The 98,315-nt window shown below is 58.9% G+C and carries 92 protein-coding genes, 1 riboswitch and 1 other annotated feature (1 of these 94 cut by a window edge); of the genes, 76 read left to right on the plus strand and 16 right to left on the minus strand.

The features are described 5' to 3' along the window. From EDC14_RS06300 to EDC14_RS06310, 3 genes are all read left to right on the plus strand, one after another. Positions 1-848: the 3' portion of an ABC1 kinase family protein gene (locus EDC14_RS06300; protein ID WP_165907834.1), read on the plus strand. The gene continues 826 nt to the left of window position 1, outside the view; the window shows 848 of its 1,674 coding nt (coding positions 827-1,674); its start codon lies off the left edge, out of view; the stop codon is at positions 846-848. A 458-nt stretch (positions 849-1,306) separates the two neighbouring features. Then, positions 1,307-1,786 carry a pyridoxamine 5'-phosphate oxidase family protein gene (locus EDC14_RS06305; protein ID WP_165907835.1) on the plus strand — a complete coding sequence of 160 codons (480 nt, stop codon included), beginning with the start codon at positions 1,307-1,309 and terminating at the stop codon, positions 1,784-1,786. Further along, complete coding sequence (locus tag EDC14_RS06310) at positions 1,783-2,229, plus strand: MarR family winged helix-turn-helix transcriptional regulator (RefSeq protein ID WP_132013416.1); 447 nt, start codon at positions 1,783-1,785, stop codon at positions 2,227-2,229. Before EDC14_RS06305 ends, EDC14_RS06310 begins: the two co-directional genes overlap by 4 nt. Here EDC14_RS06310 and ade read toward each other — a convergent pair. After that, complete coding sequence (ade, locus tag EDC14_RS06315; protein ID WP_132013417.1) at positions 2,226-3,863, minus strand: adenine deaminase; 1,638 nt, start codon at positions 3,861-3,863, stop codon at positions 2,226-2,228. The genes EDC14_RS06310 and ade overlap by 4 nt on opposite strands. 283 nt (positions 3,864-4,146) lie before the next feature. Between ade and EDC14_RS06320 the strand changes: the two genes are divergently transcribed. Further along, complete coding sequence (locus tag EDC14_RS06320; protein ID WP_132013418.1) at positions 4,147-4,734, plus strand: nitroreductase family protein; 588 nt, start codon at positions 4,147-4,149, stop codon at positions 4,732-4,734. Positions 4,735-4,896: 162 nt separating this feature from the next. Here EDC14_RS06320 and EDC14_RS06325 read toward each other — a convergent pair whose 3' ends face one another. Together EDC14_RS06325 and EDC14_RS26670 are read right to left on the minus strand one after the other, a co-directional pair. Then, the gene (locus tag EDC14_RS06325; RefSeq protein ID WP_165907836.1) at positions 4,897-5,268 is read right to left on the minus strand and encodes a FlxA-like family protein; all 372 of its coding nucleotides are present in this window, start codon (positions 5,266-5,268) and stop codon (positions 4,897-4,899) included. A 16-nt stretch (positions 5,269-5,284) separates the two neighbouring features. Beyond that, positions 5,285-5,596: a hypothetical protein gene (locus EDC14_RS26670; RefSeq protein ID WP_165907837.1), complete on the minus strand. Its 312-nt coding sequence runs from the start codon at positions 5,594-5,596 to the stop codon at positions 5,285-5,287. Between the two features lie 506 nt (positions 5,597-6,102). Between EDC14_RS26670 and nrdD the strand changes: the two genes are divergently transcribed. The 4 genes from nrdD (at position 6,103) to glpX (ending at position 10,680) form a co-directional block, all read left to right on the plus strand. Then, positions 6,103-8,142 carry an anaerobic ribonucleoside-triphosphate reductase gene (nrdD, locus tag EDC14_RS06330; RefSeq protein ID WP_132013500.1) on the plus strand — a complete coding sequence of 680 codons (2,040 nt, stop codon included), beginning with the start codon at positions 6,103-6,105 and terminating at the stop codon, positions 8,140-8,142. 722 nt (positions 8,143-8,864) lie between these two features. Next, positions 8,865-9,005, plus strand: coding sequence for a hypothetical protein (locus EDC14_RS26675; RefSeq protein WP_165907838.1), 141 nt, complete (start codon positions 8,865-8,867; stop codon positions 9,003-9,005). Positions 9,006-9,351: 346 nt separating this feature from the next. Next, positions 9,352-9,657, plus strand: coding sequence for a TIGR03905 family TSCPD domain-containing protein (locus tag EDC14_RS06335; RefSeq protein WP_132013420.1), 306 nt, complete (start codon positions 9,352-9,354; stop codon positions 9,655-9,657). 18 nt (positions 9,658-9,675) lie between these two features. Then, entirely contained in the window at positions 9,676-10,680 is a 1,005-nt protein-coding gene (glpX, locus tag EDC14_RS06340) for a class II fructose-bisphosphatase (RefSeq protein ID WP_132013421.1), read from the plus strand. A 33-nt stretch (positions 10,681-10,713) separates the two neighbouring features. On the opposite strand, the gene pdxR is transcribed toward glpX, so the two are convergent. Continuing rightward, the gene (gene pdxR / locus EDC14_RS06345) at positions 10,714-12,114 is read right to left on the minus strand and encodes a MocR-like pyridoxine biosynthesis transcription factor PdxR (protein ID WP_132013422.1); all 1,401 of its coding nucleotides are present in this window, start codon (positions 12,112-12,114) and stop codon (positions 10,714-10,716) included. 129 nt (positions 12,115-12,243) lie between these two features. Between pdxR and EDC14_RS06350 the strand changes: the two genes are divergently transcribed. The 11 genes from EDC14_RS06350 (at position 12,244) to EDC14_RS06400 (ending at position 23,642) form a co-directional block, all read left to right on the plus strand. Continuing rightward, positions 12,244-12,852 carry an NAD(P)H-dependent oxidoreductase gene (locus tag EDC14_RS06350; RefSeq protein WP_132013423.1) on the plus strand — a complete coding sequence of 203 codons (609 nt, stop codon included), beginning with the start codon at positions 12,244-12,246 and terminating at the stop codon, positions 12,850-12,852. Then, entirely contained in the window at positions 12,852-13,367 is a 516-nt protein-coding gene (locus EDC14_RS06355) for a GNAT family N-acetyltransferase (protein WP_132013424.1), read from the plus strand. The genes EDC14_RS06350 and EDC14_RS06355 overlap by 1 nt, the downstream gene beginning before the upstream one ends. Positions 13,368-13,817: 450 nt before the next feature. Continuing rightward, complete coding sequence (locus EDC14_RS06360) at positions 13,818-14,282, plus strand: chemotaxis protein CheX (RefSeq protein ID WP_132013425.1); 465 nt, start codon at positions 13,818-13,820, stop codon at positions 14,280-14,282. A gap of 808 nt (positions 14,283-15,090) precedes the next feature. Beyond that, positions 15,091-15,693 carry a MotA/TolQ/ExbB proton channel family protein gene (locus EDC14_RS06365; RefSeq protein WP_132013426.1) on the plus strand — a complete coding sequence of 201 codons (603 nt, stop codon included), beginning with the start codon at positions 15,091-15,093 and terminating at the stop codon, positions 15,691-15,693. A 9-nt stretch (positions 15,694-15,702) separates the two neighbouring features. After that, positions 15,703-16,137 carry an ExbD/TolR family protein gene (locus EDC14_RS06370; protein WP_132013427.1) on the plus strand — a complete coding sequence of 145 codons (435 nt, stop codon included), beginning with the start codon at positions 15,703-15,705 and terminating at the stop codon, positions 16,135-16,137. 122 nt (positions 16,138-16,259) lie between these two features. Beyond that, entirely contained in the window at positions 16,260-17,252 is a 993-nt protein-coding gene (locus tag EDC14_RS06375) for an energy transducer TonB (protein ID WP_132013428.1), read from the plus strand. Between the two features lie 59 nt (positions 17,253-17,311). Next, a complete protein-coding gene (locus EDC14_RS06380) occupies positions 17,312-19,300 on the plus strand; it encodes a hypothetical protein (RefSeq protein ID WP_132013429.1) in 1,989 nt (662 codons plus the stop codon). Next, on the plus strand, positions 19,297-20,091 hold the full coding sequence (locus EDC14_RS06385) for an S-layer homology domain-containing protein (RefSeq protein ID WP_132013430.1): 795 nt from the start codon (positions 19,297-19,299) through the stop codon (positions 20,089-20,091). Before EDC14_RS06380 ends, EDC14_RS06385 begins: the two co-directional genes overlap by 4 nt. Before the next feature lie 381 nt (positions 20,092-20,472). Then, positions 20,473-21,432 carry a DUF6263 family protein gene (locus tag EDC14_RS06390; RefSeq protein WP_132013431.1) on the plus strand — a complete coding sequence of 320 codons (960 nt, stop codon included), beginning with the start codon at positions 20,473-20,475 and terminating at the stop codon, positions 21,430-21,432. Between the two features lie 59 nt (positions 21,433-21,491). After that, a complete protein-coding gene (locus tag EDC14_RS27215; RefSeq protein WP_132013432.1) occupies positions 21,492-21,926 on the plus strand; it encodes a hypothetical protein in 435 nt (144 codons plus the stop codon). Positions 21,927-22,538: 612 nt separating this feature from the next. Next, entirely contained in the window at positions 22,539-23,642 is a 1,104-nt protein-coding gene (locus tag EDC14_RS06400) for a sugar kinase (RefSeq protein WP_132013433.1), read from the plus strand. Between the two features lie 92 nt (positions 23,643-23,734). Here EDC14_RS06400 and EDC14_RS06405 read toward each other — a convergent pair whose 3' ends face one another. After that, positions 23,735-24,742: a LacI family DNA-binding transcriptional regulator gene (locus tag EDC14_RS06405; RefSeq protein ID WP_165907839.1), complete on the minus strand. Its 1,008-nt coding sequence runs from the start codon at positions 24,740-24,742 to the stop codon at positions 23,735-23,737. A 497-nt stretch (positions 24,743-25,239) separates the two neighbouring features. On the opposite strand from EDC14_RS06405, the gene EDC14_RS06410 reads away from it, so the two are divergent. The 11 genes from EDC14_RS06410 to EDC14_RS06460 all read left to right on the plus strand — a co-directional run bounded on the left by EDC14_RS06410 (position 25,240) and on the right by EDC14_RS06460 (position 37,598). Next, positions 25,240-26,238: an autoinducer 2 ABC transporter substrate-binding protein gene (locus EDC14_RS06410; RefSeq protein WP_243662828.1), complete on the plus strand. Its 999-nt coding sequence runs from the start codon at positions 25,240-25,242 to the stop codon at positions 26,236-26,238. A 114-nt stretch (positions 26,239-26,352) separates the two neighbouring features. After that, the gene (locus EDC14_RS06415; protein ID WP_132013435.1) at positions 26,353-27,852 is read left to right on the plus strand and encodes a sugar ABC transporter ATP-binding protein; all 1,500 of its coding nucleotides are present in this window, start codon (positions 26,353-26,355) and stop codon (positions 27,850-27,852) included. Between the two features lie 39 nt (positions 27,853-27,891). Further along, the gene (locus tag EDC14_RS06420; RefSeq protein WP_243662829.1) at positions 27,892-28,893 is read left to right on the plus strand and encodes an ABC transporter permease; all 1,002 of its coding nucleotides are present in this window, start codon (positions 27,892-27,894) and stop codon (positions 28,891-28,893) included. A 25-nt stretch (positions 28,894-28,918) separates the two neighbouring features. Beyond that, positions 28,919-29,950: an ABC transporter permease gene (locus EDC14_RS06425; protein WP_243662830.1), complete on the plus strand. Its 1,032-nt coding sequence runs from the start codon at positions 28,919-28,921 to the stop codon at positions 29,948-29,950. Positions 29,951-30,007: 57 nt separating this feature from the next. Further along, positions 30,008-31,012 (plus strand): dihydroxyacetone kinase subunit DhaK, encoded by a 1,005-nt coding sequence (locus EDC14_RS06430; RefSeq protein ID WP_132013436.1) that lies wholly within the window; start codon positions 30,008-30,010, stop codon positions 31,010-31,012. 15 nt (positions 31,013-31,027) lie between these two features. Beyond that, positions 31,028-31,666: a dihydroxyacetone kinase subunit DhaL gene (gene dhaL / locus EDC14_RS06435; RefSeq protein WP_132013437.1), complete on the plus strand. Its 639-nt coding sequence runs from the start codon at positions 31,028-31,030 to the stop codon at positions 31,664-31,666. Between the two features lie 33 nt (positions 31,667-31,699). Beyond that, positions 31,700-32,191 (plus strand): ureidoglycolate lyase, encoded by a 492-nt coding sequence (locus EDC14_RS06440; RefSeq protein WP_132013438.1) that lies wholly within the window; start codon positions 31,700-31,702, stop codon positions 32,189-32,191. Positions 32,192-32,287: 96 nt separating this feature from the next. Next, positions 32,288-33,181 carry an NAD(P)-dependent oxidoreductase gene (locus tag EDC14_RS06445; RefSeq protein ID WP_132013439.1) on the plus strand — a complete coding sequence of 298 codons (894 nt, stop codon included), beginning with the start codon at positions 32,288-32,290 and terminating at the stop codon, positions 33,179-33,181. A 178-nt stretch (positions 33,182-33,359) separates the two neighbouring features. Further along, entirely contained in the window at positions 33,360-33,842 is a 483-nt protein-coding gene (locus EDC14_RS06450; protein ID WP_132013440.1) for a MarR family winged helix-turn-helix transcriptional regulator, read from the plus strand. Between the two features lie 292 nt (positions 33,843-34,134). Further along, positions 34,135-35,871, plus strand: a complete 1,737-nt coding sequence (locus tag EDC14_RS06455; RefSeq protein ID WP_132013441.1) for an ABC transporter ATP-binding protein — start codon at positions 34,135-34,137, stop codon at positions 35,869-35,871. Beyond that, complete coding sequence (locus EDC14_RS06460; RefSeq protein WP_132013442.1) at positions 35,868-37,598, plus strand: ABC transporter ATP-binding protein; 1,731 nt, start codon at positions 35,868-35,870, stop codon at positions 37,596-37,598. Before EDC14_RS06455 ends, EDC14_RS06460 begins: the two co-directional genes overlap by 4 nt. 773 nt (positions 37,599-38,371) lie before the next feature. On the opposite strand, the gene EDC14_RS06465 is transcribed toward EDC14_RS06460, so the two are convergent. Continuing rightward, positions 38,372-39,532 carry an MFS transporter gene (locus EDC14_RS06465; protein ID WP_132013443.1) on the minus strand — a complete coding sequence of 387 codons (1,161 nt, stop codon included), beginning with the start codon at positions 39,530-39,532 and terminating at the stop codon, positions 38,372-38,374. A 124-nt stretch (positions 39,533-39,656) separates the two neighbouring features. On the opposite strand from EDC14_RS06465, the gene EDC14_RS06470 reads away from it, so the two are divergent. The 4 genes from EDC14_RS06470 (at position 39,657) to EDC14_RS06485 (ending at position 44,605) form a co-directional block, all read left to right on the plus strand. Beyond that, positions 39,657-40,601: a helix-turn-helix domain-containing protein gene (locus tag EDC14_RS06470; RefSeq protein ID WP_132013444.1), complete on the plus strand. Its 945-nt coding sequence runs from the start codon at positions 39,657-39,659 to the stop codon at positions 40,599-40,601. Positions 40,602-40,649: 48 nt separating this feature from the next. Beyond that, entirely contained in the window at positions 40,650-41,738 is a 1,089-nt protein-coding gene (locus EDC14_RS06475; protein WP_132013445.1) for a GntR family transcriptional regulator, read from the plus strand. 96 nt (positions 41,739-41,834) lie between these two features. Continuing rightward, entirely contained in the window at positions 41,835-43,088 is a 1,254-nt protein-coding gene (locus EDC14_RS06480) for a lactate racemase domain-containing protein (RefSeq protein ID WP_132013504.1), read from the plus strand. A 629-nt stretch (positions 43,089-43,717) separates the two neighbouring features. Continuing rightward, a complete protein-coding gene (locus tag EDC14_RS06485) occupies positions 43,718-44,605 on the plus strand; it encodes an HAD family hydrolase (protein WP_132013446.1) in 888 nt (295 codons plus the stop codon). Positions 44,606-44,656: 51 nt separating this feature from the next. Here the strand turns inward: EDC14_RS06485 and EDC14_RS06490 are convergent, their stop codons facing one another. Continuing rightward, positions 44,657-46,525, minus strand: a complete 1,869-nt coding sequence (locus tag EDC14_RS06490) for an ATP-binding protein (RefSeq protein WP_132013447.1) — start codon at positions 46,523-46,525, stop codon at positions 44,657-44,659. Between the two features lie 263 nt (positions 46,526-46,788). On the opposite strand from EDC14_RS06490, the gene EDC14_RS06495 reads away from it, so the two are divergent. The 3 genes from EDC14_RS06495 (at position 46,789) to EDC14_RS06505 (ending at position 49,483) form a co-directional block, all read left to right on the plus strand. Beyond that, the gene (locus EDC14_RS06495) at positions 46,789-47,958 is read left to right on the plus strand and encodes a CapA family protein (RefSeq protein WP_132013448.1); all 1,170 of its coding nucleotides are present in this window, start codon (positions 46,789-46,791) and stop codon (positions 47,956-47,958) included. Positions 47,959-47,972: 14 nt separating this feature from the next. Further along, positions 47,973-48,437 carry a YaiI/YqxD family protein gene (locus EDC14_RS06500; protein ID WP_243662831.1) on the plus strand — a complete coding sequence of 155 codons (465 nt, stop codon included), beginning with the start codon at positions 47,973-47,975 and terminating at the stop codon, positions 48,435-48,437. Between the two features lie 158 nt (positions 48,438-48,595). Beyond that, a complete protein-coding gene (locus EDC14_RS06505) occupies positions 48,596-49,483 on the plus strand; it encodes a BON domain-containing protein (protein WP_165907840.1) in 888 nt (295 codons plus the stop codon). A 38-nt stretch (positions 49,484-49,521) separates the two neighbouring features. Here the strand turns inward: EDC14_RS06505 and EDC14_RS06510 are convergent, their stop codons facing one another. Beyond that, positions 49,522-50,922: a CCA tRNA nucleotidyltransferase gene (locus tag EDC14_RS06510; protein WP_132013450.1), complete on the minus strand. Its 1,401-nt coding sequence runs from the start codon at positions 50,920-50,922 to the stop codon at positions 49,522-49,524. A gap of 262 nt (positions 50,923-51,184) precedes the next feature. Next, entirely contained in the window at positions 51,185-52,135 is a 951-nt protein-coding gene (corA, locus tag EDC14_RS06515) for a magnesium/cobalt transporter CorA (protein WP_165907841.1), read from the minus strand. Positions 52,136-52,387: 252 nt separating this feature from the next. On the opposite strand from corA, the gene EDC14_RS06520 reads away from it, so the two are divergent. From EDC14_RS06520 to EDC14_RS06610, 19 genes are all read left to right on the plus strand, one after another. After that, the gene (locus tag EDC14_RS06520; RefSeq protein WP_132013452.1) at positions 52,388-53,077 is read left to right on the plus strand and encodes a glycerophosphodiester phosphodiesterase; all 690 of its coding nucleotides are present in this window, start codon (positions 52,388-52,390) and stop codon (positions 53,075-53,077) included. After that, on the plus strand, positions 53,064-53,906 hold the full coding sequence (locus EDC14_RS06525) for an ABC transporter permease (protein ID WP_132013453.1): 843 nt from the start codon (positions 53,064-53,066) through the stop codon (positions 53,904-53,906). The genes EDC14_RS06520 and EDC14_RS06525 overlap by 14 nt, the downstream gene beginning before the upstream one ends. Before the next feature lie 294 nt (positions 53,907-54,200). After that, positions 54,201-55,271 (plus strand): ABC transporter ATP-binding protein, encoded by a 1,071-nt coding sequence (locus EDC14_RS06530; protein WP_243662832.1) that lies wholly within the window; start codon positions 54,201-54,203, stop codon positions 55,269-55,271. 27 nt (positions 55,272-55,298) lie between these two features. After that, the gene (locus EDC14_RS06535; protein ID WP_132013455.1) at positions 55,299-56,441 is read left to right on the plus strand and encodes an extracellular solute-binding protein; all 1,143 of its coding nucleotides are present in this window, start codon (positions 55,299-55,301) and stop codon (positions 56,439-56,441) included. Between the two features lie 108 nt (positions 56,442-56,549). Further along, entirely contained in the window at positions 56,550-57,404 is an 855-nt protein-coding gene (locus tag EDC14_RS06540; RefSeq protein ID WP_132013456.1) for an ABC transporter permease, read from the plus strand. 63 nt (positions 57,405-57,467) lie between these two features. After that, positions 57,468-58,397 (plus strand): hypothetical protein, encoded by a 930-nt coding sequence (locus EDC14_RS06545; RefSeq protein ID WP_132013457.1) that lies wholly within the window; start codon positions 57,468-57,470, stop codon positions 58,395-58,397. A 3-nt stretch (positions 58,398-58,400) separates the two neighbouring features. Continuing rightward, positions 58,401-58,886, plus strand: a complete 486-nt coding sequence (locus tag EDC14_RS06550) for a hypothetical protein (RefSeq protein WP_132013458.1) — start codon at positions 58,401-58,403, stop codon at positions 58,884-58,886. Next, a complete protein-coding gene (locus tag EDC14_RS06555; RefSeq protein WP_132013459.1) occupies positions 58,864-59,850 on the plus strand; it encodes a CehA/McbA family metallohydrolase in 987 nt (328 codons plus the stop codon). Before EDC14_RS06550 ends, EDC14_RS06555 begins: the two co-directional genes overlap by 23 nt. Before the next feature lie 318 nt (positions 59,851-60,168). Then, entirely contained in the window at positions 60,169-61,110 is a 942-nt protein-coding gene (gene spoIID / locus EDC14_RS06560) for a stage II sporulation protein D (protein WP_165907842.1), read from the plus strand. Between the two features lie 60 nt (positions 61,111-61,170). Next, on the plus strand, positions 61,171-61,881 hold the full coding sequence (locus EDC14_RS06565) for a M23 family metallopeptidase (protein WP_243662836.1): 711 nt from the start codon (positions 61,171-61,173) through the stop codon (positions 61,879-61,881). A gap of 191 nt (positions 61,882-62,072) precedes the next feature. After that, positions 62,073-62,363, plus strand: coding sequence for a sporulation transcriptional regulator SpoIIID (gene spoIIID, locus EDC14_RS06570; protein WP_132013462.1), 291 nt, complete (start codon positions 62,073-62,075; stop codon positions 62,361-62,363). Positions 62,364-62,528: 165 nt separating this feature from the next. Then, positions 62,529-63,563, plus strand: coding sequence for a rod shape-determining protein (mreB, locus tag EDC14_RS06575; RefSeq protein ID WP_132013463.1), 1,035 nt, complete (start codon positions 62,529-62,531; stop codon positions 63,561-63,563). Positions 63,564-63,923: 360 nt separating this feature from the next. Beyond that, entirely contained in the window at positions 63,924-65,276 is a 1,353-nt protein-coding gene (locus EDC14_RS06580; RefSeq protein WP_132013464.1) for a TrkH family potassium uptake protein, read from the plus strand. 15 nt (positions 65,277-65,291) lie between these two features. Continuing rightward, positions 65,292-65,972 carry a potassium channel family protein gene (locus EDC14_RS06585; RefSeq protein ID WP_132013465.1) on the plus strand — a complete coding sequence of 227 codons (681 nt, stop codon included), beginning with the start codon at positions 65,292-65,294 and terminating at the stop codon, positions 65,970-65,972. 49 nt (positions 65,973-66,021) lie between these two features. Beyond that, positions 66,022-66,852, plus strand: a complete 831-nt coding sequence (locus EDC14_RS06590) for a tRNA 2-thiocytidine biosynthesis TtcA family protein (protein WP_243662833.1) — start codon at positions 66,022-66,024, stop codon at positions 66,850-66,852. Between the two features lie 118 nt (positions 66,853-66,970). After that, positions 66,971-67,384 carry a type VII toxin-antitoxin system MntA family adenylyltransferase antitoxin gene (gene mntA, locus EDC14_RS06595; protein ID WP_243662837.1) on the plus strand — a complete coding sequence of 138 codons (414 nt, stop codon included), beginning with the start codon at positions 66,971-66,973 and terminating at the stop codon, positions 67,382-67,384. Then, the gene (gene hepT / locus EDC14_RS06600; protein WP_132013467.1) at positions 67,374-67,799 is read left to right on the plus strand and encodes a type VII toxin-antitoxin system HepT family RNase toxin; all 426 of its coding nucleotides are present in this window, start codon (positions 67,374-67,376) and stop codon (positions 67,797-67,799) included. Before mntA ends, hepT begins: the two co-directional genes overlap by 11 nt. 120 nt (positions 67,800-67,919) lie before the next feature. After that, positions 67,920-68,185: a binding site (T-box leader), on the plus strand. Positions 68,186-68,313: 128 nt separating this feature from the next. Further along, the gene (locus EDC14_RS06605; RefSeq protein ID WP_243662838.1) at positions 68,314-69,630 is read left to right on the plus strand and encodes a phenylacetate--CoA ligase family protein; all 1,317 of its coding nucleotides are present in this window, start codon (positions 68,314-68,316) and stop codon (positions 69,628-69,630) included. Positions 69,631-69,797: 167 nt separating this feature from the next. Further along, the gene (locus EDC14_RS06610) at positions 69,798-70,229 is read left to right on the plus strand and encodes an ACT domain-containing protein (RefSeq protein WP_132013468.1); all 432 of its coding nucleotides are present in this window, start codon (positions 69,798-69,800) and stop codon (positions 70,227-70,229) included. 120 nt (positions 70,230-70,349) lie between these two features. Here EDC14_RS06610 and EDC14_RS06615 read toward each other — a convergent pair whose 3' ends face one another. Then, entirely contained in the window at positions 70,350-71,360 is a 1,011-nt protein-coding gene (locus tag EDC14_RS06615) for a chymotrypsin family serine protease (protein ID WP_243662834.1), read from the minus strand. A gap of 255 nt (positions 71,361-71,615) precedes the next feature. Between EDC14_RS06615 and EDC14_RS06620 the strand changes: the two genes are divergently transcribed. The 8 genes from EDC14_RS06620 (at position 71,616) to EDC14_RS06655 (ending at position 81,159) form a co-directional block, all read left to right on the plus strand. Beyond that, positions 71,616-72,251, plus strand: a complete 636-nt coding sequence (locus EDC14_RS06620; RefSeq protein ID WP_132013470.1) for an HAD family hydrolase — start codon at positions 71,616-71,618, stop codon at positions 72,249-72,251. Positions 72,252-73,022: 771 nt separating this feature from the next. Continuing rightward, positions 73,023-74,630 (plus strand): fused MFS/spermidine synthase, encoded by a 1,608-nt coding sequence (locus EDC14_RS06625; RefSeq protein ID WP_165907843.1) that lies wholly within the window; start codon positions 73,023-73,025, stop codon positions 74,628-74,630. Positions 74,631-74,789: 159 nt separating this feature from the next. Then, positions 74,790-75,842: a LacI family DNA-binding transcriptional regulator gene (locus EDC14_RS06630; protein WP_165907844.1), complete on the plus strand. Its 1,053-nt coding sequence runs from the start codon at positions 74,790-74,792 to the stop codon at positions 75,840-75,842. 93 nt (positions 75,843-75,935) lie between these two features. Further along, a riboswitch (SAM riboswitch) is annotated at positions 75,936-76,035 on the plus strand. 70 nt (positions 76,036-76,105) lie between these two features. Beyond that, positions 76,106-77,242: a trans-sulfuration enzyme family protein gene (locus EDC14_RS06635; RefSeq protein WP_132013473.1), complete on the plus strand. Its 1,137-nt coding sequence runs from the start codon at positions 76,106-76,108 to the stop codon at positions 77,240-77,242. Between the two features lie 45 nt (positions 77,243-77,287). Then, entirely contained in the window at positions 77,288-78,421 is a 1,134-nt protein-coding gene (locus EDC14_RS06640) for a trans-sulfuration enzyme family protein (protein WP_132013474.1), read from the plus strand. A gap of 131 nt (positions 78,422-78,552) precedes the next feature. Next, positions 78,553-79,611 carry a methionine ABC transporter ATP-binding protein gene (locus EDC14_RS06645; protein WP_207930719.1) on the plus strand — a complete coding sequence of 353 codons (1,059 nt, stop codon included), beginning with the start codon at positions 78,553-78,555 and terminating at the stop codon, positions 79,609-79,611. After that, positions 79,580-80,233: a methionine ABC transporter permease gene (locus tag EDC14_RS06650; RefSeq protein WP_424337400.1), complete on the plus strand. Its 654-nt coding sequence runs from the start codon at positions 79,580-79,582 to the stop codon at positions 80,231-80,233. Before EDC14_RS06645 ends, EDC14_RS06650 begins: the two co-directional genes overlap by 32 nt. Before the next feature lie 125 nt (positions 80,234-80,358). Then, positions 80,359-81,159 (plus strand): MetQ/NlpA family ABC transporter substrate-binding protein, encoded by an 801-nt coding sequence (locus tag EDC14_RS06655; protein ID WP_132013477.1) that lies wholly within the window; start codon positions 80,359-80,361, stop codon positions 81,157-81,159. A gap of 262 nt (positions 81,160-81,421) precedes the next feature. Here the strand turns inward: EDC14_RS06655 and EDC14_RS06660 are convergent, their stop codons facing one another. Beyond that, positions 81,422-83,362 carry a D-apionate lactonase family protein gene (locus EDC14_RS06660; protein ID WP_132013478.1) on the minus strand — a complete coding sequence of 647 codons (1,941 nt, stop codon included), beginning with the start codon at positions 83,360-83,362 and terminating at the stop codon, positions 81,422-81,424. Positions 83,363-83,768: 406 nt separating this feature from the next. Between EDC14_RS06660 and EDC14_RS06665 the strand changes: the two genes are divergently transcribed. From EDC14_RS06665 to EDC14_RS06690, 6 genes are all read left to right on the plus strand, one after another. Further along, a complete protein-coding gene (locus EDC14_RS06665; protein WP_132013508.1) occupies positions 83,769-84,212 on the plus strand; it encodes a GspH/FimT family pseudopilin in 444 nt (147 codons plus the stop codon). Between the two features lie 28 nt (positions 84,213-84,240). Then, positions 84,241-84,678, plus strand: coding sequence for a type IV pilus modification PilV family protein (locus EDC14_RS06670; RefSeq protein ID WP_165907845.1), 438 nt, complete (start codon positions 84,241-84,243; stop codon positions 84,676-84,678). 5 nt (positions 84,679-84,683) lie between these two features. Further along, a complete protein-coding gene (locus EDC14_RS06675; protein ID WP_132013480.1) occupies positions 84,684-85,142 on the plus strand; it encodes a prepilin-type N-terminal cleavage/methylation domain-containing protein in 459 nt (152 codons plus the stop codon). 69 nt (positions 85,143-85,211) lie between these two features. Beyond that, a complete protein-coding gene (locus EDC14_RS06680) occupies positions 85,212-86,378 on the plus strand; it encodes an RNA-dependent RNA polymerase family protein (RefSeq protein ID WP_132013481.1) in 1,167 nt (388 codons plus the stop codon). Between the two features lie 97 nt (positions 86,379-86,475). Next, positions 86,476-86,913: a GNAT family N-acetyltransferase gene (locus tag EDC14_RS06685; RefSeq protein ID WP_132013482.1), complete on the plus strand. Its 438-nt coding sequence runs from the start codon at positions 86,476-86,478 to the stop codon at positions 86,911-86,913. Positions 86,914-87,166: 253 nt separating this feature from the next. Next, positions 87,167-87,487, plus strand: coding sequence for a DMT family transporter (locus EDC14_RS06690; protein WP_132013483.1), 321 nt, complete (start codon positions 87,167-87,169; stop codon positions 87,485-87,487). Positions 87,488-87,597: 110 nt separating this feature from the next. Here EDC14_RS06690 and glgP read toward each other — a convergent pair whose 3' ends face one another. Further along, complete coding sequence (glgP, locus tag EDC14_RS06695) at positions 87,598-89,298, minus strand: alpha-glucan family phosphorylase (RefSeq protein WP_132013484.1); 1,701 nt, start codon at positions 89,296-89,298, stop codon at positions 87,598-87,600. A gap of 397 nt (positions 89,299-89,695) precedes the next feature. Between glgP and EDC14_RS06700 the strand changes: the two genes are divergently transcribed. Further along, positions 89,696-90,253 carry a CD3072 family TudS-related putative desulfidase gene (locus EDC14_RS06700; RefSeq protein ID WP_132013485.1) on the plus strand — a complete coding sequence of 186 codons (558 nt, stop codon included), beginning with the start codon at positions 89,696-89,698 and terminating at the stop codon, positions 90,251-90,253. A gap of 212 nt (positions 90,254-90,465) precedes the next feature. After that, positions 90,466-91,236: a DeoR/GlpR family DNA-binding transcription regulator gene (locus EDC14_RS06705; RefSeq protein WP_132013486.1), complete on the plus strand. Its 771-nt coding sequence runs from the start codon at positions 90,466-90,468 to the stop codon at positions 91,234-91,236. 306 nt (positions 91,237-91,542) lie between these two features. On the opposite strand, the gene EDC14_RS06710 is transcribed toward EDC14_RS06705, so the two are convergent. From EDC14_RS06710 to EDC14_RS06715, 3 genes are all read right to left on the minus strand, one after another. Continuing rightward, on the minus strand, positions 91,543-91,983 hold the full coding sequence (locus tag EDC14_RS06710) for a bactofilin family protein (RefSeq protein WP_132013487.1): 441 nt from the start codon (positions 91,981-91,983) through the stop codon (positions 91,543-91,545). 640 nt (positions 91,984-92,623) lie between these two features. Continuing rightward, positions 92,624-92,767 (minus strand): hypothetical protein, encoded by a 144-nt coding sequence (locus tag EDC14_RS26680; RefSeq protein ID WP_165907846.1) that lies wholly within the window; start codon positions 92,765-92,767, stop codon positions 92,624-92,626. A gap of 270 nt (positions 92,768-93,037) precedes the next feature. Further along, positions 93,038-93,547, minus strand: a complete 510-nt coding sequence (locus tag EDC14_RS06715) for a Spy/CpxP family protein refolding chaperone (RefSeq protein ID WP_132013488.1) — start codon at positions 93,545-93,547, stop codon at positions 93,038-93,040. A gap of 533 nt (positions 93,548-94,080) precedes the next feature. Here EDC14_RS06715 and EDC14_RS26685 point away from each other — a divergent pair. Next, positions 94,081-94,293 carry an aspartyl-phosphate phosphatase Spo0E family protein gene (locus EDC14_RS26685; protein WP_165907847.1) on the plus strand — a complete coding sequence of 71 codons (213 nt, stop codon included), beginning with the start codon at positions 94,081-94,083 and terminating at the stop codon, positions 94,291-94,293. 111 nt (positions 94,294-94,404) lie between these two features. Here EDC14_RS26685 and EDC14_RS06725 read toward each other — a convergent pair whose 3' ends face one another. Continuing rightward, a complete protein-coding gene (locus EDC14_RS06725) occupies positions 94,405-95,142 on the minus strand; it encodes a metal-dependent hydrolase (RefSeq protein ID WP_165907848.1) in 738 nt (245 codons plus the stop codon). A gap of 496 nt (positions 95,143-95,638) precedes the next feature. Between EDC14_RS06725 and EDC14_RS06730 the strand changes: the two genes are divergently transcribed. From EDC14_RS06730 to EDC14_RS06740, 3 genes are all read left to right on the plus strand, one after another. Beyond that, positions 95,639-96,337 carry a FadR/GntR family transcriptional regulator gene (locus EDC14_RS06730; protein ID WP_165907849.1) on the plus strand — a complete coding sequence of 233 codons (699 nt, stop codon included), beginning with the start codon at positions 95,639-95,641 and terminating at the stop codon, positions 96,335-96,337. 212 nt (positions 96,338-96,549) lie between these two features. Then, a complete protein-coding gene (gene manD, locus EDC14_RS06735) occupies positions 96,550-97,740 on the plus strand; it encodes a D-mannonate dehydratase ManD (protein ID WP_279388736.1) in 1,191 nt (396 codons plus the stop codon). 123 nt (positions 97,741-97,863) lie between these two features. Next, positions 97,864-98,241 carry an extracellular solute-binding protein gene (locus EDC14_RS06740; protein WP_132013493.1) on the plus strand — a complete coding sequence of 126 codons (378 nt, stop codon included), beginning with the start codon at positions 97,864-97,866 and terminating at the stop codon, positions 98,239-98,241. Positions 98,242-98,315: the final 74 nt, after the last annotated feature.

The following is a 98,315-nucleotide window of genomic DNA, read 5'->3' on the forward strand; positions in this document are numbered from 1 at the left end:
AGATCCTGCGCGACGGCTTTTTCCACGCCGACCCGCATTCCGGCAATATTCTGGCCCTGCCCGGCAACGCGGTCGCCCTGCTCGATCTGGGCATGGTCGGACGGCTCAGCGGAGACCGCCAGTCCCAGCTCTTAAAGGTGCTGATCGGCCTGATCTTCGACAACAACCGGCTGATCGTCCAGGCGCTGATCGACTTGGGGGTAGTGAACGATCAGCCTGTGAATCTGCGGCGGCTGGAGCGGGCGGTCGGCCGGGTCCGCGAGAAGTATCTGACCCTGACGGTGCGGCAGATCCGGATCGGCGAGATCTTCCGGGAACTGTTCGGCCTGGCCTCCTCCTTTCAGTTGATGGTGCCCGAGGAATTCGCGGTGCTCGGCAAGACCCTGATGCTGCTGGAGGGGCTGGTGGCCAGCCTGGACCCGGACCTGAGCGTGCTGGAGATCGCCACCCCCATCACCAAGCGGCTGCTCCTCGGGAAGCTGGCGCCGGTGAACCTGAAGCAGCTGGCTTTGAAGGAGCTGATCGACTACGGGCTGCTGGCCTCGCGGCTACCGTCGTTCCTCATGAACCTGCTGGTCAAGATGGAGGAGCGGGACTTCGCCCTCTCGATCCGGGTGGCCGACTGGGAGCGGATCATCGACCGGCTGACCCGGCTCTTCAACCGCATCGCCTTCAGCATCATCCTCCTGGCGCTCAGCATCATCGTGGCCGGCGTCATCATTGGCTCGGGCATCGGCGGCCTGGTGGCGGAGCTCGGCAACGCCCATATCCTGCGGCTGGAATCGCTGCTCGCCGTCATCATCATGGCGGGGCTGGTCATCTACCTGATCCGCTCGGGGCGAATCTGAAACGGGCGGTTCCGAGAAAATGTCCTTTGGGGCCGCAAATCTCATTTTCGCTCCTGAAAATCGAATCATCAGTCCTAGAAATCGAAAAATCCGGCCGGATAATTACATTTTCCGCCGTGAGAATTGAAAATTCATTCCCGATAATCGAATTTTCCGGTCTGAGAATTGCATTTCCGGTTCTGAAAGTTGCAATATCGCTCCTGAGAATTGAAATTTCCATCCAGAGAATCGAATTTGCTGGCCTTGAAATCGAAATTTCGGAATAGAAAATATCAAATTATCAAAATAAAATGAGAATTTGAAAAAAGAAGCTTATCGGCGAACGGCAGAGGGGGCGCTAGGGCGGATTGGGGCGGGTTCCGGAATAATAGTTCGATATGGTACTATCAGGGCTTGACAAAATTAGTTCTATATCGTACTATTTTGGTAAGGAATCATTTTCCAAAGGAGTGTTGTCGATGGACCAAACAACCGCCCTCCGGCTGAGCCGGGAATTGATCGCGGCCGTGCCCGCCGCTTACCTGACGACCATCAATGCCGGAGTGGATTTCCCGGAGACCCGGGCCATGCTGAATCTGCGCAATCCGGCGCTCTATCCCGGATTGGCGGCGGTTTTCGCCGGCTTCGGGGATGACTTGGGGACCTATTTTTCCACCAATACCTCGTCGCCCAAGGTCGGCCAGGTCACGGCCGACCCCCGGGCCTGCGTCTATTACTGCCAACCGTCGGACTGGCACGGGCTGACGCTCCAGGGCCGGCTGGAACTGGTGGAGGATCCGGCGCTCAAGGCGGCCCTATGGCAGCCGGGCTGGGAAATGTATTACCCGGCGGGAGTGGGCGATCCCGATTACGCGCTGCTGCGTTTCCGGCCGGTGCGGGCCAAGTTTTATCACCAGTTGAGCGTCTGCACCATGGATCTGGCGGAGCATTCGGCATGAGCGGACTGCGGCGGGGCGGGTTTCTGATCACCAAGATTCATCAGCTGTCCGGGCGGATCTTCGCCCGGAAGCTCCGCGCCCACGGGATCCATGAGATCAATCCGGCCCAGGGCCGGATCCTCTTTGTGCTTTGGGAGAACGACGGGATCGCCATCGAGCAGCTGGCCAAGCGGACGCAATTGAGCAAATCCACCCTCACCAGCATGCTCGACCGGCTCGAAGCCGACGGATTCCTGGTCCGCGAGCCGTCCCTGGAGGACCGGCGTAAGATCCTGATCCGGCGGACCGAGAAAGACCGGGCGCTGCAACAGGTCTATCTGGAGATCTCGGCGGAGATGATCGCCCTCTTCTACCAAGGGCTGAGCGAGGCGGAGCGGGACCGCTTCGAGGCGGATCTGGAGCGGATCCTGGCCAATCTGGAGGGAGCGGAGAGTAGCGGCTAATCGGCGAATAAGGCAATGGGCCGGAAGCGTTGCCCGTCGAATAAGCCCCGGTCGCTGATCTTCAGCTCCGGGATGACCGGCAGGGTCATGAAGGCCATGGTCATGAAGGGGTCGGCCATGGTCGCGCCGAGCGCCCGGGCGTGTTCGGTCAGCCGGCGGTGGTCCGCGGCGACGCTGGCGCCGTCCCCGTCGCTCATCAGCCCGGCCACCGGCAGCGGCAGGACGGTTTCGGCCTCGCCCGCGACGACGGCCAGGCCGCCCCGGAGCGCGATGATGCGGTTCACCGCCCGCGCCAGGGAGGCGTCGTCGGCGCCGATGGCCACGATATTGTGGGAGTCGTGGGCGACCGAGGCGGCGATGGCCCCTTCCCGCAGTCCGAAATGGTGAATGAAGCCCACCGCCGGCGCGGCCGGACGGTAGCGGTTGAGCACGGCGATCTTCAGCAGGTCCCGGCCCGGATCGGCCACGGCCCAGCCGTCGGCCACGGTCGGCGGCAGATTGAGCTTGGCGGTGACCAGCTCGCCGTCGACGGCGCCGATCACGTTGAGCAGACCGGGCCGGACCGGGATCCGGAAGGCGGCGGGAGACTGCGGCGCAGCCGCGAATCGATTGACCGATTCGCTCCGGGAGCGGGGGATCAGGCTCCGGCCATTCTCCGCCACCGGTCGTCCGTCGATGTAGGTCGCCAGGATCCGGAACTCGCTGAAGTTGTTGATCACCGCGAAGTCGGCGGGGTCGCCGGGCTGCAGCAGTCCGACCTCCAGGCCGTAATGGCGGATGGGATTGAGCGAGGCGCAGCGGAGCACCTGGAATCGATCATAGCCCAGTTCCAGGGCTGCCTTGACGGTCCGGTCGAGATGGCCGGCGAGCAGATCGCCGGGGTGCCGGTCGTCGGTGCAAAACATCACCTGCTCGGGGCAGGCGGCGATCAGCGGGTGCAGGGCGGCGAAGTTGCGGGCCGCGCTGCCCTCGCGGATCAGGATCTTCATGCCGCGGCCGGCTTTTTCCAACCCTTCCTCCAGGGTGAAGGCCTCGTGATCGGTGGAGATTCCGGCCGCCAGGTAGCGGTCCAGGGCCTCGCCGCGCAGTCCGGGGGCATGGCCGTCCACCGGCCGGCCGTGGCGGCGGGCTGCGGCCAGCTTGGCTAGAACCTCCGGATCCCCGGCCAGGACCCCGGGGTAATCCATCATCTCCCCCAAGAACTTGAGCCCGTCGCGGACGAACAGCTCCTCGATCTCCCGGGCGTCGAGGACCGCTCCGGAGGTTTCATAGGCTGAGGCCGGCACGCAGGAAGGCGCGCCGAAATAAAATTTGAACGGCGCGGTGCGGCCGTTCTGAACCATATAGCGAACCCCGGCGCTGCCGAGGACATTGGCGATCTCGTGAGGATCGGCGACCACCGCCACGGTGCCGTGGCAGACGGCGGCCCGGGCGAACTCCGCCGGGACCAGCATCGAGCTTTCGATGTGGATGTGGGCGTCGATCAGGCCGGGGATGAGGTACCGGTCATAGGGCCGGTCCTCCCAACGGATCGCGGCGATGCGCCCCCCGGTCACGCGGACGGTGGCGGGGCGGATGGTGGCGGCGACCACGTCGACCAGGTTGCCGGATATGCTGAAGCTGGACTCGGACATGGCGGACTCCTTGCGAAACGGATTGGCGCGGAATGGAATAAACTTCAAGTCCGTATATTTTCCACCGGGCGCGGGGTATTTCCTGCCGGACTCCCTAAAAAATCGGATTTTTTCAAGGCCCGCGTTCCGGAGTCCGGAGGCGGGTTGCTCTATCGATATGCCGCAACGGCGGCGAATATGACAGCCGGGGGGCGGAACCGGAAGAAGCGAAGCGGGGCTGTCCCTCGGGAGCGGAAGTATGGTAATATGAGAGGAAAGCGAAAAGATGGGGAGGAATCGGGCCATGTCCACAACCTTGATCAAAGATCTGGTGGTTAAGAACCGGAGTTACCGGCGGTTTGACGAAACGGCGGCGCTGGACCGGAGCGTTCTGGAGGGATTGGTCGACCTAGGCCGGCTGGCGATGTCGGCCGCCAACCGTCAGCCATTGAAATATCTGATCTTTTGCGACCCGGAGCGCAACGCCCGGATCTTCGACTGCCTCGGCTGGGCCGGCTATCTGAAGGATTGGCCGGGACCGGAGCCCGGCGAGCGTCCGACCGGCTATATCGTGATGCTGATGGATACGCAGATCAAAGACCCGATGGGTCTTGACGCCGGACTGGCCGCGGCCAACATTCTCCTGGGAGCGGTGGAGCGGGGATTGGGCGGCTGCCTGATCGGAAATATCAAGCGGGACGAACTCCGGGCGCTGCTGGGGATCGAGGACCGCTACCAGTTGTTGGCGGTGATCGCCCTGGGCAAGCCGGTGGAGCGGGTGGTGCTGGAGAAGGCCGGGCCCGGCCCCGAGGCGGACATCAAGTACTGGCGGGACGAGCGGCAGGTGCATCACGTGCCCAAGCGGGAGCTGCGGGAGATCATCCTGAATTGAGGACCGGGCTCCGGTGAGGAATGGTCGAGCCTGCCTGCTTCTATGCTGGGCAGGCTCTTTCTTTTTACATCAAGAAGCGGATTTCTCCCGCCAAAAGCGATAAAGGGGGCCATCCGCCGGGCGGCGGATGGCCGGTGTGGGCGCGGCGCCACTGAAACCGGATTACGCCTGGATATCCACGGCTGCGCCGATTCCCTGTTCCACGGAAACGGCGCTTTGGCGACTTGCCGCGCCGCCGGAAGCGGCGGAAGAGGTGCCGCTGTTTCCGGACTGCGCCTGGGCCTGCTTCTGCTCAAGCTGCTGGATTTGCGCCTGGAGCGTTTGGATCTGTGCTTCATAGGCGGCGATCGCTTGCTGTTTTTGCTGAGAACTTCCGGATGGGTCCTGCTGCAGATCGCTGATCTTCGCTTCGATGGCTTCGATCTGCTGCTCCAGGCTTTTGATCTGGCTCTGATAGTCCCGATTGTCCCGGGCCGTCGTTCCGGCCGCGGCCTGGCGGTTGGAAGAGGCGGCGGAGATGGCGCTGACGTTCATGTCAAGCCCTCCTTTCTTACACGCTCTTGAGGTGACTGGAATACGCGTTGATCGCGGCCAGCATCGCGGGGTCCCCGGTCTGGCCGTTGCTTCCGGCGGCGGCGGAGACTCCGCCGGCCGCCGACTTACAGGCGCCACAGCCGAGACAGGCGTCATTTCCCTTGGGACAGACCTGCGCGGTACTTCCGCCGCCCGACGCGCCGCTCAATTGGAGAGTGTCGCCGTCCGAAGTGCTGGACACCGTCTGCGTTTCGGAGTCTTTCTCAGTGGCTTTGGCACTGGTCGCCGTGGGGTAAAAACTGAGGGATGAGATTGCGGAAATCGACATTGCTTTCACCTCCTTCTGTTGGTGCCGGCCTTTGCCGAATCGGGCGGAACCCGGTGCGGAGTTCGCTCCATTCGACAATGCGCGCGCTCATAAAAACAATTTTATATTCGGCCGGAATTCTTTAAATCGGATTTAAAAAAGGCTTTGCCACCCAACGATTTAAGGGGAGCCGGGGACGCGCCCCGGCCGGAAGCACCGCTGGAACAGGAACTTTCGGTCGCAATCATGCCCCGGGAAGGTCGCACTGGGCATAATGGCCTATATTCCCAAAGGGGCTGGTAGGTCTTTATGCCTCTTTCTGAAAAATCAACAGATTTTGGCTAGACACCCCAAATGTTGTGGTGTATCATAAATCATGGTACTAGATGTAGTGTTTCTTGAGGGCTCCATACCCGTCATAGCAGGGCAAGGTCAAATAGGAGGAGATACGAGGAATGGCAATCAATCAAGCAGAAATACGGAACGATGAAAAAGGCGCGCAAAAGGAACTGTTCAAAGTGGTCGAAATGATTCACCGGACTCCCGAGCGGGTTTTCCGATCGATCCGCAAACGGGACGGCCGGATCGTCGAATTCAACATCGGCCAGATTGCCTCAGCCATCTTTAAGGCGGCCAAGGCGGTCGGCGGCGCGGATCAGCGGCTCGCCGACGAGCTGGCCGACGTGGTCGTTCAATATCTGCAGAAACGGATCGGCGCGGCCATACCCACGGTCGAAGAGGTTCAGGACGCGGTGGAGAAGGTGTTGATCGAGACCGGACACGCCAAGACCGCCAAGGCCTATATCATTTACCGGGACCGCCGCACCCGGCTCCGCGAATCCAAATCCGAACTGATGGACGTGGTGGAAGAGATCCTGGTGGAGACCAGCCGCGAGAATGCCAATGTCAGCAATTCGCCCTCCGCCAAGATGCTCCAGATCGCTTCGGCGGCCAGCAAAAAATATTACTTATCGCGCTTGATTCCCGAGGAGATGGCCGCGGCCCATGTCGCGGGCGATTACCATATTCACGACCTCGATTTTTATGGCAAGACCCTGACTTGCGTGCAGATCCCGCTGGGCAAACTGCTGGAGAGCGGCTTCAATAACGGCCACGGCTACATCCGGCCGCCGCACCGCCCGACTTCGGCCACGGCGCTGGCAGCCATCATCCTGCAGAGCTCCCAGAACGACATGCACGGCGGGCAGTCTTTCGCCTTCTTCGACCGGGACATGGCCCCGTTCGTGGAAAACGCCGACGAGGACGAGGTTTTTCAGGCCATGGAAGCCCTGATCTATAATTTGAACTCCATGCACAGCCGGGCCGGAGCCCAGGTTCCTTTCTCCAGCATCAATCTGGGCTGTGACACCACCCCGGCCGGACGGTCCGTCACCAAAAACCTGCTCCTGGCCTATGAAAAAGGTTTGGGACGGGGCGAATGCCCGATCTTCCCCAACATCATCTTCCGGCTGCAGCAAGGGGTCAATTTCGAACCGGGCGATCCCAATTACGACCTCTTCCAGCTGGCGATGCGGGTCTCGGCGCAACGGCTCAACCCGACCTTTTCGTTTATGGATTCCACCTTTAACCGGCCTTACGGCGCCGAAGTGGCCTATATGGGCTGCCGGACCCGGACCATCGGCAACCGTCACGGCGCCGAGGTCACCGACGGCCGGGGCAATCTCTCTTTCACGACGCTCAACCTGCCGCGGCTGGCCATCAAGGCCGGCGGCGATCTGGAGAATTTTTACCACGAGCTGGAGCGGATGATGGCCCTGGCGGCCCGCCAGTTGTACCACCGCTACCGGGTCCAGGCCAAGCTCAAGGCGAAGGACATGCCCTTTCTGATGGGCCAGGGGCTGTACATGGATTCGGATAAACTGAAGCCCAACGACCCGATCGCGCCGGCCATCAAGCACGGCACGCTCTCCATCGGCTTCATCGGACTGGCCGAAACCCTGGTGGCGCTCACCGGCAGCCATCATGGTCAAGATCCGGCCGCGCAGCGGCTGGGCCTGGAGATCGTCGGCTTCATGCGTAAGCTGGTGGACGATTTCGCCGAGGAGTACGATCTGAACTATACCTTGCTGGCGACCCCGGCCGAAGGGCTCTCCGGCCGTTTCGTCGCCATGGACCGGAAACGCTTCGGGGTCATTACCGGCGTCACCGACCGCGAGTATTACACCAACAGTTTTCACGTCCCGGTCAGTTTCGAGATCTCTTCCTACGACAAGGTGGCGCTGGAGGGACCGTACCACCAGATGGCCAATGCCGGCCACATCAGTTACGTGGAGATGAAAGCGCCGCCCATCGACAATCTGGACGCCTATGAGAAGCTGCTGCGGCACATGGCCGCCTCCGATATGGGGTATGCCGGGATCAACTTCCCGATCGACGAGTGCCTGAGCTGCTCGTACCGGGGCGTCATCCCCGAGGATGAATGCCCGTCCTGCGGTTCGCCCCAGATTCGGCGGGTGCGCCGGATCACCGGCTACCTGTCGACCGTGGACCGCTTCAACGACGCCAAACAGGCCGAGCTGCGCGATCGCTCCAAGCACTGGCTCTGAACCCTCATTGATCAGTCGCCGAGACCTTCCCGTCCGCGAATGGGGGTGGGAAGGTCTTTTTATTTTGACCCGGACCTGGGCCGAATGAAGGGCGTCAAGCCCGGCCGGAGCAAGCGGTTGACGCTGGCGCAGGCGGCCGGAATGCCCCCTTTCTCGCCGGAGTGATGCGTTCAGTTATTGCGGACGCTCCTTGAGCGACCCAAGATACCTGCTCAGTGACTGCGCGAGCCCGCGCAGTCGCTGAGCAAGCTTACCGAGTCGTCGAGCAAGCTTACCGAGTCGTCGAGCAAGCTTACCGAGTCGTCGAGCAAGCTTACCGAGTCGTCGAGCAAGCTTACCGAGTCGCTGAGCGAGCTTACCCAGTCACTGTGCAAGCTCACAGGGTTACTGGGCAAGCTCACACACCCACCGTGCAAGCTGACTCGGTCACTGCGCCAGATCGCACAGTGACTGGGCAACCCGGCACCTTTGCCGGGCACGTTTTCGCAAACGTCGGGCGGGCTTCTCCGGTTCCTGATCCGGGCGTAATCAGGGTGAGAACGCCGCTTCCGTTCGGATGTTACCCTCCCATATCCGCGGAGTTAAGGAAGGTGTACAATTGGTTACTATTCCGTAAACCTGTTGAATTCCAGAAAGCAATCGCATATAATGAAATCAGAGAGGGACAGAAAATAAAATAGAGGGACAAAAAAAGTCCCGATCATGAAAAAGGAGGAATTACAATGAAAAGATGTCCGGATTGTCAAAAAGAGGTTGGTTACGGTCGAGTCTATTGCCCGCACTGCAGCGCGGAGTTGTTCCGGGGGCGCCATCACGAAGTGGCCGCGGCGTCATTGAATGCCAGAGTGTTGTTCCGAAGCTAGCGGTATCAAGCCCCGCTTTTTTTTTGCCCAAAATTCCCCGCGCGCCCGCGGATTCGAGAGAAAGCCAAAGTTTCGAATATCACTCCCGGCCCCTCCGGTGTCAGGCAATGGTTCCGGATGGAACGGGGATCAGATACAGCTATCCCGGCCAACCCGCGGCCGCCTTTCCGGCGCCCCGGGTTTTTATTTCATATCGCTCCGGTGATTCGAGGCTCACATGATTTCGGGAAGAGGAATTTGGCGCTCCAACCAGAATTGATTCCAAAAGAGCCGTGATAAACCCGGCTAAAAAGCCGGAAGGGTCACAGCGATTGCTTAAAGCTTAGAACAACACGGAGGAGATACCATGGAGAATCTGGATTTCGCCACGAGAGGAGTCTGTTCCACCCGGATTCACCTCACGGTGGACAAGGGAGTCCTGATCAAGGTCAGTTTCGACGCAGGCTGTAACGGCAATCTGCAAGGCATCAGCCGCCTGGTCGAGGGAATGCCGGTCGGGGAGGTTATCGAACGGTTGAAAGGGATCCGGTGTTCGGGCAAATCGACCTCTTGCCCGGATCAACTGGTGCAGGCATTGGAAAAGCTGGAGCGCGCCGCCGGCGCTGACCGTGGCGGAACGGAAAATCATGAGGCTGCCGGTTGCGGACGCTAAATTTGGGGGAGGAAAATCATGGCCGATCTGCAAAGGGAGATTGCGTTAGAATTTGTACGGGTCACGGAGGCCGCGGCCCTGCGGTCCAGCCGCTGGCTGGGTCTGGGCGACAAGGATGGCGTGGACAAGGCGGCTTCCGATGCGATGCGCGGAATGTTGGACCTGATCGCCATCCGGGGCACGGTGATCATCGGCGAAGGCTTGAAAGACCGCGCCCCGATGTTGCATATCGATGAAAAAGTGGGCAATTGGCGGGAACACGCTCCCGAGGTCGATATCGCCGTCGATCCGGTCGACGGCACGCGCCTAGTCGCCAACGGCTTGCCCAATGCCATCTCCATCATGGCCGCCGGCGCCAAAGGTTCGTTGATGTCGATCCCCAGCTTTTACATGCATAAGCTGGCCTGCGGGCCGCAGCTCCGGGGAAAGCTGGATATCAACCGCAGTGTCGCCGAGAATCTATCCGTCGCTGCGGCGGTGCTCCGGAAATCGGTGAAAGATCTGACCGTCACCATCCTCGACCGGGAACGGCACCGGGAACTGATCGCCGAGGTCCGCCGCGCCGGCGCCAGAATCCGGCTGATTGGCGATGGGGATGTGGCCGGAGCGATTGCCACCGCCATCAGCTTCGATAGCGGCAACGCCGATATCTGTCTGGGCATCGGCGGCGCTCCGGAAGCGGTTTTGACCGCCGCCGCGCTAAGCTGTCTGGGGGGCGAGATTCAGACCCGCTTTTATTTCGGCAACACGGAAGAGCGGGCGCTGGTGGAACGGGCCGGCCTGGACCCGGACGCGGTATACCGGACCGAGGATTTGGCGCGGGGCGAGGATATCATCTTTGCGGCGACCGGGGTTACCGGCGGCGAATTTCTGCAAGGCGTCAGTTTCGGAAGCCATCAGGCCACAACCCATTCGGTGGTCATGCGCTCGAAGTATAAAACGGTCCGTTACATCAAGGCCATTCATAACCTGAATTACAAGACCATTCCATCGCGGGAGCGCAACCAGGAAGAGTTCGTCTAGCGGTGTCGCGCTCTTTTTTACGATGAGGAAAACTCAGGCCGGTGGCACGACCCGCGCCAGCCGCCGGATCCCCTCGGCGATGGTTTCCTCGTCCAACTGCCCGTAACCGAAGAGCAAGGCCCCGGGATACGGTCCGGCGCCAGCCGCGAAATTATCCACCGGATAGATTCGGACGCCGGCGGCTTCGGCCCCGGCCACCAATTCCGGTCCGAAGCGGACCCCCGGCCATTCGGCGACCAGATGAAGACCGGTGGACATTCCCAGGATCCGGACCCGGCCGGGGAAATGGCTGTGCAGCTCGTTCACCAGCCGGTCCCGGCGCCGGCGGTAAAGCTTCTTGCTCCGCACCAGATGCCGGTCCAAGCTCCCTTCCCGGATGAACCTGGCCAGCGCCAGTTGGTTCAGGGAGTTGGAATGGATGTCCGAGATTTGCTTGAGCCTCCGGAACGGCCCCACCCAAGCCGGAGGCAGGACCATGTAACCCAGGCGCAAGGCGGGAAAGAGAATCTTGCTGAAGGTCCCCAGATAGATCACCCGTTCCGGGGCGAGGCCCTGCAACGCGCCGACCGGGGGCCCGTCGTAACGGAACTCGCTGTCGTAATCATCCTCGATGATCCAGGAACCGGTCCCCCGGGCGAGCCGGATCAACTCGATCCGCCGGCTGATCGGCAGGATGCCGCCCAGCGGAAACTGGTGCGAGGGCGTCAGACTCAGGAGCGCGGGCCGGGCGAGCCTGGGAATGAGCTTGGGGATGATTCCCTGTTCATCGACTGGTACGGGATGAATGGCCGTTCCGGAGGAGCTGAAAATCCGGCCGATGTCGCGGTTGCAAGGATCCTCCAGGATGACCTCGCGGATCTCCTGAAGCAGGACCCCGGCCACCAGGGATAGACCCTGCACCGATCCGGAAGTGACCAGAATCTGTTCCGGAGCGCAGACGATGCCGCGGCTCCGCCTCAGATAATCGCAGAGAACCTGGCGGAGTTGGGGCGAACCCTCCGGAGCCTGGTAGCCGAAGAGAAGATCCGGCGCTTCCAGCCAGGCATCCCGTATCAACTGCGCCCACCTGCCCCGGGGCAGCCGGTCCAATGCCGGGACTCCGGAGCGAAAATCGATGCACGCCGCCGCCGGGGCCGGATGGGGATCCGGAACCGCTGCCGCCACCGGGTCCGGCGCCGGAAGATCCAGACAGGCGCCATCCGCTACGTAAGTCCCCGAGCCGTGCCGGCCCTCGATAAAACCCTCCGCTAACAACAGCTCATACGCAGAGAGCGCCGTATTGCGCGAAATATGATAATCGGCGGCCAGTTCCCGGCTGGCGGGCAAACGGACGCCCGCGGCCAGCTCGCCGCCGAGGATCCGGGAACGGATCTGGAGATAGATCTGGCGGCTCAGCGGAGTGTCCGAACCCGGCTCCAACTGTAAAAAAAGCATTGCAAACTCTCCCTCGCTTTGAAGTGGCACCTTTGAAATCGGAAGAGAGTGGCGCTTTGAAGAACCACCTTTTCATGATACCGTATTTTCGAAAGCAGTTTCAAGGTTTCAGGGAAAGAAGGGAGTATTTTGCAAATTCTCGTGGTGCTCGGCCACCCCGGCCGGGAAAGTTTTAATCGGGCCATCGCCCAAAGGGTCCTGGCCACGCTGCACGACGCCGGCCACCGGACGATCTGGCACGATCTCTACGCTGAAGGGTTCGATCCCGCGCTCCCCCCGGCGGAGCTGGGGAAGGATGCCCCGCTTCCCGAGGAGGTCGAGGGGCATTGCCGGGACTTGGCGGCGGCCGATGGCATTATCGTGATTCATCCCAATTGGTGGGGCCAGCCTCCGGCCATCGTCAAAGGCTGGATCGACCGGACCTTCCGGCAAGGCACGGCCTATCGATATCTGCCGGGAGACGCCGGGGACGGAGTCCCGGTCGGATTGCTCCGGGCCGGGACAGCCGTGGTCCTGAATACATCCGACACCCCGGAAGCCAGGGAGCTTAGCGTCTTCGGCGATCCGCTGGAGACGCTCTGGCGCAAATGCATCTTTGAGTTCTGCGGAGTCCGGCGTTTTTTCCGCCGGATGTTCGGGGTCGTCGTCACCAGCGCCCCGGAGCAGCGCGCGGTCTGGCTGGCCGAAGTGGAAGAGATTATCCGTTACTATTTTCCCAAAGAAAGCGGGGCGTGCTGATGATTCGCCAATGCGGGGATTCCGATTTCGAAACCATCTATCAAATCATTAATGACGCGGCGCAGGCGTATCGCGGCGTCATTCCCGACGACCGCTGGAAGGAGCCGTATATGACCCGGCCTGAACTGCAGCGGGAGATCGCCGACGGCGTTGGGTTCTGGGGCTGCGAAGCCGACGGCGAACTGGTCGGGGTGATGGGAATACAGCCCAAAGGGGAAGTGGTTCTGATTCGCCATGCCTATGTCCGGACCATCCGGCGCAACCGGGGCATCGGCGGAACATTGCTCGAATTTTTGCGGGGCCGGACCGCACAGCCCATATTGATCGGGACCTGGGCCGCGGCCGACTGGGCGGTGCATTTTTATGAAAAGCATCACTTCCGGCAGGTATCGCCCGGCGAAAAAGTCCGATTGTTGCATCGTTACTGGGAGATTCCCGAGCGTCAAGTGGAGACCTCGGTGGTCTTGGCCGATGCCGCTTGGTTCGATGGGCCGGGGAGTGCCGGGGCGGAATAAGAATTCAAAAAAGTGGAGCCGGGATAAAACATCCGGTTTTTTATTGTGAAAGCAGTGGGGATTGAATGGAAGATGTAATAATTTACTATCAGAAAAATTTTTAAAAATTGCTTATGAATTCCTCCGAAACAAACGATAAAAATAATAATCGCAGGACCAATCAGTTTTCGGGGGGCGGCTTTGGAAGAAGCGTTGGAAAGGAGACAAGAATTCTAAAGCGCAATCCGCTTCCCTTGCACGATTCAATGGAATACCGGCCGGCATTGCATCACTGGCGGTGCTCTTGACGTTATATCGGGAATCGAATAAGATAGACGGAGAGTTGTTGCAGGCGCCGGTAAACTTGGCTGGGATGGCCGCTGCGCCAAGTCCCGCCACGCAATGCGCGGCATCGTTTGATCCGGCTTCGGGATGCAGGATAATAGCGAAGAGGAAAGGAAGAAAGCCCACATGGACGTAAAGTATATCAATCCGTTTATTGAAGGCTGCCAAGACATTATCGGCAAAGTCGCCGGGTTCAACGTGGCTCCGGGGACGATTTCCGTAAAAAAATCCCCTTATACCGAGGACAACATCGTGGTCATTATCGGTTTGACCGGGCAAATTCGCGGTACCGCCATTTTCTCGTTCCGGATGGCTGTCGCTTGCCGGATCGCCTCGGCGATGATGGGCATGACCGTCAACGAACTCGACGAGATGGGAAAAAGCGCCATCTCCGAATTGAGCAACATGATCATGGGCAAATCCGCCACCATCTTTTCGGATCGCGGCGATAAGGTGGACATCTCTCCCCCAACGGTTTTGATGGGGGATAATATGCAATTCAGCGCCGACAATGCCAAGATTGTATCGATCCCGTTGCTTTTTGACAGCGGCGATCAGATTACATTGGATATATCGTTTGTGGAAATGTAAACAGGCCCAAAAAAGCTCGGTGAACGAGCTTTTTTTTATAGGCGGCCGGAATGCTTTAAAAAAGCATTTACCATGAAACGAATCGTCTCAAGGCAACCCTGGAAGTTCGACAATTGGACAAGAACTTATTGACAAATGGTAATAAAGTACCTATCCTAAAATTAAAAAGTAAAATCTTGGATGGCGAAAAATGGCTTAAAAAGGTTTTTATACGAAATCTTTTTATCAAAATGTAATAATTACAAATGGTACGATCTTTGGCAAAGGCCGTTTCATAACTGATTTAAAAGCGTTGTGATAAACCCTGTCCGAAGGCCAGGGTGAACACAAAAGCTCAGAAAAGCAAGTGATAAAGTCGTTTTTTAGTCCATTGAAAGGATGATTTCCGAATTAGAGGACTTTATCACATGGCTTTTGATTCATTTTAGATAACTTTCCGCACTTATGTTGCAGATCCAGTGAAGTGGAAAGGATTTGTGGTATAATAAAAAATAAGGCTTTTTCGGATGAACCGGAAAAATTGTAGAAAATCCCAATGGGCAGGGACGATCGTGAAATCCGGTAACGTTATATAGGATGAAATAAATATCTTTACTAGATTTGCATTCCTAAAGCCGAATGCAAATGATCAAAACGGAATTTATTTCAACTTATATAGCGGAAATTATTCTCGATTTAAAGCATTATTAATTGCCCCGATATACAATGGCTGCGTGAGCAATTGCTCATGGAGCGTTGCAACTGGCTTCATCCTTATCGGCCGGTGGCTGCAGGGTAAACAATAAATGTTGAAGCGGGAGGCAGAAAAATGTGGCAAATTTTTGTCAAGGGCGGCTGGGTCATGTATCCTTTAGCGTTCTGTTCGGTGACCGCATTGGTCGTCATCATTGAACGGACGCTTTTTTACATCCGTTTTAAAGGGCTTGACGAGCGGGAGTTGAATCTTTTAAAGCTCTATTTGAACAAGGGGAAATCCGACGAAGCCAAACAGCTGTTGGCCACTTGGCGGAGTCCGTTGGGCTTGATCGTGGAAGCCGGTCTGAAACAACGCGAGAGCGATCCGGAACTGATTGAAACGGCCATGCAGTCCGCTGGCGACCAGCAAATGAAACGGCTGCAACGGGGGTTACATATTTTGGATACGGTGGTGACCGCCAGTCCCCTTTTGGGACTGTTAGGCACGGTAACCGGCATTATCAAGGCCTTTACCGCCATCTCGGTCGGCGGGGCCTCCCAGGCGAGCCAGTTGGGCGCGGGCATCGCCGAAGCGCTCTATAATACGGCTTTCGGTTTGGCCATCGCGATTCCCGCCCTTTTTCTGGTCAACATTTTTTATGGGATCGCCGAGCGGAAGGCCAGCGAAATGAGTTACAAAAGCCAGGAAATTCTCGCCATCCTCGTCAAAGGGTAGGTGGTAACGGTGAAACTGGAGATTAAGCGCAGGCAGTCGCGGATCGAACTGGTGCCGATGATCGATGTGATGTTTTTCATGGTGGTCTTTTTTATGGTTTTCTCGACCCTGAAGACAGCCCAGACCGGGGTGCCGCTGGAGCTCCCCAAGGCGTTGCATATCGGGAAGGCCGAGCAGAATACGGTCGTTGTCAGCATCGACAAGCAGTCGCGTTTGTTTTATGGCAAACAAACTGTCGATCTGGGGGCTTTAAAGGAGCGGATTCGCCGGGAGATTGCGGGGGATGCCGAAACTCAGGTGGTGATCCGGCCCGACGCGGCGGTGCCTTATTTTCAAGTTGTCAAGGTAATGGACGCCTTAGCCAGCGTGGGAGTGAAAAAGCCGTTGCTGGGGGTCGACCGGCAGCAGATGCCCAATGCGAACCGGCCGGAAGGGTTGGAATAGGGGCATTTTGCGAAAGCGTTGACAGGTTTGGAGCGAAAAGCGCGAACGCTTCACCGCACTTTTCGCGAATAAAGCCGTTTACGCTTTATCAAATTGCTATAACCCGGATGGAGGAGTGACCGATGACTGGTATTGACCGTCGCAATTATGGAATCGCTCTGGCGTTATCCATTGGTTTACATATTCTGATCGGAATGATCTACCTTCCTAAATATTGGCCGACCCCTACTGACACTTTGGAGACCTTTCCCGTCGGCACGGTCGAGTTAGCCGGCCGGCCGGCCGGCGGCAAGTCGGGGGGCGCGGCGGGCAATGGCGGCAGCGCGGCCCGGCTTGAGACGGTTTTTTCCGCTCGCAAAGCGACTCCGGCGAAGACGGCCGCTCCGCCCAAACCCAAGCTTCAGGAACGGGCGGCTCCCGCAACCGTTCCCTCCCTGCCAAAGACCGTGAAGAACGACCCCAAACCGGAACCCAAGGCAGCGAAAGCCGCGCCCAAGGCCGAGCCGGTGCCGGTGGCGGCGAAGCTTCCGGACAACCCTCCTCCCGGTCCGGCATTGGCGGTCGGCCAGAAAGGGCCGACCGAACCGTCCTCTCCGGCTGCGGCTCATGCGGCCGGCAGCAAGACGGGATCCGGCGACGCCAAACCGGCCGCCACTGATTCCGGGAGCGGTAGCGGAACGGCTCAAAGGACCGGCGCCGCCGAAAAAGGCGGCAGCGGTTCCGGCGGAGGGGACGGCAGCGGCACCGGTTCCGGCAGCGGGGGTTCGGGCGATGGTACCGGCAGTGGCAGCGGTAGCGGACCCATCGGCTTTGGAACCGGCGCCAAGATGACGGTTTTGGGACCGCCGCCGGCCTATCCCAAAAATGCCCTGAACGAAGGGAAAGAAGGCCGGGTCAAAATCAGGATCCTGGTCCGCGCCAACGGCTCCTTGGAAAAAGTGCAATTGCTGGATTCGGCCGGCGATCACCGGCTGGACAATATCGTCCTGAACCAAGTCGGACGGCGCTGGAAATTCGCCCCGACCTCCGTCGACTATCTGATCGATCTGACCTTTGTTTTCGACGCCAAGAAGGACCAAGTCGGCATCATCTTTGAAAACGCGGAATCCAGATGACGGGGCGGCGCTCTTTGGGAGAAAGAATGGAATGCAATACGGACCGTAAGGAGGATAGGATGAAACGTAAGGGTTGGTTGGTTGGGATCCTGACCGCCGGCTTGCTGCTGGCGGCGGGGATCGTCCGGAGCGAGCCGGCCGGGCTGCTGTCGGTCGAGAATAAGTATATCAAAGTGTATCTTAATAACAGCGATGAAGAGACGGGACGTTTCGCGGTGGATGTGACCGGCGGGGATTACGAACGGGCCGATGATGACAACAAACCGCTAATCTATGGCCGGCCCCGGCCCTGGACTTCATTTACGACGCTCCGGATTGACGGCGCCGATTACGTTTTCGGCAAAGCGACCCATAAAAGGGCCGGCGCCGGCTTGCCCGGCGGCGAGATGCTGCAAGCACCCCGTTTGGCCAATCATCAGCTGACGATGAAATGCCAGTACGGAACGATCGTGGTCGAACAGATTCTGGACATCACCCGCAGTCCGAGTACCGGTGCCTTGGATACGGCGCGGATCCGCTATATTCTGACCAACCAGGGAACGGCCCCGGCCGAATTGGGCCTGCGCGTCCTGCTCGACACGATGGTCGGTGATAACGACGGCGCGCCGTTCCGGGTGGGCGATCACGAGGTGACCACCGACCGCAGTTTCGCCGGCAAGGATTGCCCCGATTTCTGGCAAGCTTTTGACTCCATGGCCAAGCCGGCGGTGATCGCCCAGGGAACGCTCAAGGGCGGGGATGTGACGACGCCCGACCGGATTGCCTTTACCAATTGGGGCAAGGCTGCCGATAATCCCTGGGAGATTCCGCTGGAGGAAGGGGCGGATTTCACCCGGGAAGGCGAGGATGAACTGGACAGCGCCCTGGCCATGTTTTGGCTGCCCCGGACGGTGAAGCCCGGCGATTCGATGCAAGTGGTGATCGACTACGGCCTGGGCGGTATCACATTCTCTCCGGGCAACACCTATCTGGGCATCTCGGCCCCGGCCGAAGTCGCCTATAGCATCAGCGACCCGCGGACGTATCTGATCATCATGTATCTGGAACACCGGGGTGAGGCCAAGGCCGAAAATGTGCGGATCCGTCTGGAATTGCCGCCCGGATTGGTCAGCACCGCTGGAACGACCGAAGTCAGGTTGGCGGAGTTAATCCCGGGTGTCACTAAGCAGTTTTCCTGGGAGGTCCGGCCCGATGGCAGCTTTAGCGGTGACGCCAGTTTTGCCATCCAAGTGACCGGCGATCACCTTGAGGCCAACCAAGTGACCCGCAAGATCCGGATCATCGGTCCGCCCCGGGTGGAGGGCGTCTTGAAGATTCCAGCCGTTCGGGTGGTTGACAACCATTGGGACCCGTACCCGCTGCCGGTGACGGTAACCCTTAGGAACCGGGGCGAAGCGGCCACCGGCGGCCTGAAAGCGGTCTTGACCGGGGACGCCGGTTTCCGGCTGGCCGATGGCGAACGCTCGGAAAAGTTTCTGGGCAATCTGGGGCCCCAGGAAGAAACCACCGTCACCTGGCAGGTGGTTCCGAACCCTGGAGCGCCGCATGGCCGCTTGCAGGCGGAGGTGACCGGCGCGGGGATCCGGCCGGAACGGCTTCAGGCCGATGCGGAGATTCCGCCGCTCCCCTTCGAGTTGGCGCTGTCGGGCGCGGCGCGGCCATTGCCGGGCCAGGTCTATCTGGTGGATGTCAGCGCCTATAACCTGAGCGATACGACACAGTTTAACCTGGACATCCGGTACGATCCCAAACAACTCCGCCTGGTCAGTGTCTCGCGCGGCACCTTCCTGGTGGAAGACAATGGGCTGTCCCGCTGGTCCGGCGGGACCATCAACGGACGGAACGGGACCGCCACGGGAATCAGCGGTTCCCGCAGCCAACCGTTTAGCGGTTCCCAAGTGACCCTGGCGCGGTTGAACTTCATCGTCGTGGGTTCGGGGACCGGTCGGATTCAAACCGGCGCATTTCAGTTGAGGGACGCGGCCGGCCGGGAATTGCCCGGCGAACCGGCGTCGCTGCAATATCAGATTGGGGAGGAATCGCAATGATGGTAAACCGTTATAAATTGGCTCTAGGATTGATTTGTCTGCTGACGATGGTCTTCTGCTTCGGCCAGGCTGTATTGGCTGAGAGCAATCCGGCGGATGTGCCGCCGTCCCACTGGGCTTACAAGGCTGTCAAACTGCTGGTCGACAAAGGGTATTTGCAACTGTACCAGGATCAGACCTTCAAAGGGGAAAAGCCGGTCGACCGTTATACCCTGGCGGTGATCGTCGCCAAAATCCTCAATGAGATTGCCACCGGCAAGGCGGGGACCAATCAAGGCGACATGGATCTGGTCAAGAAACTGACCAACGAGTACTGGAATGAGCTGGTCCAGGTCAGTTCCAAGAATAATCTCTTCGTTCGGAAGATCGATCAGGTCGCCAAGGATAACCAGGTCATCAAGGAAGACTTGACCAAAAATACCGCCCAGATTCAGCAGCTGGCGGACGACCAGGCGGCATTGCAGGAGCAAACCGCGCAGCATGATGCCGATATCGAGCGACTCAGCGCCGACCAGGAAACGCTGCAGGCGGATGTGGCTCAAAACACTGCGGCGATTGAGAAACTCGATGAGGACCTGGCTGCACAACAGAAGGCCTTTCAACAACAGGCCCAGCAGATCATCAATGATCTGCAGAAACTGGCTGCCCGCGTGCAAAAGCTGGAGGAGGAGAATTCCAGACTTCATGCCGACATTGACCGGCTCCGCATCGAGAACGAGCAGAACCGGAAGAAACAGAACACCTTGATCATCATGGCGATCGTCCTGGGTCTGGTCGGGGCCGCCAATTGAGCGAAAACGTAAAGCCATTCATGGAACCACCGGCCTTGGCCGGTGGTTTTTCATATGCGCGGTCCCCGGTTGCGGCGCTTCTCCGCCGAAAGGCGCAGGAAAGAGGGGATGGTACGGTTTGTCAAACTATGCTAAAATAAGGAAATGACAATCGAGAACGACGCGCCCGGGGTTGACGTTCCTGATCGGACGCCGGATAGCAAGGGCGCGAATGGTTCCGAGCTATATGTTGCAATCAGTTTTTGTACCTTCAAAATCATTGCAACCTATTTTTTTGATTCATAAGTTGAAATAAATTCCGTGAAGGGTCCTTTTCGCCTCTCTCACGGCTGGAAAAGCTTACTCTAAAATTTATTTCAACTTATATAGGGGGGTTATACGATGAAATTCAAACGTCTATGTACGCTGGTGCTGGGCCTGGCATTCCTGGCGGGACTCTCCGCTGCGGCGCTGGCCCAGGACCAGGTGTTGCTGCGGATGAACTTGCGGCAAGGGCAGGCCTATCTGATTCATACCCGGAGCGCCCAAACGATCGCCCAAACCGTGCAGGGGAAGGATATCACCATCCATCAGACCATCGGGATGACGATGACTTACCGGGTGGAGAGCATCGCTCCGGATGGAGCGAGTACCATTCGACTGACTTACGCCGCCATGCAATTTCAGCAGGACGGACCGACCGGCAAATTCGCCTATGATTCCACGCAGCCGGCGGCGGCCACGTATCCCGGGGCGCAGGTATTCACGAGTCTGATCGGACAGAGCTTAACCATTGTGATGGATCCGCTCGGGAAGGTTCGTCAGGTCCAGGGAGTCAACGCGCTGATGGAGAAGATGCTTCAACAACTGGGCGAAAAGGTTCCGGCCAACGTCCGGGAGAGCATCATCGCGGGATTCAAGGAAAAATTCGGCGATGAAGCGATCAAAGAAACCTTCGCCAATATGGTCTTCTATCCGGAGCAGCCGGTCGGAGTGGGCGATAGCTGGGTGCAACGCGTCAATCTGACCCGGGGTTATCCGATGATCGTGGAGGGTTCCTGCGCGTTGCGGGAGCGGAAAGACGGCTTTGCCGTCCTGGAGATGCAGGCCCGGATTCAGCCCAATGAGCAAGCCCAACCGCTGAAAGTGGGCAATGTGTCCTTGCAATACCGGCTGAGCGGGAGCACTTCGGGAAGCTTCCGGATCGCGGAAGCCACCGGCATGGTGGCGAGCGGCCGGGTTCTTCAGAAACTGGCCGGCCGGATGGAGCTGCTGCAACCGGACGGCGCCTTGCAGATGGCCATCCCCATGCGCATCGAGAGCACGACCGATCTGGAGATGACCGAACAATCACCGAACTGAATAACCATTCGGGGAGCGGACGGACCCGTCCGGGGCCCGGAATCACGGAGGATAGCATCATGCGGCATACGTTTTTGCTGGAAGAAGGAACCTGGGAAGCGGCGGGGGATTATTTCGACGAGCGGCAGCAAGCGAGCAGCTGGGCGGGGCAGGTCACGATCAGCCATTCGGCCGACCGCTGGCGGAACGAGGGGACGATGAAACTCCAGGACGGACCGGAGCTGGAGCTCAGCAACAGTTATGAGATCACGCCTTTCGCCGCGGGTTCCGACTTTACGGAATGGGTCTCCCGCAATCCGGCCCTGGGGACGTTGCGCGGCGTGTTTTTTATCGTGGGTGATTCGATCCTGTCCAAATACGCGTCGGAAACGGGCGAATATTCGGGTTGCGAGTACCTGCGGCAGTTGGACGAAGCCACCTATGAAAACCGGGGTTTCGCCATGAAGGGCCAGGCCAAGCTCTCCTCATGGAGTGTAGTCTTGCGGCGCCGTTAATGCGTCTTGGAACCCAAAATCGGGAACTTGGCGACTCCTCCTTGAAGAGCTGGGCAACGTGTGCTACAATTAACTGGTATGACCAGTTATTACTACTCCGGTGGTTGAATACCGCGAAAGGAATTTTGGAGAATCGCATGCTTTAACGCGTTTTCCAAATTCTAAAAGCCATGTGATAAAGTCTCCCATTCGGAAATCATCCTTTGAGTGGACTAAAAAACGACTTTATTACTTGCTTTTCTGAGCTTTTGTGTTCACCCTGGCCTTCGGACAGGGTTTCCCACAACGCTTCTAATTCGCGTTGAACTAGCGGATTCCTAGCATTACTGGCATTCATCGAGTCCGGGGTTCGAGATCCCTTTGAGAATTCGGCACGATAGCGAGAGCTCCTGGTCCACTGCGGCTTTCATGGTTGGATTGGAAAAACCCTTCCCAACGCTGCTTTTCCGGTTCATGGTCCCGGCAGGCTCTCCGCGCGAGTATTGGTCCGAATCAAGGGTTGCCGAAACGGTTGGATTCGGCGGCCCTTTTTTGGCGCACTGGGATCCGGACGTTCCGTAACATTTTTCACAGTTTGAGAAAGAATATTGAAAACCACAAGGAGGATTGGCAATGCCCGTCAATTTACAGGTTAAACCGAAAGATAGCTGCAAATATGATTGCATCTCCCTGGGAGAGGTCATGTTGCGCCTCGATCCCGGCGAAGGCCGGATCAAGACCGCCCGGCAGTTCCGGGCTTGGGAAGGCGGCGGCGAGTACAATGTCTCGCGGGGACTGCGCAAATGCTTCGGCATGAATTGCGCGGTGGTGACCGCTTTTGCCGACAATGAAGTCGGCCGGTTGGTGGAAGACTTCATTATGCAGGGCGGCGTCGATGTTTCGCTCATCAAATGGTTCCCCTATGACGGCATCGGCCGCAACGTCCGGAACGGACTCAACTTCACCGAGCGCGGCTACGGCATCCGCGGCGCGGTGGGCGTCTCCGACCGGGCCAACACCGCCGCTTCGCAACTGAAAAAGGGCGACATCGATTGGGATTTCATCTTCGGCACCCTCGGCAGCCGCTGGCTCCATACCGGCGGAATCTACGCCGCGCTGTCGGAGACCACTCCCGAAGTAGTGCTGGAAGCGGTCCAAGCCGCTAAGAAATACGGCACCATCGTCTCCTATGACCTGAATTACCGGCCTTCGCTCTGGAAAGGCATCGGCGGCAAGGAGAAAGCCCAGGAAGTCAACAAGGAGATCGCCAAATACATCGACGTGATGATCGGCAACGAAGAGGATTTCACCGCCTGCCTCGGCTTTGAGGTGGAAGGTAATGACGAGAACCTGAAAGAGCTCAATTTGGAAGGGTACCGCAAGATGATCAACGAAGTGGTCAAGACCTACCCCAACTTCAAAGTGGTCGCCACCACGCTGCGCACCGTCAAATCGGCGACAGTCAACGACTGGTCCGCCATGTGCTGGGCCGACGGCCAGATCTATAAGGCCAAGGATTTCAAGGGCCTGGAGATCATGGACCGGGTCGGCGGCGGCGACAGCTTCGCTTCGGGTTTGGTATACGGCCTGATGACCACCGGCGATCCCGAAAAGGCGGTCAATTATGGCGCGGCTCATGGTGCTTTGGCCATGACCACCCCGGGCGACACCTCCATGGCCAGCCTGAAAGAGGTCGAAAAAGTGATGGGCGGCGGCGGCGCCCGGGTCGACCGGTAAGCGCGGTCCGGAAAAAGTTCGTTCCTATCGGATATGCCAAGCGGCGGGAGTCTCCCGCCGCTTATTGATTTCTCAAAACGATTGTTCTTGCATCATCCCAGTTTTTTTACGCTGTCACGGATCACCAGTTCGCCGCCGATCGTGATCTTGCTGGGGATGCCCGTATGATTGGCCAGCTTTTCGATCATCAGCTTCATGGCGGTCTTGCCGATCAGGCGCTTCGATACTTTCATGGTGGTCAAGGGGGGATCCATGAAAGCGCTCATTGGAATATCGTCGAAACCAATGATCGATATGTCGTTTGGAACCTGAATGCCCTTTTCCCGTAATGCTTTGATACAGCCGTAAGCGACAATATCGTTGCAGCAGAACAAGGCGGTTGGCAGTTTGATGCCGCGGTTCAATAATTGAAGCATGTCGGAGTAAGCTCCGTTAAACGTCGAATCCACGCGAAAAATATATTTCTCTTGGAGCGGCAGATTGAAATAGGAGAGCGCGCTTCGAAAACCGCGCTCCCGCAATGTAAAATTGTTTAGATCGCTTTTTACAAACCCGATCTCGCGATGGCCGAATTCCAGAAATTGTTTGACGATCTGGTAGGCGGCTTCGATATTGTCCATATCCACAAAGTCGAAGCTCAGATGTTCGAAGATCGTGTCAATGAAAACCACCGGAATTTCCAACTGTTTGAAAAGAATGATATCATCCTCGTTCAACTCCGTTCCCAACACAATCAAGCCGCCGATGGAAACATTGCCAAACGATTTGACAATCTCGGCGGTGGCCTCCGACACGAAGTTGGTAACCTCCAGATTATAACCATGCGTCCTCGCTTCTTCCTCAAGGCCATCAATATAGGAAGCGATGAAGACATTATGATCCCGGTTTAAAACATGGCCGTGTTTCACGATCTTTAAGAACTTGATCGATCCGTTACTGATCTGGGCGAAACCCGGATGTGGGGAACTATCGCTCAAGGACTTGGAGATCTTTAATATCTTTTGCCGGGTTGACTCGCTGATCCCCGGTTTATTGTTGAGTACCAGGGAGACGGTTGCCACGGAAACATTGGCAAGTTTTGCAATCTCTTTGATCTTCATGCTCATTTTTACACCATTTCAAGTTGATGGAATTCTTAAGACCAATTATATCGTGAGTTGGCAGTCATTGTCAAACAATAACTTAAAAATATTTTAGATAAAATTTAAAAAATTTAAATGAAGAAGGACTGTTCAAGTTAACTGAATCGAATCATCAGGACAAGCGGTAATCCAAGCTTAATAAAGATTTTCTTCGCAATAGAAAGTTGGTTGGATGAGTAATGTTAAAACTTTTATAAACATTTTTTAACTAAATGATTGACATTTAGAAATATTGGTGATACTCTTCAGTTAGAATTACTTAACAAATTTTAAAAATTTCTGCAATGTTTTTAAATTACGGTTCCCGGGTTCGAAAGTCTTTTCAGGCCACTTGCTTCGTGATCGGTTTTAAACCGCAACCAGCCACAGGTCTTCCAAGCCGAGGAGGTGATTTGAGGAGTTTAGCAAGGAGCCGCCGTGTTTTTTAAATAAAAAGTTTACAGGAGGGAAAGGTTTTGAAGAAATTATTATCGGTTCTCGTCATTCTCTGTCTCGGGATGGCCTTGTTCGCCCAGGGCGGCGAGCTGTTCGCCGCCAAAAAGAAATACCGTATCGCCACCGTGGTCAAGGTCAGTAACATTGCCTGGTTTGACCGGATGTCGGAAGGCGTCAAAAAATTCGCCAAAGACAGCGGTTATGATGCTTTTCAGGTTGGGCCGTCCAAGGCTGACGCCGCGATTCAGGTGCAGTTGATCGAAGACCTGATCGCCCAGAAAGTGGACGCCATTTGCGTCGTTCCGTTCTCCCAGGAAGCGTTGGAACCGGTTTTGAAGAAAGCCATGAAGAAAGGGATCGTGGTCATCAGCCATGAAGCCTCCAGCCTCAAGAATGTTGACTATGATATCGAAGCCTTTGACAATGCCGCGTATGGGATTCATTTCATGGAAGCTTTGGCCAAAAAGATGGGCGGCCAGGGCGAGTACGCCGTGTTCGTGGGCGGTTTGACCTCCAAATCCCATAACGAATGGGTCGACGCAGCCATTAAGTATCAGAAAGAAAAATACCCCAATATGAAACTGGTCGCGGATAAGCAAGAATCTTACGATGACCAGCAGCAAGCCTATCAAAAGACCCGGGAGTTGCTCAAGACTTATCCCAATCTGAAAGGTATCCAAGGAAGTGCCATGACCGATGCGCCAGGCGCTGCGCTGGCCATCGAAGAAATGGGTCTTACCGGCAAGGTGCATGTGGTCGGCACGAGCCTGGTTTCGGTAGCCGGCAAATATCTGAAGAGCGGCTCCGCAGATCTGATTGGTTTCTGGGATCCGGCCGATGCTGGCTACGCCATGAATAAACTGGCGGTCACGATCCTCGATGGCAAACGGAAAACCATCAAGACAGGCCTCAATCTTGGTATCCCCGGCTATAACAATTTGAAACTCAAAGGAAAAGTTCTCTATGGTCAAGCTTGGATCGACGCCACCAAAGAGAATATGAATAAATATAACTTCTAAGAGCGACAACCCGTTACAAACCATGCCGAGGGCGGTTTTTTTAGCCGCCCTACGGCCCAACGGCTTGACATTACTTTAGCAAGGAATTCAACAGGGAGAGGGTAGGCCCAAAAGATGACTGAACCGTTATTGACAGTCAGGAATGTCAGTAAATCCTTTTCCGGAGTTCAAGCGCTCAAAAGCGTCAATTTGACCATTCAACGCGGCGAGATCCGCTGCCTGGCCGGAGAGAACGGCTCGGGCAAGTCGACTCTGATCAAAGTGATCTCAGGAGTCAATGCTCCCGATGAAGGCGAAATTGAGTTGAATGGGAAAGTCTTTAAGCGCTTGCATCCCATTGAAGCGATCCGGGAAGGAATTCAAATCATTTATCAGGATTTTTCCTTATTTCCCAACCTGACCGTGGCGGAGAATATCGCGCTCAACCTGGAAGTCTCCCGTAACCAGCAGTTGGTGAACTGGCGGGAAGTCTCCCGGGTGGCCGAGGAAGCGCTGCGCCGGATCGAAGTCCGGATCGACCTCGACGCCAAAGTGGAAGACCTTTCGGTCGCCGACAAGCAACTGGTGGCCATTTCCCGGGCGTTGCTGCAAAACGCCAAACTGATCATCATGGATGAGCCGACCACCGCGCTGACCCAGAAAGAAGTGCGTTCGCTTTTTACGATCATCAAAGGACTGCAGCAGCAAGGCATCGCCATCCTCTTCGTCAGCCACAAGCTGGAAGAGGTCTATGAGATTGCCGAGAAGATCACGATTCTGCGGAATGGGGCCAAAGTTTTGGACGCCGACATGGTGGAGCTGGACCGGCCCAAATTCGTTTATTATATGACGGGACGGCAGATCGAGGATAGCCCCTTTCATTACGATGCCGCAAAAGTCCAGGACGGCCCGCTTCTCAAGGTGGACCGGTTGAGCCGCCGGGGCGAGTACCGGGATATCTCCTTTGCGTTGTATCCCGGGGAGATTCTGGGCGTCACCGGGTTGCTCGGATCGGGCCGGACCGAATTGGCGATGACGCTGTTTGGCTTGAGACCGGCGGATTGCGGCGAGATCGCCATCGCCGGCGAAACGGTGCGGCTGGAGTCGGTCCAGGACGCCATCCGGCACCGCATCGCCTATGTCCCGGAAGACCGCCTCACCGAAGGTTTGTTTTTGGAACAATCGATCGGCAAGAATATCATCATCAGCACGATTGAGAAGTATCTTAACCGTTGCAAACTGCTTGATTCCGGAAAACTGCGGGCGGAGATTGCCCAATGGGTCAAGGGGTTGAGCATCGTCACGCCTTCGGCTGAGGTGCCGGTCCAGAGTCTGTCCGGCGGCAATCAGCAACGGGTGGTTTTGGCGAAATGGCTGGCCGCCCAGCCGCAGATTCTGATCTTGAACGGACCGACCGTCGGCGTGGATATCGGGTCCAAGAGCGACATTCACCAGATTGTCCGCGAGCTGGCCCGCCAGGGCATGGGCGTGATCATCATCTCCGATGACATTCCGGAACTCATCTATAATTGCAACCGGATTTTGCTGATGCGCCAAGGCGGAATCGCCGCCGAGTTTCACAGCGGGGAGATCACCGAAGCGGAGCTGGCCCAGAAATTGAGCGGGGCGGCATAACCGGAGGCAGGACCACGGGGACGGAGGAATTAGCGAGTCATGAAAATGAAAAAGCTGTTTTCAAGCAATGAGTTTTACGTAGCCTTGACCATTATCGGCCTTTCATTATTGATTGGCAGTGTCAATAAAGCTTTCTTTACGGCCGGCAACATGATCGATTTAGCCCGCGGCAGCATCGTCATGGCCATCTTCGCTTTGGGAACGCTGATGGTCATCATCTCCGGCGGGATCGATGTCTCCTTCCCGGCCATCGCCTCCTTCAGCATGTATGTTACGACCAAGGTCTTGACCAGCTGCAATTTTCAGGGGAGTGTCTGGGTGGCGTTCGCAATGGCCGGCGCGATCGGTCTGGTTCTGGGCCTCATCAATGCCACGTTCATCTCGTTTTTCAAACTGCCGACCTTGATTGTGACCCTGGGGACCGCCAGTATGTTCAGCGGTTTTATGCTGGCCTTCATTGGGGTGCGCGAATTAAGCATCCTGCCTCCCAGCATGGTGGATTTCTCCAAGCTGAATCTGTTTGAGATCACCTCCAAGGATCATTTCGTTTACGGATTGCCGGCCGCGGTTCTGATCGTCGTGGCCCTGGCGCTACTGGTCTGGTTTATCTTGAAATACACCATGATCGGCCGGGGCATCTACGCGCTCGGCGGAGACCGGGTCGCCGCCGAGCGGGCGGGCTTCAATATCCATGCGATTCTCTTTTTCATCTACAGTTTTGTCGGGTTTATCTCCGGCATCGCCGGTTTGGTCCACACCTCGCTGATGCGCAATTCCAATCCGGTGACCCTGATCGGAACCGAATTGACCGTCATTGCCGCAGTGGTGCTGGGCGGAGCCCGCATCTCCGGCGGACACGGCACGGTGCTCGGGAGTATCTTGGGCCTGCTTTTGGTGACGATCATGACCAATAGCCTGATCCTGCTGGGAGTCCCTTCGTATTGGCAGCGGGTGGTCATCGGACTGCTCATCGTCATCGGCACCGGCATCACCGCACAGAAACGCTCCCCGAAGCGGGCGGGCGCCGAATCGGGCTGTTGAAGAATTTCTGAGACGGAGGCTTCACATGTCTAGCAATGAAACCCGGATCGACCTAGCCAAGTTTTCCTTTTTGCGATATATGTCCCGGGACGGCAACCTGATGCGCCTGGTGTTGATCACCGCAGCCATCTTCGCGCTGATGAGCATCCTCAGTCCCGACCGTTTTCTGACCTTCGACAATTTTGACTCCATGGCCTATCAATTCCCGGAATTCGGCATTCTATCGCTGGCCATGATGATCACCATGCTGACTGGGGGAATTGACCTTTCGATCGTGGGCATCGCCAATCTTTCGGGAGTTTTCGCGGCTTTGATGATGTTGCACACCATCCCGGACGGGGCTTCCACCAGCCAGATCCTGACGGGCATCATGGCTGCGGTGCTCCTGGCGATGGCCACCGGGGCCGGCTGCGGCTTCATCAACGGGCTACTGATCGCGAAGATCAATATTCCGCCGATTCTGGCCACTTTGGGCACGATGCAGTTCTTTACCGGCATCGCCATCGTGGTCACCAAAGGCTATGCCATCTTCGGGCTGCCGGATCAATTCTCTTTCATCGGCAACGAAGCGATCGGGATCTTTCCGGTGCCCTTTCTGATCTTTGCTGCCTTCGCCTGGCTCTTTTCACTGCTGCTCAACAAGACCGGCTATGGCACCAAGCTGTATATGATGGGCACCAATGCCACAGCCGCCAAGTTTTCGGGGATCAACAACACGATGATGCTGGTGAAGACCTATATGCTCAGCGGTCTGGTGGCGGCCCTGGCCGGATTGGTCATCGTGGCCCGCACCAACTCCGCCAAGGCGGATTATGGCACCTCCTACACCCTGCAGGCGATCCTGATCGCCGTCATGGGCGGGGTCAATCCCAACGGCGGCTTCGGAACGATCGCCGGGATCGTGCTGGCCGTATTGACGTTGCAGTTTTTGTCCAGCGGTTTCAATATGTTGGGCTTCAGCAACTTCTTTAAGGATTTCATCTGGGGAGCGGTGCTTATCTTCATTATGGTGGTGAACTTCATCTTCAATAACCGCCGCGCCAAAAGGCGGAAATAAGCGGGCCGCGGGCTCAAGCGAAACGACAATGCCAAAACAACGCAAAGGAGAATGGACATGAGAAAGCTGATTAACGCGCCGGAGAATTTCGTCAACGAGATGTTGGAGGGGGTCTACGCCTCCCACCCCGAAAAGGTAACCTTCGTCAATAACGACCTCCGCTGTCTGGTACGGGCCCGAGTCAAACCGGGCAAAGTCGGAATCGCCACTGGCGGCGGTTCGGGCCATCTGCCGCTCTTCATGGGGTATGTGGGCGAGGGGATGCTGGACGGCTGCTCCATCGGCGGCGTCTTTCAATCGCCCAGCGCCGAACAGATGCTGGAAGTGACCAAAGCGATCAACGGCGGCGCCGGGGTGCTTTATATCTACGGCAACTACGGCGGGGATATCATGAATTTCGACATGGCCGCCGATATGGCCGACATGGAGGGGATCCGGGTCGAGCAGGTGGTGGCCGGGGAGGACGTCGCCTCCGCGCCCAAGGGCAGGGAAGAGAAACGGCGCGGCGTGGCCGGAATCTTTTACGTTTATAAGATCGCCGGCGCTTATGCCGAGGAGCTGGCCTCGCTCGACGAGGTGAAACGGGTCGCCGCCAAGGTTTGCGCCAATGTCCGGACCATGGGCGTCGCCCTTTCGGCCTGCACCATTCCGGAAGTAGGCAAACCGACCTTTGAGATTGGCGAGGGCGAGATGGAGATCGGCATGGGGATCCACGGCGAGCCCGGCATCCGCAAGGGCCCGTTGCAGGCTGCCGACCAGGTGGTCGAGGAGATGCTCCGGCCAATCCTGGCGGATCTGCCCTTTGTCCGGGGTGACGAGGTGTCGGTCCTGGTCAACGGTTTGGGAGCGACCCCCAAGGAGGAACTCTATGTGCTATACCGCCGGGTCAATCAGCTGCTGGCGGAGGCCGGAATCAAGGTCTATCATCCCTATATCGGCGAATACGCCACTTCCATGGAGATGGCCGGCGCTTCCATTACCTTGTTGCGGCTGGATGACGAATTGAAGCGGTTGCTGGGGAAACCGGCCAACACGCCGTTTTTCATTCAAGAACAATTATAAGCGGGGTAGAAGGATATGGACAAGAACGTGTTTACGGATCAGGATATCCGGGCCATCTTTGACGCCCTGGCCGGATTGATGAACGAAAAGAAGGAGTGGCTGATCGAGCTGGACGGGGCGATGGGCGACGGGGATCTCGGCCTCACCATGAGCACCGGCTTCAGCAAGGCGGCCGAGGCGTTGCACGGCTTTCCCGAGACCGATATCGGCAAGATCCTCGGCAAGGCCGGCATGGTCTTCGCCCAGGCCGTGCCGTCGACCATGGGCACGCTGATGGCCACGGGGCTGATGAAGGGCGGCAAGGTGATTCAGGGCAAACAGCAGATCGATCTGGCCGACTTCGCCGCCATGCTGAACGGCTTCGTCGAGGGCATCATGGCCCGGGGCAAGGCCAAACCGGGCGACAAGACGATCATCGATGCGCTCCATCCGGCCGTGCTGGCGCTGCAAGCGGCGGCGGAGGCCGGAAAGACGCTGGCGGAGGGCCTCCGGGCGGCCTACGAGGCGGCGGCCCAGGGTCTGGAAGCGACCAAACAAATGGTTTCGCAGCACGGCCGGGCAGCCTATTACCAGGAGAAGTCGCTCGGCAAGGCCGATCCCGGGGCCACGGTGGGAATGTTGTTCATGCAGGCTTTTGCCGACTATTGCCGGTAGCAAGCGCCAATATTACCAAAGGAGGGGATAACCATGCCCCATATCGAAGTTGAAGTGTTGGGAGCCAATTTTTCGGACTACGGCAGTTATTTGAATCCGGCCGATTGCGGTCCCGCATTGGGAGGCGACGCCGGAGCGGTGCGGTTTTACCCCGACCGGATGCTGGGCCTGTTCGAGCATTCCAATATGGCGGCGGTCAGCGTATTACGGCTCGAACCGCGCCAATGGGCGATCACCGCCTCGGAGATGCACCGACACACCGAGGAGATCATCGGCGGGTTCACCAGGGACGTGGTCTTTCACGTCGCCCCCGCCGGCGCAATGACGCCGGACCTGAGCCAAATGCGAGTCTTCCGCCTGCCGGCCGGCTGGTGGGTCCGGGTGAAACGCGGCGTCTGGCACGAGGCCCCGTTTGTCGTGGGAGCCGAGGCGACCGTGGGAACCGTGATCCTGCCGCCCGCCACCTACACCCATGACTGCCGGGTGGTCCGGCTGGCGGAGCCGGTGATGATCGAGCATCCATAATGATCTTTCCCCGGATTCATGAGATGAAAAGAGTTCAATGTTGGGCCATTCCCGGCCGCGTTACTTTTCTCATCTTCGATAGAGGAGGCGCATGGCATGAAAAAGATCGCGTTTTTGGGGCTGGGCACCATGGGGCAAGGCATGGCCGCCAACCTGTTGAAAGCGGGCTATCCGGTGACTGTCTGGAACCGGATGGCCGGGCGCTGCGCGCCGCTGGTGGCGCAAGGGGCGCGCCAGGCGGCCACTCCGGCCCAAGCGGCGACTGATGCGGATATCGTGATGTACTGTCTGAGCGATGATAAGGCAGTGATGGAACTGGTCTTTGAATCGGGCCTGCTGGAGGCGGTCCGGTCCGGCCAGATCGTGGTGGATCTCTCGACCGTTCATCCCGACTTGAGCCGCAGGGAAGCCGCGGCCTATGCCGAAAAGGGCGCCGAGTTTCTGGATGCGCCGGTTTTCGGCAGCAAGAACGAGGCCGCCCAAGCCGGACTGTGGATCGTAGTCGGCGGCAAACGGGAAGTGTACGAGGCGGTCAAACCGGCATTGGAAGCCATGAGCGAGACTACCCATTACATGGGCGGGAACGCCAAAGGGGCCGCCATGAAATTGGTCGGCAACCTGCTGGTCGCCTTTCAGCTGGAGGCCCTGGGCGAAGCGATGGTGCTGGCCACCAAGGCCGGACTGGATCCCCGGGATGTCCTGGGCGTCCTGCATGTCACCGATTTTAAGTCGCCGATCTTCGACGGCGTCGGCGACGCACTGGTGCGGCGCGATTTCAGCATGAACTTCGCCCTGAAACTGATGCTCAAGGACGCCCATCTGATCGCGCGCTTCGCCCAGGACTTGAATGCGCCGATCCCGGGGCTGGCGGTGATCCGCGAGACCATCAAGGGGGCGGTCAACCAGGGTTGGGGCGAGGAGAACGCCTCCGCGCTCATCAAGGCGCTGGAGCTGAACGCCGGCGTGACCGTCGGCGGGGAAGTCCGGTAGGCTGGCGCTGGATGTGGGCCGGCGAATAACATGGAATAGCCAATAACTACCTTATTGAAATGTAGAGGCGGGAGGATTCCCGCCTTTTTTGTCGGGAGTTAATTCCCAATCCGCCTTCAATGATCATTGAAAAACATAGGAAATTGTTATTGACAGCAGAGTATAGGTCCTATACAATATGAGCATGGTAAATAGTCAAGATACGCCAGCGTTGCGAATCAGCTACTCGCTTTTGCGAGTCATTTATAAATTTTTTGACATCGACCAAAAGACCCGTTATTACGGCACGGATCATCCCTTGTCGTATGTGGAGATTCATCTGATTTCAGCGATTCATCGAAATGAAGGCGTTCACGTCACGGGCCTGGCCGAGATTTTGGGAGTGACCAAAGGCGCCGTTTCTCAGGTGCTCATGAAACTTGAGACCAAGGGCTATGTCCTCAAAGAAAGGGATCCCCTGAATCAATCACGCTTTCTATTAAAGTTAACTCCCAAGGGAGAGACGGCTCACCGGCATCATATCGAATTTCATAATAAATTTGACGAGTTGGTCTGCCAAATATTGAAGGGTCAAACGGACGGGAATGTACAATTTTTAGAGGATTTTATCGAGGCTTTTGACCAAAAATTGGACTGTTGGGCGGAAATCGTGGATCCATAATTCTTTATAGGTAATGACATAATTTGAATCGTATGGTTTGCAAAAAAAACGGTGAAGCGTTCGTTCTCTTCTCGCAAATCATATACACGAAGGATTCATGCCGTTGTCCATGGGTAAAGTGTAAAGCGTCTATACAGATTGATACAGATGAAAGTGGTGGTCAGAAAATGAAGTGGCGATGTATTTTTAAAAACAAAAAAGTTAGCTTTGACTAACACGGAGGTGATTTTTTTAACGTTTGAATGTTAGTTTGTACTAACATTATAGCATTATTGTAACGGAGGCGAATGGAGTGAAAGAGAACAACTTCATGAAAGAGTTTAAGAAAAAAGGCAGGCTGTCAAGTGTCTTAACGTCTGTCAGCGTGATTGCGGGAATGATACCCATTTTCGTAGTGATGCTCATGGTTGGCTTCCTGTCCAAAGGAAACGTCGTGACCGGCTCCATCTGGGCGCTGGGAGCGCTGATCTGCCTGTGCCAGGCGGTTAAAGCAGTGTTTTATGCTTTGGCGATCTGGAAAGCCCATGACTCGGCCTACTCTTCATTGGCTGAAATCAGGCTGGCGCTGATTGAGCATTTGCGAAACATGACGCTTCGGTTTTTCCAAAAGCGAAAAACCGGCGACCTTGCCAATATCATCAATCATGACGTGGAGCGGGTGGAACTGTATCTGGCTCATACACTGCCTGAAGTGGTTATCACCAATGTTCTGCTTGCGGTGATATTCATCAGCGTGATGATCCTGGACTGGCGGCTGGGGCTGGCGATGATCTCCACGATACCGCTAGTGTTTTTGGCAATGTATATTTTCAATAAGCTCTGGACCCGTATGATTGAGAAATATCATCAGAGCGTTAAAACAATGTCTGAGGATCTGATGGAGTATATTGCGACCATTCCGGCGATCAAGGCTTTCAGCAAAGACGAGAAAAAAACCGAGCAGGTTTTGGACAGCCTGCATGCCTACATCGCCTGGGCCAAGAAAGCTACGATCGGTGAAGCAATTCCCATGAGTTTTATCATGATGCTCCTGGAAGGCGGCATGATCGTCCTGACCATCCTGGGCTCCATACTCTTACGCGGGAATCAGATTGACATGGTGAAATTCATATTGGCCGTCATTTTGGGAGGACAGTTCTCCGAGGCCTTTGCCAGGCTGATGTCCTTTGAGCATTCCAAGGCCGTTTTTAAAAACACCATGGCGACCATCGATTCCGTGATGGGCGTCGAGCCTGAGGAAGAGAATGAAAAATGCCGGGACTTGCCAGCGGGGGATATTGAATTTAAGAATATTCATTTCAGCTATGATGGGGAGAAAAAAGCGCTGGAGGATATTAATCTGGTCTTTCAAAAGAACACCGTCAACGCCATTGTCGGGCCTTCCGGCTCGGGCAAGAGCACCCTTGCCAATTTGCTGATGGGCTTCTGGAAGGCGGACGGCGGCAAAATCACCATCGGCGGAAAAAGCATTGACGCTATGCACGAGCGGGATTTATCGGCGCTGGTATCCATCGTGCAGCAGGAGGTATTTTTATTCAATACCTCCATCGCCGAAAATATCAGAATCGGGAAAAAGGACGCCGGCAGGGAGGAAGTCATCGAAGCTGCCAAGAAGGCGCAGATTCACGACATGATCATGAGCCTTCCCCGAGGCTATGAAACCGCCGTCGGGGAGGCGGGAGCCAGATTGTCGGGAGGAGAAAAACAAAGAATCTCCATTGCCCGCATGATCCTGAAAAATGCGCCGGTGGTCATTTTGGATGAAGCGACCGCCGCCATCGATCCCTATCATGAATATTTAATCCAAAAGGCCATCAGCAATTTGGGAAAGAACAAGACCCTGATCATCATCGCTCACCACTTGAATACCATCACCCATGCCGATCAGATCCTGGTGATGGAAGACGGGAGAATCAAGGCAAGAGGCAAACATGAAGAGCTGCTGAAATCCAGCCGGATGTATCAAGCTATGGTGAAGGCGCAGAATGAAGTGGACGGCTGGCAAATTAAGGAGGCAAAGGCGTTATGACCAAAGAGCTGTTGAGTAACATTGGCATTGGGGCCAAAGGAAAAGGGCTGCTGGGAATGGCCATTCTCACCACGGCCCTGGGGACACTTTGCAATGCCGGCATCATGATTGTCATCCTAAAAATGATGGAGCAGATCACCGGCGGCCGGGGGGATTTATCCCGCTACTGGTGGGCGCTGGCCGGTATAACGGTTTTTAGGATGCTTTTTAATAGCATATCCAGCATTGTCAGGCATTTTGCCGGCTTTGAGATTGTCGCCAAGATCAAAACGCAGATCATTTTACGGCTGAAACAGTTTACCCTGGGTTTTTACAGCAATGAAAGGATGGGGGAGATCAGCACGGTGATCCATAATGACGCGGACAATCTGGGGGGAATCGTGGGTCATTTGGGTTCGCGGATGATCAGTGATTTTCTGGTGGCCTTCATCATCGGTACAGGGCTGTTCCTTATCGACTGGCGGATGGGGCTGGCCATGGTTTCCCTGCTTCCTGCGGCCATCTGGATACTGGTTCGCGGCATCCAAAACAATCTGCAGTTAAAAAAGGCCAACCAGGCGAATTTGGCGGATATGGTCAGCCTGTTTGTCGAGTATACCAAAGGAATCCCTTTGTTGAAAGCGTTTACTGAAATCCCGGTTTTTAAGGATAGGCTGGAGGCCAGCGCGGTCAAATTCGGGGAGAGCAGTAAAAAAGAGGCCAAATCGGTTGCAAGCTATCTGGGAAAGTATTTTTTCCTGTTTGAACTTTGTTATGCCATTCTGGCGACCCTTGGAGCCTATTGGGTATTCGGGAACAACTTATCGCTGTTTGATTATCTGATCTTCATGATTTTCTGCCGAGAATTCTATCGGCCCTTTGCGGCGCTGGAGGGCCACTGGCTGAGCTATATGAGCGTCAAAGACAGCTATCAAAGGGTCGCGCGGATCCTGGATGCGCCGGTGGTGGAAAAGCCCGCAGCGCCTCAGGAGGCCAAACATTTTGATATCGCCTTTGACCGGGTCGGCTTTTCCTACGAAGCAGGCGAATTTGAACTGAAAAATGCCAGCTTCACTTTGGAACAGGGTACGCTGACCGCTTTGGTGGGGCCGTCCGGTTCGGGAAAGACCACCATTACGAATTTGATGTTACGATTCTGGGAACCGCAAAGCGGACGGATTCAAATTGGCGATGTGGACATCCGGCGGATGGATTACGACGAGCTGCTCGCCAATATCAGCATTGTCATGCAGAATGTCATCCTGTTTGCGGATACCATTTACGAAAATATCAAGATGGGGAATAAAAATGCGACCCGGGCCCAGGTCATGGAGGCGGCCCGCAAAGCCATGATCCATGATTTCATTATGAGCCTGCCGGACGGGTACGACACGCCGCTGGGAGAAAACGGCGTGGGGCTTTCCGGCGGACAGAAACAGCGGCTCTCCATTGCCCGGGCGTTTTTGAAAAACGCGCCCATTGTCATTCTGGACGAGATCACCAGCAATGTCGATCCCCTCAACGAGGTGAAGATCCAAAAGGCCATCAGCAATCTGGCGGCAGATCGGACGGTGCTGGTGATCGCCCATCATTTGCGGACCATCCAGAACGCAGATAAAATTATCGTTTTTAACCGGGGCGAAATTGTCGAAATGGGCAAACATCACCAATTGATGCAAAACAACGGGCTGTATCGGGAACTCTGGGATGCCCAGGAGCGGGCCAAGGAGTGGCGAATCTGCGGGTAGCCGGAAGAGCCGGAGCCGGGATGCAATCTTACCTTGGCGCATGGCGGAACGGGTTGCATCCATTATAAAAACAAATCGGGCGAAACCGGAGTTGGTTTCGCCCTGCTAGGCTTCGGTCCACCTTCCTCAAAGATTGGTCATGCATCTCCAAACCAGGTCCCTGCTTCCTCAAAACTCATGGAACATCACCAAAAATAGACCGAACCAAGCCAAGAGAACCTTAATAAAGATACTCAAACGCAACGCTTGATATGGAGATGCGGCTATGATAACGAACCGGTGGGGAGCTGAAAGAGCTCATTTTGCGAGTGACGGATCGCTTTGGGTGACTGAAAGAGCTCTTTCAGTCTTTCAGCAAGCTCATTTTGTGGATAAGAGAGCTCGCTCAGTCTTTCAGCAAGCTCATTTTGTGGATAAGCAAGCTTGTTTTGTGAATCAGCAAGCTCGTTTTGTGAATAAGTGAGCTCTCTCAGTCGTTCAGCAAGCTCGTTTTGTGGATAAGCAAGCTTGTTTTGTGAATGGGAGAGCTTGCTCAGTCGTTCAGCAAGCTCGTTTTGTGGATAAGCGATCTATTTTTGTGGATAAACGGATCCGTTTAACGTGGTTAATGGTTTTGGCTGTGGATAAGTCGGGAAAGTGCAGCTAAAATTGGGTTAAGTCAGGAGTAAGGCTTTGAACTGGGAAGAGGGGAGAAAAAAGGAGCTGGTCCCGGAGATGAGAGAAATCGTACGGCCTGGATGAGAGGATGGAGAAGCCGGGCGAAGACGTACCGCTCAAATCTCCATACTCTCGAGCCGGTACTTCCGAATGACGCCCCAGACCGGGTAGGCGATCAGGGTCAGGGCCGCGGCCAGCCCCAGGATCACGGCGGGGAAGACGGCAAAGCCGAGCCAGTCGGCGAACCTCCCCACCACGGGGACGATCAGAAAGCCTCCCAGGTCGGCGCAGACGGTGATCAGGGCGGCCACCTTGCCGGTGCTGCCGGGGAAACAGCCGGTCAGCGCGGCCATCATCGTCGGGAAGATGCCCGCCAGGGTCAGTCCGATGCCCGCGGTGGCCAGCGCCGTAACCCAGCCGACCGGCCAGAGATACCAGCAGAGCGAAAGCAGCAGCGTTCCGCAGGAAGCGGCAATGATATAGGCGGAAAAACCGACCCGGTCCACGACGCGGCCGCAGATCAGGCGGCCCGCCGTCAAAGCGGCCCAAAAAAGCGTGGCCATCCATTGCGGGGAGAAGGGGCCGCGCGGCGCCAGCTGGCTCCAGAAGGCGGTGATCCACCCGCCCATCGAGACTTCCAGTCCGACATAGAAAAAGGTGAAAAGTCCCGCTGACCACAGAAAGCCATCGCGGTACGGCGAGCTTTCCGGCGCCGTGGCCGCCCGCTCTCCGGGGGCGGTCTTTACGTTCAGCAAGGCCAGAAGGACCAGGAAAGGCAGCACCGTAAGCAGGCCGAAGCCCGCGCGCCAGCTGCCGAAGACCTGTAGGCAGAACGCGGCCAGCAGCGGGGCGAGGATCGAACCGGCCCCGAAGAAGAAATGCAGGAAATTCATGGCCCTGCCTTTGCCGCCGGCCGTGGAATCGGCGCATAGCGCATTGATGCCCACGTTATAAATGGCCAGGCCCGCTCCTAACAAGGCATTCCAGACCAGCAGCAGGGGGTAGTCCGCCGCCAGCGCGCAGCCGGCGGCGCCGGCCAGGATCAGCAGGCCGCCGGCCAGCAGAAAGAGCTTCTTCCCAAAGCGGTCCGCCAGCGGCCCGCCGCTCAATTCGGCGATCAGGGAGCCGAAAAACTGCGCCGCCAAAAAGATGCCGGCCTGGCTGTAATTGATACCCAGATCGGCGGCGACGGCCGGCAGCAGGGGCCCGAGAACTCCGGATCCCAGGCCGATGGCTGTAAAACCGCAGTATTGAATGAACAAGAGCCGTTTTTTCATGGGAACCTCCGGGACCGGATTTCAATATTGTCTCTGATTATAGACGCTAAAGCGCCCAAAATCCATTCAATAAATTATTTATTCTTTCAAAATCTTGCGCTATAATGGTTGGGGTGAGCAACCGATGCATGGTGATGTAAAAGAGGCTCCGGTAACCCTCGGGGAACTGGCGCCGCGCGTCCTGACAAGTTCCATTTTCACGCAGGGAATGACGTTTCCGGCGGGGCAGCGCTTTAACGGGCGTTACGTCTGCGACTATGAGCTGGAGTACTTCACCGACAGCGCCGGCGCGATGATCCTCGAGGAGCGCCTGTATCCGCTCCGCAAGGGCGACATCGCCTTCCGCCAACCCGGCCAGTTTACCCAGGGGATCTTGCCGTACAATTGTTACCTGGTCAGCTTCGACCTGGTCGGGAATACCGCCAAAAACCCCGAAACCTACAATTTTTGCACCGAGACGCAATTTCAGGTCCATTACCGCCACCCTTTGCTGGAGGCGATCCCGCCGGTGTTTCACCCGCCGGACGGCGAGGGCTACGCCAAGCTTTTCGACGGCATCTTCCGCGAGTTTGTCAATCAGAACCAATACTCGCTGCTGCTGTTGCGTTCTTTGGTATTGCAGGTCCTCTACCAGTTGGCCCGGGACGCGCAGGATCCCTTCGCCGGTTCCGGCCTGCGCTGGCCGGCGCATCGCGATACGCTCAAGAAGGCCATCGATTATATGCAACAGAACTATGCCCGGAAGATCGGCCTCCGGGAACTGGCGGAACAGGCCGGAATGAGCCCCAGCTACTTTCACAGGCTCTTTTCGGAGCTGATGGGCTCGACCCCCAATGAATACCTGATCCGCCTGCGGTTGGGCAAGGCCAAGGAACTGCTGCTCCAGACCCACCTGGCCGTATATGAGATCGCCTTGCAATGCGGTTTCGAGAATATTCCCTACTTCAGCTTTCTCTTTAAAAAGCAGGTGGGGGTCTCGCCCGGTCAGTTCCGCGGGAGCTACAGCTATCTCCGCTCCGGATCGCCCCGGGAGAAGCGCGGCGGAATTGACAGCCCGCTTGGGATATGATAAATTTACAATAGCTCATGCGCATGAGCTTCGGAACGAGGTGCCGTTTTGATCAATAAAAAACTGGATTTGCCGCGTTTTCTCCAACTGTACCAGTTGCTGAAGGCGGAGATCATTTCCGGAAAATATGCTTGTTACGAACCCATCCCTTCCCAGCAGCAGTTGATCGATGCCTATCAGGTGAGCCTGATCACGGTCCGCCGGGCCATTGAGAAATTGTCGGCCGAAGGCTATATCCTGCGCCGCCAGGGGAAGGGGTGTTTTGTCGCTCCGGCCACCGACTGGCAGATCAACCGTTCCCAGGTACTGCAGATCGGGGTGATCGTCTCCTCCATCGCCAACTCCTTTTTTCCCGAGATTATTGAGGGCATGGAGCAGTATCTGCATACGGTCAACGCCCAGCTGACCATCTCCCATTCCCAGTGGCAGGCCGCGCACGAGCGCAGCCATATCAACAGCTTTTTGCGGAATGGCTGTCACGGCCTGTTGATCTCGCCGTCCCAGGACTGCCAGGCCTATCGCAAGCTGCAAGAGGAAGGGGTCCCGTTTGTCTTTTTCAACCATTACTTTCCCGACGCCGGCTTTCCCTATGTGATCACCGACGACCGGAACGGCGTCAAAGCGGCCATCGATCACCTGATCGCCAGGGGTCACCGCCGGATCGGCGCGGTCATCGGGGGTTCGGGCAAGGCCACCGCCCTGGACCGCCTGGCCGGGCTGCGGGATAGTTTCGCAGCCGCCGGCCTGGAATGGAAGGATTCCTGGCTTAGCTGGCAAAAGAACTTTACCTACGATGAAGGGGTCGAGGGGGCGCGGGAATTGTTCGCCCGGGAACCGGCCCTGACGGCCATTTTTTGCTCTTCGGAACTGTTGGCCACCGGAACCGCGGCCTACCTTTTGAACCGGGGCTACCGCATTCCGGAACAGATGTCGCTGGTGGCTTTCGGTGATTCGGACACTTCCCGTTTCTTCAAGATTCCGTTGACTACCATCGCCCAGCCGACCACGGAAATGGGCGCGACTGCGGCCCGCTTGTTGGTCGAGGCCGTTCAAGACCGGCCGGTTGACGCCGATCAGATCGTGCTGCCGTGCCGGCTGATCATCCGCGAGTCCACGGCGCAGGCGCGGAATGCCTGAAGGCCCGGGTGCCACTTGAAGGATGGAAATGTTGCTTTGGAAGATTGAATCATTTAAGTATAGGGAAAAATCTAAATTTGGGGAGGAGCGCTCGTGATGATTGGCAAGGGTTATGAGCAAGGAACGATGACGGACGGGGAAGCCCGGGGGATTATGGCCGAAGCCTTGAACCGGCTGGATCTGGACGGCAAAAAAGTGCTGATGATCATCCCGGATACCACCCGGACCGCGCCGATGCCTTTGATTTACAAGGCCGTCTATGAGACGATCGGCGCCAAAGTGGCCCAGCTGGACGTGATGGTGGCCCTGGGGACCCATCCCGCCATGCCGGAAGAGAAGATCATGTCCTGGGTCGGGATTACCCCGGAGGAGCACCGGTCGGCGTATCCGAAGACCCGCTTCTTCAATCACGCCTGGAACGATCCGGACGCGCTGGCGGTGGCGGGAACGGTCCCCGCGGCCGAGATGGCCGAGATCACCGGCGGCCTGATGGCCGAGGATGTCCCGGTCACCATCAATAAAAAGATCTATGAATACGATCGCCTGTTGATCACCGGACCGGTCGTCCCCCACGAGGTGGTGGGGATCTCCGGCGGCAACAAGTATCTCTTCCCGGGCATCTCCGGCCAGGAGATTATCGACTTTTTCCATTGGCTCGGCGCCCTGATCACGATCCCCAAGATCATCGGCGTCAAGGATACGCCGGTCCGCCGGGTCCTGAACCGGGCGGCCCAGTTCCTGACGGTGCCGCGGAGCGCCTTCTGTTTCGTCATCCATGAACATCAGCTGAAGGGCTTCTTCACCGGCACGCCCGAGGAGGCCTGGTCGGCGGCGGCCGATCTCTCCGACAAGCTGCATATCGTCTATAAGAACCGGCGGTACCAAAGTGTGCTGGGGCTGGCGCCGCCCAAATTCGACGACCTCTGGACCGGCGGCAAGGTCTCCTATAAGCTCCAGGACATCGTGGCGGACGGCGGCGAGCTGATCATCTACGCGCCGAATATTGACGAAGTCTCTTACGTGCACGGCCACTGGATCGATCAGATCGGGTATCATTGCCGGGACTACTATTACCGGCGGATGGAGCAATTCGCCCAGATCCCCCGGGGGATTCTGGCTCATTCCACTCACGTCAAGGGCGCCGGCACTTTCGAGAACGGGGTGGAGCAGCCGCGGATCAATGTGATTCTGGCCACCGGCATTCCCGAGGAACGCTGCCGCCGCATCAACCTGGGCTACCGGGATTACCGGACGATCAATCCCCAAGAATGGGCCGGCCGGGAGGACGAAGGCTATCTGCTGGTTCCGGAGGCGGGCGATCTGCTCTTCCGGTATGCGGGGAAAAAATAAGCGGAGTGACGATTCAGTCCAAGGTTGAAAGTCCAAGGGGAAAGTCGAAAGTCGAAAGTCCAAGGTCGAAAGTCGAAGGGTGAAAGTTGAAAGTAGAAAGTCAAAGGGTAAAGTCTAGGGTTGAAAGTCCAAGGTCGAAAGTCCGAGGCCGAAGGTCAAAAGTCAGCCATAAAATGGATCTGCTTTCGCTTTTGTGGCGATCACCCGCCTTCGACCGGGTTTCTCACTGCCTGCGTAGGACATTCGACTTCCAACGACTTTCGACTTGTGACTTTCGACTTCCAACGACTTTCGACTTGTGACTTTCGACTTCCAACGACTTTCGACTTGTGACTTTCGACTTCCAACGACTTTCGACTTGTGACTTTCGACTTCCAACGACTTTCGACTTGTGACGTGACTTTCGACTTCCAACGACTTTCGACTTGTGACTTTCGACTTCCAACGACTTTCGACTTGTGACTTTCGACTTCCAACGACTTTCGACTTGTGGCTTTCGACTTCCAACGACTTTCGACTTGTGGCTTTCGACTCCTAACTTTCGACTTGTGACTTTCGACTTTTGACTTTTCACACTGAATCGTTCCCAATCAGGAAGAAACGTTATCAATTAAAACGGGTGATCATCGATGGAATATACCCCCGAGGTTTTACGCAATTTTCAACCGAGGCACAGTTTCTTTATCGGACTGGATTCCGACGGTTGCGTCTTTGATACGATGGAGATCAAGCAGAAAGAGTGTTTCTGCCCCAACAACATCCGGTACTGGCGCTTGCAGCCGGTTGCCAAGTATGCCCGGGAAGCCACCGAGTTCGTCAGCCTCTATTCCCGGTGGCGGGGGAGTAACCGTTTTCCGGCGCTGGTCCGGGTGATGGATCTCCTGGCGGAGCGGGCCGAGGTCCGGGAGCGCGGCTTTGCGGTGCCCCGCCTTCCCAAGCTGCGCGAATGGATCGCCTCGGGAGCGCCGCTGAGCAACGCCAGCCTCCAGCAATGGGTCGAGCGGACCGGCGATCCCGAGCTCCGCCTGGTGCTGGAGTGGAGCGAGGCCGTTAACCGGGCGGTGGCGGAGATCGTCTTCGGCATCCCGCCGTTCCCCTATGTGAAAGAGAGCATCGCCAAACTGCTCCCCAAAGCCGATCTGCTTTGCGTCTCGCAGACCCCCGGCGCTGTCGTGGCCCGCGAATGGGCCGAGCATGGGATCCTGGAAGCCGCGGCGCTCATCGCCGGCCAGGAACTGGGGACCAAAAAAGAGCACCTGCGGCTGGCCGCGACGGGCAAGTACCCGGCCGACCACATCCTGATGGTCGGCGACGCTTTGGGCGATCTGGAAGCGGCCCAAGCCAACGGCGTGCTCTTTTACCCCATCAATCCCGGCGGGGAGGCCGAATCATGGCGGCGCTTCCATGACGAAGTCCTGGAGCTTTTTTGGAGCGGCCAATATGCCGGAGCGTACCAGGCGGAACGGATCGCCGAATTCCGGTCGTTGCTGCCCGAAACTCCGCCCTGGCAGCGGTAAAACTGCAAACGAACGCAGACCCCTTTTCGAGGGGTCTTTTTTTCTGCCGGTTCAAGATATTGCGGAAGACCGCGCCGCGTCCGGCTCCAGGCAGGCGGGCAGATAGACGGCGAAGAGTGTCCCCCGTCCCGGCTTGGAGTCGACCGTGATACAGCCTTCGTGACGGGCGATGATGGAGTAGGCGGTGGCCAGCCCCAAGCCGTTGCCCGATTGCCGGGTGGTGAAGAAGGGATCGAAGATATGGGGCAGATGTTCGGGCGCGATGCCACAGCCGTGATCCTCGACCACCAGCTTGACGTAGCTGCCTTTGCGAAGCGGCGGCGCCGGCTCGCCCTCCCGGAGCAGGACATTTTCGGTCTGAATCCGGATCAGGCCGCCATCGGGCATGGCTTGGGCGGCATTGATCAGCAAGTTATGGACCACCTGCCCGATCTGTCCTTCGTCGGCTTCCACCGGCCAAAGGCCGGCGGCATTGAGGAATTGGTACTGGACATTCTGGTCTTTCAGTGCGAATTCGGCGGCGTGGGCGATGACCCGGCCCAGATCGATCCGGTGTTTGATGGGGGTGCCGCCTTTGGAAAAGGTGAGCAACTGCTTGGTGAGGCGGGCGGCGTTTTTGATGGATTCCTCCATTCCGTCCAGATACTTTCCGATATCCTTGCCCTTCTCCAAAAGGAGCTTGGCGAGTTGAACGTTGCCGAGCAGCACCGCCAGGATATTGTGGAAATCGTGGGCCATGCCCCCGGCCAGGATGCCCAGGGATTTCAATTTCTGATTCTTCAGGAATTCCTCGGCCATCTTTTGCTGCACGGTAATGTCGCGAAACACGTAAACCTGGCCGGTGATCTCCTCCCGGTGGTCGCGGATGGCCGCGCCACTGGCGGCGATGAACCGTTTATGCTGATCGCGCGAGGTGAGGACCAGGGCGGGCGGAGTCTCCGGATGGCGGCCGATTCCCGGGACCGGTTCCGCTTCGGCCGCGGCGGTCCGGTAGACCTCGGGGAGCGGGCGGCCGAGAGCTTCCGCCTGGGTCCAGCCGGTCAGCTCCTCGGCGACCTTGTTCAGCAGGCAGACCCGGCCGGCATTGTCGGTGGCGATGACTCCCTCGCCCAGGGACTTGAGGGTGATGTCCAGCCGTTCCTTCTCGGCGGCCAAAGCGGCTTCGCTCTGTTTCAGCTCTTGGTAGGGGGCGAGCAGGCCGATCCGGACGACGACATGATAATAGAAGGTCAGCGCCATGAGGCGACAGAGGTGAATGACCACCAGGACCGGAGCGGAGTGGCTGAAAAGGACGGCGATCGCCGGGACATAGCTTACGTTGGCCAGGGTCAACATGGTCAGGCTGGCCTTGTCAAAATGGCGGCGCTGCCGGAACAGCATCAGCAGCGAGCCGGCGGTGAGCAGGAGAAAAATGAGAATCCCCAGGACCCAAGCAACCGGACGATAGCCGGGATCGCCCGCCAAGCGCGTCAACAGCGGGGCCAGGCTCAGCATGGCCAGGACCATTCCGGCCAGGACCCCGAAGTAAAGCGGGTACGAAAACTCCCGTTCGAACAGCAGGGGAGCGATGAGCAACGAACCGCTCCAGACGTAGGAAAGGGTGAGAAAGAGTTGCGCATGGGAAGCAACGAAGAGGCCGGAGGGAAGCAGCCGGAAATCCAGGAGCAGCTGAACCAGGCTGAGCACCCCGCTGAATAAAAAAGCCACCCCCAAAAAGAGCAGGTAGGGATTTTTCATGAACCGTCTGACGTTCCAAGTGATTGAGAAGATGGAAAAGGCCAAAAAAATGCCGTAAACTTCCGCCAGCAGATGGAAGAGGGAATAGCGGTAAAGGCTGCACCCCACGAGAAGCAGCAGCACCAGCCCCATCATGCTCAGGCCCGGCTCCCGGCCATTCGGGGAAATCGCGTTGTTTTTCAATGGACTGACCTCGTTTTCATTTTGAAGCGGCCCGGATAGGCGGGCCGCGTTCGTTTTTACGCCGACGGTCCGTTGCCTGGCGGCTTTTGGAAACGGAAACCGTCATTTGTTATTGTACCAAAAATATGCTGTTTTGTAACGGGACTCCCATCTCATTCCCGAGGGATCTTCGGCCAGTCGCCGGTCCCGGCCGGATTCAGCCGGCAAAGACTTGTCTAAAACAGGCCCCGGGCGAATAAATTTTAGATAAGTTGCATGGTGGGGTGAGGAGCGGTGGGCAGACGAATCCGGATCGGGGTCAAACTCTGGCTGGTCGCGGTGGCGCTCTGGGGAGCGGGGCCGGATATCTCCCAAGTTACGGCGCGGAGCAGGTCTCCGGCGCTCCGGTCGTCACGCTGGCGGCGCTTGGGGATATCGTCATGCACCGGCCGGTGATCGAATCCGGGTACGACCCGGCCGGTCATTCTTTTGATTTCCGGCCGCTCTTCGGGGAGCTCCGGCCCATCCTGCGCCAGGCCGACATCAGCGTGGCGGTGGTGGAGACCCCGCTCTCCGGCCCGGAACGGCCTTACAGCGGCTATCCCCGGTTCAATAGCCCCTACGCCATTGCCGACGCCGTGCAATGGGCCGGCGTCAGCCTGGTCTTTACCGCGCACAACCACGCGCTGGATCAGGGGAGTTCCGGTCTGCGGAAGACCCTCGCCTATTACGACCGGATCGGGTTGCGCCATGCCGGCAGCCGCAGCAGCCCGGAGCAAAAACGGTACGTGATCCTCGACTGCCGCGGCATCCGGCTGGCGTTTCTGGCCTATACCTCCTCCACCAACGGCATCGCCACGCCGCCGGGGCAGGAATGGCTGATCAACCGGGTCGATCTGGCGCGGATCGCAGCCGATATCGCCGCGGCCAAGCGGGAGGGGGCCGACGGCATCGTGCTGGCGCTCCATGCCGGGGTCGAGTACCGGCGGTTTCCCGGCCCGGCCCAGCAACGGTTGTGCCAGCGCCTGGTCGAGCTGGGAGTGGATATTCTGCTGGGAAGCCACGTCCATGTGATTCAACCGCTGGGATGGCGGGAGGTGGCCGGTCCGGACGGCCGCCGCCGCACCGCTTTCATCGCCTACTCCCTGGGCAATCTGCTCTCCAATCAGCGTTGGCGCTATACGGACTGCGGCCTGATGGTCACGCTGAAATTGCGCAAGGATCCCGACCGGCCCCAGGGGATCCGGATCCTCGCGGCCGATCCAACTCCGCTCTGGGTGGAACGGAGCTTCCGGGACGGCCGCTACCGGTACCTCATTCACCCGCTGGCCGGGCCGGAGGCCGCCGCGGAACCGGCCCTGAGCCCAAAAAACCGCCCACGGCTGCGGGAAGTATGGTATGATACAGAGGAATTGTTAAATGGCTGGCCGGTCTATCAAACGGACCAGCCGTAACCGGGAGGGGAATCGTGGAACTGGATCCGATCGGGGGCGGGCCGGCGCCGATCATCGTCGACGCCGACGCCGCGCCGCGCGAGTGTTTGCGGATTATTGACGAATTGGCGGCCGAATTCGGACGGGAAGTGATCACGGTGGCCTCCATCCATCACCGGATCGACCGGCCCAACCACCGGGTGGTCGGGGATGAGCCCCAAGCCACCGACCTGGCGGTGATCAACCTGACCCGGCCGGGAACGATCGTGGTGACTCAGGATCAGGGCCTGGCAGCCCTGGTCCTGGCCAAAGGGGCCGCGGCCATCGCGCCGCACGGCGAGATCTTCCGGGACGACCGCATGGACGCGATGCTGGAAGAGCGCAATATCCTGGCGCGCTGGCGGCGAAGCGGCGGCCGGACCAAGGGGCCGTCCCCCCGTTCGAAAGCGGATAATCTCCGCTTCGCCGCCAACCTCCGAAGCTTGTTGGAACCGCAGTGAACTGCCCGTGCCGGGCGGTTTTTTTTATTCGGTTTTTTCCGCGGCGGCCGCGGATTAATTTCGTTTTCCGAAAGATATAATAATCCCGAATGAAAGACCGCAGGATGGGAGAAACGGGGACAAGGGCGAGATTCAAAAAAATCAGAGGGGGCATCGGCATGAAACAAAACGGCTGGGGCGAGCTTGGCGAGCAGATCAAACGGAGCTTCGCGGCGGAGCCGCGATTGGCGGGGTATGGCTTGAAGGCCAGAGTCTACGGGGATGGGATGGTTCAGATTCAGGGCATCGTGGACGTGCTGGATGAGAAGGATCAGGCGGAGGAGTTGGTCCGCAAACTGCCGGGGGTCACCGGCGTCGCGAACGACATCACTGTCTGCACCGACGGGGCGGTCGACGACGAGGATGTGGCCTTCGAAGTCAGCGAGGAGTTGCGGGCCGATCCCCAGATCCCCGATTCGGTGGGTTTCAAGGTCAGCGGCGGCGAAGTGGATCTGGTGGGCAGCGTGGCCAGCAAGAGCGAGATGGACCGGGCGCTGGAGACTGCCGCCAAGGCGCGGGGGGTGCGCGAGGTGCGGAGCCGGCTGAAACTGGCGGAGGAGGTGGATGACGCCACCATCACCAACAATGTCCAGGCGGCGTTCATGGCCGAGCCCGAGCTTCCGGCGGGCCGGGTCCGGGCGCTGACCCGGGACGGCGTGGTCACGCTCTGGGGCAATGTCGGGCAGGACCAGGTGGAGCTGGCCATGACGGTGGCGGCCGGCGTCCCCGGGGTACGCAAGGTGAATAACGGCTTCCACAAAAGCCTGGTGGAGGTGGATGACCGGATCGTGACCCGGATGATGGACCGGATCGCGGCCAATCCCTACCTCAACGAACAGCCCATCGCCATCGGCGTGGCGGACGGGAAGATCCATCTGTCCGGAAAACTGGATACCGTGGAGGGGAAACGGGACATCGACGAGCTGATCGGAGCGATCCTGGACGAGTTTCACCTGCCGGGAGCGGCCATCGATAATAAGCTGCGGCTGGAGCCGGATGAGAAGTGAGAAGTGAGATGTGGGAAAGGGACGTGAAGTTGAATTGATCAATCCATTCCCGCTTCTCCCTTCCCATTCAGGAACTCTTCGGCCAGCCGCAGCAGGATATCCCGTTCGTTGCGGTCCGGCTCCTCCCAGACCGCTTCCTGCAAGGCGCCGAGGACCCGGCCGATCAAGGGGCCGGGCTTCAGCCCGAAACGGCTCATCAGATCGTGGCCGGTCACCGCCAGGCGCCGTTCCTCCTTGACGGCCGGTTCCTCCAGGATCTCCAGGATCCGGCCGGCCATCTGCCGCCAGTACTCCCAAACCTGGGGATCGATCCGGCCGGTGGCCACGATATCGGCCCGCCGCAGTTCCAGCAGGTTGCGCACCTGTTCCGGGCCGACCTTGGCGATCAGACGGCGGATGGCGGCGTCGCCGGTCTGCGGCTGCACCAGGAACATATGCCAGCGGATGAGCTTGGTGACGGTCTCCACCGTCCGGCCCGGGTAACGCAGCCGTTCCAGGATGGCCGCGGTCATTTCCGCTCCGCGCTGATCGTGGCCGTAAAAATGAACGCCGCTCTCATTCTCGAAGCGGGTGGCCGGCTTGGCGATGTCGTGCAGCAGGGCGGCCAGCCTCAATTCCAACTGGGGCTGGATGGTATCGGTGGCGCGGAGCAGGTGTTCCCAGAGGGTATGCCGGTGGTAGCGGCCCTGCTCCAGATCGGTATCCTCCAGTTCCGGCAGGAACAGCGCCAGCAGGCCGCTGCGCCGCAGGCCGACCAGACCGGGCCGGACCCGCGCTCCCAAGAGCAGCTTGCTGAATTCGTCGCGGATCCGTTCCAGGCTGACCGGCTTGGCCCATTCGGGGCGGATGGCGGCGGCGGTCCGCCGTTCCGGATGGAGTTCCAGGGTTGCCAGGAAGCGGTAGAAACGGAACATCCGCAAGCCGTCCTCGCGGAAACGGACCGACGGGTCGCCCACCGCCCGCAACAGGCGCCTTCGCAAGTCGGCATAACCCCCGCTGGGATCGACCATCTCGGAGCTGGCGAAGTCGTAGGCCAGCGCATTGATGGTGAAGTCCCGCCGCAGCAGGTCCTGGGCGATCTCCGTCCCGAACCGGATGGCGTCGGGCCGGCGGCCGTCGCTGTAGCCGAGATCCTCGCGGAACGTGGTGATTTCGAGACTCCCCCCCTCCGCCAGGACGGTGATGGTGCCGTAAGCCTTGCCCGTGGGGACGGTATGGCAAAAGATGGCTTCGACCCGGTCGGGCCGGGCGTCGGTGGCCAGATCCCAGTCCTGGGGGGCTCCGCCCCAGAGCAGGTCGCGGACAGCGCCGCCGACCAGGTAAGCCTGGTGCCCGGCAGCCAGCAGCGTCGCGGCCGCGGCGCGGACCCACCCGGGAATGGCCTGAAAATTGAGGGCCTCGGTCGTGTTCAAGGCGAAACGGGCCTTGGGGGCGGACATGGCAAACACCCTTTCTGCAATCGAATCCGGCGCGGCTTGGCGCCGCCTGCTTCATGCTGCACGTCAAGGATTTGGCGATCGGTAACCGGACTGTGACATCACGGATCGTTCCATCTTTGGGAATGAGCAAGCGGCCTATCGACTCACCCCCTGAGCTTCGCTCTGCCGGCAGCAGCTTTAGGAAACTTCCCCTCTCTCTTTTCCGAAAAAATTATTCCAGAATAAGGAAACGTCACTTGATGATATTGACCGCCGCCGCGAATCAGAACCAATGCTTCCGCTTGAAGTACCAGAGCAGCCCGGCGACGGTGCCGGCCATCACCAGCCATAGGAAGAGCAGTCCGTGCGGCCAGGCCAGCTCGGGGAAGTGCCGGAAATTCATGCCGTAGTAGCCGACGATCAGGGTCAGCGGCAGGATGATGGTGGAGACGACGGTCAGGGTCATCATCACCTCGTTCATCCGGTTGGAGAGAGCCGACAGGTAGATCTCCTGGGCTCCGGCCAGGATGTCGCGCTGGGTCTCGCAAAGCTCATGGACGCGAATGACCTGGTCGTAGAGGAGGCTCATGAAGGGCAGGGCCTCCAGATCGACGAAGGGGTTCTCGCGCCGTGACAGGAGCGCCAGGGCCTCGCGCATCGGAGCCAGGGCCTTGCGCATGGCGATCAGCTTCCGCTTCAGCGCAAAGAGCTCGGTGAGGAGTTCCCGGTCGGGCTTGGGGAAGATCCGGTCCTCCAGCGCCTCGGTACGGTCGGCGACCTCGTCCAGCACCTTGAAGCCCTGACTGATCAGGGGCGCGGCCAGATGATAGCAGAGGATGTCCGATCCCTGGCTGAAGAAACGGGCCGGCGGATCGGGCGGCAGCTCCCGGAGCGCCTCCAGCGGCCCGGCATGCACAGTGATCAGGAAATTGGCGCCGATCAGGAAATGGCAGCCCCGCAGTTCGACGGCGCCCTCCGCGTCCCAGTGGATCTCCTGGAGCAGCAGGTGCAGATAATCCTGGTATTCATCGAGAAAGGCGCGGGGCTGGGGCGTGAAGAGCCGCTCGATGGTCAGGGGATGAAACAGTTTCAGCCCCGTCAGGACCGGCCGGATCTCCGCCTCGCCGCCCGCCAGATCCAGCCAGAGAACCGTGGCGGAATCGCCCAGCATCCCCGCAAATTCCGCATCGGGCAGCCGGGTTACGCCCGAGTGCTCCCGCCAAGCCAAGAACATCGCCATCACCTCGCCAAAGATCTTCCATGTCGGCTGCCAAAAACCTGCTTGGGATCCCCGCCCATCCGATCATTTGTTTTCCCCCGCGCACGCTGGAAGACAATATTTATACCGTAGTATATCCGGGTTTAACCCCCGGTTAATCCGGGATTAATTCGCACCGGCTATGATCAGGTAAAATTTGAAATTCAAAGGCGCCGGACGGCGCGGAAGGCTACGGGAACGGTGAGCCGCGCCGGAAAGAGGAGTATTATGCCGCATAAGATTTTAGTCACCGCGCACGCGGGTTGCATGAAGACCGCCATGGACAGTCTGGAATCGGTGTACGCCGGGGTCGCGGCCGGCGCCGATGTCATTGAGGTGGATGTGCGCTTTGCGGAGGGAGAAATCCCGGTCCTGAGCCACGATCCGCTGGAGCCGGGGCAAGACCGGCGGCCGGTCCGGCTGGCCGAGGTCCTCGAGTATGTGGAGGGCCAGCGGGGAACGGTTCTCAACCTGGATCTGAAGGAGACCTACGGACTGCCGTCCCTGATGGAGCTGTTGCGGCGGACCGGCATGGCGGAGCGGGTCTTTTTCACCGGCTTAGAACCCAGGGCCGTCCCCGAGGTGCAACGGGCCGCGCCCGGCATTCCCTATCTCGTCGATTACCAGCCCGAGCCGTGGCTGAGCGCCAACCCCAGCTACTTGAAGATCCTGGCCGTCATGGTCAAAGAGCTGGGGGCGCTCGGGCTCAATCCTTCGTATCAATATGTGACCGAACCGCTGGTGGACACCTTTCACGCCGCCGGCCTGAAGGTCTATGTCTGGACAGTAAACCGGCTGGTCACCATGAACGGGCTGATCCGGCTGGGAGTGGACTCGATCACCACCAAGCGGGTGGATCTCCTGGTTCAGGCATTGCGCGAAGCGGGCTGCGGGGGTGAAGTCGATGCGCTGGCTTGATTGGAAAGGCTTCTATCACGCATTGGGCAGGAAGCGGTTCGGCGAATGGCTGATCTTCACCGCGTTTCTGCTGTTTTTCTTCGGCCCCCTGGTGAACCTGACCATGCTGGCCTTTTCCCAGGACTACCTGTACCCGAAGTTCTTCCCTTCGGCCCTGTCCCTGAAATGGTGGCAGTTCGTCCTCTCGCAGCAGAACCTGGCGGGAGCGATGATCCTCTCCTTCATCGTGGCCATCGTCACCACGCTGGCCTCGGCGTTGATCTGTCTGCCGGCGGCCTACGCTTTCGCCCGGATCGACTTTCCGCTGCGGCGCTTCTGCTACGCCTCGTTTTTACTGACCAACGCCTTTCCGAAGATGGGCTTGTACGTCACCATCGGCATGCTTTTTTACAAGCTCAATCTGATGGGCTCCTTTCCGGGAGTGATCATCATTCACCTGATCAATACCATGATGTATATGACGTGGATCCCGGCGGGGGCGTTCTCCAGCGTCCACCGGCAGCAGGAAGAGGCGGCCCGGGACGTGGGGGCCTCGCCCTGGCAGACATTCCGCCATGTGACCCTGCCCCTGGCGATGCCGGGAATCATGGTGGCGGCGATTTTCACCTTTCTGACCTCGCTGGAGGAGGCGCAAGGCACCCTGCTGGTGGGGGTCCCCAACGTGAAAACCATTCCGGTGGTGATGTATTCGGTGATCTTCGATTACCCCGCCATGGCGGGCGCGGTGTTCTCAATCATCCTGGTGATCCCGACAGTGATCCTGCTGCTGTTGATGCGGAAGTCGGCGGGCGGCAAGTCCCTGGCCCAAGGGTTGAAAGGCTTCAACTAAAGCGTTGTGATAAACCCTGTCCCAAAGGTCAGGGTGGACACAAAAGCTCAGGGAAGCAAGGGATAAAGTCGATTTTGAACCTTTTACAAGCTGACTTCCGATTCGAAAGACTTTATCACCTGGCTTCCAAAGATCAAGGTTTGTTAGAAGCGTTGTGATAAACCCTGTCCGAAGGCCAGGGTGAACACAAAAGCTCAGAAAAGCAAGTGATAAAGTCGTTTTTTAGTCCATTGAAAGGATGATTTCCGAATTTGAGGACTTTATCACATGGCTTCTAGAATGGAGGCGCAACGAATGAATGCAGCGGCGCAGGAAGACCGCCGGCCGAAGCTGGTCCTGAAACAATTGACCAAACGTTATAAGAACGGCGACGGCGTGGCGGATATCGATCTCACGGTGTACGAGGGAGAACTGGTGACGATGCTCGGCCCGTCGGGCTGCGGCAAAACCACCATCCTGCGGGTGATCGGGGGGTTCCTCGAGCCGGACCGGGGCGAAGTCATCCTGGACGGGATGAATATCGAAAAACTGCCGCCGGAGAAACGGCCCACCGCGATGGTGTTTCAGAGCTATAACTTATGGCCGCACATGACGATCTTCGACAACCTGGCCTTCGGACTGCGGCTGCGCAAGCTGCCGGCGGACCGGATCCGGGAAGCGGTCGGTCAGGCGCTGGAGCTGGTACGGATGAAAGGAACCGAAAAGAAGTATCCGGCCCAGCTCTCCGGGGGACAACAGCAACGGGTGGCCATCGCCCGGGCGCTGGTGCTCAAACCGGCCTTATTATTGTTGGATGAGCCCTTCTCGGCGCTGGACGCCAAGATCCGGGCCCAGATGCGGGAAGAGCTGAAGAAGATCCAGACCGAGCTGAATATCACCGTGGTCTTTGTCACCCACGATCAGGCAGAAGCGATGGCCATCTCGGACCGGATCGTGGTGATGAGCAAAGGCGTTTTCGAGCAGATCGGCACCCCGGCCGAGGTCTACGACTACCCCCATACCATGTTTGTGGCCAAATTCATCGGCGATATGAACTTTATCCAGGATGGCAAAGCGGAGGGCGTGATCGCCGCCCGGCCCGAGGACATCCGGATCCTCCCCCAGGGGACGGGCCGGATCCGCGGCCGGATCCGCACCATCATGATCCTGGGCCATTATATCGAGATGAATGTCCAGAGCGAGCAGGGGGTGATCAAGGCCTTTCTGCCGCGCGAGCAAGGCGGAGAGTATCAGGTCGGCGCGGAAGTGTTCCTGGATATCGGGAAACACTGCCGCTTCCCCGCACCTCCGGCGCCGGCCGATGCCGCGCCGCCCCGGCCGGTCGCTCCCGTTGCCGGGCGGCCGGAGACGATCTTCGGATCCTAAGCAAACCAACTTGAAGGAGGAAGAAAGATGCGTTCCAAGAAAATCGGAGTTTTGTTCCTGGCGGTGCTCCTGGGAGTACTCGGCGGAGTGACCCAGATCGGAGCCGCCGCCAACGAAAAGGCCACCATCAATCTTTACACCGGGGGATCGGACAACGTCCGGATCGCCTGGGAGGCGGTGCTCCAAGCGTTTCAAAAGAAGAATCCCGGCATCAACGTGCAACTGCAATTTCTGGCCTCGGGGACCGGCGGTCAGACCGGCGTCGACAAATTGATCGCCGCGGTCAAAGCCGGCCAGAGGGAGATCGATATCGACCTGTTGGAGACCGCCGACAACGACTTGGTGCGGATCTTCGGCGAAGCCGGCAAGAACAGCCTGAGCCCGCTGCCGGTTAAGGAGATTCCCAATCTGAAGTATGTGAAGTCTCGTTCCGCGGCGGGCGGCGACGCGGCGCTGGTGTTCCGCGGCACCACGGTGCTGTTGGCCTATAACGCCGCGGCCGTGAAGAAACCGCCCAAAACAGCCACCGAGCTTTATCAATGGATCCGGAAGCACCCGGGCCGTTTTGCCTACAACGACCCCACCACCGGCGGAGCGGGCAGTTCCTTCGTGATCACCGCGCTCTATAATAAAATGCCGGCCGAAGCCCTGAGTTCCAGCGATCCCAAATGGAAGGAACAATGGAAAGCCGGGTTTGATCTCTTAAAAGAGCTGCATCCCTACTTTTACAAAGCTTCCGGCAAGGTCCAGTATCCCGCCAAGAACCAAGGCACCATCGATCTGCTGGCCAATGGGGAAGTGGACATGATTCCGGCCTGGGCGGACATGATTCTGGATCAGAAGTCGCGCGGCCTGTTGCCGGAGACCGTCAAATTGACCCAAATTGAACCGGCCTTCACCGGAGGCGTCCAGACACTCGTCGTCCCGGCGCTCTCCAAGAATAAGCCGGCAGCCTACAAACTGCTGAACTTCGTCATCTCCCCGGAGGGGCAGCGGATCTTCGTCGAAAAACAGAAGGCGATCCCGGTCATCACCCCCTCAAAACTGCCCAAGGAGACCGTGGCCCAGCTCGCGGGCCTCAAGGTGAAAGGCTTCCGCGTCTATACCATCGGCAAGCTGTCGGACGAGATCATGAAACTGTGGCAAAGCGATATTGCCACCCTGAAATAAGCAGGCGCTTTCCGCGCGGTTGGGCAAGGTCGCGCCGGCAATTCACATAAGGGCCGGCGCGACTCAACCTGCCCGCCGCAGGAGTGCCGGAAAAGAGGTGGCCCTGTTTTGAGGAAGGATACGGCCCGCAAATGGCTGGGCATCGGCTTGGCGCTCCCGGCGTTGCTGCTGGTGGCGCTGATCGTCGCCTTGCCGATCGCCCAGTCGTTCATCGTGAGCTTTCAGAATGGCCCTCAAGGCGGATGGACCTTCGACAACTACCGGAAGCTGTTCAGCGACCCCAATTCGGTGGCCAATATCGTTTACACCTTGCAGATCGTGGCAGCCACGGTGCTTCTGACGACGGTCGCCGCCTACCTGCTGGCGCTGTACCTGAATACCAGCCGGAGCTGGTGCGCCCGGACCATCGAAAAACTCTACATCATACCCCAGTTTATCCCGGGGATCGTCGCGGTGTACGCGATGATGGGCTTGATCCGGGACACCGGCGCGCTGAACCGGCTGCTTTTGAGTTTCGGGATTGCTTTCAAGCCGGGGCTGATGTATACCCCCGAGGGGATCGTGCTGATGAATCTGTGGTTCAATATCCCCTTTGCGACGATGATCATCGGAGCGGAGCTGGCGGGCATCCCCGTTTCGATCGTGGAGAGCGCCCGGGACGTGGGGGCGGGCCGGTTCCAGATCTTCCGCTCCATGATCCTGCCCCTCTCCCTGAAGTCCGCGCTGGTCGCGGCGACCTTCGTCTTCATCGGCAATGTCGGCTCCTTCACAACCCCGTTTCTGATGGGGACCAACGCCCCGCGCATGCTGGGGGTGGCTCTCTACCAGGAATTCGGGGTCTTTCATAACCTGCCGCAGGCCGCCGCCCTGTCGGTCTTCATGTTTGCGCTCTGCGCCATCGTCGGCGCGTTCTATATCCGCTCGATGACCCGGAAAGAGCCGTGGCGGGCCAACGAATCCTGACCGCCGGGCCGCCGCCGGAAACGGCCGGCCAGGGGGAGACAACTTCGATAGGAGGCTCAAGCGATGCTGAAGGAATGGCTGATGCACGAGTATCCGGAGCTGGCGGGCAAGCTGGCGCCGGCGGCGGAATGGGATGAGCTGAGCGATTTCGATGTTTCCCATTTCAGCATCGCCCTGCATGAATTGCTCAGCCGGACGCGCCCCGGCGATCCGGAGCCTCTGGTCCGGCTGGGCGAAGCGCACCATTACCGGAAGGAGCTGTGGCAGGCCGGAGCCTATTATCAGCGGGCCCTGGCCCTGGAGCCGCCCACCGGCTTGACGGAGGCCGAAACCGCGGCCGTGCTCCGCTATGCGCCGGTTCTGTACACCACGCCCGATGAGTTTTTTCAGCTGGTGGACGTGGTCGCCATCAAGCACCCGCTGCGACCGCTCATCGCCTATCATTTGTTCTGGGAAGACGATTACAATTTCCCCGACGACTACGATCCTTGCGATCATGAACAGGTCTGGATCGCCTACCACGAGCAGACGGGGGCGGTGGAGGGCGTGTGGTCGTTTTATCACAGCCGGATCCTTGGCGCGGCGGAGGCGGTGGCGGAAGCCAACCGGAATGGGGGCCGGGCCGGCATCCGGATCGAGTGGGGCATTCACGGCTCGCTGGTCAAGGGCTGGGAGGAGCTGCAGTTGCCCCCCGCCGGCCAGCCGCTGATGGACTGCCTGAAGGCCAGCTTCGCCCATCTCTCCCGGGGCGGGAGAAGGCCCGACCATCCGGTGAAAAAGCGTTGGCCGCCCTGTTTCGCGGGGAGCTTCCAAGCCTACCTCGATTTCAGCCGGCCGCTCCATACCGAGGAATGGCTGCGGCGGAAACGGTTCTATGCCGCTTCGCGGTGGTCGAATCCGGTCCTCCAGCAACATTTCCTGACCTACAATTTTGCCCCGAAATTCGATTGGCCCTTCGGAAACGCCGGCGGGCGGCCCCGGATGGAGGAATGAACCATGCACCAACTGTTGCGGGCCGAGGGAATCCTGGCGCCCAGTTGCAATCAGAGCCATATCATCTATGAGCTGTACCTGGAGCATCCGCTGGAACGGCTGGGGATCGACTTCCGCTATGACCCCAAGACACTAGAGGATCCGGCCGCGGCCCGCCGGATGATCGAAGCGGCGCTCCGCCGCTATCTGCCGGAGGAGGAACAGCCGCCGCTCCTGGCCGACTGGCGGCGGTACCTGCCGCTCCAGAACCTGCTCACCCTGTCGCTGGATGACGCGGCGGGGTTTCGCGGCTGCGCCCACCGGCATTCGCCGCGGCAGCGCCTGGAGCTGTCGGCGGACCGGGCGGCGCCGGGTTTCAGCGCCGGCCCCATCCCGGCCGGGCGGCTCCGGATCACCCTCAGCGTCCACGCGCTGCTTACGGCGAGCTGCCATTATCAGCTGCTGGCGTGGGAAGGAGGAGCCGACGATGAACCGGTGGCTCTCCTTTGAGCTGCATGCCCACACGCTCCATAGCGACGGCGCTCACACCCTCGCCGAATTGGCCGGGTTCGCCCGGCAAAGGGGTTACGACGGCCTCGCGGTGACCGACCATAATACCATTGCCGCCTGGGCCGAATGGGAGGCGGTGACCGCGGCGACCGGGGTGCGGATCCTTCCCGGCCTGGAGTGGACCACCTTCCACGGGCATGCCCTGCTGTTGAATATTCCCCAGTATGTGGATTGGAGAGCGCTTGGAACTTTCGATCTGGAGCGCGGCATCCGGGCTGTCCACGACCAGGGCGGGCTATTCGGCATCGCCCACCCGTTCCGGCTCGGCAATCCCATTTGCACCGGCGGCTACTGGGAGTACCGCGCCGGCCACGGGTCCGCCGATTACCTGGAGGTCTGGTCGCAGAGCCTGCCGGCGGCCCGGACCGGCAATCAGCGGGCCTTCCAATGGTGGACCCGGCTGCTGGATGCCGGCTGCCGCATCACGGCGGTGGCCGGAAGTGACCTGCACCGCCTGGCGCCTGCGGAGGCCCTGGCCCGGACCTATCTGGCGGTTGACGGGGGAGACGATCCGGGACCCGCTGCGGCGATCCGGGCCCTCCGCTCCGGAGCGGTCACGGTCTCGATGGGACCGCTGGTGACGGTGGAGCTCCGTTCCGCGGCCCAAAGCTGGGGAGCCGGGTCGGTCGTTCCGGCGGCGGACCGGCCTTCCATCCTGGAGCTTGAGGTGGCGCTGCGTTCCACCGCCCAGATGGCCTGGGTCGAAATCGACCGGACTGACTTCCGGGCGGTGATCAGCAGCAACCGGGGCGAAGTCTGCCAAGTCCCGCTGGGTTTGGACGGCGCCGCAAGACGGAGCATCGACGTGAATGGCCTGCGCTGGATGCGCGCCGAGCTGTTCGGGCGGATTCAGGGAGTGGCGCAGCTGATCGCTTTTTCGAATCCGATCTATTTTCAAATATAAGTGGTCGCCGCCTTCCTCCCGCTTGGCGGCAAGCGGCTCCGTCGCTCTTTCCTCCCCTTCGTTTCCCCGCGGCGCTTCTTCCCGGGCCGAGGGCGGAGCTTCTTTGCGTCGCGGCGGGAGTTCGCGCGGCGCCGGAGGATCCGCCCGCCGCTCCGGAAGGAGTGCGCGCAGGACAAGCGGATCCTCTCCCGGCCCCGGCAGAAGTTCGCTCGACCCTGGCGCCTGCTTCGGACGCTCCGGAACGACCCGCTCCCCGGGCCAAAGGCATCTTTTCCCCGCTCCCCGCATATGCTGGAGATTAGAGCGGAGGGATCAATTTTGCGCCCGAACCATGGCTTGATCGTGATGATGTTTTTTCTGTTGCTCGTTTTGACCCCGATTGCGCTCCTCAAAAAGAACGTTTTTCCCCCGGCCGGGCCGAGTATTCCCGTGACCCTGCTGGCCCACGGCGAGGGGCGGCTCTACCGCATGGACCTGGAGGAATACATCATCGGGGTCCTGGCGGCGGAGATGCCGGCCCGCTTCGAGCTGGAGGCGCTGAAAGCACAAGCGGTCTGCTCCCGGACCATAGCGGTCAGGCGGATGCGGCGCTTCGGCGGAAAGGGCTGCCCGGACAATCCGGCCGCCGATTTCAGCGACGACCCGGGCGAGGCCCAGGCCTGGACGGGCGTGGCAGCCATGCGCCAGCGCTGGGGCGACGCCGAATTTAACGCCTATTACCGCAAGATTCAACAGGCGGTGCGGGAGACCGCCGGGATCATCCTGGTCTATCAGGGCCGGCCCATCGACGCGGTGTTCCATTCCACCTGCGGCGTGGGGACGGCGGCCGCGGCCGAGGTCTGGGGGAACGACATTCCCTATCTGCAGAGCGTGAGCTGCGGCTATGACCGGGATTCGCCGCGCTACCTGAATCAGGCCTCCTTTACCTGGAACGGGCTGGCCGCGGCCCTCGGGATTCCCGTGGGTAGCGCCAGGCAGCTGAAAGTGGCCAGCCGCTCGGCGTTGGGCCGGGTCCTGGCGGTAACCGCCGGGCCCTACCGTTTTGGCGGCAAGGATTTTCGGGCCCGCCTGGGCTTGACCTCCACCCGGCTCGGCTGGCAGGCCGGTCCGGCGGGGATCGTCTTTCAGACCGTCGGCAACGGCCACGGGGTGGGCCTTTGCCAGTACGGGGCCAACGGCATGGCCAAACAAGGCCGGACCTACCGGCAGATACTGCTCCATTACTACCAGGGGGTCCAGTTGGTGAAGATTCAGTATTAAAATTGGATAATTTTCCTCCGGCTGGAAAGAATAGTCCTTGAGGTGATCGTGTTGAGAAGGATGAACTTCCGCCGGGGTTGGCTGAATCTTTTGGTCTCCGTCCAAAAATGGCTGATGCAGATCCGCCGGAAAGGGCGGGCCCTTTTGCGGAGCGCCCGGCCGTTTCTGGCGCCGCGTTTCTGGATCATTTATCTCTGCGCTTTCGCGGCCGGCTTTTATCTCTGGGGTCCGGTCCAAGGCCTGCGGAAGATCCAAACCTGGCGGGCGAATATGGCCCAGTCGGCGGATCGGTCGTCCGTTGATACGCTCCAAAAAGAAGTCGAGCGGCTGAAGAAAGAACTCAAGCTGCAGCAGCGGCCCCAGACGGGAGCGCGTTTCCAGCCTGAGAACTTCAGCCGGCCGGCACTCGGACAAGTAATTCAGGGCTTTGACTGGGTCTCCGCCGATCATGCCTGGCGGCTGCACTCCGGCGTCGACCTGGCGGTTCCGGAGGGGACCAGCGTGATGGCTGCGGCCGAAGGAACGGTGGCCGCGGTGACCAAGACCGCCGGCGGAACTTATTCGGTGACGCTCAGCCACGGCAATGATTGGGAGAGCGTCTATTCCGGCCTCGGCAGCGCCCTGGTGCATGAAGGGGAGAAAGTCATCAAGGGCGTGGTGCTCGGAACCAGCGGAAGGTCGGGGTGTTACAGCGAACAACCTTCTTTCCATTTCGGGCTCTATCATGAGAAGCAACCGGTGGACCCCGCCAAGATCATCGGCGGGCTGTGAGGTCCGGCTTCTGAAACAATGTAGCGCGGAGCCCCTCGGCCTGCGCCGGAAACCTGCTCTATAGCAGCGCGGACGGTGGAAGCCCTTTTCCAAATGCAGCCTATTTTGGGGTCGGAAACACCGGAATGTCTTCATAATCCCCCTGCCCAAGCCATATACATGTAGTAAAAAATATGGAGGGTGGGGGGGTCGTGAAGGATTACATTGAAAAACGCGTGCTGGATCTGAGCAACTATATCGCCGACAAAAGAGCCACCGTCAGACAGACCGCCAAATTCTTCGGCGTCAGTAAAAGCACGGTTCATAAAGACGTCACCGAAAGATTGCCCGGAATCAACCGGGGCCTGGCCCGGGAAGTCAAACGCGTCCTGGAAGTGAACAAGGCAGAACGGCATATCCGGGGCGGCGAAGCGACACGCAAGAAATACCAAAAACAACCCGAATCCCCGATGAAAAAAGGAGGATATTCCAAAAAAACGTAGAAAAAAATTTTTATAAACATTTTTGGGAATTTTGTCCATCGATATTCGATTCTCCGAAGTAGAATTGGATGAGCGTTCCGATGCAAAAAAGCTTATGGGAAATGAATTTCTGGGTTATATGTCGCTGCTGGCAATGATTGCGACATATACTGGGAGGGCAGCGGATTGAACTGGCGAAATTTTGTCACGGATATCGGAATCGATCTAGGCACCGCAAGCGTGCTGGTCTATGTCAAGAAACGCGGGATCGTCATCCGTGAACCCTCAGTGGTTGCCTTACAGAAGGATTCCAATAAGATCTTGGCGGTGGGGGAAGAGGCGCGGCAGATGATCGGCCGGACCCCCGGCAATATTGTCGCCATCCGTCCGTTGAAGGACGGGGTGATCGCCGATTATGACGTCACCGAGACGATGCTGAAATACTTCATTGAACGCGTCTCTCCCAAGCCACGGTTGTTCCGCCCGCAAGTCGTCGTCTGCGTGCCCTCCGGAGTGACCAGCGTTGAGAAACGGGCTGTGTTGGAAGCGGCGGTCCAGGCCGGGGCCAAGAAAACGATCCTGATCGAGGAACCGATGGCCGCGGCGATCGGAGCCGGATTGAATATCACCGAAGCCAGCGGCAATATGGTGGTGGATATCGGTGGGGGCACCACCGATATCGCCATCATCTCCCTGGGCGGCATCGTGGTCAGCGAATCGCTCCGAATCGGCGGGGACAAGTTTGACGAAGCGATCATCCGTTACATCAAAAAGATGTATAACATGATGATCGGCGAACGCACCGCCGAGGAGATCAAGATCGAGATCGGCTCGGCTTACCCGGAAGGGGAAGGCAAAGCCATGGAGATCAGAGGCCGCGATCTGGTGACCGGGCTGCCGCGAACGATCAAGTTTACGTCCACCGATTCGTTCCAGGCCCTGTCGGAGCCGATCACCGCCATTGTCGACGGCATCAAGTCGGTGCTGGAGCGGACCCCGCCCGAACTGGCCTCGGATATTGTGGATAAGGGAATTGTCATGACCGGGGGCGGCTCCCTGCTGCATGGCTTCACGCGCTTGTTGGCCGAAGAGACCGGCATCCCGATCCATCTGGCCGAAGATCCGCTTTCCTGCGTGGCGCTGGGAACCGGCAAGATTTTAGAAAACGAGAGTTTCGAGGCGATCAAGAACAATCTGATTGTGGGGAGCCGTTCGATGTAGCCCCGCAAAGTTGATTCATCGTCGCAACCGGATCCGGTCATCATGCCGGATTTTTTATTTGTAGCGGTATTCCGGGCTGCCGGAAGGTGAGCGGTTCGCGACCGCGTGGATGGGGTAAGCTATGGATCGTGAACCGGGGAGTTCACGGATCACCCGGAGCCGAGCAGCTCGGAGTCGAATTGATGCTATGAATAGCTTGTGCGCATCACTGCGCATCTGGCCATGATAATGCCGGAGAATTTCAAAAAAACGAGCTTATACAGTTGTTTTCGTAAATAAATCCTTAATTTCGCCAAATTGACACTTTGGAACGGTTCGATTATAATCGTTTTATTATGGGGGTTGGGAGGAAAACCAACTTTGAAAAAGGATTTTGCCGGGTTAACCCCCGCGCGGATACTGGTCGGCGGTTTTGCGGTGGTCATTTTACTCGGCGCTTTCTTGCTAACGCTGCCTGCTGCATCCAAGAGCGGGCAGTCCTTACGTTTTTTGGACGCTTTATTCACCGCCACCTCGGCGGTTTGCGTTACGGGGCTGGTGGTCGTCGATACGGGCAGCCATTTCACGGCATTCGGCCAATTCGTGGTCATTGCCTTGATCCAGATCGGCGGGCTGGGAATCATGACCTTCTCCACTTTGCTGGCCATGGCCCTGGGAAAGAAGATCGGCCTCAAAGAACGGATTCTGATCCAGGAGCAGATGAACCAGTCCAACTTATCCGGCCTGGTCCGGTTGATCCGGAACCTGGTGCTGGTGACGCTGGCTTTTGAAGGAATCGGCGGCCTCGTCCTCAGTCTGCGGTTTATGGCCGATTTTTCGCCGGCCCGGGCCATCGCGTTCGGATTCTTCCACTCGGTTTCGGCTTTTTGTAACGCCGGATTCGATCTGTTCGGACAGGTTTACGGTCCTTTTACCAGCATTACGCATTATGTGGATGATTGGGTGGTCACCCTGACCATCGGCGCGTTGATCGTCTTTGGGGGATTGGGATTTCCGGTCATCGTCGAGTTGTTGAAGTTCCCCCGGTCCAAGCGGCTTTCCTTGCATGCCAAGTTGGTGCTGTTCATCACGGCGATCCTAATCGGCGGAGGGGCGCTGTTGATCTTTTTGATCGAATGGAACAATCCCAAAACCATCGGCGCGCTCGGGCCGGCCGGCAAGTTCCTCAGCGCCATGTTTCAATCGATCACTCCGCGCACGGCCGGCTATAATTCCTTGGATACCACCCAACTTCGGGCCGGAACCTGGTTTATCATGATCGTCCTGATGTTCATCGGGGCCTCGCCCAGTTCCACCGGGGGTGGCGTCAAGACCACCACCTTCGGAATTCTGCTTTCGACGGTCGTCGCCACCATCAAAGGCAAAGGGGACGCCGAGCTTTTTGAGCGGCGCATCTGCAAGGATCTGGTGTATAAGGCGATGACGGTGGTTACAATCTCCATGGCTTGGGTCGCGTTCGTTACGTTGCTGATGTCGCTGGTGGAACCGCATTTATTTATTAAGATACTATTCGAAGTGATGTCGGCGTTTGGCACGGTCGGCCTGACGACCGGGATCACCCCGGACCTGACCGACATCTCCCGGATTCTCATCATTATCACGATGTTTATCGGCCGGCTCGGCCCGCTGACGGTCGTGATCGCCCTGTCCCAGGGGGATCATCCCAACCGGCCCGGCGGCCGTTTTATCGAAGAACGGGTCATTATTGGATAAAAAGGAGCATTCAGAATGATTAAGCAGTATGCTGTCATCGGGTTGGGGCGGTTTGGAACCAGCGTGGCGCGGACGTTGTTTCGTCTGGGCCAGGAGGTACTGGCGATCGACACCTCCGAAGAGCGGGTGAAGTATATCGCCGACGAGGTCACCCATTCGCTGGTGGCGGACACCACCGACGCCAATGTCCTGAAAAATATCGGCATCGCCAACTTCGACGTCGTGATCGTGGCCATCGGCGAAAATGTTCAGGCCAACATCATGACCACCCTGCTCCTGAAAGAGTTGGGCGTCAAATACGTACTGGTCAAGGCTTTGAATAAGATGCAGGGCCGGGTGCTGGAGAAGATCGGAGCGGACCGGGTCGTCTACCCCGAGCGGGACATGGGCAAGCGAGTGGCCCATAATCTAGTGGCGCCGAACATGGTCGATTATATTGAGCTGGCGCAAGGTTTCCGGATCAGTGAGTTTATGGCCTACAAGGATATGTTCGGCAAAAGCTTGCGTACGCTGAACCTGCGCTTCAAGTACAACCTGAATGTGCTGTTGATCAAGCGGGCCGGGGGCGAATTGATCTCCTCGCCCGGACCGGACGATATTATCCAGATGGGCGACATGCTCGTGCTGGCCGGCGAAAAAGAAGCCCTGGACAACTTCGAGCGGCACCAGGATCAGCTCAAGAAACAGATTAAGTGAGACAGCGCCGGCCGGATGGCCGGTTTTTACTTTTGGAGGAAAGCGAGGAATGGCGATGGCGACGCAACGGCTGAGTCTGCCCCGGACCGCCACCCGGAAATTGCTCCGGGCGGTGTTGGAATTCGATCTGATCCGCCCCGGCGACAAGGTGCTGGTCGGCCTCTCCGGCGGCAAGGACAGCGCGCTGATGCTCTATGCCCTGGCGGTCTTGCAACGGCAGCGGCTGATCCCCTTTTCCCTGGGGGCGCTCCATATCGATCTGGGTTTTGCCACACCGTCCGATCCGGCGCCGCTGGCCGAGTATTGTAACCGGCTGGAAGTTGCGTTTCATCTCATGAAGACGGAGATCGCCAGGTACGCCTTTGGGCCGGAGAATCCCGAAGGGCCCTGCGCCACCTGTTCCTTCCTGCGCCGCGGCGCGATGAACCGTTTCGCCGGGGAGCACGGCTATAACGCGGTGGCTCTGGCCCACCATCACGATGACGCAGTGGAGACTTTCCTGATGAGTATCATTTATTCGGGCCAGATCAAGACCTTTCTGCCCCGGACCGATTTGGAACGTTCGGGGATCGCGGTCATCCGGCCGCTGGTCTATTTCCGGGAGGCGGAGATCCGCAAGCTGGTCGGGATGACCGGTTTTACGCCGATTCCCAGCCCCTGTCCGCAGGATGGACGGACCAAGCGGGCGGAGACGAAAGACTTGATTCGTAAATTATCCCGCACCGATAAGCGGATCTTCAACAACCTGGCCGCCGCGATGCGCGAGGGAAGGCCCGGTGAGCTTTGGCCGGCGGAATTGAGTCAGGAAGAAAAGCAGCGCCGGATTCTGCTGGGCCGGCAATCCTCGCTGACGCCACTCGATAATACCCGGAAGGAATAGCGCAAGAAAGTCCCCGGTCGCCTTATTAATTGTGGAAGAAACAGGAAGCAAACGGATCCATCGCCTAAGCAGATGTGGTATAATTAAATTCAATCATTCAAAGGATGGTCGATTGTCGATGGTTTCGTTTCTGCCCCCATCCATTAGCGACGTTGCTGCGCGGTACGGGCTGCGGTTCCTGGTGTATTTCGGAAGCTATGGCACGGAATATTATCATCGGGAAAGTGATATCGATCTGGCTTTTTTGGCGGAGGCGGACTTGAGTCCGGAACAATGCTATCAACTCTTGGAAGAACTCATTTTGGTTCACCGTAAAAGCGAGATCGATCTAGTGGATCTCAAAACCGCCGATCCGGTACTCCGCAATGAGGTAGCCAGGGACGGCCGCGTCCTGTATGAGCAAGAGCCGGGTTTATTCGAGCGGTACGCGCTTTTTTATATTAAACGTTATTACGAACTACGACCGATATTAGCCGAAGAGATGCGGCGGATCGGCCAACATATTCGAGAGGTGCTGGGGAATGAAGGATAATATGGCCATCTGCAGCAAGCTGGAACGGCTGGCCGGTTATTATCAAGAGCTCAAACAGTTGACCGCCGGCGTTTCACTTGAAACCTATCTTCAGCAAACCTTGTTAAAACGGGCCGTTGAACGGGAGATTCAACTGATTGTCGAGTGTGCCACCGACGTGAATAATATGATCCTGAAAAAATTAGGGAAAGGGCCGGCCAAGGACTATTTCAATACATTTTTGGAACTGGCGGAGGCGGGCGTCCTGGCCATGGAGTTTGCCTTACAGATCGCTCCGTCGACCGGGTTGCGCAACATCCTGGTCCACGAATATCAAACCATTGACGACACCCTTGTGTATCAATCGATCGGCAAGGTGTTGCGGTATTATCAGCAGTATCTTGAAACGGTCGCTAAATATCTGGGGTGCTGGTAGGCTGAGGAATTGAAACGATCGGATTCATTCCCGCTGTCCGAGGATTGACCGGGACTCCACCGGGTGATATAATAAAAACAATTTTATATGTCCGTCATATGATGATGACAATATAAAGCCATAACAACGTTGAAGAGGAAGAGTACGGCGTGGAGCGTAATGCAGCGAGCCCCGGCTGGTGGGAAGGGGCTTACCGAAACGGCCCGAAGTTCGCCTCGGAGTTGCCCGCTGAACCCGTCGGACCCGGCGGTGGTAGGCGAGGCCGGAGACTCCCGCCGTTAACCGGGGGCGGCCCTAACCATGGCGAAGTAGGTTGCGGCCGGAGAGCGGATCCCGTTCCGGGATCAATTTGAGTGGTACCGCGAAAGTAGCCTTTCGTCTCAGCGAGACGAAAGGCTTTTTTATTGGTTTTGGTACGTGATTCATTTTTGGGGGTGGTTGCCTTCTTTGACATCAAAACCAGTGGTCGCCAGTTCGGTTGCGAATACGTGATTAGTGGAAAGAGGAGGAGAATATTTTGTGGAATCCAGAGATTGAGACCATGCCCCGTCATGAATTGGAGAAACTTCAGGTGGAGCGGTTGCGCCGCACCGTTGAGCGTGTTTATCAGCATGTGCCTTTTTACCGTCAGAAGCTCGACGAGGCTGGGATAGGGCCGGCTGAGATCCGGAGCGTCGCGGATCTGGCCCGGCTGCCATTCACCAACAAGCAGGACCTGCGGGACAATTATCCCTTCGGCCTGTTCGCCGTCCCCAAGGATGAGATCGTACGGGTGCACGCTTCGTCGGGCACGACCGGCAAGATGACCGTGGTCGGCTATACCAAGAGCGACGTCAATACCTGGGCGGAAGTGATGGCCCGGACCATGGCCTGCGGCGGGGTGACCAACAAGGACACCGTCCAGGTGGCTTACGGCTACGGACTCTTCACCGGCGGGCTGGGGGCGCATTACGGCGCGGAAAAGATCGGCGCCGCGGTCATCCCCATCTCCGGCGGCAATACCAAACGCCAGTTGCAGATCATGGCCGACTTCGGCACCACCGCCGTGGCCTGTACCCCGTCTTACAGCCTCTTCATGGCGGAGACCGCCGCCGAGGAAGGAATCGACCTGCACCAATTGCCGGTACGAGTGGGGTTCTTCGGGGCCGAGCCCTGGTCCAACGCCATGCGCAGAGAGATCGAGGAGAAATGGGGCATCAAGGCCATCGACATCTACGGCCTGAGCGAAGTGATGGGCCCGGGTGTGGCCAGCGAGTGCATGGTCCAGGACGGGCTGCACGTCTGGGAGGATCATTTCATGGTCGAAGTGATTGACCCGGCCACGGGCGAGGTCCTGCCCTATGGCGAAAAAGGCGAGCTGGTCTTCACCTGCATCACCAAGGAAGCCTTGCCGCTCATCCGCTACCGGACCCGGGATATCAGCATTCTCTCCAACGGCACCTGCGCCTGCGGCCGGACCCATCTGCGGATGCACCGGGTGATGGGACGGACCGACGATATGCTGATCATCCGGGGCGTCAATGTCTTCCCGTCCCAGATCGAAAGCGTATTGCTGGAGATCGGCGAGACCGAACCCCATTACCAGCTGATCGTCGACCGCGAGGGCAATCTGGATGATCTGGAGATCTGGGTGGAAATCTCGGAACGGCTCTTCTCCGACGAAGTGCGCAAGCTGGAGCAGATCGAGGGCAGGATCCGGCGGGAGATTCAAAGCACGCTCGGGATCTCGGCCCGGGTGAAACTGGTCGAGCCCAAGACCATCGCCCGCAGCGAAGGGAAGGCGAAACGGGTGATCGACTGGCGCGACGTCTACTCGGACGGGAACCGCTAGTCCCCACGCTCCGGCGACGCATAACCGGCGGACCCGCGGCATATGTAAGAGGGCGGGAAGGGCGCGCAAATATTCCGGGGCCGAAACGCCAAAGGCTAAAGGAATTCCGGCGTCGGCCGCGAATATCTCTCATACGAGGGACCTTAGTAGCGGAAAGGAGAATGAGCATGAAAGTCAAGCAGATTTCGATCTTTCTCGAAAATCAGTCGGGACGCCTCGCCCGGGTCACCAAAACTTTGGGCGATCATCATATCAACATTCGGGCCTTGTCGATCGCGGATACGACGGACTTTGGGATCCTCCGGTTGATCGTCAGCGACCCCGAGAAAGCCTGGGGGGTCTTGAAGGAGCAAGGATACACTGTCAGCGCGACGGAGATCATCGCCGTCCAGGTTCCCGACCATCCCGGCGGCCTGGCCGAGATCCTGCAGGTCCTGGACGATTGCGGAATCAATATCGAGTATATGTACGCGTTTGTGGGACGGTCCGGCAATGACGCGGTGGTGGTCTTCCGGGTCGAGAATATCGACCGGGCGATCGAACTGTTGCAACAGAAAGACGTCAAACTGTTATGCGGCAAGGAAGTATATAACGTGTGAGCCGCACCGTCAGCGCCAGCGGCGCGGGTTGCGTGACAATTCAAAAGAGAGGCTGCTTCAAAGGCAACCTCTCTTTTTTCGTAATCCGGGCGAGCTCGGCGCCAGGCCATGGGGTCCGGCTCACAGGACCTGCTCGGCGATTTCGATGCCCAGCAAGTTGCGGACGTTTTCAATGGGGTTGGCGATGGAGATCGTTTCCGAGCCGGCGAAATGCAAACCGATGGCCACGTTGTCCAGAGTGGTGATGAGCGATCCGGAATCGCCCGGTTCGGTAAAACGGCTGCTGATGATCTGGTCCCTGAAACGGGCCACCCGGTCGCCGGGGTAACCAATATCGACGGTGGCGTGGATCAGCTGGATCTGGCCCAGCGAATAACTGGAGGAGCGGCCGGTCTTTTGCACCAGGGTGCCGAGATTGATGTCGTCGGTCCGGCGCCAGCCGCGGATCCGCCCAATCCAGTAGATGGAACGGTTTAAGCTGTCGAAGGGCCCTTCGGCGACGGCCGCATCCACCAGGTTGTTCTGCTGGTCCAGCGGGACCGGCGGGTCGAATTGAATCGGAACAAACCGGCTGAGGACGGCGATCTGGTCGGTGGGGTATTCCCCGCCGTCGGCCGGGCCCGGTTGGAGGATGGGATCGCCGATGTTTCCGGCATTGCTATCGGCCAGCACGTGGTTGTTGCTGAGAATATAATAGCGGGGGGGAATGCCGAGCCCCTGCTGCTGCAGGTCGTAGACGCAGGTGGCGATGGTGCCGGCGCTGGTATTGATGTGTCCCACGCTATAACCGCCGCTGACCGGTCTGGCCCGCAGGGTTAATTGTTGAAGAATGGCGTCATCCTGCTCGGCCTTCATCACCCCCACCTCCAGCAGATCGGTCTGCATCCCGCCCAGCTTCGACGGGATCAGATCCACCGCCGCCAACTGCTCGCGGGGGACTTTCTTGCTGACCATGACCACCATCGCCGGCTCGCCGGTGGGGCGCCCTTTCTTCCATTTGACGCCGATCCCCATTCCTACGACGTTGGCGGGCCGGTGCTTGGGGTCCAGAAAATCATCGCTTGAGGCTTCAAAAGACTTCATTGCCTCGGATTTGGCTGCTTCCGTCAGAGATTTTCGGTTGACACCCAAGGCGAAACGTCTCCTTTCCATACGTTGAATACAGTTGCAGGGCGGGCCGGACTGGGGCCTGGCCGAAGCCCTCTCTGCCTTAGCCTATGTGGTGTAAAGCCGCGGCGGAACGGGAGTTCGGGCCCTGCCGGACAGTGTATCAATATGGTTAACATTCCGGGCGGACAAAGGGTTCGGGTGAGAAAAGGCGAAGTGTTGATATTGATTGCAGAAAAGTAAAAATTTTCAAATGGCCATGGAGATGAAGCGGAACTGATGGGACTATATGTCAATTTAAGGGTAAAAGCACTGATCTTCGATATTGACGGCACGTTGGGCGATACCATGCCGGCGCATTGGAAGGCCTGGTCGGAAACGGGGCGAAAATACGGCTTCGACTATCCGAAGGAGCTTTTTTATCAGAATGCCGGGATGCCCAGCCGGGCGATTGTCGCCCTGATCAACCGCGACTGCGGACTGCGCCTGGATCCGGAGCAGGTTACTGCCGCCAAAGATGCGGCGTATTTACGGCACATCCGGGAGGTTCAGCCGCTGGAGCCGGTGGTCGCGTTGGTGCACAAGTTTCACGGTCAGCTGCCGATGGGCCTCGGCACCGGAGAATGCCGGAAGATCGCCCTGCAGAACATCGGAGCCCTGGGTTTGCAGAAATACTTCGCGGCGTTGGTCAGCTGCGACGATGTGGCCCAGCCCAAACCGGATCCCGAAACCTTCTTGCGCTGCGCCGATCGCCTGGGCGTGGCGCCCGAGTATTGCCAGGTCTTCGAAGACGGCGAGCTGGGATTGGAGGCGGCGCGGCGGGCCGGGATGATCGCCACCGATGTCCGGCCCTTCTTGATTCCGAGCGGGGCGGAAGGCCCGGAGGCGCATTCGCAGAAACTGCGGGTATCCTGAGAGAATGAATTTCGGAACCTCGATAAAAAAGCCTTTTCCCCAAACCGGGAAAGGGCTTTTTTTAGGCAGCTTACCCGGCGGAATGAACCGGGTCCGCAACAGACGCGGGTGGCGGAGTCGCTAGAGTAAAAGGTTTTGTGACCGGAGATGCTCGCTTAATTCCTGGGAATCCCAGCGCGGGAACTGAGCAAACTGGCGCAGTTGCTGTGGAACCCCGCGCGGTAACCGCGTAAGCCTGCACCGTTTCCGGGGAACCTTGCACAGTAATTGTGCGAGCTCGCGCAGTCGCCGGGCGAGGCTGCCCGGTTGCCGGGTAAGTTGACGCAGTCACGGGGGATGCTTGTTCCGTTGCCGGGAATGTTTAGAAGCCATGTGATAAAGTCCTCAAATTCGGAAATCACTCTTTCAAAGGATTAAAAATCGACTTTATCACTTGCTTCTCTGAGCTTTTGTGTTCACCCTGGCCTTCGGACAGGGTTTATCACAACGCTTTTAGGCCCTTGAAAAAAAGCACGGTTCGGCCATGCCCTTGCATTGTTGAACCGCTCATATGGGCCATCGGAGCAGAGCGGGGGAAGTTTTGATCCGCCAGATGGCGCTTTGGCGGCTCAGAGTGTGAGCCGGGTCTTGAGGCCCATGATACCGGTAACCGCGCCACCGTTTTCGGAAGGAATTCTCCCGACGCCGGCGAATCTTAGTAGCCGAACGGCTTCCGGCCGTTGGCAAAAACGTTTTGAGAAGCCGGCAATCCGTAACGCGAAGGAGGAATCCATGCTCTATCTGACAGTCTTTTTGAGCGGCGCGATCCTGATGTCCTTGGAGATGGTCGGCAGCCGGATCCTGGCGCCGTCGTTCGGCAGCTCCATCTATATCTGGGGCTCGCTGATCGTGGTGGTGATGGCCGCCTTGACCCTCGGATACTACGGCGGCGGCCGGCTGGCCGACCGCCGGCCCGATCTCGGCATGCTCGGCTTGATCCTGGGGCTGGCCGGAGTCTATGTCGGGTTTCTGCCTTTCTGGAGCACTCCGGTGAATATCCTCTGCAGCGGCTTCGGACCGCGCACCGGTTCCCTCCTGGCGGCCCTGGCTTTCTTCTTCCTGCCCAGCCTGCTGCTGGCGACCATCTCGCCGTTCGCAATCAAGCTCGCCACCAGCAACCTGACGACCATCGGCAATACCGCCGGCCATCTTTCGGCCATCTCCAGCGCCGGCAGCATCATCGGCACCTTGTTGACCTCGTTTTTCCTGATTCCGGCCATCGGCGTCCGGAATATCGTTCATAGCCTGGGCGCGCTACTGTTGGGCCTGGCCCTCTTGATCCTGGTCGCCGTCGAGCTGGAGCGGCGCCGGACTGCCGGCGCTCCCGAAGCGGCCGGCTCCCGGGCCGGAGCCTTGCGCCGCTGGCGAATCTTCCTGGTCCTGCTGGCCCTGGCGCTGTTGGGCTTTTTCTGGCGTTCCACCCCGCAGCGGACCTCCTTTTACACCCCGGAAGAGATCCGCTACGAACGCGATTCGTTGTACCATCACGTGATCGTGGCCCAGGTGGGCACCAGGCGCAACCTCCACTTCGACAACTCCTACCAGAGCGCCATGGATCTGGACCAGCCGCTGGAGATGGTCTTCGGCTATACTTCCTACCTCCATCTGGGCGTGGTCGCCGTCCCCGAGCCGGAGCGGATGCTCTTCATCGGGCTGGGCGGCGGATCGGCGCCCAAGAAGTTCCTCCACGACTACCCCAGCCTGAAACAGGTGGACGTGGTGGAGATCGACCCCGAGGTGGTCCGGGTGGCCCGCGATTATTTCGCGCTGCCCCGTACCGCCAAGCTCCGGGTCTATACTCAGGACGGCCGGCTCTTCGTGGACCAGCGGGCCGGGGCCATCGCGGCCGGTAAAATCCGTCCCTACGACCTGGTGGTCATCGACGCCTATTCGGAGAGCACCATTCCCTACCACCTGGCGACGTACCAATTCTTCCGCTCGGTCCGCCGGGTGCTGGACCGGGACGGCGCGGTCGTCTCCAATGTCATCGGCGCCATCAAGGGCTCGCGCAGCGGCCTGCTCCGGGCGATGGGCCATACCTATGCGGCGGTCTTTCCCCAGGTTTACCTCTTCCCGGTGGGGATCTGGGATGAGAGTGACAGCTATGAGCGGAATATGATCCTGATCGCTACCCGCAACCCGCGCCGCTGGTCCCCCCGGACCTGGCGGGACCGGGCAGAGGCGCTGTTCCGCGCGGGCCGGATCCGCGAGGATGTGCCGTCCTATGCCCAGACGCTGGTGGATGAGCCCCGTTTGCGCAAGAATGGCTGGTACGAAGGGTTGTCGCTGCTCACCGACGATTACGCGCCGGTGGATACCTTGCAGAATCCGTTGCTGTAAACCGCGGCCTCATGGACGACCGGCGGGAAAACGATGGAAGTTGTTGCTCCGCCCCCGGCGCTCCGGTATAATGGGGAAGTATAACGTTTTAGCAAGCTGATGGGCAGCGCGCCGGGGCATAACGCCCAAGGCGCGCTGCCCATTCGAGGTGGACTGGCGATGACCATAACCATTAAAGACCTGGCGGAGATGGCCCGGGTCTCCACCGGCACCGTTTCGCGGGTGATCAACGGCGGTCCCGGCGTGGGGGAAGAGACCCGCAAACGGATCTTAAAACTCATCAAAGAGCTGGACTACCAGCCCAATGCCTCGGCCCACGGCCTGGCGGCCAAACGCTCGGGCAATATCGGGGTGATCATCCCGCATACCGGCGGTTATTCCATGGCCACCGCCTATTGGCCGGGCCTGTTGACGGCGATCACCGAACGGGCGGCCGCTCAAAACTATAATGTGCTGCTCTCCACCGCCCGGTCCGAGGAGGACGTGGCTTCAGCCTATCAGTCGATCCTGAAGGGCCGGCGCATCGACGGGCTGATCATCGGCGCGGAGCAGTTCGGCGACAAGCAACTGGCCGAGCTCCTGCTGAAGGATTTCCCCTTCGTGATGGTGGGCAAGAGCGTTAGCATCTCCCATTACTATGTGGATGTGGACAACGCCGGCGGGGCGCGGCGCATGACCGAGCATTTGATCGGCTTGGGCCACCGCCGCATCGCCATGCTGGCGGGGCCGGAGCATTACCCCAGCGTCATCGCGCGGGTGGGCGGTTTTCGACAGGCCATGGCGGCCGCCGGGCTCGACCCGGGGCTGGTTTACCACTGCCCGTACTGGACCTTGCGGGCCGGCGAGATCAGCCGGGAGATCATCCGCTCGGGGATAGGGGTCACGGCGATTTTTGCCGCTGCCGGCGACTTGGTCACCGGGGTGTTACAGGCGGCCCGGGAAGAAGGGCTGCGCTTGCCGGAGGACCTGGGCGTGGCGACTTTTGACGATCACCCGCTCTACAATTATTTCGCGCCGGCTATCAGCGCGGTCCGCCAGCCCATCGCGGCGCTGGGCGAGGCGGCCGCCGTTCAATTGTTCCGGCTGATGCACGGGGAGATTCCCGAGGAGAAGGGGATCGTCCTCCCGACCGAATTAGTGATCCGGGCCTCCTGCGGCCGGCCGGGCTTGAAAACGGAAGCCGGGCGGGTCGCGCCGGAAACCACCTCTTGACGAAGCGGCCGGATTATGGTAGAATAATCAGAAATTACTGATAAATTCCATAATTTTAGTGGGTATTCCAATTTCATATTCGACCGAAACAGACTCTTATCGAGAGAAGGGGAGGGACCGGCCCAATGAACCTTCGGCAACCTTGTGCGCGAGCAGGGTGCCAATTCCGGCAGGGTAACCTGGCAGATGAGAGAGGACAGCGCGTTCATGCAGGCCTCTTTCCACCGGAGAGAGGCTTTTTGGTTTGACGAGGAGGAAGTCCGATGAAGATCGAAACCGTTCTGGCCCATGCGGGCCTCTGTACCGACGCGCCGACGGGGGCGGTGAGCACCCCGATCTACCAGACCGCCACCTTTCGCCATCCGGCGTTGGGCGTGAGCACGGGGTATGATTATTCCCGCTCGGTCAACCCGACCCGCCAGGCGCTGGAACAGGTCCTGGCCGAACTGGAACGGGGCGACCGCGGCTTCGCCTTCGCCTCGGGGATGGCGGCGCTCACCGCGGTGCTGATGGCCTTCTCCGCCGGCGACCATATCGTGGTCTCGGACGACCTTTACGGCGGAACCTACCGGCTGCTGGAGCGGAACTTCAAGCCGTTCGGGATCGCCGCCAGTTACGCCGATGCCACCGCCTTGGAGGCGCTCGAACGGGCGGTGCAGCCCGGCCGGACCAAGGCGCTGCTGATCGAGACGCCCACCAATCCGCTGATGAAAGTGACCGACCTGGAGCGGGTCATCGCCCTGGGCCACGGGTTGGGGCTGGCGGTGATCGTCGACAATACCTTTATGACTCCCTACCTCCAACGCCCGTTGGAGCTGGGGGCCGATTTGGCGGTCCATAGCGGCACCAAGTTTTTGAGCGGCCACAACGATCTGCTCTCGGGGATCGTGGTCGCCCGGACCCCGGAGTGGAGCGAGCGGATCCGCTTCGTTCAGAATTCCACCGGCGCGGTCCTGGGGCCGCAGGACAGCTGGCTGATGCTGCGCGGCCTTAAGACGCTGGCCCTCCGGCTGGAACGGCAGCAGGCCAACGCCGCCGGAATCGCCCGCTGGCTCGCGGCGCACCCGGCCGTGGGGCGGGTGCTCTACCCGGGCTTGCCGGACCATCCCGGCCACGCGATCCTGGCCCGCCAGGCCTCGGGCTTCGGAGCGATGCTCTCCTTCACCGTGAAGGATCCGGCCCAGGTGGAACGGCTCATCAACCGGGTCCGGGTGATCACCTTCGCCGAGAGCCTGGGCGGGGTCGAGAGCCTGATCACTTACCCGGTCCGGCAGACTCACGCCGACATTCCGGCGGAAGTCCGGGAGCGGATCGGAGTGACCGACGACCTGCTGCGGCTGTCGGTGGGGATCGAAGCCCTGGAAGACCTCATCGCCGATCTGGAACAGGCCATGCAATGACGCCGGGCCGGCTGTCCCCCGGAATATTTCGAGGAGTGAATCGTGATGAAATATGCCACCCGAATCCTGCATAACGGGAATGAACTGGACCCGCGCACCGGCGCCCTGAGCATCCCGATCTATCAAGCCTCCACCTTCCACCAGCCCGATGTGGAGCATCCCGGCGCTTACGACTATTCCCGCTCCGGGAATCCGACCCGGGAGGCGCTGGAGAACACCCTGGCGGCACTGGAGAACGGGACCCACGCCTATGCCTTCGCCTCGGGGATGGCCGCCACCGCCTCGGCCCTTTCCATTCTGGAGCAGGGCGACCATATTGTGGCCACCGAGGATATCTACGGCGGCTCCTACCGCGTCCTGAACCGGTTCTTCAATAAATTCGGGCTGGAGACCAGCTTCGTCGACATGACCCGGCTGGAGAACATCGAGGCGGCCATCCGTCCCAACACCAAGGCGCTCTTTTTGGAGACGCCCTCCAACCCGCTGCTGAAGATCACCGACATCCGCGGGGCGGTGGCCATCGCCAAGGCCCACGGGCTGCTGACCCTGCTCGACAACACTTTCATGTCCCCTTATTTCCAGCGGCCGCTCGATCTGGGGGTCGACATCGTCGTCCACAGCGCCACCAAGTTTCTGGGCGGCCATAGCGACGTCATCGGCGGCGCGGCCATTACCCGCTCACCGGAGCTGGCCAAGCGGATCTATTTCGTCCAGAACGGTTTCGGGGCCATCCTGGGGCCGCAGGACTCCTGGCTGCTATTGCGGGGGATCAAGACCCTGCGCGCCCGGATGGAGTTGCAGCAGCAAGCGGCGCTGTTCATCGCCGAATGGCTGAGGCGGCAGAACTGGGTGACCGCAGTCTATTATCCCGGCCTGCCCGACCACCCCGGCCAGGCGATCCACCGGGGCCAAGCCTCGGGCCACGGCGCGGTGCTCTCCTTCAAGACCGATGCCGCCGCGCGGGCCTTGGCCATCATGAAGCAGGTCAAGCTGTGGTCGGTCGCGGTCAGTCTCGGCGGCGTCGAGTCGATCCTCTCCTATCCGGTCAAGATGTCCCATGCGTCGCTCCCCGCTTCGGAGCGGGAACGCCTGGGGATCACCGCCGACCTGATCCGCCTGTCGGTCGGCCTGGAAGATCCGGAGGATCTGGTCGCCGACCTGGAGGCCGGGATTCGGTAACCGGTTTCGTTTTAGCAAGGAAACGGGGTTGCTGCCGCGGTTTGGCGCTGCCTTGCGTGGCTGGTCCGTGACTTTGGAATATCGGCAGTACGGCGGGAAACCGCTCTGGAGGAATGGCAATGACTCAAGAGATTATCGAGTTTCAGCAAGTTACCAAGGTCTACCGGCAAAAGGGCGCCGAAGTAGTGGCCCTGCGCGACGTCAACCTGACCGTCGCCCGGGGCGAGATCTTCGGCATCATCGGGCTGAGCGGCGCGGGCAAGAGCACGCTGCTCCGGAGCATCAACCGGCTGGAGGTGCCGCAGTCCGGACGGGTGCTGGTGGACGGTTCGGACATCACCGGCCTGAGCGGCCCGGCCTTGCGCCAGGCCCGCCGCAAGATCGGGATGATCTTTCAACACTTCAATCTGCTGGCTTCGCGCACGGTCCGGGGGAATATCGCCTTTCCGCTGGAGATCGCCAAAGTGGCGCCGGCCGCGATCGAGCGGCGGGTCCGGGAGCTGGCCCAGCTGGTCGGACTCGCCGACAAACTGGACGCCTACCCGGCCCAGCTCAGCGGCGGCCAGAAGCAGCGGGTGGGCATCGCCCGGGCCCTGGCCAACCAGCCCGAGATCCTGCTTTGCGACGAAGCCACCTCGGCGCTGGATCCTCAGACCACCCAGTCCATTCTGGAACTGCTGCGGGATGTCAACCGGCGTTTCGGGCTGACCATCGTGCTGATCACCCACCAGATCGAGGTGATCAAGGCGATCTGCGATTCGGTGGCGATGATGGAGGACGGCCGGGTGGTCGAACACGGCCCGGTGGTGGAGGTCTTCGCCCAGCCACGCACCGCCACGGCCCATCGTTTCATCGAGAGCGCGCTGCATGGCGAGGTGCCGGCCGGGCTGCGGCTGGCGGAACCGGGCCGCATGGCGGCGGGAGCCGGCCGGCGGGTCCGCATCTCCTTCCTGGGCGAGGTGGCCCGCCAGCCGATCATCGCCGCGCTGATCCGCCGCTTTGACCTGAATGTCAATATTTTGTACGCCAACCTGGACTTCATCAAGGACACGCCCTTCGGTTCCTTGATCGTCGAGTTGACCGGGGCTGAGGACAGCATCGAAAAATCGCTGCAGTACCTCGCAGACCAGGGATTAAGAATTGAGGTGATCGCGGATGTTGAACCCGCAGCTTTGGAACCTGCTCGTTAATGCTTTGGGAGAGACCCTCTACATGGTGGGCGTTTCCCTGGCCCTGTCGGCCGTCTTCGGCATCCCCCTCGGCGTACTGCTGGTCATCACCGGCCCGGGCCATATCCGGCCCAACCGGGCGATCCACGGCACGCTGGCCGCGTTGATCAATATCGGCCGCTCGCTGCCCTTCATCATCCTGCTGGTGGCGATCATTCCCTTCACCCGGCTGCTGGTCGGCACCTCCATCGGCACTAACGGGGCGATCGTCCCGTTGACGGTGAGCGCCATTCCTTTCCTGGCCCGGCTGGTGGAGTCGGCCCTGCTGGAAGTGGACCGGGGCGTGATCGAGGCCGCCCAAGCCATGGGCGCCACCACCGGCCAGATCATCGGCAAGGTGCTGCTGGCCGAGGCCAAGTCCGGGCTGCTCCTGGGGCTGACGATCACCGCCGTCAGCCTGGTGGGCTACTCGGCCATGGCCGGAGCGGTCGGCGGCGGCGGCCTGGGCGATCTGGCGATCCGTTTCGGTTATCAGCGCTTTCAGCCCGAGGTGATGCTGGCCACGGTCATCGTCCTCGTCATCCTGGTCCAGGGGGTCCAGTCCCTCGGCGACTGGGGGGCGCGCCGCTTGAAACGGCGCTAGGCCGCAGCGTCGAATCCGACCCGCAGCGGTCGAAAGTCGCATGTCAAAGGTCGGGATGGTCTGTGAATGACTTCGGACCTTAACCCTTCGACTTTGAACTTAAGAATTACTAAGGAGGAATTTACATGTCCAAAAAATTAGTGAGCCTCATTTTGGCGGCCCTGGCCGCAGTCGTTCTCTCCGGAAGCCTGGCGCTGGTGAGCGCGGCGACCGTGTTAAAGGTGGGCGCCTCGCCGACGCCACATACCCAGATCCTGGAGCAGATCAAGCCGCTCCTGGCCAAAGACGGGATCACCCTGCAGGTCATCGAGTTCCAGGACTATGTCCAGCCCAATATCGCCCTGGCCGAAGGGGAGCTGGACGCCAACTTTTTTCAGCACGTCCCGTACCTGAACCAGTTCTGCAAGGACCGCAATCTCGACCTGACCTCCATCGCCAAGGTCCACGTCGAGCCGCTCGGGGTCTATTCCAGCAAGCTCAAGTCCCTCCGCCAGCTCAAGGAGAAAGCCATCGTCGCCATACCCAACGATCCGACCAACGGCGGCCGCGCTTTGTTGCTGCTGCAACGGGCCAAACTGATCCAGCTGCGCAAGGACGCCGGCCTGGCAGCCACCGAGCTGGATATCGCGAAGAATCCCAAGCAATTGCAGATCAAGCCGCTGGAGGCCGCGCAGCTGGCCCGGTCGCTGGCGGATGTGGACATCGCGGTCATCAACACCAACTACGCCCTCGCCGCCAAGCTGGTCCCGACCAAGGACGCCCTGTTCATCGAGGATAAAAATTCGCCCTACGCCAACATCCTGGCGGTCCGGACCAAGGACAAAAATAATCCGGCCCTGCAAAAGCTGGCCAAGGCCTTAAACAGCAAGATCGTCAGGGACTACATCGTCAAAACCTATCAGGGCAGCATTGTGCCGGCGTTTTAGGCATCATCGCCGAGACGGAGTTGAATTCGACCTATATCGTCGCCGAAGCGCCCCGAGACAATCATCCGGGGCGCTTTTCTATGGGGTTATCACTGGACCCGCTGGTTCTTCTCCAGCTTGGCTTGGGGATATTGCTGAGGGATATTCAAAAAGGCGGCGGGGGGTTTATCTTCACCGCCAGCCGCGGAATGATCTTGCCCAACTCGGCAAGTTTGCCGGGCTGTTGTTTTGCGGGAGGCTGTTTTTGGTTGCGGTGTGGCGGCTATGGCCGATCCGCCACCAGGATCCCGTAAGGCGGAAGCGTCAAGGCGGTTTCCTCGGCCGCGAACTGTTGGGCCGCGCCGCGGTCATCCAGCAAGGAGCAGGGGTCATTCAACGCCGCTGCCAGATGAGGCGAATCGAGGACCCGTACTCTGGCGGAGCCGGCCCACCCCTTGAGCCGGACGGGTTGCGGCTCGCCGCTGTGATTGACCAGGATCAAGCGGGAACGTCCGTCGCGGTTCAGGATAAAACCGGAAACCGCCAGCGGATCGCCGGAGTCCAGGGGGACCGCCCGGCCGCCCCGGAATTCGCCGACCCAGGCCAGGCTGAAATAGAGCGGGAAAACCGCGCCGGGGAGAGACGGAAACAGGGCGGGCGATGGCGAGCCGGCCGGCCGTTCCATCACCCCGAGCCAGCCGGTGGTCTCGTAATAGGTGGCCGCGGCGGCGCCGCCCTCGGCCAGCGCCAGGATGCTGCCCAGGGTCCAGCCGGCGCCGAACAGCGAGAGCTGCCTGGTGTCGACCTGCGGCGGCAATTCGCCGCCGGGGAGATGGGCCGGAGCGGTCCGCGAAGCGGATTTCGGGCGTTTCTTGAAGGTGACCGGCGAGACCCAGACCGGCTTGGACCCGGCGAAGGCCCGGGCGCTCTCCAGATTGGCCCGCTGCCCCGCGAAACTCTCGATCAGAGAAGCGTTGTCGAAGGCGTGCACCTGCGGGGTGGTGGAGTAGGCGACGAAGTCGCAGGCAGCCAGCGGCGGACGCTCCCGGTTCAGCTCGGTGAAGTAGCCGTCGGTGCCGCCGCCGATGGGTAGCGCCGGGTCGTATTCGGCCAGGATTTCCCGGGCCAGCCGAAGTTCGGCGGCGCGGGTCGAGGGGACGCCGTCCCGGAGCACCAACACGCCGGCCAGCCGGGGACGGGACGCCTGGAGCAGCGAGTGGAACTGGGCCAATTCATGCTCCGGATCCTCCGCCAGATGCAGGGCCACGAACAGGGGAACGTCGATCGCGGCCGCGTCCCGGGCGGCCCTCTCTAGCAGCGGTGCGGCATCCGGCCGTTCCGGACGGAGTTCCAGCCGCAAGTGGCTCAGGTTCAGGCGGCGCAGCCGTTTGATCTCCCCCGCCGACCAGGGTTCGGCGGGTACGGCATATCCCAGTCCCAGACTGGGCAGGGCCAATTCAAGCCCGGAGCGGGGCGCGAGCCGGACCGCTTCCGCCGGCCGTGGGGGCGGGAGCACGGCGGATAGCCGGCCTTGGAGCCGGATGGCGACGGCCTGCCGGATCCGCGTTCCGGTGAGGACTTCGGCCGGCAGCGGCCGGTCCAGCGGAGTGCAGTAGGTTTTGTAGGAGGCGTCGCTCCAGTTGCGCTGGTCCTCCATTTCAAAGCTGTCGCCGGTGCAGCGGATGACGGCTTCGACCCCCGGCAGCACCGGATGCTCGATCTGGCGGATCTGCTTGAACGGCTGGTGCGGCGCGATCCGCACCGGGAAGAGCCCGGCCAGTTTGACCCCGTCCACCTGCTCCACCGCGCAGGCGACGCCCGCCAGCGTGTCCGGGTGGAGCACGCAAAAGCCGATCCGGTTGCGCAGGAAGGACGAATGGGCCGTCCCGTCCATCGTAAACTCGATGCTGCTGTCGGAGCGGCCGCTGATGGCGCCGCGCCAGGAGAAATCGATGCCGTTCCGTTGGTGGCGGGCCAGAAAAGCGATGCGGAAGGAATCGGCCCGGACATCCAGGGTCAGTTCCGAGAGTTTGGCGGGAATGGTATCCCAATTGCGGTCGCGCAGCGCCATATAGACGCGGCGGACCACCTCGACCTCGCCCAGCCGGATGGAACGGATTCCGCCGTCCTGATAGAAGAGGGAAAGCTGCCCGGCCCGCAGCGGGACCGGCGGGTCGACGGGCTGACTGAGGCCGGAGTCATACATGCTGACTGGATCGTTCATCAGGCATTGCCCCTTTCGGACGGAATTGGGACGCCGGGAGCGGCTTCGGCCGGACGTACGCTCTCATCCGCCGCAGATATCCGAAAAAAATTCCTGAAATACTTAAAATTAATACTATGCCCCCCGGCAGAGCCTGTCAAGGGATAGTTACCGGAAAGCGGCCGGGGACGCCTCTGGTTCATTTTTCATGGCGGGATATGGAAATTAAAAAGAATTTTGTAAATTTCTTATGAAAATAATAAAATAGTGCGCCAAATTGTCCAACTTGACAGCCAATTGCCGGTAATTTACAATGAATTTAAATGGTTTGATGGATTTTTACTATTTTATGTAATATTTAGTCTAATATTGTAAAAACGACTGATTGGATCATTTTTTCATTCCGGAGGAGCGAGGAGCGACCTTCATGAATGCCAAGGGTTTCACGCTGATCGAGATCATGATCGTCCTCGCCATCCTGGGGGTCCTGGCCGGGTTGGCCGGCATGAGCTATTCGGCGGCCAGCGACGGCTATGCCCTGACCAGCGGCGCCGAGCAGCTGGCGCAGCAGCTTAAGAACGCCCGCACCGAGGCGCTGGCCCGCAATACGGCGGTGGAGTTCGCCGCGGCGGACGGCGGATTCTATACGATCCGCGTCGTGGGCGGAGCGGTATTGAGCGGGCGGATCGTGCTCGGCCGGGCGGCCGTGGATCTGAGCTTGACTTTTGAGCACTTAAACGGCGCGGCGGTCCGTTTTGACCGCTGGGGCGCGGTGCAGAACGCCAGCGGCGGCACGCCCGCGCTGACCCTCGTCAAGGGGACGGGGCGGCGGACGGTGACCGTCGAGATTGCCACCGGCTATGTCCATTGAGCGGGGCGGGCGCACGGAGAGGAAGATTATGCGCAACCAGAATGGTTTCAGCCTGATTGAGGTGATCATCGCCGTGGCCCTGCTGGGGGTCATTGCCTTGCTGGCGGCGGTCCCCGCCTTCCAGCCCGATCTCTACCGGGTCAATGTCGCGGACCAGCTGGCCGAGGAGCAGATCGAGATCTGCCGCAATGAGGAATTCGAGGCGCTGGCCAATAGCAGCAGCCAGCGGACGGTCACCACCCGGGGCGTCGCCGTCAGCTACACCGTGGGGGTCAGTGTGGAGGGTTTGAATCTGAACCCCGCCGCCCTCTCCGCAACGGCGTCCACCCCGCTCGACCGGGCGCTGACGGCGGCGGAGCCGGAGCCGGACGGGAGCCTCGATCCGCAATTGAAACGGGTGACGGTCGCGGTCTCCGCCGGCGGAACAGTGCTGGCCCGGCGCAGCGCGCTGCTTTACCCGGAGTGAGGTGCATGATGGTGCCCAAGCGTAACCAAGCCGGCTTTACCCTGATCGATCTTCTGCTGGCCTGCGCGATTCTGAGCTTTCTGCTGCTGGGAACGGCGCAGATCATCCGGGTCTCCTGCGCCGGCTTGGAGCTGAACCGCAACGCCGCCGGGGCGTTCGAGGACGCCAACCACGCCATGGCGCTGATGGTACGGGAGATCCGCCGCAGCCAGGCCGGCAAGCTGACCATCCGTTCGGCGACTGATCTCGCGGCGACTGATCTGGACGAGGTGACGACCGAATTCTACTGGTCGGACGGCAAGCTGTACCGCAGGAGCGGCGGGGTCACCACGTTATTGGCGCAGAATGTCAGCGCCTTTCAGGTCAGCCAGGGGGAGGCCGCGCCCCTGGTGCGGCTCAGGCTGACCGTTGCGAATGGGGCCGACGCGGTGCAGCTGCAAGAGACGGTCCGGCCGCGCAATTGAGCGGCTTCACATGGCATCTCATGAGGAAATACTGGTTTGGCGAAGCGGAGCATGAGGAGGATGGACGCCGTGGATGGGACGAACGCCGGGAAAGCCCGGGCCGCCGGATCGGAACAGGGCATCGCGCTGGTGGTGGTCCTGATCGTGCTGGTCATCGTCTGCCTGACCCTCCTGGCTGCGTCGACCATCGTCAAGACCCAGCTGAACGCCTTTAGCACCGCCGGAGCCACGTCCCTGGCCGTGACCCGGGCCGAGGACGGCCTGGCGCTGGCCTACGCCCGCCTGCGCGCCGGGGATAGTACGTTTCAGCCGGGACGGAGCGATTTCCGGGTCACCACTCCCGACGGCTGGACCATCCGGGTGGAATATCTGGCCACCACCCCCGCCAGCGTCCGGGCCACCGCAAGCCGCGGCAAATTCAGCCGGACCGTCCAGGCCGACGTGACGGAAGCTGAAGAGCCGCTGCCTTTCAACGCGCACGGTTTCATGGCCGGCGCCGCCATGTCCATCACCAACGGCAGTTATTTCCTGAACGGCAACTCCCTTTACGCCGTGGAAAACCTCACCTTGAGCTCCTTCTCGATGGGCGGCACCGGCAGCCTGGTCAGCAGCAAGACGGTGAATGTCTCCAACGGTTCGCTGGCCAGCACGATCAAGACTTACTCGAATGCGGTGCGGGAAACGATTCCCGCGCCCAATTGGGACAGCTTCGCCGCCGATCCGTCCAAGATTTACCGGACCTATACCGTGAATGGCGGCACGTTGGACATTTCGGCCGACCTGATGAATGCCGGAGGGAAGATCATTTTAGTCCGGGTCACGGGAGGAAGCCCCGCCATCAAGGTGGGCGCCAACAGTTTCAGCAATAAAAACGCCCTCATCGTGGTGCTGAAGGACGCCGCGGTCCGGGGCGACTCCGCCGTCCAACCCACCCTGACCCTCGGCAACGGCAATTATTCCGGCCAGATCAGCGCCTTCGTCGACGGCAAAGTCAATCTGAACAGCGGCAGTTTCAACACCAGCGGCGTCCTGTATGCCAGCGGCGATATCAGCCTGACGAACGGTTCTTTCCGACTGACCGGCGGCGTGGTCAGCCAGAGTCGGATCACCGTCACTTCGGTCAGCTTCGGCATCTATCAGCCTCAGTGGGACCTCTATCAACCCTACTTCGGCGGCTCCGGTTCCGGCTCGGGCGGCGGTTCGGGAACGCGGCTCACCCGTTGGCGCGAACCGTAATCCATTGTTAACCCGCCCGCTGGAATCATCTGGCAGGAAAACGGCGGGCCGCCGGCGAAAAGAGGCCGGAGAGCGACGATGAGCGGAGGTTTTGCCGATGGATATCACGATTCGTCCGGCCGTCGGGAGCGATTTTCCCGCGGTTTTTGCGCTTTTTCACCAGCTTTGGCCGGGCCGGGAGCTGCATGAGGCGGCCATGAGCGCCGTCTTCGAACGGGGCCTGGCATCAGGGGCCGACACCTATCTCTGCGCCGTGGCCGCCGGGAAAGTGGTCGGCTTTTGCGCTTATGCCGTGATGAACAACTTCTGGCAGGAAGGGCGGATCGCCTACATTTACGCGATGATTGTGGACGAGGAGCTGCGGGGCCGGGGGTTCGGCGCGACGCTGCTGCGGCAGGCGATCGACTGCGCCCGGACGGCCGGCTGTAAGCGAATCGAGCTGGACTCGGGATTCCCCAGGGAAGGGGCGCACCGCTTTTACGAACGGCTCGGTTTCGAGAAGCGGGCCTTTTTATTCTCGCTGGAACTGGGCTGAGACCCGGAACGGTTCCGCCGGAGCCTGCGGCGGTCCTTGCCGGGGCCGGTGAAGAACCGCCGGCCGGTCCGGCGGAACCTCCGCAGCGTCGGGACGGACCGCCGCGGGCTTTAGCGGACCCTCCGGGGCGGATCGCGGCACCGCCGGCCGGTTGGCAAGGCCTGGCAACGGGGTTTTCGCCACCGCCGGACCGATCCACAGGAGTGGCGGCGCCGGCGGCGGCCGGTCGGAATGGAAATGAGGTTGCATCGAGATGAATTGGGTTTATTTGGGAGCGGCGATCCTGTTTGAGGTCGGCGGGACCACCATGCTGAAGCTTTCGAACGGCTTTGCCAGGCTGCAATGGGCGATTCCGGCGCTGGCCCTGTACGCGGTGAGCTTTTTCGCGCTGTCCCTGGCGTTGCGGCGGATCGCGATCGGCGTGGCCTATGCGATATGGTCGGGGATCGGCATCGTTTTACTGGCAGGGATCGGGGCGGTTTATTTTCAGGAGACATTGAGCTGGGAAAAACTCTTCTTTATCGCGCTGATCCTGGTGGGAGTGGTCGGCCTCAATCTGGCCGGCGGCCATTAAAACGGTCCGCCGGCGCGGAATGCCAAAAAACGAGGCGGCCCGGAAAGGGCCAGCCTCGTTTGGAAGGGGCGCGGCGTAAGGGCCGCGGCCCGTTTTAAAGCGTGAGTCGTTTACATCCCGGCATACAGGCCGTCATTGGGGCAGTTGGGCAGCTCCCGCAGATAGGCCGGGACTTCCGGGAAAGGATACTCGGCCGCGGCGGCGTCGGTCAGGTAGAGCCGGTGGTAGTACTCCCGCACCATCCGGGCGGCGGAGAACTGCCACTGGGACATGGTGATGCTGGCGCGCATCATCTCGGTCCACTTGGCCCGGTTGCCGTAATACAGCGGCAGGATATCGTTGCCCAGCACATAATAGAGCGCGTCGGCGTCGGCCTGGTCCTGATCGTGATGGTAATGGCCGTCCCCGATCTGCCAGCCGTTGACGCCGTGGCGGCAGCCCTCCGGCCACCAGCCGTCCAGGACGCTGAAGTTGAGCACGCCGTTCATGGCGGCCTTCATGCCCGAGGTGCCGCTGGCCTCCATCGGCCGGACCGGATTGTTCAGCCAGACGTCGCAGCCGCGGGTCAGGAGCTTGCCGATCTTCATGTCGTAATTCTGCAAGAAGACGACGCGCTCCGGGAAGCGTTTGGCCATCTCGTACAGCCGGGTGATGATCCCTTTGCCGGTCAGGTCATTGGGATGGGCCTTGCCCGAGAAGATCAGCTGCAGCTTGCCGTCGCGCAACAGCGGCTCGATCACTTCGGGCCGGCGGAAGATCAGGTCGCCCCGTTTATAAGGCGCGGCCCGCCGCGCAAACCCGATGGTCAGCACGTTCTCATCCAGCTTGACGCCATTGCGCCGCTCGATCTCGGCGATCATCTCGCGTTTGGCCGCCTGGTGCGGCCCCCAGAGATCGCTGCCGGCGGCGTAGGCCCGGGCCAGCCGGGGATCCTGCCAGGTGCCGTTGTGCACGCCGTTGGTGATGGCGATGATCTCCGAGGCCCCCTCGACGCCCCGCCACATGTCGCGGGCGGTATGGCCGTGCAGCTCAGCCACTGCGTTGGCCTTGCGCGACAGGCGCAGCCCGGCCACGGTCATGCTGAAGGGGTCGCCGCCGATCCGCACCAGCTGCTCGTGGGTGAGCCCGTTATAGGCCCCCATGTACTGGAGCAGGTCGTGGCCGTGGACCTCATTGCCGGCCATGATCGGCGTATGGGTGGTAAAGACGATCTCCTGACGGGTCCGCCGCCAGGCTTCCTCGAAATCCATGCCCTCGTCGTCCATCTTCAGCCGGATCAGCTCGACCCCGGCGATCACCGGGTGGCTGTCGTTGAAGTGATAGACGTCGGGGTAGATCCCGAGCGTCCGCAGGGCGCGCACCCCGCCGATGCCGAGGATCATCTCCTGGGCGATCCGCTCCTCGGAGAACCAGCCGTACAGTTGGCCGGTGACGAGCGGGTCGCAGTTGCCCGGGAGGTTGGCGTCGAGCAGGTAGAGATCGACATTGTCATATTGCGAACATTTCCAGACCTTGCAATGGACCCAGCGGCCGCGGATCTTCACTCCGACCACCACGCCGGTGTCCTGCAGGAAGTCATACCGATACTCCGGGTAACAATCGTAGATCCGGCCGTCTTCCCGGAAGACCTGAGTGGTGTAGCCTTGCCGCCACAGAATGCCCACTCCGATCAGGGGGTAGCCGCCGTCTTTGGCTGCCTTCAAAATATCGCCGGCCAGGATCCCCAGGCCGCCCGAGTAGATCCGGAAATCTTCGTGCAGCCCGAATTCCATGCAAAAATAGGCTACTTGAGGCAGTTTCTTGTCGCTCATGTTCTCCCTCCAAAAATGAGTCAATCTAGATCGTGAAACATTGGCGATACGGTCGTTCTTCAGATGAAATAAAAAAACTATCGCGTGGAACGGCCCCCCGCGCCGTTCCGGATGGCAAAAAAGCTGCCGTCCGTACTTCCATCGTGAGCTGTGTTTCATCCGGGACGGTCGGAATGCAACACATCATTCATTGTAACGGGATGGGACTCCGATAGTCAACATAATACAGCAGGAACGGATGCCATTTTTAGGAGGGAAAGGCGAGAGTTTACGCCGTTCCGCCCGGAGCGGGCCGGATGGCTCGGAAAACAGCAGGGGAATTCCGGCAATGGGTGAATAATCTGGCATGCCCCGGGCGGCTCGCGGATTTCAATAAAGGGAAAAGAGGGGATGACCCATGTTTGACGATCGGCGCAGTAAGAAACTGTTATTGGTGGCCCATTGCATTTTAAATCAGAATGCCAAGCTGGATGCTTGCGCCCATTATCCGGGCGCGATCCGGGAAGCGGCCGCCGCGTTGCTGGACGCGGGGGTCGGCATTGTCCAGCTGCCCTGCCCGGAACTGCTCTGCCTGGGGCTGGACCGCGAAGCGGCTCCCGGGAGCCGGCCCACCGTGGCGAAGGAGGACACGCGGATCGCCGCGCGGATGGCGGAAGAAGCGCCGACCGGGGCCTGCCGGGCCTTGGCGGCGGAGATCCTCCGCCAGCTCCTCGAGTATCGGAAACACGGTTTCGCGGTTCTCGGCCTCCTGGGGATCAACGGGTCGCCCACTTGCGGGGTGGAAACCACCTGGGCCGACGGGGCGGAACGGGAAGGGCCGGGGGTCTTCATCCGGCAACTGGCCGCGGCACTGGACCGGGAGGGCCTCGCGGTCGAAATGGCGGGCATCAAGGCGCGCGAAGCGGAGGCGGCCGTCGCTGCCGTCCACCGGCTGCTCCGGAAGGAACGGGATTGAACCCCGGGCCGTGGCGGCGGTGAAGGAATCGGAGTATCCCGGACGATGCGGCAGCCGGAGCAACCGGGTATCATCAGCATAAGAAGCGACCCGCAATTTGGGCGGAACAGAGCGTCGTTAAAGACAAAATACTTACAAATACTTATATTGTTCCGGATAACAATTATAAATACTTGAAAATGTTCGGCTGATTCCTTATAATAAAGTCAGAGGTGAGTCTCATCTACCAAGAGGAACGTTTGTACCGGATCCTGGAGTACCTGGAGGGCCACGAGGCGATGACGGTCAATGAGATCTGCGCCATCTTCGGGGTATCCCGCGATACGGCGCGGCGCGACGTCGTCAAGCTGGCGGAGCGGGGCGCGGTCATCCGGACCCACGGCGGCATTGCCTTGCCCAAGTTCGATAAGAAGATTCAGGAGTATGCCGCCAGGCAGCGGAACGAACCCCAGGAGAAGCTGCGGATCGGCGAATACGCCGCGACGCTGGTCGAGGAGGACGAGATCCTCTTTCTGGATGTTTCGACCACGGTGCAATGCCTCATTCCACGGTTGCGGGCCGCGGGACTGACCGTCGTCACCCATTCGCTGGACAACGCCTGGCTGCTGATGGAGGAGGAAGCCATCCAGACTTATCTCCTGGGCGGGTTGCTCCATCCCAAGCTGCGCCACATGACCGGCTACGGCACCCTCAAAAAGCTGGAGGATTACCGGTTCACCAAGGCTTTTCTGGGGGCCGCCGGGATCACCGGCGAGGGGATTTACTATTATGATGAGGATGATATCTATTTCAAGCAGGAACTGGTCCGCCGCGCCGAACAAGTAATCGTTCTGGCCGACCACACCAAGTTCGACCAGTATTCATTGTTCCGTGCGCTGGAGCTGCCGGCGATCGACATCATCATCACCGATCAGCCGGTATCCCGCAAGATGCAGAAGGCTCTGGACGACGCCGCGGTGGAGCTGGTTATCGCATCCGGCTGACGCGAATCGGCAGTCATCAGAAAGCACGAACGCTTCCCGTCCGTTTCGTTCGGCGCCCGGCGCGAGTTTGGAGAATCCGGCGTCACCGGCGAAACACCGGGCGTAACGGCTCCGGTTCCTGGTGCGCGATGCGGCCGGACCGGGAATCCGGTCGTGCTTTCTGATGATTGGCCGCTTGGCGGCAGCGGCGGAACGCCGGGCAAGAAAATACGCCCGGTTACCGGGCGCGGGTAAGAGCGGACAAAGTGGGTCGCGAATGGAGGCACCCGCTAAGGACGGTTGCCCGATCGGGGAAAACATTTTACGTTACGGCGCTTTTAGCTTGGCGATCGAAACCGTCGTTTCCTCGGAATTGTCAGTCAGTAATAAACGGCCGCGGTCCTTGAGATCGCCCGACGGCAACGAAGCGCACTGGCCTTGGAAGAAAGCGCCGTCGGCCACGACAAAGACCGCCATCTTGGTGTCGCCGATGATCCGGGCGGTGGCTGCCAGCTCCAACTTGCCCCGGGCCTCGATGGTTCCCTTCACTTCGCCGGCCACGGCGACGTTCTTGGCGATGATATTCCCGACGATGCTGCCGCTTTCGCCGATGATCAGGTCGCCGCCGATGTGGAGGTCGCCCTCAAAGTAGCCGTCAATCCGGACCGAACCGCTCGCGGTCTCCAGATTGCCTTTCACCCGGCATTCCTTGGCGATGATCGTCTCAATGCGGCCGCCGCCGCTGGGCCGTTCTTTGCTGGAAAACATTTCTCATCCCCCCGCTATGTTTGTTTTGACGAGACTTGCACTGGCAATCCCCAAGGAGCCGGAGCGCCCCATGATGCAACTCTCGGGCTACAAGCGTTGCGATACACCCTGTCCGAAGGTCAGGGTGGACACAAAAGCTCAGAGAAGCAAGGGATAAAGTCGTTTTAAACCTTTTTGCATGCTGATCTCCGTTTCGAAAGACTTTATCCCATGGCTTCTATATCAGTTGAATTCAATTTCTAGTCTGCATCATTTCCCGAAAGCCGGACATGATGGAAACATGAAAGGATTTAATTCAACTCATCATCGCTGGAATAGGATGAAATCAAAGCGGAATTTATTTCATCCTAATATAGTCCTCGATTTGCTCTCTTTCCGGAAGAACGAAACGATCCATAGTATAAGTAATTATCGGTCCGCCGCCAAATTCCTTTAATTTCTTCAGCCGAAAATTCACTTTGGAAACCGGCCGTTCCGGCGAGGGTCGAAACGGCCTTGAATACTGCTTTCGATGCCAATCATGTAACCCGTTCCCGCTCATCTCAATTTCTCGCGCTGCGCGTTTGGAGAGGGATGGCGACCCCTGGCAGCCGGCGGGGCAGTCGCTGCGAACCGGCCGCCAGGGGGCACCCTTTCCCGGTCAATGACGGGAAGCGGTTTTGGCTTGGGCTCTCCGTTTGGCTTCGGCTTTGGCGGCGACTGCCTTGTCCGCTTGATGCGCGCCGTAAAAAAATAGGCCGAAAATAATGCCAACTACAATGACGGTGCCAATCTCAAAGCTCATTTCGGACACCTCCTTTCGCTACATCACCACCAGGGGGGTAAAAATAAAAAAAGATGGGAAGCTCAAAATTGAGCCTCCCACCCTAGAAGCACGGTTTCTTGGAAGCGGCGTGCCGCTTTCAACCGAATGGATGACATATTGAATTGTCAATACTATCTTAATCCAAAAACCGGCCCGGGTCAACTTCAAAATTTAGCCAAGCCTAGGCGGCTCGCGCCCGGCCCGGAGATTCAAGACGCCCATCCGTCGGGATGGGCGTCCTTTTTGGGTTTAACGCATCGGGCAATCGAGGAATCCAAAGCCTTGCATCCCGCCGCGGCGCGGTCCGCCGATACCGGCTCCGGGACCCCGGCGGCCTTTGCCGGGCCGGTCCTGGAAACGGGTCTCCAACTGTTTCAGTTGGGCCGGAGTAAGTACGCTCTTCACCTTTTCAAACATCGCCCGGGACTGGGTCACCATTTGGACTCTTAAAGCGGCGACAGCTTTGCTTTGCGTCTCGATGGCGTTCTGGTCCAGCGGGTTGGCTGCCCACAACTTGCGCAACTCCAGCTGTTTCCGTTGCAAGTCGAAGCGAAGGTCCAGGGTGGCCTTTTCGAAGTCCTGGCGGATGGCCAACAGTTTCTCTTGCTGTTCGGGGCTGAGGTTCAACGCTTTGAAGACGGTGAAGCGGTATTCGCCGGCGGGCCGGTTGCCTTGCCCCGGTCCGGCGGCCAGCGCCGCGAAGGAGAGGGAACCGATCAGTAACGCCACGGTTAACAATACCAGCAGGGATTTTTTCATAGAAAACGCTCCTTTCAAAAATAGGGTTGATGGTATCGAGATTCTTTTACCACAGGATTACCAATTCGACGCATCACCTCCGGATAGTGTTCAGCTTTTTCCGAGATCCGATTGGAAATTTTTTGAGAAGTCCTTTCATGGGTTGCTCTTTCCTGGTTGCCCTGAATTTTCCTCCGGGGCTAAATCCAGGATACCCGATAGATATGAAAAAGGTATTGAAGAGTTGTGGAGTTTTTGTGGAGATTGGGTTCCGCCGGAGCGGGCGGGGTGAAATGATTTTTTTGCTCCGTTCATCGGGCTTGCTCATGTCAAAAGTTTGGCCCTAGAGAATCCCAATGAATGTTTATCCAAAAATTTTTCCTTGCAAAAAAATCTCATTAAAATATAATGGGCTTGAAAACGATCTTTGGAAGGGAATGGACGCGCCGGTGACTAGGGCCAGCCCTTTCCAAATCGCCTCTCGTATCAAGTCTGTAACGCAGGCTGACCTACACATCCATTTAAAACGAACGAAAGAAATGTGGTCAATGACGATGCAATCGACAACCCCATCCTCCATTCACGTTCTCCGGCAACAGATCGTCGCCGGACGCGGCAAGCTCCAGGACCTTTGGAACCTCTACGGGGCCACCAATGCCGCTGTTCTGGCGGCTAGCGCCGAGTTGGACCATTTGATCTGCCAGTATCATCAATTGATGAACCGGGATGGGATGGGGTTGCCGGACTATCCATCACTCACCGAGTGATTCGGCTTGAAACCCCAGCCCAAATGCATAATTATGAATTATTAATGGAATATCAGGGAGAATGATACGCCGTTTATGGCGACACCAAGGACGCAGGATCCGGGAATCGCGTCAGCCGAGGAAATAAGCTTTCAGCCACTGGAACTCCTGGCTCAATCGCTCCGCCAGACCGTGTCGGGCCAGGAATAAAACTTGTGAAACCACCGTCCACACCACGATGGCCTGGAGCAACATTTCCCGCACTCCCCGGGTGCGAAAGAGTGGTAGCCCGACCCGGTGTTTGGAGAACGGCCAGAAAAGGGGCACGCCGGCGTTGCAGAGCAGATCCGCTGCCACGTGCAGCAGGTAGCCCACTCCGAAATAGGCGCCCCAGAGCAGCGGCAAACGCAACAGGGTCAGGAAAAGGAACCACGGCGCGGCGAAGGCCAGCAATCCCAGCAGCGAGTGGGAGAATCCCCGGTGCGCGAAGAGGCTGTGGAAAAAATCCTTTAACCCGGGGCAGCGGAGGAATACGATCTTCCATAGTAACCAATCGGCAGCCAGGAACCAACATAATCCGGCCGCCCCGCAAAGCGGCAATCCCCGCAGCCGGATAATCACCGTAAAAACTCCGGCGCAGGCCGCGAAGAATATCAGGGTGGGCAGGAACGGCCGGCAGCCGAAAAAGCAGCCGAAGGCGAAGTAAAAGAAACGGAAATACCGGCCGACGATACTGTCGGGATGATCGATATCCGGCCATAACGCCCCTAGATAAGCGAAGGTTACCGGCCCAATTAACGGTTGCCCCAGGGCTTGGGCCAGATTCAAGGCGCCCCATATTCCGATCGTCGCATGCGTCGATCCCCTCAAAACCAAATCCTCCGTGGCGGAACAAGAATAACAATCAAAATCGCAGCGGTTCCCGTTCCGGGTTTCTTCCCTACCGAGTCATCCCCGTTTTGCCAAGTAATTTGCAAGCCTATTGCGAAACCGATGGCCCGGGAGGTAACTCTGATTGTAGCAAACTGCTACTCAAAAATCCAGCTATCGGAGGATTTTGAGTAAGTCTTTGGCGTTGCAACGATAAAAAATATTCCTGGATTGGCTGAAGTTACTTGTTTTTTGGATACGGATATGTAATAATAAAAAAGAAGTTGTACTACATCTTACAAGTTTCCGGATCGGATCATTGGTTCATGAGGGATCTTTACTAAGCCCGATATATTAGGATGAAATAAATTCTTTATGATGATTTGCATTCCTAATGCAACGACTTTTTAAAAGTCGTTGCATCGTAAAGCCGACTGCAAATATGAAATCGAAATTTATTTCAACTTATCATTCAAAAAAGAACGGCAGGAAGTTTATGAGTATTCATTCCATTGAAAAAGTCGATCTCGTTGAACGCGTCTTCGAGCAGATGAAGGATAACATCATCAGCGGCGAATGGAACCCTGGCGAAAAGATCCCTTCGGAAAACGACCTCTGTAAAATGTTTAATGTCAGCCGGAATACGGTCCGCAGCGCCATTCAGAAGTTGAAGGCCATCGGCGCGGTCACTTCGGAACAAGGGAAAGGCACGTTTGTCTACAAGTCCATCGCCGACAGCCTGATCGACAGCTTTATCCCGCTGGTCTCGCTGGATGAGGAAGAGATGATGGATATCGTCGATTTCCGGGATATCATCGAGAACGAGAGTGCGCGTCTGGCGGCCAAACGGGCCACCGAGGAGGATCTGGAGCATATCCGGCGCTCCTTGGATAACATGATCGCCAATACCCATGATTACAAGAAGTTTTCCATTGCCGATTATCAGTTTCATCTGAGCATCGTCAAGGCGTCCAAAAACCGGATCTTCTACAAAGCCATGCTCCGCCTGAAGGATGTCATCTACAATCATTTGGAAGAGATGAACCGCAACGGCGATCTGGTCTTCAGCATCAACGGCCATGTCCGGCTGTTTGACGCCATCAAGAGCCGGGATTACGAGTTGGCGGGGATGCTTTCCAAAAGCGACAAGGAGATCGTCAAACAACAAGTCCATTACAATTATACCAATAAGTAAATTTTTTTGCTGTAACTTGTAGGACAACCAACAAGTTTGATGGAGTAAAAAACCGTTGGCTTCAGCGACTGGAGGGGTCGGATGAAACGACGCTAACCGGCTTCGGCTTTTCTTAAACCTTTGGCGCCCCATGAATGGGGATAGGCCTGCGCCGGGGATGGTTCGAAAGCCTGGCAATTCTTTGAACATCAATGATAAAGGAGCGAGATTTTTTGAAAATAACTAATGTAAAAACCATTGTGACCTGTCCCGGCCGCAATTACGTCGTGGTGAAGATCGAGACCGACGAAGGCTTGAGCGGCGTCGGCGACGCGACCCTGAACGGCAGGGAACTGGCGGTGGCGGAGATCCTGAAGGAACATATCGCGCCGTTGCTGCACGGGAAAGACCCGGACCAGATCGAGGATATCTGGCAACATATCTTCCGCGGCTCCTATTGGCGGGGCGGTCCGGTCCTCATGACCGCGCTGGCCGGGATCGACATGGCCCTGTGGGATATCAAAGCCAAAAAAGCCAACCTGCCGCTGTATTCGCTATTGGGCGGCAAAAGCCGCGATAAAGTTCTCTGTTACACCCACGTCTCCGGCCGCGATTTCGCCGAGGTGAAGGAGAACGCCCTGAAATATATGGAGCAGGGTTACAAAGCGCTCCGTTTTCAGGTGGGTATTCCCGGCTGCAAGGGTACATACGGGATTGAGAATATCGACTCCAACAACCTGCCTTTCGTGGAGGAGTGGGAGCCCCGCCCCTACCTCCAGACCATTCCCAAGCTGTTTGAATACTTACGGGCCGAACTCGGGACCGATCTCGAGATGCTTCATGACGTCCACGAGCGGCTGACCCCGGTGGAAGCCAAGATTCTGGCCAAGGAGCTGGAACCGTATCAGCTCTTCTTCCTGGAGGATCCGCTCCGCCCCGAACACAAGGAGAGTTTCCGGATCATCCGCCAGGGCGCGGCGATTCCCATCGCCATGGGCGAGTTGTTCAACACCAAATGGGATTGCCTGACACTCTTCGAGGAACAGCTCATCGACTATATCCGTTGCGACCTCAGCCATATCGGCGGACTCACCGAGGCCAAGAAGATTGCCAACTGGGCCGAGGTCTACCACGTGAAGACCGCCTGGCACGGTCCGCCCGATATTTCACCCATCGCCCATTTGGCCAACGTCCATCTGGACCTGGCGGTCACCAACTTCGGGATCCAGGAGCAATGCGCCTTCGCTCCGGAAGTACGGGATGTCTTCTCGGCCCAGCCGCTCTTCAACGACGGCTATCTGAGCGTCGCCGAAGTGCCGGGCCTCGGTTGCGAAGTCGACGAAGCCGCGGCCGCCAAGTATCCGTACCGCCGGAGCTATCTGCCGGTATCGCGCCGCAAAGACGGCACGGTCCAGGATTGGTAGGATGGGGGCCGCCCCTTCCGGGGGTGCCTCCCGAATGCAGCGTAAAGGGGGGAAAGCAGCCGGTTTCATCATCTCACGGTAAGTTGATTGGAGAATGGATAAAGTAAGGGAGGAAATGTTTTGATGAGATCAAAGAGATTCTTTCGTTGGATGAGCCTTGGTATCTTCGCCGCCCTGCTCTTTGGGACCGTGGCTGCGTTCGCCGACAATAAGGTCACCCTGCGCTACCTGACTCACAGCGTCCTGGAAGAACCGTCGCGGACTGTGATATTGGAAGGCATCAAGAAGTTCGAGAGCAAATACCCGAATATCCGTATCGAAATCGAAGGCGTTCCCAACGATCAGATCCAGCAGAAGATCGTCACCTACGCCAAAGCGGATATGCTGCCCGACGTGGTCGGCCTGCAAGCGGTGGGGATCGAGCCCTTCGCCTCCGAAGGACAGCTCCTCAACATCACCGCCCGGGTCAAGAAAGATAAGTTAACCTGTTGTGCTAGATGAAGTTAACCAAAGACAAGATGTTTGATCTTTGAAAACTGCATACTATGTCCGATAAGCATATTGATGAAATAGCA

This window comes from Hydrogenispora ethanolica (assembly GCF_004340685.1).
GTDB lineage: Bacteria > Bacillota > UBA4882 > UBA8346 > UBA8346 > Hydrogenispora > Hydrogenispora ethanolica.

Bases quoted from the DNA above. Each gene is read 5' to 3' on its own strand.
- EDC14_RS06385 (WP_132013430.1), top strand. From the start codon at position 19,297: ATGATGGTAAACCGTTATAAATTGGCTCTAGGATTGATTTGTCTGCTG.
- EDC14_RS06420 (WP_243662829.1), top strand. From the start codon at position 27,892: ATGAAAATGAAAAAGCTGTTTTCAAGCAATGAGTTTTACGTAGCCTTG.
- EDC14_RS06625 (WP_165907843.1), top strand. From the start codon at position 73,023: ATGCTCTATCTGACAGTCTTTTTGAGCGGCGCGATCCTGATGTCCTTG.
- nrdD (WP_132013500.1), top strand. From the start codon at position 6,103: ATGATTCACCGGACTCCCGAGCGGGTTTTCCGATCGATCCGCAAACGG.
- EDC14_RS06590 (WP_243662833.1), top strand. From the start codon at position 66,022: ATGGCGATGGCGACGCAACGGCTGAGTCTGCCCCGGACCGCCACCCGG.
- EDC14_RS06465 (WP_132013443.1), bottom strand. From the start codon at position 39,532: ATGAAAAAACGGCTCTTGTTCATTCAATACTGCGGTTTTACAGCCATC.
- EDC14_RS06635 (WP_132013473.1), top strand. From the start codon at position 76,106: ATGAAGATCGAAACCGTTCTGGCCCATGCGGGCCTCTGTACCGACGCG.
- EDC14_RS06730 (WP_165907849.1), top strand. From the start codon at position 95,639: ATGAGTATTCATTCCATTGAAAAAGTCGATCTCGTTGAACGCGTCTTC.
- ade (WP_132013417.1), bottom strand. From the start codon at position 3,863: ATGTCCGAGTCCAGCTTCAGCATATCCGGCAACCTGGTCGACGTGGTC.
- EDC14_RS06700 (WP_132013485.1), top strand. From the start codon at position 89,696: ATGTTTGACGATCGGCGCAGTAAGAAACTGTTATTGGTGGCCCATTGC.
- EDC14_RS06460 (WP_132013442.1), top strand. From the start codon at position 35,868: ATGACCAAAGAGCTGTTGAGTAACATTGGCATTGGGGCCAAAGGAAAA.
- EDC14_RS06360 (WP_132013425.1), top strand. From the start codon at position 13,818: ATGGACGTAAAGTATATCAATCCGTTTATTGAAGGCTGCCAAGACATT.
- EDC14_RS06505 (WP_165907840.1), top strand. From the start codon at position 48,596: ATGAAACAAAACGGCTGGGGCGAGCTTGGCGAGCAGATCAAACGGAGC.
- EDC14_RS26670 (WP_165907837.1), bottom strand. From the start codon at position 5,596: ATGTCGATTTCCGCAATCTCATCCCTCAGTTTTTACCCCACGGCGACC.
- EDC14_RS06400 (WP_132013433.1), top strand. From the start codon at position 22,539: ATGCCCGTCAATTTACAGGTTAAACCGAAAGATAGCTGCAAATATGAT.
- EDC14_RS06535 (WP_132013455.1), top strand. From the start codon at position 55,299: ATGCGTTCCAAGAAAATCGGAGTTTTGTTCCTGGCGGTGCTCCTGGGA.
- glgP (WP_132013484.1), bottom strand. From the start codon at position 89,298: ATGAGCGACAAGAAACTGCCTCAAGTAGCCTATTTTTGCATGGAATTC.
- EDC14_RS06525 (WP_132013453.1), top strand. From the start codon at position 53,064: ATGCGCTGGCTTGATTGGAAAGGCTTCTATCACGCATTGGGCAGGAAG.
- EDC14_RS06380 (WP_132013429.1), top strand. From the start codon at position 17,312: ATGAAACGTAAGGGTTGGTTGGTTGGGATCCTGACCGCCGGCTTGCTG.
- EDC14_RS06430 (WP_132013436.1), top strand. From the start codon at position 30,008: ATGAGAAAGCTGATTAACGCGCCGGAGAATTTCGTCAACGAGATGTTG.
- EDC14_RS06310 (WP_132013416.1), top strand. From the start codon at position 1,783: ATGAGCGGACTGCGGCGGGGCGGGTTTCTGATCACCAAGATTCATCAG.
- EDC14_RS06555 (WP_132013459.1), top strand. From the start codon at position 58,864: ATGAACCGGTGGCTCTCCTTTGAGCTGCATGCCCACACGCTCCATAGC.
- EDC14_RS06320 (WP_132013418.1), top strand. From the start codon at position 4,147: ATGTCCACAACCTTGATCAAAGATCTGGTGGTTAAGAACCGGAGTTAC.
- EDC14_RS06470 (WP_132013444.1), top strand. From the start codon at position 39,657: ATGCATGGTGATGTAAAAGAGGCTCCGGTAACCCTCGGGGAACTGGCG.
- EDC14_RS06685 (WP_132013482.1), top strand. From the start codon at position 86,476: ATGGATATCACGATTCGTCCGGCCGTCGGGAGCGATTTTCCCGCGGTT.
- EDC14_RS26675 (WP_165907838.1), top strand. From the start codon at position 8,865: ATGAAAAGATGTCCGGATTGTCAAAAAGAGGTTGGTTACGGTCGAGTC.
- EDC14_RS06305 (WP_165907835.1), top strand. From the start codon at position 1,307: ATGGACCAAACAACCGCCCTCCGGCTGAGCCGGGAATTGATCGCGGCC.
- EDC14_RS06690 (WP_132013483.1), top strand. From the start codon at position 87,167: ATGAATTGGGTTTATTTGGGAGCGGCGATCCTGTTTGAGGTCGGCGGG.
- EDC14_RS06445 (WP_132013439.1), top strand. From the start codon at position 32,288: ATGAAAAAGATCGCGTTTTTGGGGCTGGGCACCATGGGGCAAGGCATG.
- dhaL (WP_132013437.1), top strand. From the start codon at position 31,028: ATGGACAAGAACGTGTTTACGGATCAGGATATCCGGGCCATCTTTGAC.
- EDC14_RS06520 (WP_132013452.1), top strand. From the start codon at position 52,388: ATGCCGCATAAGATTTTAGTCACCGCGCACGCGGGTTGCATGAAGACC.
- EDC14_RS06530 (WP_243662832.1), top strand. From the start codon at position 54,201: ATGAATGCAGCGGCGCAGGAAGACCGCCGGCCGAAGCTGGTCCTGAAA.
- EDC14_RS06375 (WP_132013428.1), top strand. From the start codon at position 16,260: ATGACTGGTATTGACCGTCGCAATTATGGAATCGCTCTGGCGTTATCC.
- EDC14_RS06660 (WP_132013478.1), bottom strand. From the start codon at position 83,362: ATGAACGATCCAGTCAGCATGTATGACTCCGGCCTCAGTCAGCCCGTC.
- EDC14_RS06425 (WP_243662830.1), top strand. From the start codon at position 28,919: ATGTCTAGCAATGAAACCCGGATCGACCTAGCCAAGTTTTCCTTTTTG.
- EDC14_RS06390 (WP_132013431.1), top strand. From the start codon at position 20,473: ATGAAATTCAAACGTCTATGTACGCTGGTGCTGGGCCTGGCATTCCTG.
- EDC14_RS06640 (WP_132013474.1), top strand. From the start codon at position 77,288: ATGAAATATGCCACCCGAATCCTGCATAACGGGAATGAACTGGACCCG.
- EDC14_RS06715 (WP_132013488.1), bottom strand. From the start codon at position 93,547: ATGAAAAAATCCCTGCTGGTATTGTTAACCGTGGCGTTACTGATCGGT.
- EDC14_RS06740 (WP_132013493.1), top strand. From the start codon at position 97,864: ATGAGATCAAAGAGATTCTTTCGTTGGATGAGCCTTGGTATCTTCGCC.
- EDC14_RS26685 (WP_165907847.1), top strand. From the start codon at position 94,081: ATGCAATCGACAACCCCATCCTCCATTCACGTTCTCCGGCAACAGATC.
- EDC14_RS06450 (WP_132013440.1), top strand. From the start codon at position 33,360: ATGAGCATGGTAAATAGTCAAGATACGCCAGCGTTGCGAATCAGCTAC.
- EDC14_RS06325 (WP_165907836.1), bottom strand. From the start codon at position 5,268: ATGAACGTCAGCGCCATCTCCGCCGCCTCTTCCAACCGCCAGGCCGCG.
- EDC14_RS06675 (WP_132013480.1), top strand. From the start codon at position 84,684: ATGATGGTGCCCAAGCGTAACCAAGCCGGCTTTACCCTGATCGATCTT.
- EDC14_RS06545 (WP_132013457.1), top strand. From the start codon at position 57,468: ATGCTGAAGGAATGGCTGATGCACGAGTATCCGGAGCTGGCGGGCAAG.
- EDC14_RS06710 (WP_132013487.1), bottom strand. From the start codon at position 91,983: ATGTTTTCCAGCAAAGAACGGCCCAGCGGCGGCGGCCGCATTGAGACG.
- EDC14_RS06620 (WP_132013470.1), top strand. From the start codon at position 71,616: ATGGGACTATATGTCAATTTAAGGGTAAAAGCACTGATCTTCGATATT.
- EDC14_RS27215 (WP_132013432.1), top strand. From the start codon at position 21,492: ATGCGGCATACGTTTTTGCTGGAAGAAGGAACCTGGGAAGCGGCGGGG.
- hepT (WP_132013467.1), top strand. From the start codon at position 67,374: ATGAAGGATAATATGGCCATCTGCAGCAAGCTGGAACGGCTGGCCGGT.
- EDC14_RS06355 (WP_132013424.1), top strand. From the start codon at position 12,852: ATGATTCGCCAATGCGGGGATTCCGATTTCGAAACCATCTATCAAATC.
- pdxR (WP_132013422.1), bottom strand. From the start codon at position 12,114: ATGCTTTTTTTACAGTTGGAGCCGGGTTCGGACACTCCGCTGAGCCGC.
- EDC14_RS06415 (WP_132013435.1), top strand. From the start codon at position 26,353: ATGACTGAACCGTTATTGACAGTCAGGAATGTCAGTAAATCCTTTTCC.
- EDC14_RS06510 (WP_132013450.1), bottom strand. From the start codon at position 50,922: ATGTCCGCCCCCAAGGCCCGTTTCGCCTTGAACACGACCGAGGCCCTC.
- EDC14_RS06480 (WP_132013504.1), top strand. From the start codon at position 41,835: ATGATTGGCAAGGGTTATGAGCAAGGAACGATGACGGACGGGGAAGCC.
- EDC14_RS06630 (WP_165907844.1), top strand. From the start codon at position 74,790: ATGACCATAACCATTAAAGACCTGGCGGAGATGGCCCGGGTCTCCACC.
- EDC14_RS06610 (WP_132013468.1), top strand. From the start codon at position 69,798: ATGAAAGTCAAGCAGATTTCGATCTTTCTCGAAAATCAGTCGGGACGC.
- EDC14_RS06670 (WP_165907845.1), top strand. From the start codon at position 84,241: ATGCGCAACCAGAATGGTTTCAGCCTGATTGAGGTGATCATCGCCGTG.
- EDC14_RS06440 (WP_132013438.1), top strand. From the start codon at position 31,700: ATGCCCCATATCGAAGTTGAAGTGTTGGGAGCCAATTTTTCGGACTAC.
- EDC14_RS06565 (WP_243662836.1), top strand. From the start codon at position 61,171: ATGAACTTCCGCCGGGGTTGGCTGAATCTTTTGGTCTCCGTCCAAAAA.
- glpX (WP_132013421.1), top strand. From the start codon at position 9,676: ATGGCCGATCTGCAAAGGGAGATTGCGTTAGAATTTGTACGGGTCACG.
- EDC14_RS06585 (WP_132013465.1), top strand. From the start codon at position 65,292: ATGATTAAGCAGTATGCTGTCATCGGGTTGGGGCGGTTTGGAACCAGC.
- EDC14_RS06550 (WP_132013458.1), top strand. From the start codon at position 58,401: ATGCACCAACTGTTGCGGGCCGAGGGAATCCTGGCGCCCAGTTGCAAT.
- EDC14_RS06365 (WP_132013426.1), top strand. From the start codon at position 15,091: ATGTGGCAAATTTTTGTCAAGGGCGGCTGGGTCATGTATCCTTTAGCG.
- EDC14_RS06665 (WP_132013508.1), top strand. From the start codon at position 83,769: ATGAATGCCAAGGGTTTCACGCTGATCGAGATCATGATCGTCCTCGCC.
- EDC14_RS06655 (WP_132013477.1), top strand. From the start codon at position 80,359: ATGTCCAAAAAATTAGTGAGCCTCATTTTGGCGGCCCTGGCCGCAGTC.
- mntA (WP_243662837.1), top strand. From the start codon at position 66,971: ATGGTTTCGTTTCTGCCCCCATCCATTAGCGACGTTGCTGCGCGGTAC.
- EDC14_RS06335 (WP_132013420.1), top strand. From the start codon at position 9,352: ATGGAGAATCTGGATTTCGCCACGAGAGGAGTCTGTTCCACCCGGATT.
- EDC14_RS26680 (WP_165907846.1), bottom strand. From the start codon at position 92,767: ATGAGCTTTGAGATTGGCACCGTCATTGTAGTTGGCATTATTTTCGGC.
- corA (WP_165907841.1), bottom strand. From the start codon at position 52,135: ATGTTCTTGGCTTGGCGGGAGCACTCGGGCGTAACCCGGCTGCCCGAT.
- EDC14_RS06405 (WP_165907839.1), bottom strand. From the start codon at position 24,742: ATGAAGATCAAAGAGATTGCAAAACTTGCCAATGTTTCCGTGGCAACC.
- EDC14_RS06485 (WP_132013446.1), top strand. From the start codon at position 43,718: ATGGAATATACCCCCGAGGTTTTACGCAATTTTCAACCGAGGCACAGT.